Origin of the sequence: Providencia sp. JUb39 (assembly GCF_012272845.1) — a bacterium.
Classification (GTDB): Bacteria; Pseudomonadota; Gammaproteobacteria; order Enterobacterales; family Enterobacteriaceae; genus Providencia; species Providencia lanzhouensis.
In genome coordinates, this window is the sequence record NZ_JAAWXD020000001.1 from 3,109,714 (window position 1) to 3,225,056 (window position 115,343).

Annotated in this window: 91 protein-coding genes and 1 tRNA gene (2 of these 92 only partly in view); 38 read left to right on the forward strand and 54 right to left on the reverse strand. The window is 42.3% G+C overall.

What is annotated here, in order from left to right; translation table 11 throughout:
* The 13 genes from HFU86_RS14575 to HFU86_RS14635 all read right to left on the reverse strand — a co-directional run.
* Nucleotides 1-29 carry the 5' end (the start) of an MrpH family fimbial adhesin gene (locus HFU86_RS14575; protein ID WP_187129548.1) on the reverse strand. The gene continues 1,054 nt to the left of window position 1, outside the view, so the window shows 29 of its 1,083 coding nt (coding positions 1-29); its start codon is at nt 27-29; its stop codon lies beyond the left edge, outside the window.
* Nucleotides 30-95: 66 nt separating this feature from the next.
* A complete protein-coding gene (locus HFU86_RS14580; protein ID WP_187129549.1) occupies nt 96-797 on the reverse strand; it encodes an SDR family oxidoreductase in 702 nt (233 codons plus the stop codon).
* A gap of 135 nt (nt 798-932) precedes the next feature.
* A complete protein-coding gene (locus HFU86_RS14585; RefSeq protein WP_255425988.1) occupies nt 933-2,018 on the reverse strand; it encodes an adhesin in 1,086 nt (361 codons plus the stop codon).
* 84 nt (nt 2,019-2,102) lie between these two features.
* On the reverse strand, nt 2,103-2,495 hold the full coding sequence (locus HFU86_RS14590; protein WP_187129550.1) for a hypothetical protein: 393 nt from the start codon (nt 2,493-2,495) through the stop codon (nt 2,103-2,105).
* A gap of 83 nt (nt 2,496-2,578) precedes the next feature.
* Nucleotides 2,579-3,667 carry an adhesin gene (locus tag HFU86_RS14595; RefSeq protein ID WP_222717619.1) on the reverse strand — a complete coding sequence of 363 codons (1,089 nt, stop codon included), beginning with the start codon at nt 3,665-3,667 and terminating at the stop codon, nt 2,579-2,581.
* A 12-nt stretch (nt 3,668-3,679) separates the two neighbouring features.
* Nucleotides 3,680-4,213 carry a fimbrial protein gene (locus tag HFU86_RS14600; protein WP_255425989.1) on the reverse strand — a complete coding sequence of 178 codons (534 nt, stop codon included), beginning with the start codon at nt 4,211-4,213 and terminating at the stop codon, nt 3,680-3,682.
* Nucleotides 4,213-4,743 carry a fimbrial protein gene (locus tag HFU86_RS14605; protein WP_187129551.1) on the reverse strand — a complete coding sequence of 177 codons (531 nt, stop codon included), beginning with the start codon at nt 4,741-4,743 and terminating at the stop codon, nt 4,213-4,215. The genes HFU86_RS14600 and HFU86_RS14605 overlap by 1 nt, the downstream gene beginning before the upstream one ends.
* Nucleotides 4,736-5,149, reverse strand: a complete 414-nt coding sequence (locus tag HFU86_RS14610) for a fimbrial protein (RefSeq protein ID WP_187129552.1) — start codon at nt 5,147-5,149, stop codon at nt 4,736-4,738. The genes HFU86_RS14605 and HFU86_RS14610 overlap by 8 nt, the downstream gene beginning before the upstream one ends.
* Nucleotides 5,150-5,187: 38 nt before the next feature.
* Complete coding sequence (locus HFU86_RS14615) at nt 5,188-5,907, reverse strand: fimbrial biogenesis chaperone (RefSeq protein WP_442959172.1); 720 nt, start codon at nt 5,905-5,907, stop codon at nt 5,188-5,190.
* A gap of 83 nt (nt 5,908-5,990) precedes the next feature.
* On the reverse strand, nt 5,991-8,483 hold the full coding sequence (locus tag HFU86_RS14620; RefSeq protein ID WP_187129554.1) for a fimbria/pilus outer membrane usher protein: 2,493 nt from the start codon (nt 8,481-8,483) through the stop codon (nt 5,991-5,993).
* 69 nt (nt 8,484-8,552) lie between these two features.
* Nucleotides 8,553-9,131 carry a fimbrial protein gene (locus HFU86_RS14625; protein ID WP_187129555.1) on the reverse strand — a complete coding sequence of 193 codons (579 nt, stop codon included), beginning with the start codon at nt 9,129-9,131 and terminating at the stop codon, nt 8,553-8,555.
* 58 nt (nt 9,132-9,189) lie between these two features.
* A complete protein-coding gene (locus tag HFU86_RS14630) occupies nt 9,190-9,768 on the reverse strand; it encodes a fimbrial protein (RefSeq protein ID WP_187129556.1) in 579 nt (192 codons plus the stop codon).
* A 232-nt stretch (nt 9,769-10,000) separates the two neighbouring features.
* Complete coding sequence (locus HFU86_RS14635; protein ID WP_187129557.1) at nt 10,001-10,285, reverse strand: helix-turn-helix domain-containing protein; 285 nt, start codon at nt 10,283-10,285, stop codon at nt 10,001-10,003.
* Nucleotides 10,286-11,017: 732 nt separating this feature from the next.
* Between HFU86_RS14635 and HFU86_RS14640 the strand changes: the two genes are divergently transcribed.
* Nucleotides 11,018-11,500: a hypothetical protein gene (locus HFU86_RS14640; RefSeq protein ID WP_187129558.1), complete on the forward strand. Its 483-nt coding sequence runs from the start codon at nt 11,018-11,020 to the stop codon at nt 11,498-11,500.
* A gap of 110 nt (nt 11,501-11,610) precedes the next feature.
* Here the strand turns inward: HFU86_RS14640 and HFU86_RS14645 are convergent.
* Nucleotides 11,611-11,687: transfer RNA gene (locus HFU86_RS14645), tRNA-Arg, on the reverse strand.
* Nucleotides 11,688-11,875: 188 nt separating this feature from the next.
* On the opposite strand from HFU86_RS14645, the gene folD reads away from it, so the two are divergent.
* Together folD and ybcJ are read left to right on the forward strand one after the other, a co-directional pair.
* Nucleotides 11,876-12,733 carry a bifunctional methylenetetrahydrofolate dehydrogenase/methenyltetrahydrofolate cyclohydrolase FolD gene (gene folD, locus HFU86_RS14650; RefSeq protein ID WP_036952132.1) on the forward strand — a complete coding sequence of 286 codons (858 nt, stop codon included), beginning with the start codon at nt 11,876-11,878 and terminating at the stop codon, nt 12,731-12,733.
* A 17-nt stretch (nt 12,734-12,750) separates the two neighbouring features.
* Nucleotides 12,751-12,963: a ribosome-associated protein YbcJ gene (gene ybcJ, locus HFU86_RS14655; RefSeq protein ID WP_108478314.1), complete on the forward strand. Its 213-nt coding sequence runs from the start codon at nt 12,751-12,753 to the stop codon at nt 12,961-12,963.
* A 62-nt stretch (nt 12,964-13,025) separates the two neighbouring features.
* Here ybcJ and HFU86_RS14660 read toward each other — a convergent pair whose 3' ends face one another.
* A complete protein-coding gene (locus HFU86_RS14660) occupies nt 13,026-14,108 on the reverse strand; it encodes a protein-tyrosine phosphatase family protein (protein ID WP_222717620.1) in 1,083 nt (360 codons plus the stop codon).
* Nucleotides 14,109-14,498: 390 nt separating this feature from the next.
* Nucleotides 14,499-15,887, reverse strand: a complete 1,389-nt coding sequence (cysS, locus tag HFU86_RS14665; protein ID WP_187129559.1) for a cysteine--tRNA ligase — start codon at nt 15,885-15,887, stop codon at nt 14,499-14,501.
* Nucleotides 15,888-16,187: 300 nt separating this feature from the next.
* On the opposite strand from cysS, the gene ppiB reads away from it, so the two are divergent.
* The 5 genes from ppiB to HFU86_RS14690 all read left to right on the forward strand — a co-directional run bounded on the left by ppiB (nt 16,188) and on the right by HFU86_RS14690 (nt 20,560).
* Nucleotides 16,188-16,682, forward strand: coding sequence for a peptidylprolyl isomerase B (gene ppiB, locus HFU86_RS14670; protein ID WP_006659258.1), 495 nt, complete (start codon nt 16,188-16,190; stop codon nt 16,680-16,682).
* Nucleotides 16,683-16,693: 11 nt separating this feature from the next.
* Nucleotides 16,694-17,416 (forward strand): UDP-2,3-diacylglucosamine diphosphatase, encoded by a 723-nt coding sequence (lpxH, locus tag HFU86_RS14675; RefSeq protein WP_187129560.1) that lies wholly within the window; start codon nt 16,694-16,696, stop codon nt 17,414-17,416.
* A gap of 169 nt (nt 17,417-17,585) precedes the next feature.
* A complete protein-coding gene (purE, locus tag HFU86_RS14680) occupies nt 17,586-18,101 on the forward strand; it encodes a 5-(carboxyamino)imidazole ribonucleotide mutase (protein ID WP_154627529.1) in 516 nt (171 codons plus the stop codon).
* On the forward strand, nt 18,101-19,186 hold the full coding sequence (purK, locus tag HFU86_RS14685) for a 5-(carboxyamino)imidazole ribonucleotide synthase (protein ID WP_132496713.1): 1,086 nt from the start codon (nt 18,101-18,103) through the stop codon (nt 19,184-19,186). The genes purE and purK overlap by 1 nt, the downstream gene beginning before the upstream one ends.
* Before the next feature lie 120 nt (nt 19,187-19,306).
* Complete coding sequence (locus HFU86_RS14690) at nt 19,307-20,560, forward strand: MFS transporter (protein ID WP_187129561.1); 1,254 nt, start codon at nt 19,307-19,309, stop codon at nt 20,558-20,560.
* A 108-nt stretch (nt 20,561-20,668) separates the two neighbouring features.
* On the opposite strand, the gene HFU86_RS14695 is transcribed toward HFU86_RS14690, so the two are convergent.
* The 3 genes from HFU86_RS14695 to ybbA form a co-directional block, all read right to left on the reverse strand.
* Nucleotides 20,669-21,997, reverse strand: a complete 1,329-nt coding sequence (locus HFU86_RS14695; protein WP_255426017.1) for an esterase-like activity of phytase family protein — start codon at nt 21,995-21,997, stop codon at nt 20,669-20,671.
* Nucleotides 21,998-22,280: 283 nt separating this feature from the next.
* Nucleotides 22,281-24,728, reverse strand: coding sequence for a putative ABC transporter permease subunit YbbP (ybbP, locus tag HFU86_RS14700; protein ID WP_187129563.1), 2,448 nt, complete (start codon nt 24,726-24,728; stop codon nt 22,281-22,283).
* On the reverse strand, nt 24,725-25,411 hold the full coding sequence (ybbA, locus tag HFU86_RS14705; protein ID WP_132496717.1) for a putative ABC transporter ATP-binding protein YbbA: 687 nt from the start codon (nt 25,409-25,411) through the stop codon (nt 24,725-24,727). Before ybbA ends, ybbP begins: the two co-directional genes overlap by 4 nt.
* Here ybbA and tesA point away from each other — a divergent pair.
* The 5 genes from tesA (at nt 25,379) to HFU86_RS14730 (ending at nt 29,282) form a co-directional block, all read left to right on the forward strand.
* Nucleotides 25,379-26,014, forward strand: coding sequence for a multifunctional acyl-CoA thioesterase I/protease I/lysophospholipase L1 (gene tesA / locus HFU86_RS14710; RefSeq protein WP_132496718.1), 636 nt, complete (start codon nt 25,379-25,381; stop codon nt 26,012-26,014). The genes ybbA and tesA overlap by 33 nt on opposite strands.
* A 121-nt stretch (nt 26,015-26,135) precedes the next feature.
* The gene (locus tag HFU86_RS14715; RefSeq protein ID WP_132496719.1) at nt 26,136-26,921 is read left to right on the forward strand and encodes an SDR family oxidoreductase; all 786 of its coding nucleotides are present in this window, start codon (nt 26,136-26,138) and stop codon (nt 26,919-26,921) included.
* 63 nt (nt 26,922-26,984) lie between these two features.
* The gene (locus HFU86_RS14720; RefSeq protein ID WP_187129564.1) at nt 26,985-27,842 is read left to right on the forward strand and encodes a co-chaperone YbbN; all 858 of its coding nucleotides are present in this window, start codon (nt 26,985-26,987) and stop codon (nt 27,840-27,842) included.
* Nucleotides 27,843-27,855: 13 nt separating this feature from the next.
* Entirely contained in the window at nt 27,856-28,806 is a 951-nt protein-coding gene (locus HFU86_RS14725) for an SPFH domain-containing protein (protein WP_132496720.1), read from the forward strand.
* Nucleotides 28,803-29,282 (forward strand): NfeD family protein, encoded by a 480-nt coding sequence (locus HFU86_RS14730; RefSeq protein WP_132496721.1) that lies wholly within the window; start codon nt 28,803-28,805, stop codon nt 29,280-29,282. The genes HFU86_RS14725 and HFU86_RS14730 overlap by 4 nt, the downstream gene beginning before the upstream one ends.
* Here the strand turns inward: HFU86_RS14730 and cueR are convergent.
* Nucleotides 29,236-29,646 carry a Cu(I)-responsive transcriptional regulator gene (gene cueR, locus HFU86_RS14735; RefSeq protein ID WP_036952159.1) on the reverse strand — a complete coding sequence of 137 codons (411 nt, stop codon included), beginning with the start codon at nt 29,644-29,646 and terminating at the stop codon, nt 29,236-29,238. The two genes, HFU86_RS14730 and cueR, sit on opposite strands and share 47 nt — an antisense overlap.
* Nucleotides 29,647-29,763: 117 nt before the next feature.
* Here cueR and copA point away from each other — a divergent pair, with 117 nt between their 5' ends.
* From copA to ybaK, 4 genes are all read left to right on the forward strand, one after another.
* Nucleotides 29,764-32,502 carry a copper-exporting P-type ATPase CopA gene (gene copA / locus HFU86_RS14740; protein WP_187129565.1) on the forward strand — a complete coding sequence of 913 codons (2,739 nt, stop codon included), beginning with the start codon at nt 29,764-29,766 and terminating at the stop codon, nt 32,500-32,502.
* 144 nt (nt 32,503-32,646) lie between these two features.
* Nucleotides 32,647-33,219 (forward strand): HdeD family acid-resistance protein, encoded by a 573-nt coding sequence (locus tag HFU86_RS14745; RefSeq protein ID WP_187129566.1) that lies wholly within the window; start codon nt 32,647-32,649, stop codon nt 33,217-33,219.
* A 189-nt stretch (nt 33,220-33,408) separates the two neighbouring features.
* Nucleotides 33,409-34,215: a TraB/GumN family protein gene (locus HFU86_RS14750; protein ID WP_187129567.1), complete on the forward strand. Its 807-nt coding sequence runs from the start codon at nt 33,409-33,411 to the stop codon at nt 34,213-34,215.
* 35 nt (nt 34,216-34,250) lie between these two features.
* Nucleotides 34,251-34,730, forward strand: a complete 480-nt coding sequence (gene ybaK, locus HFU86_RS14755) for a Cys-tRNA(Pro)/Cys-tRNA(Cys) deacylase YbaK (RefSeq protein WP_187129568.1) — start codon at nt 34,251-34,253, stop codon at nt 34,728-34,730.
* Between the two features lie 45 nt (nt 34,731-34,775).
* Here ybaK and ushA read toward each other — a convergent pair whose 3' ends face one another.
* On the reverse strand, nt 34,776-36,446 hold the full coding sequence (ushA, locus tag HFU86_RS14760; protein ID WP_132496723.1) for a bifunctional UDP-sugar hydrolase/5'-nucleotidase UshA: 1,671 nt from the start codon (nt 36,444-36,446) through the stop codon (nt 34,776-34,778).
* Between the two features lie 283 nt (nt 36,447-36,729).
* Between ushA and HFU86_RS14765 the strand changes: the two genes are divergently transcribed.
* Together HFU86_RS14765 and ybaL are read left to right on the forward strand one after the other, a co-directional pair.
* Nucleotides 36,730-37,944, forward strand: coding sequence for an MFS transporter (locus HFU86_RS14765; RefSeq protein ID WP_108478325.1), 1,215 nt, complete (start codon nt 36,730-36,732; stop codon nt 37,942-37,944).
* A gap of 296 nt (nt 37,945-38,240) precedes the next feature.
* Nucleotides 38,241-39,989: a YbaL family putative K(+) efflux transporter gene (ybaL, locus tag HFU86_RS14770; protein WP_036952523.1), complete on the forward strand. Its 1,749-nt coding sequence runs from the start codon at nt 38,241-38,243 to the stop codon at nt 39,987-39,989.
* A gap of 73 nt (nt 39,990-40,062) precedes the next feature.
* On the opposite strand, the gene HFU86_RS14775 is transcribed toward ybaL, so the two are convergent.
* The 4 genes from HFU86_RS14775 to HFU86_RS14790 form a co-directional block, all read right to left on the reverse strand.
* A complete protein-coding gene (locus tag HFU86_RS14775) occupies nt 40,063-40,416 on the reverse strand; it encodes a DUF1937 family protein (RefSeq protein ID WP_036952526.1) in 354 nt (117 codons plus the stop codon).
* 114 nt (nt 40,417-40,530) lie between these two features.
* Nucleotides 40,531-41,307: a DeoR/GlpR family DNA-binding transcription regulator gene (locus tag HFU86_RS14780; protein WP_051422679.1), complete on the reverse strand. Its 777-nt coding sequence runs from the start codon at nt 41,305-41,307 to the stop codon at nt 40,531-40,533.
* 35 nt (nt 41,308-41,342) lie between these two features.
* Complete coding sequence (locus HFU86_RS14785) at nt 41,343-42,572, reverse strand: NAD(P)/FAD-dependent oxidoreductase (protein WP_187129569.1); 1,230 nt, start codon at nt 42,570-42,572, stop codon at nt 41,343-41,345.
* Nucleotides 42,569-43,969: an NAD(P)/FAD-dependent oxidoreductase gene (locus HFU86_RS14790; RefSeq protein ID WP_187129570.1), complete on the reverse strand. Its 1,401-nt coding sequence runs from the start codon at nt 43,967-43,969 to the stop codon at nt 42,569-42,571. The genes HFU86_RS14785 and HFU86_RS14790 overlap by 4 nt, the downstream gene beginning before the upstream one ends.
* 242 nt (nt 43,970-44,211) lie before the next feature.
* Here HFU86_RS14790 and HFU86_RS14795 point away from each other — a divergent pair, with 242 nt between their 5' ends.
* Together HFU86_RS14795 and eutH are read left to right on the forward strand one after the other, a co-directional pair.
* On the forward strand, nt 44,212-45,651 hold the full coding sequence (locus HFU86_RS14795; RefSeq protein WP_187129571.1) for an FGGY family carbohydrate kinase: 1,440 nt from the start codon (nt 44,212-44,214) through the stop codon (nt 45,649-45,651).
* Nucleotides 45,652-45,685: 34 nt separating this feature from the next.
* Nucleotides 45,686-46,936, forward strand: coding sequence for an ethanolamine utilization protein EutH (gene eutH / locus HFU86_RS14800; protein WP_132496726.1), 1,251 nt, complete (start codon nt 45,686-45,688; stop codon nt 46,934-46,936).
* Nucleotides 46,937-47,005: 69 nt separating this feature from the next.
* On the opposite strand, the gene HFU86_RS14805 is transcribed toward eutH, so the two are convergent.
* The 9 genes from HFU86_RS14805 to apt form a co-directional block, all read right to left on the reverse strand.
* Nucleotides 47,006-48,319 carry an inosine/guanosine kinase gene (locus HFU86_RS14805; RefSeq protein WP_036952541.1) on the reverse strand — a complete coding sequence of 438 codons (1,314 nt, stop codon included), beginning with the start codon at nt 48,317-48,319 and terminating at the stop codon, nt 47,006-47,008.
* 108 nt (nt 48,320-48,427) lie between these two features.
* Nucleotides 48,428-49,555, reverse strand: coding sequence for an LPS O-antigen length regulator Wzz(fepE) (gene wzz(fepE) / locus HFU86_RS14810; RefSeq protein WP_132496727.1), 1,128 nt, complete (start codon nt 49,553-49,555; stop codon nt 48,428-48,430).
* A gap of 108 nt (nt 49,556-49,663) precedes the next feature.
* Nucleotides 49,664-50,641, reverse strand: a complete 978-nt coding sequence (hemH, locus tag HFU86_RS14815) for a ferrochelatase (RefSeq protein ID WP_132496728.1) — start codon at nt 50,639-50,641, stop codon at nt 49,664-49,666.
* Nucleotides 50,642-50,765: 124 nt separating this feature from the next.
* Complete coding sequence (adk, locus tag HFU86_RS14820; RefSeq protein ID WP_036952549.1) at nt 50,766-51,410, reverse strand: adenylate kinase; 645 nt, start codon at nt 51,408-51,410, stop codon at nt 50,766-50,768.
* 192 nt (nt 51,411-51,602) lie between these two features.
* The gene (htpG, locus tag HFU86_RS14825) at nt 51,603-53,477 is read right to left on the reverse strand and encodes a molecular chaperone HtpG (protein ID WP_132496729.1); all 1,875 of its coding nucleotides are present in this window, start codon (nt 53,475-53,477) and stop codon (nt 51,603-51,605) included.
* A 369-nt stretch (nt 53,478-53,846) separates the two neighbouring features.
* Nucleotides 53,847-54,446 carry a recombination mediator RecR gene (gene recR / locus HFU86_RS14830; protein ID WP_132496730.1) on the reverse strand — a complete coding sequence of 200 codons (600 nt, stop codon included), beginning with the start codon at nt 54,444-54,446 and terminating at the stop codon, nt 53,847-53,849.
* Nucleotides 54,446-54,775 carry a YbaB/EbfC family nucleoid-associated protein gene (locus HFU86_RS14835; RefSeq protein WP_006659291.1) on the reverse strand — a complete coding sequence of 110 codons (330 nt, stop codon included), beginning with the start codon at nt 54,773-54,775 and terminating at the stop codon, nt 54,446-54,448. The genes recR and HFU86_RS14835 overlap by 1 nt, the downstream gene beginning before the upstream one ends.
* 43 nt (nt 54,776-54,818) lie before the next feature.
* Nucleotides 54,819-56,765: a DNA polymerase III subunit gamma/tau gene (gene dnaX / locus HFU86_RS14840; protein ID WP_132496731.1), complete on the reverse strand. Its 1,947-nt coding sequence runs from the start codon at nt 56,763-56,765 to the stop codon at nt 54,819-54,821.
* A gap of 118 nt (nt 56,766-56,883) precedes the next feature.
* Nucleotides 56,884-57,435: an adenine phosphoribosyltransferase gene (gene apt / locus HFU86_RS14845; RefSeq protein WP_187129572.1), complete on the reverse strand. Its 552-nt coding sequence runs from the start codon at nt 57,433-57,435 to the stop codon at nt 56,884-56,886.
* 143 nt (nt 57,436-57,578) lie between these two features.
* Here apt and priC point away from each other — a divergent pair, with 143 nt between their 5' ends.
* Both priC and HFU86_RS14855 read left to right on the forward strand, forming a co-directional pair.
* The gene (gene priC / locus HFU86_RS14850) at nt 57,579-58,127 is read left to right on the forward strand and encodes a primosomal replication protein PriC (protein ID WP_036952559.1); all 549 of its coding nucleotides are present in this window, start codon (nt 57,579-57,581) and stop codon (nt 58,125-58,127) included.
* Between the two features lie 10 nt (nt 58,128-58,137).
* Nucleotides 58,138-58,308 carry a DUF2496 domain-containing protein gene (locus HFU86_RS14855; protein WP_187129573.1) on the forward strand — a complete coding sequence of 57 codons (171 nt, stop codon included), beginning with the start codon at nt 58,138-58,140 and terminating at the stop codon, nt 58,306-58,308.
* A 6-nt stretch (nt 58,309-58,314) separates the two neighbouring features.
* On the opposite strand, the gene mscK is transcribed toward HFU86_RS14855, so the two are convergent.
* The 3 genes from mscK to acrR all read right to left on the reverse strand — a co-directional run bounded on the left by mscK (nt 58,315) and on the right by acrR (nt 62,871).
* Complete coding sequence (mscK, locus tag HFU86_RS14860; RefSeq protein WP_187129574.1) at nt 58,315-61,710, reverse strand: mechanosensitive channel MscK; 3,396 nt, start codon at nt 61,708-61,710, stop codon at nt 58,315-58,317.
* A 144-nt stretch (nt 61,711-61,854) separates the two neighbouring features.
* The gene (locus HFU86_RS14865; RefSeq protein WP_036952565.1) at nt 61,855-62,208 is read right to left on the reverse strand and encodes a DsrE/DsrF/TusD sulfur relay family protein; all 354 of its coding nucleotides are present in this window, start codon (nt 62,206-62,208) and stop codon (nt 61,855-61,857) included.
* A 12-nt stretch (nt 62,209-62,220) separates the two neighbouring features.
* Nucleotides 62,221-62,871: a multidrug efflux transporter transcriptional repressor AcrR gene (gene acrR, locus HFU86_RS14870; protein ID WP_132496735.1), complete on the reverse strand. Its 651-nt coding sequence runs from the start codon at nt 62,869-62,871 to the stop codon at nt 62,221-62,223.
* A gap of 134 nt (nt 62,872-63,005) precedes the next feature.
* Here acrR and HFU86_RS14875 point away from each other — a divergent pair, with 134 nt between their 5' ends.
* Both HFU86_RS14875 and HFU86_RS14880 read left to right on the forward strand, forming a co-directional pair.
* A complete protein-coding gene (locus tag HFU86_RS14875) occupies nt 63,006-64,196 on the forward strand; it encodes an efflux RND transporter periplasmic adaptor subunit (protein WP_187129575.1) in 1,191 nt (396 codons plus the stop codon).
* 15 nt (nt 64,197-64,211) lie between these two features.
* Nucleotides 64,212-67,370: an efflux RND transporter permease subunit gene (locus HFU86_RS14880; protein WP_132496736.1), complete on the forward strand. Its 3,159-nt coding sequence runs from the start codon at nt 64,212-64,214 to the stop codon at nt 67,368-67,370.
* Nucleotides 67,371-67,438: 68 nt separating this feature from the next.
* Here the strand turns inward: HFU86_RS14880 and HFU86_RS14885 are convergent, their stop codons facing one another.
* A complete protein-coding gene (locus HFU86_RS14885; RefSeq protein ID WP_187129576.1) occupies nt 67,439-73,741 on the reverse strand; it encodes a TcdA/TcdB pore-forming domain-containing protein in 6,303 nt (2,100 codons plus the stop codon).
* Between the two features lie 281 nt (nt 73,742-74,022).
* Between HFU86_RS14885 and HFU86_RS14890 the strand changes: the two genes are divergently transcribed.
* Nucleotides 74,023-74,649, forward strand: a complete 627-nt coding sequence (locus HFU86_RS14890) for a hypothetical protein (protein WP_132496738.1) — start codon at nt 74,023-74,025, stop codon at nt 74,647-74,649.
* 129 nt (nt 74,650-74,778) lie between these two features.
* Here HFU86_RS14890 and HFU86_RS14895 read toward each other — a convergent pair whose 3' ends face one another.
* The 8 genes from HFU86_RS14895 to dgt all read right to left on the reverse strand — a co-directional run bounded on the left by HFU86_RS14895 (nt 74,779) and on the right by dgt (nt 93,308).
* Nucleotides 74,779-76,164: an SLC13 family permease gene (locus HFU86_RS14895; protein WP_036952575.1), complete on the reverse strand. Its 1,386-nt coding sequence runs from the start codon at nt 76,162-76,164 to the stop codon at nt 74,779-74,781.
* A 375-nt stretch (nt 76,165-76,539) separates the two neighbouring features.
* On the reverse strand, nt 76,540-83,346 hold the full coding sequence (locus tag HFU86_RS14900) for a TcdA/TcdB pore-forming domain-containing protein (RefSeq protein ID WP_187129577.1): 6,807 nt from the start codon (nt 83,344-83,346) through the stop codon (nt 76,540-76,542).
* Between the two features lie 207 nt (nt 83,347-83,553).
* Nucleotides 83,554-84,855, reverse strand: a complete 1,302-nt coding sequence (gene eno / locus HFU86_RS14905; RefSeq protein ID WP_006659306.1) for a phosphopyruvate hydratase — start codon at nt 84,853-84,855, stop codon at nt 83,554-83,556.
* Nucleotides 84,856-84,919: 64 nt separating this feature from the next.
* Nucleotides 84,920-86,557 carry a glutamine hydrolyzing CTP synthase gene (gene pyrG, locus HFU86_RS14910; protein WP_036952584.1) on the reverse strand — a complete coding sequence of 546 codons (1,638 nt, stop codon included), beginning with the start codon at nt 86,555-86,557 and terminating at the stop codon, nt 84,920-84,922.
* Between the two features lie 364 nt (nt 86,558-86,921).
* Nucleotides 86,922-87,716 (reverse strand): nucleoside triphosphate pyrophosphohydrolase, encoded by a 795-nt coding sequence (gene mazG, locus HFU86_RS14915; RefSeq protein WP_187129578.1) that lies wholly within the window; start codon nt 87,714-87,716, stop codon nt 86,922-86,924.
* A gap of 274 nt (nt 87,717-87,990) precedes the next feature.
* Nucleotides 87,991-90,222, reverse strand: coding sequence for a GTP diphosphokinase (gene relA / locus HFU86_RS14920; RefSeq protein WP_187129579.1), 2,232 nt, complete (start codon nt 90,220-90,222; stop codon nt 87,991-87,993).
* Between the two features lie 16 nt (nt 90,223-90,238).
* Complete coding sequence (gene rlmD, locus HFU86_RS14925; RefSeq protein WP_187129580.1) at nt 90,239-91,570, reverse strand: 23S rRNA (uracil(1939)-C(5))-methyltransferase RlmD; 1,332 nt, start codon at nt 91,568-91,570, stop codon at nt 90,239-90,241.
* A 205-nt stretch (nt 91,571-91,775) separates the two neighbouring features.
* Entirely contained in the window at nt 91,776-93,308 is a 1,533-nt protein-coding gene (gene dgt / locus HFU86_RS14930) for a dGTPase (RefSeq protein ID WP_187129581.1), read from the reverse strand.
* Between the two features lie 131 nt (nt 93,309-93,439).
* On the opposite strand from dgt, the gene mtnN reads away from it, so the two are divergent.
* A complete protein-coding gene (gene mtnN, locus HFU86_RS14935) occupies nt 93,440-94,132 on the forward strand; it encodes a 5'-methylthioadenosine/S-adenosylhomocysteine nucleosidase (protein WP_187129582.1) in 693 nt (230 codons plus the stop codon).
* A 95-nt stretch (nt 94,133-94,227) separates the two neighbouring features.
* Nucleotides 94,228-95,037, forward strand: a complete 810-nt coding sequence (gene btuF, locus HFU86_RS14940; protein WP_187129871.1) for a vitamin B12 ABC transporter substrate-binding protein BtuF — start codon at nt 94,228-94,230, stop codon at nt 95,035-95,037.
* Nucleotides 95,038-95,216: 179 nt separating this feature from the next.
* Here btuF and erpA read toward each other — a convergent pair whose 3' ends face one another.
* Nucleotides 95,217-95,561, reverse strand: a complete 345-nt coding sequence (gene erpA / locus HFU86_RS14945; protein WP_132496746.1) for an iron-sulfur cluster insertion protein ErpA — start codon at nt 95,559-95,561, stop codon at nt 95,217-95,219.
* 237 nt (nt 95,562-95,798) lie between these two features.
* Here erpA and hemL point away from each other — a divergent pair, with 237 nt between their 5' ends.
* A complete protein-coding gene (gene hemL / locus HFU86_RS14950) occupies nt 95,799-97,088 on the forward strand; it encodes a glutamate-1-semialdehyde 2,1-aminomutase (RefSeq protein WP_132496747.1) in 1,290 nt (429 codons plus the stop codon).
* 205 nt (nt 97,089-97,293) lie between these two features.
* Here hemL and mrcB read toward each other — a convergent pair whose 3' ends face one another.
* Nucleotides 97,294-99,831 carry a bifunctional glycosyl transferase/transpeptidase gene (gene mrcB, locus HFU86_RS14955; RefSeq protein WP_187129583.1) on the reverse strand — a complete coding sequence of 846 codons (2,538 nt, stop codon included), beginning with the start codon at nt 99,829-99,831 and terminating at the stop codon, nt 97,294-97,296.
* Nucleotides 99,832-100,042: 211 nt separating this feature from the next.
* Nucleotides 100,043-102,502, reverse strand: coding sequence for an ATP-dependent helicase HrpB (gene hrpB / locus HFU86_RS14960; RefSeq protein ID WP_187129584.1), 2,460 nt, complete (start codon nt 102,500-102,502; stop codon nt 100,043-100,045).
* A gap of 161 nt (nt 102,503-102,663) precedes the next feature.
* Between hrpB and sfsA the strand changes: the two genes are divergently transcribed.
* The 7 genes from sfsA to panD all read left to right on the forward strand — a co-directional run bounded on the left by sfsA (nt 102,664) and on the right by panD (nt 108,803).
* Nucleotides 102,664-103,380, forward strand: coding sequence for a DNA/RNA nuclease SfsA (gene sfsA / locus HFU86_RS14965; RefSeq protein WP_187129585.1), 717 nt, complete (start codon nt 102,664-102,666; stop codon nt 103,378-103,380).
* Nucleotides 103,381-103,570: 190 nt separating this feature from the next.
* Entirely contained in the window at nt 103,571-104,026 is a 456-nt protein-coding gene (gene dksA / locus HFU86_RS14970) for an RNA polymerase-binding protein DksA (protein ID WP_006659320.1), read from the forward strand.
* A 379-nt stretch (nt 104,027-104,405) separates the two neighbouring features.
* Entirely contained in the window at nt 104,406-105,932 is a 1,527-nt protein-coding gene (gene pcnB / locus HFU86_RS14975; protein ID WP_207910782.1) for a polynucleotide adenylyltransferase PcnB, read from the forward strand.
* Between the two features lie 71 nt (nt 105,933-106,003).
* Entirely contained in the window at nt 106,004-106,486 is a 483-nt protein-coding gene (gene folK / locus HFU86_RS14980) for a 2-amino-4-hydroxy-6-hydroxymethyldihydropteridine diphosphokinase (RefSeq protein WP_108478344.1), read from the forward strand.
* A gap of 66 nt (nt 106,487-106,552) precedes the next feature.
* Complete coding sequence (gene panB / locus HFU86_RS14985) at nt 106,553-107,344, forward strand: 3-methyl-2-oxobutanoate hydroxymethyltransferase (RefSeq protein ID WP_036952616.1); 792 nt, start codon at nt 106,553-106,555, stop codon at nt 107,342-107,344.
* Nucleotides 107,345-107,378: 34 nt separating this feature from the next.
* On the forward strand, nt 107,379-108,242 hold the full coding sequence (gene panC, locus HFU86_RS14990; RefSeq protein WP_187129586.1) for a pantoate--beta-alanine ligase: 864 nt from the start codon (nt 107,379-107,381) through the stop codon (nt 108,240-108,242).
* Between the two features lie 180 nt (nt 108,243-108,422).
* Complete coding sequence (gene panD / locus HFU86_RS14995) at nt 108,423-108,803, forward strand: aspartate 1-decarboxylase (RefSeq protein ID WP_006659325.1); 381 nt, start codon at nt 108,423-108,425, stop codon at nt 108,801-108,803.
* A gap of 155 nt (nt 108,804-108,958) precedes the next feature.
* On the opposite strand, the gene HFU86_RS15000 is transcribed toward panD, so the two are convergent.
* Nucleotides 108,959-109,729: an ABC transporter permease gene (locus HFU86_RS15000; protein ID WP_108478347.1), complete on the reverse strand. Its 771-nt coding sequence runs from the start codon at nt 109,727-109,729 to the stop codon at nt 108,959-108,961.
* Nucleotides 109,726-110,667, reverse strand: a complete 942-nt coding sequence (locus HFU86_RS15005; protein ID WP_036955596.1) for an ABC transporter ATP-binding protein — start codon at nt 110,665-110,667, stop codon at nt 109,726-109,728. The genes HFU86_RS15000 and HFU86_RS15005 overlap by 4 nt, the downstream gene beginning before the upstream one ends.
* A gap of 254 nt (nt 110,668-110,921) precedes the next feature.
* On the opposite strand from HFU86_RS15005, the gene can reads away from it, so the two are divergent.
* Nucleotides 110,922-111,575 carry a carbonate dehydratase gene (can, locus tag HFU86_RS15010; protein ID WP_036955599.1) on the forward strand — a complete coding sequence of 218 codons (654 nt, stop codon included), beginning with the start codon at nt 110,922-110,924 and terminating at the stop codon, nt 111,573-111,575.
* Between the two features lie 73 nt (nt 111,576-111,648).
* On the opposite strand, the gene hpt is transcribed toward can, so the two are convergent.
* Together hpt and cueO are read right to left on the reverse strand one after the other, a co-directional pair.
* On the reverse strand, nt 111,649-112,185 hold the full coding sequence (hpt, locus tag HFU86_RS15015; RefSeq protein WP_036955814.1) for a hypoxanthine phosphoribosyltransferase: 537 nt from the start codon (nt 112,183-112,185) through the stop codon (nt 111,649-111,651).
* Between the two features lie 115 nt (nt 112,186-112,300).
* Complete coding sequence (cueO, locus tag HFU86_RS15020; protein ID WP_132496752.1) at nt 112,301-113,965, reverse strand: multicopper oxidase CueO; 1,665 nt, start codon at nt 113,963-113,965, stop codon at nt 112,301-112,303.
* Between the two features lie 330 nt (nt 113,966-114,295).
* Here cueO and HFU86_RS15025 point away from each other — a divergent pair, with 330 nt between their 5' ends.
* A complete protein-coding gene (locus tag HFU86_RS15025; protein ID WP_036955602.1) occupies nt 114,296-114,643 on the forward strand; it encodes a YacC family pilotin-like protein in 348 nt (115 codons plus the stop codon).
* A 64-nt stretch (nt 114,644-114,707) separates the two neighbouring features.
* Here HFU86_RS15025 and HFU86_RS15030 read toward each other — a convergent pair whose 3' ends face one another.
* Nucleotides 114,708-115,343: the 3' portion of an AbrB family transcriptional regulator gene (locus HFU86_RS15030; RefSeq protein ID WP_036955818.1), read on the reverse strand. It continues 405 nt past the right edge of the window; only the last 636 of its 1,041 coding nucleotides appear in the window; its start codon lies beyond the right edge, outside the window; it ends in the stop codon at nt 114,708-114,710.

Genomic DNA, 115,343 nt, shown 5'->3' on the forward strand with positions numbered 1-115,343 from the left:
CTTACACAATAAGATGATTTATTGAGCATAATACTCCTCCCGTAATAACATCAATTCAGTCCATGTTCTTAATTAAAATAGTGTTCACGTTTTCTCTAAATAGATCGTGACAGCCCACCATCAATGCGTAAATTTTGTCCCGTCATATAAGCGGCATTATCGGAGGCTAAAAATGCAATGGTAGAGGTGATTTCCTGAGTTTTACCATAACGCTGCATTGGAATTTCATTCAGTCTCTCATCTGAAACGGGTAATGAATCAATCCAACCACATAAAATATTATTCATACGCACATTTGACGATGCATAGGTTTGAGCAAATATCTTGGTATACGCAGAGAGCCCCGCTCTAAATACCGCAGAGGCAGGGAAACCCGGTGTTGGTTCAATAGCCGCAATGGATGAAAAATTGATAATCGAGCCCGATTTTTGTTTTTCCATAATAGGTGCAATAATCCGCACTGGGCGGATCACATTCATTAAATAAACATCCATTCCGGTATGCCACTGCTCATCCGTTAATTCGAGAATATGTCCTCGAGGACCATGTGCACCGCTGTTCACTAACACATCGACTCTTCCCCACTGCTGAAGAACCTTATCAACTAGTTGCGCGATATCATCATTGGATTGATTAGATCCTGTCAGGCCTATTCCTCCTAGCTCTTTTGCTAATTTTTCACCTTTGCCGGAGGAAGATAAAATAGCCACTTTATATCCATCATTCGCTAATTGGATTGCAGCGGCTGCACCTAATCCACTGCCGCCGGCAATAATCACTGCCACTTTTAGGGTCATATTAATCGCCTTTTAAGATTGATAAATAGTAAAGTCGTCTGCGGTGATATCAGCAATGAAGGGTAGTGAAAGGCACACGACAAAAAATATAAATTTCGAAGAAAGCCCCGACAGTTTCAAAATCTGCATATTGACTTAAATAAATGTCGCAATTAACCAAGCTGAACCTTGATAATTACCTGCGGGTGCATTGATACCCTGTAAATGGCTACTGATTGAAATTGTTTTCAACTTTTCAATATCGACATTCATGTCTAAGCCTGACTGCCCTGTCGAGTCATCCGTCATCATTAGCGTGCTATAGATTTTTTCTTTCGTTATTTTATTGATTAATGGAAGTCGCTTTTGAGGATCATTATCCTTTACATAATCTAACCGCAACCGAACTTTAGTTAATGTTGAAAACTTACAGGTATAATTAACTTTTTCGGTAATCTTGCTATCGTAATTTAAGTTATTTAATTGCCCGTGAAAAAGATTAACTGTTCCCACTTGTCCTGTAGTAGTTGATGATGAGCAAGAGGAGCCCACATTTAGCTGAGAAGTTTCCAAATGAACTGGTGCAGTCGCTTCATTAAATAGCCATGATTGAAAACTCGGAAGTACTGATGGTTTCATAAATGTACGGACATACCCCGCTAACTCCATCGCTGGTATCATAATTTGTCCGTCGATAATTTTTTCGTTAATATAAAATGTAAATGTCATCGGAAAATGAACATTAAAGCCACTAACTGCACCTATATCGTTAGTAGACTGAACATCCGAGCATCCAGCTGCATTTATATTAACCCAATTGTCCATTTTACTTTCAACTGTCATCACTACATTGCTATTGATCCGATAAGTTGAAAGACCATTAATTGTAACCCCCGTTGAAGGTGCGTACACAAAAAGGCGGTGAAATGCACTTGAGCTAGAAAAGTTAAGATATCCTGAACTTCCCCATACTTTGCCAACACATTTAACATTTCCCGAAGAAGAAGCGGAGCTGTTACCTATTACAATACTGTTACCTACTTTGTAGTAGGGCTTTCCATCAGAACCCGTTACAGAGGCTTGAGCTATAGTAGAATTAGATGATAACTTGATTTTATATCCGTCATTTGGATTGACAATTTGAGCTGCATAATCGGCATAAGAGCGTTCGGCTGCTAATAAATATGTGACCAGTAGTATGAGGTTTAAAAAAAAAGTTTTTTTCATCATTAAAGTTATCATAAAATTCCTATCTCTTAACATGCGTAGTAATAATCACCGCAAAAATCGAAGGTATTCCCATAAATTTCAAACATATAAAGATATTTATATAAATATCTTAATTAACCATGCGGATCCTCGATAATCGCCCGCAGATGCGTTAGTACCCTGTAAATGGCTACTGATTGAAATTGTTTTCAGTTTTTCAATATCGACATTCATGTCTAAGCCAGACGGCTCTATCGAATAATCCGTCATCATTAACGTGCTATAGATTTTTTCTTTCGTTATTTTATTGATTAATGGGAGTTGCTTTTGAGGATCATCATCTTTTACATAATCTAACTTAGAATTAGAGGATAACTTAATTTTATATCCGTCCGCTGGGCTGATAATTTTAGGTGCATAATTAGCATGAGAATACATAGTGTAAGATAATAATATTAAGTATAAACTTACCTTGAGAAATACATTGGTTTTTAAAATGAACGTTATCATAAAAATACGCCTTTAGTTATGATCTATGGGAGTAGTTATTTCCGTCAAAAAAAACCATATATTTTATATAGATATGATGTAATTTAAATAAAAGTTGCAATCAACCAAGCGGACCCTTGATAATCTCCTGCAGGTGCGTTAGTACCCTGTAAATGGCTACTAATTGAAATTGTTTTCAGCTTGTCAATATCAACATTCATGTCTAAGCCGGACTTTCCTGTCGAGTCATCAGTCATCATTAAAGTCGTGTAAATTTTTTCCTTCGTGACTTTGTTTATTAATGGAAGTCTTTTTTGTGGGTCACTGTCCGCCGCATAATCTAACCGAAGCCTGACCTTGGTTAATGCTGAAAACTTGCAGGTATAATTGACTTTTTCAGTTACTTTATTGTCATATTTCAATGCATTAAGCTGCCCATGACGAAGAGTAACAGTCCCCACTTGCCCTGTACTGGTTGAGGTCGTGCAAGAGGATCCCACATTTAACTGAGAGGTTTCCAAATGAACCGGTGCACTCGTTTCATTAAATGGCCAAGATGAAATATTGGGTTTTACTAAGGGATTCATAAATGCACGAACGTATCCCGCTAACTCCATCCCAGCGATCATAATTTGTCCATCGATAATCTTTTCATTAATATAAAATGTGAATGTCATCGGGAAATGAACCCCAAACCCGCTAGCGAAATCGCTTTTGTCAATGTACGTAACATAGGCGCATACAGAAGAGCCTCCAATATGAACCCAATCACTCATTTTACTCTGCACGGTCATCACGACATTGTTATTAATTCGATAAGCAGGAAGCCCATTAATAACTATCCCTGTTGTAGGGGCATACATAAAAAGACGATGATATGCGTTATCACTACTAAAATCGTTATACCCTGAGTCTCCCCATACTCTTCCTACGCATTTAACCATTCCAGATACAGAGGCGATACCTTGATCAATCACAATACTATTTCCTACCTGATAGTAAGGTTTGCCATCAGAGCCTGTCACGGGGGTTTGCGCTATGCTGGAATTAGAAGAGAGTTTGATTTTATACCCTTCGCTTGGGTTAGCAATTTTGGGCGCATAATTGGCATGAGAAAATAGGCTTATCGATAAGCATGCAGTAAATAGAATGAGATTTAAGAAAAAATTAGTTTTAGTAAAATAAATTTTCATAAAATCAATTACCTAGTTATAAATGATTGAAATAATCATTGATGAGTTATATTTTCCCAACGTCAGCGCATTAACGGGTACGGTTGATACCAATTTTGTTTGTAAATCTATTTTTGATGTTGTGCTATTGATTTTTTCGGGGTAAATTTGCATTTTTTTATTGAATTCTAATAATCTATTTACTCCTCCCGTCACTTCACTAAAGTCAATGCCCAGCCCTGTTGTACTCGTTCCGAGAATACCTCGCCCATCATAGGTAATGGTGTTCATGTTTTTAGGATTCAGCACCGCTGCAAGCGTTTTCGTCAGATCGCACTCGGTAATATATAACGAAAACTTTTTAACTGGTGGAGATTGCGTTAATAACTCCACATTCAATGTGCCAAAATCAATCAGCAAAGGGGCACTGGCATTTTCACTGCGAATATTACACGCAGGCGCTACCATGGTCGCTGTCACGTCGACCAACACATCCGCTTTAGAAAGTAAAGGAAGAGAAATAACCCATATTGTTGAAAGTACTTTTAGCGTATTGAATATATTCACTATTTATACTCCACATTAAAGGTAACTACCCCAGAAAAACTCCCTGCATTCGCTTCTCCATTGATAGGCTTACGCGCAAATACACTAAAATCAAACTGCTGTTCATCATCAACAACGGATACCGTGCCTAACGTGAATGCTTTATTCCAAACAATCGGTTTATCATCCTTGTCATGGATCCCCAATAAAACGCCACTACTGCCTTGAGTGGTTAAGAAGCTTTCACCATTGACACTCACTAACTGACTACTTTTCCATGTTAATTCAATACTTTTTTGTAAATCGGTTGCACTGCAATTTTCTATCCCTATCGAAAACCCTGTCGATTCACTCATCGTATTTTCATTAATATATTGCCAACGTAAGTTTTCTAATGTCACTTCTTTATTCACGGATTCGGACGTAACCGTACACGCCGTACTCACCAATTCACCGCTAAAATCAATGCTCAGGGAGTCTGCAGCAAAGACAAAAAATGGCTTACCTAAGAAAAAAAGGAATAAAAATATCTTTTTTATTATGTTATTCATAACTCACCTCTAATCTCAGTGAATCATCACCCATTAATAATGGTGTTTGAATGGAATTATCACCATCTAATAAATAAAGAGAATAACTGGATGAAAACTGTTTTCCGTTATAATCATAGAATCTTAAATTGGCGGGAGTATTGGCCGTATGAGATAACTTCAATTGTGTTTTATAGGCAGAGCCTGCCCCACAATCTGTTAATGTCACAATATTTTCCTTTGTCACATAAATATTACAAGGAGCACTGAATAATGTTGCATTAACTTGAATGAATCCTTCATGAGATAATTCATAATCAGGCTCATTAACAGGTGTTGTTGCAACAGGCGTTTTCGCTATTGAATAAAAGCTCACAATACCACTAAGCATAAACAATAATGACCACATCAATTTTTGTGTATCCATTTCATTTTCCTGCTGCATTCATATTAATAAATGGGTAATTATTCACCTGTAACCGTACAGGTATCCCCTTTGCAACTAAATGACATCGTTGGCTTACCACCGTAATCATTAATATAGGTTAAATAGGGTGTAGATAATGCTGAAGATGGAATATCTTGTGTCGACTTAGGTGCCACCATAAACACCTCAAATGGATTAGCTTCAGCCTGCTCTTTGCTATTACCAAAACCAATCACAGTCATATGAAAAGGCGTGGTATTATTTAAACGATACCCCGATGAAATTTTAGTTAATGTCACTTTATGCGCCCATTTAGTTTCTGATTCAGATAAAATACTTTGCGGGCGATAAAATAATTTTACACGGGACTGCAATGCGATTTGTAAGGTATTCCCATCTGCAGATTTAGGGGGAACTTCACGTAAATTAAAATAGAATACCGATTCTTTATCTTGAGGTAACTTACTTAATTCAGGCGTCACGCTTAAACGCACTAAGCTATTACTATTGGGTTCTAAACGCTGTAAAGGAGGCGTGGCTAAAATAGCGCCTTTGGTTAATTTATTCCCATTTAAATCTTCAACCCAGCTTTGGGCTAAATACGCTTCTTCAGGGTTACCATTGGTAATGGTGACATTAACGGACTTTTCACTACCAGGAAAAATAATACGTGTTCTGTCTAATGTTACTGCGCTATGTGCGTTAAAAGATACTATCGAAAATGCCGTGAATAATGTTGATACTACAATTTTACGCATATCTAAACTAAACATACTTAACCTCATAAACAAAATAATCTAAATTTCTTTTTTGTTACTTAATTTAATTAAGTAACAAAAAGTTATGTGCATGGTAATAACAACATACTTGATGTTGTATCCAATTTTTCAGGTAAATTTAATTCACATTCTTTATTACCGCCCCAATAAACAGAAAGTTTTTCATTAGGCGAAATACCGACAAGCCAAGTCACACCATCTTCACCCACAATACCCAGTTCACGGTTATCTGCATTACGTACACTGGCACCAAAAGGCGGTTTTTTGTTATTACTCAGTGAAAGGATCGCAAATAGTTTTTGCCCTTTCATAACCGATAAACTGCGATAACCAATGGCACCCTTTGTTAACGTAATATCTGTTGACGGTGCTAGAGCCTCTATATCATCAGGTAACTTGCTGGTATTTATTGATGCAGTCGATTTACGGTAACTACTAATATTTGGGATAATAGCCAATCCTTGACCATTTGTTTTAATTACACCACTGTCCAATGGCACACCACTCGCACCGGGTGTTTCAACTAATAATCGTGTATCTCCATAAGTACTTCGGTGCAATGCAATTCCGTGAGCCGTTGTCGTTATTCCACTGCTAATCGAGGCACCAAAGCTACGATATTGTTGTGGAACATAGCTCGCATTCGCAGACACAGTTGCTTGTGACAAATCGCGAGAATAATAACCACTAATGCTCGATTGAGCGTCAATATTTTTACCGTGATTATAGCCAACATTTAAGCTGTAATTATCACGGTCGCTGTACCCACTATACCCAATATTATGGTTATAGTTATTACCATCATTATAGCCAGAATAGCTTTCTGACATGGTCACGCTATGACCATTATATAATGGGATATTGACATATAAGTTAATTGCGTCATCAGTATAGCCGTTATCACGTTCAGTTCGGGTGGCTGAAATCGAAAGGTTTACATCCTGCTGCGATAAACTGGGAATACTAATGCCTGTACTGGCATATAAGCCATATTGCATCTGAGGCCTATCTTGCCAATAAGTGCTGTACTGATAATTCAGCGACAAACTAAAATCATCAAAATATTTATTTAAATAGATTTGATAGTTTTCTTTCGGCGATCGACCCGCATATCCTGTGCGATATTGATCCATAAATTGCGTGAGTGTACGGTAATTTTGATCCGCAAAACGATAGCCAGCAAAGGTCACATCAGTGCGTAATTCATCAAATGATTTTGAATAACTGAGTCGGTATGAACGTCCTTGTAATTTTTGCTCCCTAAAATTGGAAATAGATTGCGTAATATCGAAAGAGAGTGCACCAAAAGCAAATAAATCTCGACCGATACCAATCGCAACGGTTTTATAATCCTCACTTAACTGAGCCCCACCAAATAATGACCAAGCATTCGATAAGCCATAGGAAAGTTCACCACTCATAACAGGGTTACCTGTCATATCATGGTTATTATAACGCGTTTTACCCGTTGCAAATTTATAGTTTAGTCGTCCTGGTCGAGTCAAATAAGGTAGAGATGCCGTGTTTACGCTGAATTTTCTTTCTTCTCCATTTTCTTCGCGAATAGTGACATCTAAAACCCCGCTGACACCGCTTTCCAAATCTTGAATTCGAAATGGCCCCGCAGGAACGGTTGTTTCTAAAATAACACGGTTTTGACTGCGAACAGTCACAATTGCATTGGTATTAGCAACACCAATAATTTCTGGTGCATAGCCCACTAATTTAGGCGGTAACATTCTATCATCGCTTTCTAATGACATTCCCGTGTATTGCCACGCTTCAAATAAATTCGAATAAAAGTAATTTTCACCAATCGTTAAAATAGCGGCTAATTTTTTTAATGATGTAAATGCATATAATCGATTGAAATCAAACTGATGAAATTCTTGTGTATTACTGCCATTTTGTTGTTTTTGATAATTAGCACTGTAATCTGCACGAAAACGCCATGCCCCCAGGTTGACACCGGCAATACCGTTTGTTGATAAATAAGTTCGTTTTCCACCATCATTTTCATCTGTCACAGAGGCATTGGCAGAATAATCAATAAATGCCCCATTAATCCCCTCTTCCCATAACGCAGGAGGAATCCAATTCGGATCGTTATATTCCATCCAAGATTGAGGTATGGTTATTTTTAATGATAATGAGGAGAGTTCTATTTTTGTTTGAACACCGGCTAACCCCGATAAATCTAAACATTGTCCGTCACGTGTCGTTTTAACTTTATCGATTTCAGATTCTTTTAAACCAATTAAATCTATCATATCCGCAGGAATACAAATTTCCTGAGAGGCTGCTTCTGAATTTTTATCTTGTTCAAATACCGTTATTTCTCGGGGGGCACCCAATCGCTGTCCATTAACAAAAATAGTTAATGTATATTTACCAGGTAATACATAACCTGCTACAGCAAATTGGCTCATATCGACATTCTCAATATCCTCAGCATCTAATACATCTGTATTAAATTCCGATGCATAAGCGTTCCAAACAGAGCAACTTATGGCTAATAAAATAGCTTGTCTAATCATGCTAGGTTTGAATGTCATGCTTGTTTCCACCCCAAAACAATAGAAGGTCGTCTCCAATATTCATTTTTGAATATGGAGTTCATTATTTTATTTATAGTCAATAAAGAAACGGATTAGCCCTTGATAATTTCCCGCTTGAATCGGTTTTCCCGTTAACTCTAGCCTTAAAAAATAATTCAATAATAACGAATTACCCGATTTATCTTTTTGTAATTCATTATTTAACAAAGGGTAACTATGACTTGGTATCAATATATTCATTGATTTATCTAACACTGAAACCCCCAGCCCTTGGGAAGCGCCTCGTAGAGCAAATATATTCATATTTTCGACATGCTGCCCTTCAAAACGAATTAACCATGTTTTAGTATCTAAGGAAGAATACGAACTACCACAATCACGGAGTTCTATTTCAAAGGGTTGAATTTTTTGGTTTCGTTGCGCTTGAGTCGACAGCATTGTCAGAGTTAATGAAGAGAAATCAACCGTTTGATAACGATTTTTCATCACAATAGAACAAGGGGTAGACACGACTCTTCCCACTAATTCCGTCGACCCTTGATGTCGAGAGCCAACTTGTCCAGCATGCACACTTATCGAATAGCCGCAAATCAAACCAATCAATATTTTGGGAATATAAGAAAAAAAATACTGATATTTCGACATGTTGCTATCTCCCGTAACCATTTAAATGCCGCCAGAAACCTGGCGGCGAATTAAAGACTTATTGATAAGTAATACGGAAGTTAGAAATAGCTTCGAATTTACCTTCTCCAACTGGAGATTTTGCATCAACACGTTTTGCTAATGCGGTAAAGTTCAGAACGTTATCACCGATTGGGTTGATCATAGAAGCGATAACATCTTTAGCTTCACCAAATTTGAAACCATCGATAGCGATACCGACGTTGTTAACGTTACCTGCGGTAGTTTGCAGCATTTGGTCACCCGCAGTACCCACATAGTTTTGACCTGTAAATGTCATCATCATTGATTTCAGTGCACGAGTTTGACCGCCTGAACCACCACCAGTAGATGCTTCGCCGTAACCTTCTAAATCACAACCGGTAAATTTAATATCAAAATTAGCTTCAGCTGGCTGGCCAGACTCTAAAGCCTTTTTAGATAATTGACCAAAATCAACTGTTTGTTTCAGTGACTCTTGTTGAATGTTACATGGCGTTTCTACAACGGTACCGGTAAAAGTAACTGTACCATTGTTGCTTGCATTCACAGCCAGTGAACTAACTGGAACTACAGATGCTGCAAATACGCATGCTAATGCTAATTTAGTTAATTTCATTTCATTTCCTTTCTGATAAAAATTTAAACGAATTCCCTGTCACCAAAATAGTGAAGAGGCTGACTCATTTGATTGACTAAATAAAACCAATAATTAAATACATCTTCCATGATGCAACAGCTTTGGGCTTCCTAATTAAGATCTAAGCAATTGCAGAGATCTTAATTAATCAGAAAAACATCTGATTAAATTAGAATTACTCACTTGCGGAGTTAAAGTTAATTTTATATCTTTAGATAATTAAATCGTTATTAATACTGTATTCATCAGCTTTACCATTTGAATAATTAACCATAACTTTTTGAAAAAGGTCTGACCAATCCTTTTCTAATATAATCAAGATTGCTGATAAAGAATCTATCGTCAGACTTGTTTTACCCCGCTCATATCGAGATATTTGTTGTTGACTTACGTTTAATAGACCACCTAGCTGAGTTCCAGTCAGGGATTTATCTTTTCTGGCATTTTTAATAAAATTGCCAATATCTTTGCGTAAAGAATCATTATTTATATTCATAATTAAACCTAAAATTTACTCACTCAATGCTTAGATTAATCATTATGGCTAAAAAATTAAATCCCTTTAAAGGCAGAGATAAATCTAATATCAAAGAAAGCTAACTCTTAATGTGGGTTGAAATATAAATTTAATCCCACATTCCTGTAAACACGTTAATACCAATTGATATTTTCAAATTTAATAGCCATAAACTATTATTTTTAAAAATCATATCGAATTATGATTAAGCTCAATTCTAATAAATAAAAAATATCAGCGCGTTAAGAAAATAACCACATGGTGGAGTATTTTAAAAAGTCACAAAAATAACTCTTTGCACTTGTATTATTATTATTTTGTTACAATTTGAAATTAAATAAAATGGAATTACTTTGAGTTTTTAGATAAAAAATTGATGGAGGATAAAAATATTACCACGCTCACTTGTAATTTATATTTTAGAAAATAAAAAATAGAAAATAAAAAATAAAAATGAACATTTAACTTGTTATATAACTAAAACGTTGAGTAATTATAATAATTAAAAAATAAAAACTAAGAAAACCATCTTATCTATGGTATTTAATTAATAAAAATTCGCATATCTTCTCACTATGATAGGAATTTTCAATCATTTTTCGACGTGTGATTTTGAATATAAACATCTAAACATCTAAACATCTAAACATCTAAACATCTAAACATCTAAACATCTAAACATCTAAACATCTAAACATAGGAATACTATCAATGTATAAAAATTTAGGAATGTCATTACTCTATTGCGGAGTATTTATAAGTTCAGGATGCTCAACTGTAGTTAGCCAAGCTTCAATTGATGAGCAAGTTCAAATTGCAACCTTCAATGAGGTTATTAAAAATAATCTCACGGCAAGTCCAACAAATATATCAACTTATTGTCTTGGTATTAAAACTCCAGAAGGAATCAAAGACCCGAATCAGCAACTATTAAGAGGCATCGTACATCCAACAGCAATCTCTATTCAGCCGAACTCAGTTTGTCATATTGAACAAAGCTCTTTAGTTAAATCAAATGGAAAGAAGGCAATTGCCTTTTTTGTTGATAAACCCCAATGCCACACATCACAAAACTGTACTATTCGCGGAGGTTATTATGAAGGAAACCTGAGTGCGCAGACCAATATGTATAAAGCTGAGTTAGTTAACAAAAAGTGGATTGTCACACTCATTTCTGAAGGTCCAGTTTCTTAATTGAGTGGATCGATTCTGAAGTGTTGTGCTGCGGATTTGCAATGAATTTTTGAATTTCAGGCATAAAAAAGACATCCTGTGATGTCTATTGATATGCGCTTGCTTGAGAATGGTACGCCCTACAGGATTCGAACCTGTGACCTACGGCTTAGAAGGCCGTTGCTCTATCCAACTGAGCTAAGGGCGCATTGTGTGCGCAGACAGCCTATCTGGCTGATGGCGTTGAATTATACGGTTGCTGAGCGCCGAGTCAATGGCTTTTCACTACTTAAATAACGATATGCTTACTTTATCTATCAGATAGACCTGACATTGCTAGCAAGTTCTGACAAAATAGAGGCATCCCCCGTGTCTCATATATGGATTAAGTTACAGATGTTAGCAAAAATTATTGATGGGAAAACGATTGCGCAAGCAATTAGACAGGAAGTTGCTCAAAAAGTACAAACTCGTATTGCCAATGGTAAACGAGCTCCCGGGCTTGCCGTTATTCTCGTAGGCGCTAACCCCGCTTCTCAAATTTATGTTGGCAGTAAGCGACGTGCTTGCGAAGAAGTTGGCTTTATTTCTCGCTCCTATGATTTACCAGACACGACGACTGAAGCTGAACTGCTCAAACTGATTGATGACCTTAACCAAGATAATGAAATTGATGGCATCTTAGTTCAGTTACCATTACCTGCTGGCATTGATAACGTCAAAGTGATTGAGCGCATTCATCCCGATAAAGACGTGGATGGTTTCCACCCTTATAACGTCGGTCGTTTATGCCAACGGGCGCCTCGCCTGCGTCCTTGCACCCCAAGAGGGATTGTTACCTTACTTGAGCGTTATGACATTAATACCTATGGTTTAAACGCCGTTATCATTGGCGCATCAAATATTGTTGGTCGTCCGATGAGCCTTGAATTATTATTAGCGGGCTGTACCACCACCGTTACTCATCGCTTTACCAAAGATCTAGAACAGCATGTCCGTAATGCGGATTTACTGGTCGTGGCTGTGGGTAAACCTAACTTTATTCCAGGCGAATGGATCAAACCGGGCGCTATCGTTATCGATGTCGGTATTAACCGCTTAGAAAATGGTAAAGTGACTGGAGATGTTGATTTCGATGAAGCGTCAAAACGCGCTGCATGGATCACGCCAGTACCAGGCGGTGTTGGGCCAATGACCGTGGCTACACTGATTCAAAACACGCTACAAGCGTGCGAAGAGTACCACGATATTTAATGTAATTTGGAGTCACAATGGATATTTTTCATCTTGATGGTCATCCCCATATCGAGTTATGCGACCTGCTAAAAATTGAAGGTTGGGCAGAAAGTGGCGCGATGGCAAAATCAATGATTGCTGATGGCTTAGTGCAAGTTGATGGCGTTGTTGAAACACGCAAACGCTGCAAAATTGTCGCAGGCAAAGTCGTTTCTATGGGAAGCGAACAAATCAAGGTACAAGAGTAGTTCTCACTGCATCCTTGATAGAGGTAAGCTGATCTCTATTCAGCTTACCTTTTGTTACTCAATCAAAAAGCCCACTTACCGATTGTTCTTGTTGGGGATAATGGCACATTTGTGAATTCTTGTAATTGCCGATATTGCGCTTCATTTTGGACCATATTCGGGCTTCCTGTCTCACGCAATGCTAATACGATATTTTCCATCGATAGTTTATTTCCTGCCTTTCTCCACTGCATGCATGCCGCTAATACCCCAGTTCGACCAATGCCAGCTTTGCAATGAATAACGGGAAGCGGTTTATTTTTTCCTTCTATATCCACGCCTTTATCTTTGAGCTCCCTCAATCTACCCGTATTAATAGTTTCAATGACTCGGTTTAATTTAATTAATTCCTTAGTTGTCACTGTCCCTCCATCATCCCAATTAGTCACGTGGATCACAGGGGTTAAATGCTTTTTATAACCATTAGAAATCTCCATATTATATCGGCTAATTTTCAACAATTTCGCTCTTGTATTTGTTTGTTGAGGTTCTACTTCACAGTTTTTTATTAATTTTGTAGAAGTGACTTCAATATCGCCATACTTTTGATTACTCATAAAGTAAGGTGGGAGCTTCTCTTTTTGAAAAACAGAGCCGTGGATCTCTTTTTTTGATGCTAAGACGACTAATATCGGAGTTTTGTTTGCCATAAGCATAGATAAATGATTTTCAATGGCATGGTCATTATCTTTGGGGTATTGGCAGCGGATGGCTAAATTTTCGCCCCCCACTTGGAGTCGATTTGCAGCGAGAGTCACAATGGGTTTATCAGCGCCCCGTATTGATATTTGCGTATGTTTCGCACTACCAATATCCTGATAACGCTGGCCTCTATCCTCCGTATCATATTCAACGTTTTTTTCATTTATCAGTAACCGCGTTTTTTCAGTTAATCTATCAAATGCTGTAGCTTGAGTTGCAGCTTCTATATTTAATTTTAGCTTTGGTCTATTTCTTTTGACGGGTTTTGTTTCAGCCAAATTCGGGCTAAGTTCGGAGATATTTTGGATAGATTTAATACGTTCAGGGAGATGGCTTGTATTTGATGATGTTGGAAATTCTGTCGATTGTGATACGGTTAGTCGGTTATTGTTTATTGGAAACATATTTATCCTTATCTATGTTTTCATTGTGAGTGAATTCACCATTTCGGTGACCCAATGTTAAATTCCACTGTCTATATTTCACCTAACATTATCGATAACCGCTCCACCCCACGCTTGCAAATTTAGCCGCAACAGCCATAAAAAAACCCACCAAAAATAGATCCTTTTTAGTGGGTTTTGTTCTTATTTGTTAAGCTAGTTAAGCCAAATTCTCTAAATTATTCGAATTGTAGACAAACAGGTGTTACGTAAAAAACGATAAAGGACAATATTCTAAATAGTTCGTGTTGTGGCTAGGCGGCTAGCAAGGATATCTCGGGGAGCATACATGAGTATGTGACCCGAGTAGCCGAGTGACGCCAACAACGCCACAGCGCGAAATATGACGAACTATTTGCGGCGCCATGAAGTGCCCGCAGACGAATCCTCCAACACAACCCCCATCGCCGCTAACGCATCACGCGCCTGATCCGCCAGAGCCCAATCCTTACTTTGACGCGCATCGTTACGCTGTTTAATCAATGCTTCGATTTTTGCGACTTCCGCATCATCTTCGCCTTGGGCGCCACCTTGCAGGAAGGTTTCAGGATCTTGCTCTAACAGTCCCAGCACTTTTGCCAGCTCACGTAATTGAGCCGCCATGCCGTTTGCTGCATCCATATTTTCAGTTTTCAGGCGGTTTAATTCACGCGCCATATCAAACAACGCCGAATAAGCTTCTGGTGTATTGAAGTCGTCATTCATCGCTTCACAGAAACGACTCTTATACTCTTCACCGCCTGCTGGTACAGCCGATTTATCCGTGCCGCGCAGCGCTGTATACAGGCGTTCTAATGCGGTACGCGCTTGTTTTAAGTTCTCTTCGGTATAGTTCAGTTGGCTACGATAGTGACCCGAAAGCAGGAAGTAGCGTACGGTTTCAGCATCGTAGTACTCTAATACATCACGGATGGTAAAGAAGTTGTTGAGAGATTTAGACATTTTTTCTCTATCAACCATCACCATACCAGAATGCATCCAGTAATTAACATATGGACCATCATGGGCGCAGGTAGATTGCGCAATTTCATTTTCATGATGCGGGAACATTAAGTCAGAGCCGCCGCCATGAATATCAAAATGGTTACCTAATGTTTTACTATTCATTGCCGAACATTCGATATGCCAGCCTGGGCGACCTAATCCCCACGGTGATTCCCAGCTTGGTTCACCTTCTTTGGACATTTTCCATAACACAAAGTCCATTGGATTACGTTTTACATCAGCCACTTCAACACGGGCACCCGCTTGTAGTTGGTCTAAGTCTTGGCGAGATAATAAGCCGTAATTTGGATCAGTTTTGACCTCAAACATCACATCACCATTATCTGCGACGTAGGCATGACCGCGTTCGATCAAGCTTTCAGTTAGCTCAATAATTTCATGAATATGGCGAGTGGCGCGTGGTTCACTGTCTGGGCGTAGGATATTTAATGCATCAAAATCTTTGTGCATTTCCGCTAACATGCGCGTGGTTAATTCTTCCACGCTTTCATTATTTTCAGCTGCACGTTTAATGATTTTGTCATCAATATCCGTTACATTACGCACATAATTCAGGTCATAACCTAAATAGCGTAAATAGCGGCTAATTGCATCGAAAGCCACAAAGGTACGACCGTGACCAATATGACACAAATCGTAAATGGTGATGCCACACACGTACATCCCAATCTTTCCAGCATGGATGGGTTTAAATTCTTCTTTTTGACGACTCAGTGTATTGAAAATCTGCAGCATCTTTTTATTTCCATTTTATTAGTACGTGTATATCTATCATACATCAGATTATCGCAATGTTGAGGATAAAATATCCAAATTCAACCTTACGAAAATAGCACGGTATTGAATCGCGATCACCCGAAGAAAGCAAGGTTAGCGCCTGACTTTATCGCCTTATTTATTAGGTCATTGTTATGGGATAACCTATTTTGCAAACACACTGTCGCTTCAAGTCAGGTTTTATCTGTGATATAAACTTGCTGATCTCAACGCTTTCGCAAGTTAGCGCATAAAAAACAATTATTCAGGATAGCTATTATGGTTACATTTCATACCAATCACGGTGACATCGTTATCAAAACTTTCGCAGACAAAGCACCTGTCACTGTCGAAAACTTTTTAACTTACTGCCGCGAAGGTTTCTACAATAATACCATTTTCCACCGTGTTATTAACGGCTTCATGATCCAAGGTGGTGGTTTTGAGCCAGGCATGAACCAAAAAGACACTAAAGCGCCTATCAAGAACGAAGCTAATAACGGACTGAAAAACAGCCGCGGTACATTAGCAATGGCTCGTACTAACGACCCACACTCAGCAACAGCACAATTCTTCATCAACGTCGCTGACAATGACTTCTTAAACTTCCGTTCAGAGCGCCCAGATGGTTGGGGTTACTGCGTATTTGCTGAAGTGGTTGAAGGTATGGACGTTGTTGACAAAATCAAAGGCGTTTCTACTGGTCGCAGTGGTTTCCACCAAGACGTACCTCGTGAAGACGTTGTGATTGAAAAAGTGACTGTCAGCGAGTAATCCCTGAATTTATGTCCACTTACATCATTGCAGATTTGCATTTAAGTGAAGATGAACCGGCGATCACCGCCGGTTTTCTTGCATTTATTGAACAGCAAGCCATCCACGCCGACAGCCTGTATATTCTCGGTGACTTTTTCAATTATTGGATTGGCGACGATGATAATACCCTCTTGCATCAGCAAGTGGCACAGGCTCTAAAACAGCTGAGTGAACGTGGTATCCCTTGCTATTTCATTCATGGCAATCGCGATTTTTTATTGGGTCAACGTTATGCAAAACAGTGCGGCATGACCATTTTGCCCCAAGAAACCCTACTTGAACTATATGATAAGCGTATTTTAATTATGCACGGTGATACCTTATGCACCGACGATGCTGCTTATCAGAACTACCGTAAAAAGGTCCATACTCCTTGGATCCAACGGGTATTTTTACTGCTACCGCTCTTTATTCGCCGTCGCATCGCACAAAAAATGCGTCGCAATAGCCAATATGCCAGCAGTATGAAATCCGAAGCCATTATGGACGTCAATTCCGACGCGGTAGTTGATGCCTTAAACCGCCATCAAGCACAATGGATGATCCACGGACATACGCATCGCCCTGCTATCCACGAGATTAATCTCGGTGGTCAACTTCATTTTCGTGGCGTTTTAGGAGCATGGCACAGCGAAGGCTCCGCCTTTGTGATCAACGAAAACGGCATTGAACTTATTTTCTTTCCTTTTTAACATTCCTATCCTGATAAAGACACGCAGATAAATTGTTGGTTGTCAGTATGACTGTTTGCTTATTTTATAATCACGCAAACGTTTTCCTTACCTAATTACCGTGATATGATCGGGGCAATTCACATTCCCACCCTTAGGGTGATATTTTTCAATACAGGGATCACACCAAATGACTGCCCAAGTTCCTGCTCAATCTGCGGCAAAAATCGCCATTGTTATGGGTTCTAAAAGTGATTGGACAACCATGCAGCATGCCGCTGACGTGCTGACCGAGCTGCAACTGCCTTTCCATGTTGAGATTGTTTCCGCACATCGCACGCCAGACAAACTATTTTCCTTTGCTGAAAATGCCAAACAAAATGGTTTTGATGTGATTATCGCGGGTGCCGGTGGTGCCGCCCATTTACCGGGAATGTTAGCCGCAAAAACGCTGGTTCCCGTCCTTGGTGTCCCTGTACAGAGCGCTGCATTAAGTGGTGTCGATAGCCTGTATTCTATCGTTCAAATGCCAAAAGGCATTCCCGTTGGCACACTTGCCATTGGTAAAGCGGGTTCAGCTAACGCCGCACTGCTAGCAGCACAAATTTTAGCCACTCATGACAGCGAGCTATTCAATCGCTTATCCGCATGGCGCGAAGCACAAACCAACGACGTATTAAATAACCCAGATCCGAGGGAAGCGTAATGAAACCGGTTTGTGTCCTTGGTAACGGTCAATTAGGTCGCATGCTGCGCCAAGCAGGCGAACCGCTGGGCATTTCTGTTTTTCCTGTTGGATTAGATGCAGAGCCTGAAGCCGTTCCGTATCAGCAAAGTGTGATCACCGCTGAAATTGAGCGCTGGCCTGAAACCCCATTAACCAAAGAGTTAGCGCGTCATAATGCATTTATTAACCGTGATATTTTTCCACGTTTAGCTGACCGCTTCCCACAGAAAAGCCTGTTCGACTCGTTAAATTTATCGACGGCACCTTGGGCGCGATTAGAATCGCCAGACCAGTGGTCAGAATTGTTCGCCACTCTGGGGGATTTTTTAATCGTCAAGCGTAGAACTGGTGGCTACGACGGTCGTGGTCAATGGCGTGTTCGCCCTGGTGATGAACAAGCACTCCCTGCGGAAATTTACGGCGAATGCATCGTCGAACAAGGAATTCCATTTGATGCTGAAGTCTCCGTGATTGGCGCCCGTAGCCAATCTGGTGAATCAGTGTTCTACCCAATCACCCACAATCTTCATCAAGAAGGGATTTTACGCACCAGCGTGGCTTTCCCTGATGCAAACCCTGTCCAGCAGCAACAAGCACAGGCGATGCTCAGTGCCGTGATGGATGAGTTAGGCTATATCGGTGTGATGGCAATGGAGTGTTTTGTGGTTGGCGATAAGCTGCTGATCAACGAAATCGCCCCTCGCGTTCACAATAGTGGGCATTGGACTCAAAACGGCGCTTCCATCAGCCAATTTGAACTTCATTTACGCGCGATTTTAAATTTACCAATGCCAACACCAGAAGTTTTCAGCCCTGCGGTGATGGTCAATTTAATTGGCACTGATGTTAACCAAGAATGGTTAAATCTGCCTTTAGTCCATTTACATTGGTATGAGAAAGAAGTGCGCCCAGTGCGTAAAGTGGGTCACTTAAATCTGACTCATAGCGATGTTCATCAACTCGAAAATACCCTCAATAGTTTGATCCCAATGCTGCCAAATGAGTATAAAAGTGGCATTGAGTGGGCAAAAACAAAATTAGGCTGGTACTCTCGCCAAAAATAGGGAAAATAGCGCTATTCGTGCCCGAGAGTAATATTTCGGGCATTGTGCTATTTTTGCCCTACTTTTATAGTGATTACTTGTGAATGATGACTAACTCACTAGGGCGCCACTGGAGTGCATATGCCAGAAACACAAGCCTCACCGTTTAGTCCGTTATACCAATGGTCAATTCTTATTCTCCTCGGACTGGTTTATTTCCTTGCTACCGCCACCACATTTACCTCATTAGGCGTAGTTTTACCGAGCATGATCGGCGAATTAAAATGGAGTTGGACTGAGGCAGGCTTTGGTTTTACTTTACTTGGTTTAACCTGCGGTTTAGCGAGCTTTTTACCCTCATTGCTGATACGTAAAGTCGGTGTTCGTCTCACGCTACTTTTAGGCATGCTCGTGTTCTGCTCTGGCTTTTATAGCCTCTACTCCACCGAAGCTATCAGCACCTATTTCTTAGGTACCGCTTTGATTGGTATTGGGTTTACGATATTAGCGACCGTTCCGGGTACCTATGTACTTTCTCGCCTATTTGAAAAACAATCTCTGGCATTTGGATTGTATTTCACGATTGGCGGATTAGGGGGTGTTGCAGGTCCTTGGATTTACTTCTACGCATCGAATCAATTAGGCTCTTGGCGGATGCACTGGGTATTATGTGCAGTTTATCTTAGCATCGTCACCATCATCACTATCTTGGCATTACGTGAAGGGAAAAAAGAACAAGACCACGCCAAAAAAGTAATGCAAAAACAAGTCAGTCATGCGAATAAGCCTATTTATCGTACCGCTGAAGTTTGGACAGTTCGCCGCGCATTACGTACTTGGCAATTCTATTTAATTGCCGCGACTTATACCTCTTTTTTATGGTGCGGTATTACAGTAAACAGTTTTGCAGTGGCGCACATTGAAGAGCGTGGATTTGGTATGACCATCGCGGTTTCTCTGCTAAGTACCATGGCGTTTGTGAATGCATTTTCGCGCTTCTTAGGCGGCGCGGCGGGTGAATGGTTGGAGCCGAAACGTTTACTGATTGGTAGCCTAATTATTATGGTGCTTGGCGTCGTGGCACTGAGTATCTCCACATCATGGTTCTGGCTGATTTTGTTTGTGATTTGCGTGGGTGTTGGCTACGGAATGACCTTCTTAGCGTCCAGCGTTTTACTGTCTAATTATTTTGGTCGCGGACCTTATTTAGAGTTGTTCTCCGTCGTCAATTTAATCTCAACCATTGCCTGTTTAGCGCCATTTATCGCAGGTGCAATTAAGGATATTACAGGCAGTTTTACCCCTGCATTTTTAACCATCGCAGCTCCTGTTATCGTGATCCTATTCTTTACTTTAATGATGAAGCCCCCTGCTTTAGAAGTAAAAAAAGATTAACCCACAAAAAGAAAAACGCTCGGGGATAACCCGAGCAAATATCAAACCAAGGGAAAAACAAGGATCCATTTACACGTTCTACTTCTTATCGGCATAACCGATTACGCATTACTTCAATAACTCTGGTACTTTCAGCAAGATAAATTCATTATCATCCGCTTGATTGGGTTCACGACTGGAAGAGAACGGGTAGTTATTATCGTTACCGACAATAATATGTTCATTATCCACCACATCCACGTTTTCAATCGTGAAGAATGGGAAGGTAAATACCCCATCATTTAGCGGTTTTCTGGCTAGCTTGTTAGGGTCTTGGATGTTCATCAAGTCAACATAGGCTTGTTTATCCACTGCTCCACCTGCATTGTTATCCGAAAATTCAATACGATAAACACGTTTGAATTTCGCTAAGTTGCTAAAGCAGTTTTCTTTGTTTTTTTCGCCTTCAGCGCACGCTTTATCCGCGGTGCCTTCCCCATTATCACGTTCGATAATCAAACCGTGAGTATCATCAATCAGGTTAAAATCACCAATAGCATTTTGATTATCTTCAAATACATATAACCAACTACGCCCAGTCCAATCTTGCTTTTTCACATCAAATTCAAGAATACGTGCCGCTTTTTTGCCGTTCACATTCTCATAGCCTTGTTTATCTTCTTGCCACAAAGCCCCTTCCAACATCGGATAAAGTTTGGATCCATCCGGCGATGATGCCATTCCCTCAAAACCTTTTGAGCGATTGACTTGGAAAGTCACTTTATCCGCAGGTTTGCCCGGCGTTGTCAGTGTGTAGTGGTCAGGAGAAACAACTTTCTTGCCTTCAACTTGCGTTTCAAATAGCGCCAACACCTTGCCATTTAAATCCATTTTGATGAGGTAAGGTCCAAATTCATCACCCACCCACAAGGCACCATCGGCGAATTGAAAACTTTCTGGATCAAAGTCACTTCCCGTCAAATAACGCTGCTCACTGCTTTCGTTAATAATATGAAAAGGAATAATTTTGTTGGGATCGTGGAAGAAAATTGTTTTCAACGGGTTGGCTTTTCCCGTTTTAAAATCAATATCATACTGAGTTAAATACAGCATAGAATCCGGGGAATTCATTTTATTACCAAAACCGTTATCAGTGAGTACCCAGTAGGTACCATCATCCATACGCTTGATGCCTGAATGACCTTGTAACGGCTGCCCCTTGATTGGAACAAACTTACCTGTTGGGCGCCCATCGGATTTTCCCTCCACTTTATTCAGTGTATCAACGCGGGTTCCTGTGGTGTATTTGCCACTGTGTTGCATATCCGAAGGTGCATTTTCCGGCGTTGGTACTGTCGCATCCACAGATAAAATGGCATGCCCAGCAAGTGTGGCTGGCACTTGTTTCTGTGAAATTTGTTGAGCAACCCCTGCGGTGCTAAATGAGAGTAAACCCATAAATAAAGAAAGGGATGTTAGTTTGAAAGTTATTGGTGTAAGGCGAACCATTGTTATTTTCCTATTTCATACCATCAATAATTGATGGCGGAATCATAACCGTGGTGAATGAAGGTTTTGTGAAGGATTAGAGACAGTTCGTTTAACCCGCCGCACTAACAAAATAATATTTATTTGATGCTGATACATCAACTTAAAAAATCTATATAGCGAAGCTCAAGCATCCGATTTTCATTTTTAAATAGAATAGCCACCTTCGTGGCTATTCTATTTTTTTATCCTATTAACCATTTGATAATCGGCGATGCTGATTACCAGTACCGAGTAACCTCAGTCCCAGCCAACCGCCACACACCGATAACAAGAACCCAGCACAGAGCGGCAATAACACCCACAGGCGCCATTCTGGCTGCCACGGGAAATCAAATACCTTAGTTTGCAGTAACCATAGCGCGACTTCAGCTCCAAATGCCGCGGCAAGCCCTGCCATTCCGCCAAGTAAGGCAAATTCACTCCATAAAGTACGGCGCATCAGTTTTTTGCTCGCACCTAGGGTACGATACACCACCAGCTCACGCTCTCGTTGGCTCATACCCACTTGAATCTGTGCGAGCAACAATAATAAGCCACAGAAAATCACCAAGACCACCATCACTTCTAAAGCTTGGCTAACCTGCTGTAAAATCTGCTGAATTTGCGTGATAATAGCGCCCGTATCCAACACATTAATAGTTGGGTACTGATGACTCAGCTGGGTTAACAACTGCCCATCGCCATCATAATGGAAGCTACTCAACCATGTTTCTGGCATTGGCGATAATGTTTCTTCCGCAAAAATAAAGTAGAAATTTGGGCGCAAACTTTCCCAATCCACTTTACGAATACTGCTCACTTTAGCCGTGAAAATCTGCGAGCCAGCATTGAACGTCAATTTATCGCCGATTTTTAGTCCTAACTCTTTAACAACAGTTTGCTCAATGGAAACTTCCCCCGCTTTTGGTGGCCAGCTCCCTTGCTCTAACTCGTTTGCAGGCGGTAATGTTGATTGCCACGTTAGACTAAGCTCTCGTCTAACCGTGTTATTGTTGGGATCGCGAACATCCGCCCACTCAATCGCAGACTGGTCATTAATTTCCGATAAACGCGCTAACACAACTGGATTAAACTCCGTTGGTGTAACATCGTACTGTTTCAACAGCTGCGTAACAGGAGCAAGCTGAGACTGAGTCATATTAATCAGAAAATAATTCGGGCTATCCGCAGGTAGCTGCTGTTGCCAGCGATCTAAAAGATCCCCCCGAACCAAAATCAACAATGCCAATAACATAAATGACAATGAAAATGCGCTCATCTGGGTAATAGTTTGCAATGGCTGATGCAATAAGCGGCTCACTGATAAACGCAGACTGAGCTGGCGAAACTGTACTTTTCTCAGCAACCACAACCCTAGCCAACCAATCAATGCCAAAAGCACCGCTACCACGACAATCCCCAGCAAGATTGACCATAATAGTGGGTTTACCCCCGCAAATAGGAATAACCCGCCGACCACAATCAACGTAACCACAGGTAGATAATAATACAGCGGCCAAATTGGTGATTTGGCATCTTCCCGTAATACACGAGAAGGCTGGGTTCCCATCAATTGATAGTAAGGACGGATCCCCACAATAATCGCGATAATAAACAGCGTTGCCACTGCCCAGATCCACGGCCAAAAACTGGCGCTCGGCAAGGCTTTAGGTAACATAGCCGACAATATCTGCATTAAAATGCCTTCAAAAGACAGCCCCAGCAAAGACCCTAATAATGCCGCTGCCACTAAAATCACTAACCACTGACCAATGATCCACTTACGTAGTGCACTTCGGTCTGCCCCCAACGTCTTCAATACCGCAATAAGCTGATGACGGCTTCGACAATAATGGGTCATCGACACCACTACCGCCGCAATCGCCAATAACAGCGTTAGCAACACCGATAGCAGCAAAAACTGCTGAGCACGCTTAAAGGTTTTCCCGACCGCGCCACTGTCATCATCCAAGGTATACCAGCGCTGATCGCTACGTAACTGAGCATCATATTTCTCTTTGAATGCATCAATCGCTTGGCGAGAACCCGCAAACATATCGCGATAAGTTAAACGGCTTCCTACCTGAATTGCCCCAGTTAATGGTGCATCTTCAATTGAGATCAACACCCTTGGCGCAATTTGAAAGGGGTTAAAACCACTATCAGGTTCCTGAATTAACGTCCCTGAAATCGTGAACGTCCCATCGCCGATATCAATCTGTTCGCCAACCTTTAAGTTCAGTAATTCCAATAATCTCGGAGCGACGAGAATATGCCCTTTGGTGGGTTTTAACCCCGCAGGCTCGGTCACTAAGTCACCGTATAGGGGATAACTCGAATCTGCCGCTTTCACTAACACTAACTGCGGGCGCCCTTCTTCATCAGCGGTAGAATACGCCATAGTCGAAAATGAAATTTGCTGGCTCAATGTCAGCCCTGCTTGCTGCGCCGTGGCAAGCCATGCTGGCTCACTCAGATGGGAAGAACGCAGCACCAAATCCCCCGCGAGTAGCTCTTGGCTCTGATAGCTCATGCTATTTTCAATGCGATCGCTGATCCGCCCTAATGCCAGCACACAGGCGACTGCCAAGGTTAATGCGAGCCACACAATCAACAGAGACGGCGTTTTCCATTCACGCCAAAACCAGCGCCAAATCATGACTCTTCCCTCAATTGCCCATCAACTAACCGTAATCGACGTTGGCAACGGGCGGCTAACTCATTGTCATGAGTGACCAAAATCAGCGTGGTTCCGTGCTCTTTATTCATCGTAAATAACAAATCGGCGATTTTATCCCCCGTATGGCGGTCAAGATTCCCTGTGGGTTCATCAGCAAACAAGATTTGAGGCTGACCATTGAACGCCCGAGCCAATGCTACACGCTGCTGTTCACCGCCCGAAAGCTGAGCTGGCATATGTTTTAAGCGATTACCTAACCCTAAATCTGTTAGTAAGCTCACCGCCTGTTGATGACTCTTGGTTTCCGATTCACCGCGCAGTAAAGAAGGCAATTGGACATTTTCAAGGGCGTTCAGCGTTGGAATTAACATAAAAGATTGAAAAACAAAGCCGACACTTTGCGCCCGTAATCGCGCCCGTGCTTCTTCGTCCATGGTCGTTAAGTCTTGATCAAGCAACTTCACGGTGCCGCTAGTGCCATCATCCAACCCTGCAATAATACCTAACAAGGTGGATTTTCCTGACCCTGACTCACCAATTAAGGCAATTGTCTGACCAGACTCGACAATTAGCTCGACTCCTTGCAATATAGTCAGTTCATGTTCACCTTGACCAACACGTTTAATGAGATGATGAACTTCAAGAATATTTTGCGCCGACATATATTGGTTTTTCTCCTGTTAGTTACCGCCAGTGGACAAACACTCGCGGCAACGAAACTATTGATTCTCGGCGATAGTCTTAGTGCAGGCTATCGAATACCCGCCGAGCAAGCTTGGGCAACATTACTTGCCGAACGTTGGCAAAAAAAGTCGCCACCGATTTTAGTTATTAATGGCAGTATTAGTGGAAATACCGCCTCTCAAGGGTTGGAACGTCTACCCACTCTTCTAGCCCAGCACAAACCTGACTGGGTACTGATTGAGCTGGGAGCTAATGATGGTTTGCAAGGACTATCTGTTGAACAGTTAGGTATAACATTACAACAGATTATCGACCAAATAGAGCAAAATGGTGCTAAACCGCTCTTAATGCAAATTCGTATCCCGCCAAACTATGGTAAACGCTACACATCCAGCTTTGAAAAAGTGTACCCAATGCTAGCTGAAAAAAATAACCTTCCGCTGATCCCATTTTTTATGGAAAGCGTGATCACCAAACCGGAATGGATCCAGCCTGATGGTATTCATCCAACTGAGCAAGCCCAGCCCACGATTGCAGATTTTATGGAAAAACAGCTATCGCCCTATTTGTTAACAAAATAATGTTATTAGCCAAATAACCTTATTAACAATAATAAAGTTATTAGCCAAATAAATTTGCTAGGTAAATAAATTATAATGAACCAATATGATAGCGAACATTTAGCCCAGAGTAGGTAAAGTTATGCAAAAAACGGTATTAGTGACAGGGGCGTCAAGTGGCATAGGGTTGTGCGCTGCGCAGACTTTAAAACAGCGTGGTTATCATGTGATAGCCACCTGTCGAAAACAGGCTGATATTGAACGATTACAATCACTTGGCTTCGAAACTGTGGCGTTAGATTTAGATGACCCGGTAAGTGTTGAGGCCGCTGCTCAGCAGGTTCTGACGCTCTGTAATGGGAAACTTTTCGGATTATTCAATAACGCCGGATTCGGGGTATATGGCCCATTGAACACCGTGAGCCGCCAGCAATTGGAATCCCAATTCTCCAGTAATTTTTTCGGAGTTCACCAATTGACCTTCCTGCTGCTTCCCGCCATGCTGCCACACCATGAAGGTCGTATTGTGCAAACTAGCTCCGTGATGGGCATTATCTCAACGCCAGGTCGTGGAGCCTATGCCGCCAGTAAATACGCGTTGGAAGCTTGGTCAGATGCATTGCGTTTGGAGCTACAAGGTTCTGGTATTCACGTCAGCTTAATTGAACCCGGTCCCATCCACAGTGCCTTTACCCAAAATGTGGCGCAAACTCAGCAAGATAAGCCAGTTAAGAATCCGGGGATTGCCGCAAAATTTACGTTATATCCTGAAGATGTGGTCAAAAAATTGATTTTGGCATTAGAGAGTCCGCGTCCACGTGTACGCTACTCTGTCACATTATTAACGGTTTTTGTGCGTATACTAAAACGTGTATTACCCGATAAGCTGATGGACAAAGTCCTCGCGGGTCAGGGCAAGAAAGATTGAAAAAACAGAACTAAGCCCCCATTTCATTGACATGATTAATAACGAATTTTAAAGAGACTGCTTATGTTAGCTAACGCACAAATTATTGATATTAACGAGACCAACCTACACCAGACCATCGAACAATCCATGAACATGCCTGTCATGTTCTACTTTTGGTCACCACGCAGCCCACAAAGCTTAGAATTCACCAGCATGTTAGAGCGTATTGCTCAAGACTACGCAGGGCTGTTTATCCTCGCAAAAGTTAACTGCGATGAAGAACAAATGATCGCCAGCCAATTTGGCTTAAAAGGCGTTCCAACGGTTTATGTGCTGCAAAATGGTCGCCCAGTTGATGGCTTCGAAGGCCCACAGCCTGAAGAAGCTGTGCTGCAAATACTCTCTCGCGTATTACCAAGCCCAGAAGAGTTAAAAGCTGCGCAAGCCGCTGAATTAGTGGCGGAAGGCAAACTTCAAGAGGCCCTGCCATTACTGAAAGAAGCCAACCAGCTTGCGCCTAAAAACAGCGATATCACTTTCTTATTAGCCGAAGTGCAAATTGGTCTACATTTAATTGATGATGCAGAAGCCTTGTTAGCTACCGTGCCAATGCAAGATAAAGACAGCCGTTATCAAGGATTAGTGGCTCAAATCGAATTAACCAAGCAAGCTGCGGATACCCCAGAAATTCAGCAGCTGATAAAAGAATTCAATCAAGATCAAGAAAATACTATGTTAGCCGTTCAACTGGCGTTAAAGCTTCACGAAGTCAATCGCAATGAAGAAGCGTTAGACATGCTGCTCACCTTCTTACGCAAAGACTTAAACGCAGGGGATGGCGCAATCAAAAAAACCATGATGGATATCATGTCAGCAATGGGAACAGGTGATGCACTTGCGAGCAAGTTCCGTCGCCAAGTTTATTCATTACTTTACTAGTTAAGGATTACCTATGGATTTGTTCGCGTCTGGTGCGCTACCAGTTGTTATTCTTGTCATTATTGCCGTTGTTATCGTTACCACCTGCGTAAAAACGGTACCGCAAGGCTTCCAGTGGACAGTTGAGCGCTTTGGGCGTTATACCCGCACTTTACAGCCGGGTTTACACCTTTTAGTGCCATTTATGGATAAAATTGGTCGCCGTATCAATATGATGGAACAAGTCCTTGATATTCCATCCCAAGAAGTTATCTCTCGTGATAATGCCAACGTGACCATTGATGCAGTCTGCTTTATTCAAGTGATTGACCCAGTTCGTGCGGCGTATGAAGTCAGCAATTTAGAATTATCCGTTCTGAACCTCATCATGACCAACATCCGTACGGTTCTTGGGGCGATGGAGCTGGATGAAATGCTCTCCCAACGTGATTCTATCAATGGCCGCTTACTGCACGTGGTGGATGAAGCCACCAACCCGTGGGGCGTAAAAATCACCCGTATTGAAATTCGCGATGTCAAACCGCCAAAAGAACTGGTCAGTGCGATGAACGCCCAGATGAAAGCAGAACGAACCAAACGTGCCGATATTCTGGAAGCGGAAGGTATTCGTCAAGCGGCTATCTTAAAAGCGGAAGGTGAAAAGCAGTCGCAAATTTTGAAAGCGGAAGGTGAACGTCAATCTGCCTTCTTACAAGCAGAAGCGCGTGAGCGCGCGGCTGAAGCGGAAGCCAAAGCGACTCAAATGGTTTCTGAAGCGATCGCCGCCGGTGATATGCAGGCCATCAACTACTTTGTGGCACAAAAATACACCGATGCCCTGACCAGCATTGGCTCAGCGGAAAATAGCAAAGTGATCATGATGCCATTAGAAGCTAGCAACTTAATGGGTGCGATTGGTGGGATCACTGAACTCATTGGCGAAAGCAAAAAAATGGGCGCAAACAAAAAGCAGGCTAAAGAATGATAGAATTTATCAGCACTCAACCCGTCTGGTTTTGGCTATGTCTTGGGGGATTACTGCTGATTGCTGAACTTCTTGGTACAGGTGGCTACCTACTTTGGTCCGGCATTGCCGCCGTCACCGTTGGGGTGCTCACCTTTGCATTGCCATTCCTCAGTTGGGAATGGCAAGGTATCTTATTTGCGGTATTTACCGTCGTTTCTGCGATTTTATGGCGAAAATGGCTCAGCCACCGCAAAGCCAGCCGTGCCGATGATGTCAACCAAATCAGCCACCAGCTGGTTGGTGTCAGGGCGCGCTTGCTGACTGATACCGAAGAGGGGTTTAGCCGTGTGCGCCTCGCCGATGGCAGTTGGCGCATATACAGCGACGTCCCATTAAAAGCAGAAGCTGAAGTGGAAGTAACCGCCGTGGACGGAAACACCCTAAAAGTTAAGCCTTACCATGGTGACAACAGCCACGCGCCAGATGGTCAATAATCGGGCAGTCTGCCCCTTCATCACCGGGGCAGACATCCACTAATTCTTGTAACGTATCCCTAATAGCCGACAGCTTTAAAATCGTCTGCTGAATTTCATCAATTTTTGCTATCGTCGCACTTTTCACATCCGCACTGTGGCGGCTTGGATTACGAAACAATCCCAGCAATTCCCCGCACTCGTCCAGCGTAAACCCCACATCTTTAGCTTGTTTTAAAAGCATCAGTTCATCGAGATGTCTGGCTTGATAATAGCGATAACTATTATCCCCGCGTTCCGGTGGTGTGATCAGCCCTTTATCCTCATAAAAGCGAATTGCTTTGGCAGTCAGACCGGTTTTTTTGGCAATTTCACTAATATTCATAATTCCCCTTGACCTTCCCCTTGTGGGAAGGTTTAACCTTAACTACATAGCGGATTATAGACTGATTTTGTGTACAAATTATAGCCCCTCGTTATGAGAAGGCTCGGAGAATCAAAAATGAAAATAATTCTATCCTTACAAGGTTTGAGCTGCATGCATTGCGTCGGCTCCGTGACAAAAGCACTGCAAGCACGCCCTGATGTTGAATCGGTCAACGTCTCTATTGATTACGCGGTGATTGAAAGCAGCGCTAGCGTCGAATCCCTCATTCAAACCATTGTCGATGCAGGCTATGAAGCCACTGAAGCAACTGCGCCAAATGTAGAGTTACAACTCTCTGGCTTAAACTGCATGAAATGCGCAGGGAAAACTCAGCAAGCATTAGAAGCTGTTGAAGGCGTTGCTGCCGCGGTAGTAGATACTAAGTTGGCGAAAGTTTATGGTACTGCCTCTACATCCGATTTAATCGCCGCGGTAGAAGGCGCAGGATTCCACGCAGAACTTGCCCAAGAAGGTGCTAGCTCCCCAAAAACTGAGCCGCTGAAAACATCAATTGAACAGCCGGAAACGGGTTCAGCGGCAGTTTGTGATATTCCGGCACAAGAGTCTGACCTTGGCGAACAGCCTGACATTGCCGTGACCGATGACAGTATTCAATTATTACTCGATGGCATGACCTGCGCCAGCTGCGTCAGTAAAGTGCAAAAGGCACTTAATAGCGTACCTGGTGTGGAAAATGCACGAGTGAACTTAGCGGAACGCAGTGCGTTAGTCACTGGAACCGCGAAGCCCGATGACCTCGTCGAAGCGGTCGTAAAAGCAGGTTATGGCGCTGAAATCATCCAAGATGAAGCTAAGCGTCGTGAACGCCAGCAAGAAGTGGCTCAAGCGAATATGCGCCGCTTCCGTTGGCAATCTGCGCTAGCCCTTGCTTTAGGTGTGCCCGTGATGATTTGGGGGATGATCGGCGACAACATGATGTTAAGCGCTGATAACCACAACATTTGGCTCACTATCGGGGTATTAACGCTGCTGGTGATGATTTTTGCCGGTGGGCATTTTTATCGCAGTGCATGGCAAAGCTTAAAAAATGGCAGTGCCACCATGGATACCTTGGTTGCCTTAGGTACTGGGGCAGCTTGGCTCTATTCGATTGTCGTCAATATTTGGCCTGAGATGTTCCCAGAACAAGCTCGCCATCTTTATTACGAAGCCAGCGCCATGATCATCGGTCTGATCAACTTAGGTCATGCCCTTGAGCAGCGCGCACGCCAGCGTTCCTCCAAAGCCTTAGAGCGGCTATTGGATTTAACGCCACCAACGGCCCGTGTTGTTACCGAACAAGGGGAAGTCGATATGCCCCTTGCTCAAGTGAAACAAGGCATGGTTTTACGCTTAACCACAGGGGATCGTGTCCCTGTCGATGGTGAAATCATTGAAGGCGAAGTGTGGCTGGATGAAGCGATGCTAACCGGTGAGCCTATCCCGCAGCAAAAAAGCCGTGGCGATGCAGTACACGCAGGAACCGTTGTGCAAGACGGTACCGTGTTATTCCGCGCCGCCGCAGTGGGTAGCCAAACCACGTTAGCGCGTATTATTTACTTAGTACGCCAAGCGCAAAGCAGTAAACCGCAAATCGGGCAATTAGCTGACCGAATTTCGGCGGTGTTTGTCCCTGTGGTAGTGGCTATTGCAGTGATTTCAGGGGCAATTTGGTATTTCGTGGGTCCCGCTCCACAAATTACCTACGCGCTGGTTATCACGACCACGGTACTGATTATTGCCTGTCCGTGTGCCTTAGGTCTTGCAACGCCGATGTCGATTATATCCGGTGTCGGTCGCGCCGCAGAGTTTGGGGTATTGGTGCGTGATGCCGATGCCTTACAGCAAGCGAGCGAGCTCGATACCATCGTCTTTGACAAAACCGGTACCTTAACTGAGGGCATGCCACAAGTTACTGATATTCACCTGTTCAACGGTTTTAATGAGTCACAAGCTCTGCAATTTGCGGCGTCCCTCGAAAGTGGTTCTAACCACCCGCTGGCTCGTGCAATTGTTAGCCGTGCAAAAGGGCTGGATATTGTTGCCAATCAGCAATTTAGAACTTTGGCTGGATTAGGAGTCACCGCGGTTGTTGAAGGTAAAACAGTTTTACTTGGCAATCAAAAACTGCTGACTGAAAACCAAATTGATACCCGTGAAATCGATGAAACGCTCCATCAGCAAGCGTCTCTTGGGGTCACTCCAGTGCTATTGGCGGTTGATGGTCAGATTGCAGCACTACTGTCTATTCGCGATCCATTGCGTGAAGACAGTGTCAGTGCCCTCGCCCGTCTGCATAAACAAGGCTTCCGCTTAGTGATGCTAACCGGGGATAACCCAGTCACAGCCAAAGCGATCGCCAAAGAGGCTGGCATTGACGAAGTGATTGCGGGAGTGATGCCAGATGGAAAATCTGCGGCAATTGAAGCTTTGCAAGCCAAAGGTCATAAAGTAGCCATGGTGGGTGATGGTATCAACGATGCTCCCGCTCTTGCTCGAGCGGATGTCGGGATTGCCATGGGTGGCGGTAGTGATATTGCGATTGAAACTGCGTCAATTACCTTAATGCGCCAAAGCCTACACGGCGTTGCCGACGCAGTGTCTATCTCCAAAGGGACTCTGCGTAATATGAAACAGAACTTGTTTGGAGCCTTCGTGTATAACTCGTTAGGTATTCCGATTGCCGCCGGTATTTTATACCCAATTACTGGTACGTTATTAAACCCGGTTGTGGCAGGAGCCGCCATGGCGCTTTCTTCCATTACCGTGGTCAGCAACGCCAACCGTTTATTACGTTTCAAACCTGAAAAATAGCCTTATCAAGCCACCTTTAAACCTTAAAGGTGGCTTTTCCAACATTTTGACTCAACGCAATAAATCGCCCGAATACCTCAGTGACTTCATCATTCCTGTTCTATAATTAAGTGATTCTAATTATTTTCACTGTTTGAGGGTTCCATGTTAAATATTAATCGCGAAAAGCTCACCAACTTAGCCAATGGTGACGTGAAAAAGCAACGTAATATTTTGGCGGTTCTCGCCGTGTTATTACTGCTAGGTGGTATCGCCTGTTTAGCTAATCCAGTTGCCTCTGGTATTGCCGTCAGTGCTATTGTGGGCGTGCTATTAATCTTAAGTGGCGTCGGTGCCATTGTGAGCATCCTGAGCACCACTATCTATACGGGCTGGTCTCGCCTCTTTGGGTTTGTCATCGGGATTATTTACTGTATCGTCGGTTATGCATTTATCAAAGAGCCTTTACAGGGCTTAATCGCCATGGCAATGGTGATTGCGGCGCTGTTTATTATTGGCGGGGTAATGCGCCTATATGCCGGTATCCAGCAAATTAAATCTGCAGGTGGCTGGATGCAGATTATTATAGGGCTTCTGGACTTCTTTATTGCTTACTTATTAATTGGCAATGGTCCGATTACCTCGATTGCGCTGTTAACCGCATTAATCGGTATCGAATTAATTTTCAGTGCGTTTGGTTTATTCTCTCTATTAAGCCTATTAAAGCGCAAAGACTAATTTGCATAACGACTCACGTAATATAATAAATAGCGCCTGATGATGAGGCGCTATTTTTTTATCTGCAATTCGTCTGCTTAGTGATAGGCAATATTTTAGTCATAGACCGTATCGTGCGGTGTAATTCGCAAATTCCCACAAGATTGTTTACTCTGTTTGTCTCAGTCGTTAAATCAGGATAAATATCAAATGGGAAAACTACTCGAAAACTTAAAAAGTTGGCTGCACCGGGGAGTCGCACCAAATTATCCTTATCCTGCTGTTGATGTACGGCTGTCTAGCCAGCTAAAACTACACATTGTCGGCAGTATTCATATGGGAACCGAAAATATGTTTCCCTTATCCGCCACTTTGCTCGATAAAATCAACCACGCAGATGGGCTGATTGTTGAGGCGGATATCACTCAAGCAAACTCACCTTTCCCAACGTCTACAGCCTTGATAGCACCGATTTCCCAGAGATTAACGGACGCCGAGTTTGCCCTGTTTTTACAATACTGCCAAGAGATACGCCAATCCCCCACTCAGTTTGACCACCTCCCTTCTTGGCAAGTCGCCCTGACGATGCAAGCCACCCAAGCGCAGTTATTGGGTTTACGAGGTCACTATGGAATTGACTACCAACTGATCCATAACGCACTAGCCCAAAATAAGCCCATTATTGAGCTAGAAGGTGTAGACTCCCAAGTGCAATTACTGCTCGATTTACCCGATGATGGTTTGCCATTATTGCAAGATACCCTAATTCATTGGCGTGCCAATGCACGCTCCTTGCAAACCATGATTAGCTGGTGGCTGGATTTTCAACCGGAAAATTGCGTTACATTACCGAATACCTTCAGCGAAGGGGTTTATAATGTGCTGATGACTCAACGCAATCAGGAATGGGCGAGAAAACTGAAAACCTTGCCTGCGGGTAATTATGTGGTCGCCGTAGGCGCACTGCACTTGTTTGGTGAACAGAGCTTAATTGATTATTTACGAAACGATAATTGATCAAATCCAGTCATTGAAAAAGAAAAGGAATAATTATGACTCCGGCAGTAAAATTACTGGAAAAACAAAAAATTAAATTCACGCTACACCCTTATGATCACGATCCCAATGAGAGTAATTTTGGTGATGAAGCCGTCCAAAAATTAGGCTTAGATGCCAAGCAAGTCTTCAAAACCTTATTAGTCGCGCTTAATGGCGATCAAAAAACCTTAGCGGTGGCTGTCACCCCAGTTTCTGGGCAGCTCGATCTCAAATCTGTTGCTAAGGTATTTAAAGTCAAAAAAGTGGAAATGGCAGATCCGCAAATTGCCCAAAAAATCACGGGGTATTTGCTGGGTGGGATCAGCCCATTAGGTCAGAAAAAACGCCTTCCGACCGTGATTGATAGCCAAGCCCAAGAATTTACGACTATGTTTATTTCCGGCGGCAAGCGCGGTTTGGATTTAGAACTCGCCCCAAGCGATCTGGCGAGTGTGTTAAATGCCAGCTTTGCGGATATTAAAAAAGAATCGTAAAAAACAAAAAGCCCCAAAAAGGGGCTTTTTCATACTCATCACCGATTATTTATTTTTATAAACAATCTCGCCTTTTGGCTCGTAATCAGCGGCTTTTAATGGAGAATGTTTCTCAATATAACCTTTGAGCACTTCCGCATCCACAAAGCCAGTGTTGACGTAGTTTGGATGATTATCGATAGCTGGATAACCATCACCGCCAATCGCGTTAAAGTTTAATGTCGCCATACGGTAAGTTTTGTTCTTATCGACTGGTTTGCCATCAATCTTCACGTCGCTGATTGTGCCGTCGGCATTCAGAGTCAGGCTCACATTATAGAACTGACCGTAAGCACCAGAGTCGGTCTTCATGTTAGCGACTGCTTGCAGATACGGCAGAACCTCTTCGCCTTTAAAGTCCACATACACTAATTCGTTAGCAAATGGCTGAACTTTCAGGACATCTTTATAGGTAATATCACCGCTTTCGATGGAATCACGCACGCCGCCGCCGCTCATAATGGCAAAATCAGCCCCTGCACGCTCTTTTTGAGCTGCCAGCAGTAAGTGCCCCATATTGGTTTGCTCAAAGCGTACCTTATTACGGTCGCCCATCAGCTTGCCTTCCACTGAACCGACTTTCACGCCTAATTGCTGGTCGCCTTTATCTTGATAAGGGGTTAGCAATTTTGTCATTTCAGGGTTGTGCGCAATTTCCTGTGTGTAGTAGACGTAATCTGATGAACCGTCGTCTTTCTTCACTTTTTTCTTCAGGTTAATTGGGATCAATTGATAATGTTTTAAGGTGAATTTACCGTTTTTGAATTCAAAATCGGCACGACCCACATATTTACCCCACTCATGGGCTTGAACAATCCAGGTGCCATTTTGGTTGTCTGGCGCACATGGGGTTCCTGGCACATAGTCTTCTTGTTTGTAGTTTTTGTTCTCTTGAGACATACAAACAGGGTCTTGTGAGTGCCCACCCACTATCATATCTAAATAGCCCGCAGGTAAGCTGCGCGCCATTTCCACATCCCCCGGTGCGTTAGAACCGTGGTTGCCATCATCGTAGTGCCCCATATGGGTTGCCGCGATAATAATGTCTGGTTTCTCAGTCGCACGTAGCTCTTCCACCACTTTTTTGGCTTCAGCAGCAGGGACGCGGAATTCAACATCAGGGAAGTTCGCAGGGTTACCGATTTTCGCGGTATCGTCAGTTGTTAAGCCTAAAACAGCAATTTTTACACCTTGCTTATCAAAGACTTGGTAAGGTTTAAACAGACGTTTACCTGTGCTGGTTTGATAAATGTTGGCAGATAAGAATGGAAACGTTGCCCACTTTTCTTGCTGCTTGAGGACTTCTAGCGGGTTATCAAATTCGTGGTTACCGAGCGCCATCGCATCGTAGCCCACCAAATTCATCCCTTTAAAATCCGGTTCGGCATCTTGTAAATCAGACTCTGGCACACCAGTATTAATATCCCCACCTGAGAGTAATAAAACACTGCCGCCTTGCTTCGCCACTTCGTCACGAATTTCATCAACCACGGTTTTTTGTGCCGCTAATCCATACTCACCTTTTTCATTGTGCCAAAAATGACCATGATGATCGTTAGTATGCAAAATAGTGATGTTGTAGGTTTTATCTTTTTCCCACGCATTTGCCATCGCTGCGGGTAACAGCGCTAACGAGACAGTTAATGCGCACGCGGATGCCTTAAATGTCAGTTTCATACATTCTCCCTGCTGGTATAGAAATCTCTACCGATTACGTAGTTTTTTATGCGTAATAAGCTTATGAGTTAATAAGCCATGTGTTAATAGACTCAGTCTTATAGCATAAAAATGACGGCAAGATCTGAGCGGCTATGCACAAACAGAACGCTGTTACAAAGAAATGAGATCTGGATCGACTAATATTTTCCATCAATTTACCCATGCCACTCATATTGCCATTTAAATAATTTCTATATTAGTTATATTGGTTACAATTACGCAACAAACTAAAGTGATGATCATGAGTGAGCAAACAGCAGCGAATGGCGGCGCCAAACCCGCCAATAAAACGGGAAAAACCGTTTTCAGTATCCTGACGGCAATCAGTGTCTCTCATTTACTCAATGACATGATTCAGTCGCTAATATTAGCGATTTATCCCTTATTACAATCTGATTTTTCCCTTAGCTTCGCTCAAATTGGGATGATCACCCTCACTTACCAAGTCACGGCATCACTTTTACAGCCGATTATTGGTTATTACACGGATAAACACCCTCAACCCTATTCCTTACCGATAGGCATGAGCTTTACCTTGTCGGGCTTACTGTTATTAGCGATGGCAGAAACCTTCCCAACCATCTTGATAGCCGCCGCGTTAGTGGGTACTGGCTCTTCGGTGTTCCACCCCGAATCGTCAAGAGTCGCGCGAATGGCATCTGGTGGACGCCATGGTTTAGCCCAATCCTTTTTCCAAGTGGGCGGCAACCTCGGAGCATCATTAGGTCCTCTACTCGCCGCACTGATCATTGAACCTTATGGTAAAGGCAACATCGGTTGGTTCTCGTTCGCGGCACTACTCGCCATTATTATTCTTTTGCAAGTTAGCAGTTGGTATAAACAGCAGCATCGCGCTGCAAAGAAAAAGCCCGTCATTCACGGAGAAGTTAAAGTGCTGCCTCGCAAAGTCGTGGTTGGCTCGCTCAGCGTTTTGTTAGTTTTAATTTTCTCAAAATATTTCTATTTAGCGAGCATTAGCAGTTACTACACTTTCTATTTAATCGATAAGTTTGGTGTTTCGGTACAAAACGCCCAAATTCACTTGTTTGTATTTTTATTCGCCGTTGCGGCAGGTACCATGATTGGTGGTCCTATTGGCGATAAAATTGGGCGTAAGTATGTTATCTGGTTTTCTATCCTTGGCGTTGCCCCATTTACGTTGATTTTACCTCACGCGTCACTCTTCTGGACGGGCGTCCTGACGGTAATTATCGGGATGATTTTAGCCTCAGCATTCTCGGCTATTTTGGTATACGCACAAGAATTGATCCCAGGTAAAACGGGGATGGTTTCAGGGCTATTCTTTGGTTTAGCCTTTGGTATGGGGGGGGTTGGTGCCGCTGTCTTGGGTCATATTGCTGACCAAACCAGTATTGAGCAAGTTTATCAATATTGTGCCTTTCTACCATTATTGGGTATTTTTACTGTATTGTTACCAAATATAAACAACAAATAGACTTATTACCTTATTTTATCCATACTTATGTTTTTATAAGTATGGATAACCCTTCCTTTATTTCACAAAAGACTTCCATAAAAATGACTAAAACAAAAAGCTTGTAACGATTTAGCCCTATCAGCTCGATTTTTTTTTAGAAACTAGGCAATTTTTTAAAGAAATTTGTTTTCAAAACCGCTAAAATAGATAAACACGCAATTTGTATTTCAAAATGGTGATTAACGTCATCAACATTTTGAAAGCCAAAGGCATGTACCCACCTTTTTATTCATAAACAAACCAGAGGAGACTTAATGGAGCATTCAACGCCCTTAATTACAACCATTGTTGGTGGTCTCGCCCTTGCATATATATTAGGCATGCTCGCGCAGCGCTTAAAAATTTCGCCACTTGTCGGTTATCTTGCCGCGGGTGTATTAGCGGGTCCTTTTACCCCCGGTTTTGTTGCAGACACCACCCTAGCCCCTGAACTCGCTGAAATCGGGGTTATTCTTTTGATGTTTGGTGTTGGTCTACATTTCTCATTGAAAGATTTATTAGCCGTAAAAGCAATTGCCATCCCCGGCGCCATCGCTCAAATAGCCGTCGCGACTTTATTAGGTCTTGGCTTATCGATGTTATTCGGTTGGGGCGTATTTACGGGAATTGTCTTTGGTCTCTGTCTGTCAACAGCAAGTACCGTTGTATTACTACGTGCACTTGAAGAGCGGCAACTAATTGAAAGCCAACGCGGGCAAATCGCTATTGGCTGGTTGATCGTTGAAGATTTAGCCATGGTTCTCGCCTTGGTACTGTTACCTGCTGCCGCAGGGATCATGGATAGTAATGAAGCCAGTTTTGGCGAATTAGCCATGAGCCTTGGATGGACAATCGGTAAAGTCGTTGCCTTTATCGTCATTATGATTGTCATCGGGCGAAAAGTTATCCCATGGATTTTATCTCGCACAGCATCAACAGGTTCTCGTGAACTGTTTACGCTTGCGGTTTTAGCGCTTGCATTAGGTATCGCCTATGCTGCTGTCGCGATTTTTGACGCTTCCTTCGCATTAGGCGCATTCTTCGCAGGCATGGTGCTGAATGAATCAGAGCTGAGCCATCGTGCGGCTCAGGACACTTTACCGCTACGCGATGCGTTTGCAGTGCTGTTCTTCGTGTCTGTCGGGATGTTATTCGACCCAGTTGTTCTCATTGAGCAACCGTTAGGGATCATCGCTGTTCTCGGTATCATTATCATTGGTAAATCCGCCGCCGCGCTGGTGCTCGTACGCATGTTTGGGCACTCACGCCGTACCGCATTAACCATTTCTGTCAGCTTGGCTCAAATTGGTGAGTTTGCCTTTATTTTGGCGGGTATGGGTCTGGCACTCGGGGTCATGGATAAAGACGCTCAAAACTTGGTATTAGCTGGTGCGATTGTCTCTATCATGCTAAACCCTGTGTTATTCAGCCTGTTAGATAAATATCTGGAAAAAACCGAGACCATCGAAGAGCAGCTTCTGGAAGAAACACTGGAAGAAGAGACTCAGATCCCAGTGGATATTTGTGGTCATGCAGTGATAGTTGGTTACGGTCGCGTTGGTGGCATGCTGGCTGATAAACTGCGTCGTCGTGAAATCCCACTGGTTGTGGTTGAAGATACCCGTGCACGCTTTGAAGAGCTGGCTGAAAATGGTTTCAGCGCCATCTTAGGTAATGGTGCCAGTAAAGATATCCTAAGCCTTGCCCGTATTGAATGTGCAAAATCCCTGTTACTGACCATTCCAAACGGTTATGAAGCAGGTGAAATTGTGGCTACCGCCAAAGAGCTGAATCCGAATATCACCGTGGTCGTACGCGCCCACTATGATGATGAAGTCAGCTTCATTAGAGAGCGCGGTGCAGACCACATTATTATTGGTGAGCATGAGATTGCAAAATCTATCACCACGTTAATGTGCAATGATGTGGCTGAATTTGGTTGTGCTATCCCAGATGATAAGGATAAAGATAATCACAACCCAGATGGCAAAAATTTGGATGAATATCTAAAACCGAGCCACTAAGTTCAGTGTCAATTAAGTTCATTTTTAATTGAAAACAAAAAAGCCGTAACTGATTAACGTTACGGCTTTTTTATTATGAATTCAGCATTTGCTCAGCAAATTCACTGTCAGTCCATACAGGTAAACCTTTATCTTTGAAGAATTGAATTTCTGCGGCAACACCACCACTTTTTTCCCATCCCGCCAGCGTCAGAACAATCAAACCATCGCAACGCTTTAAAAATTCCATATCAATTGCTGACCATGCCACTTTTTGCCCTTGCGAAGCTAAGTACTGATTGATCGGGTGAGTCATGGTAATTTGGCTATAGGTTGCAATTCCTTTAAGCGCTAATTCCGCTGCATATTGGGTACAAGCTTGAAAACGCATTTCCACAACATTGCTATCAGGATCAGAATATGGGCACGCAATAAAATAGAGTTTCATTTTAATTCCTAGTGTCGTATTTAACGAATTTTGAGCAAAGTAATCCTATGAAAAATAAATGAATTATTTTCCATAGGGTATAAATTAAATGGGTAATGCTTTGATTCTTATGGCTTACAGAATATCTGCAATAATAATTTTGGTTTTCGGGCGTTTTTTATTTTCAGCTAATTTAAAGTCTTTAGTGGTAGTAATGAGATAATCAATATTATCCCACCCAGCCACAAAATTAATCGCGTGCTTATGGGCTTTTGTTCCATCAGCTAACACCATCAGCTTATCGCTGTTTTCCTGCATTTTTTGTGCAATGGCAGCCTCATCAACGTGTTGATCCATCACACCATGCTGAGGATGAAAAGCGCCAGCGCCGATAACCGCATAATCCGCGAAAAATTCCGTAATATTCTTTAATGCGATTGCGCCTAAGCAGGCATTTTGTGCCGCATTAAATTGCCCACCAATCAAAATCGTTTCGATGGTAGGGTTTTCCTGCAATGTACTCGCTAACAACGGTGAGTTTGTTATCACCGTTATATTATCAATCGACTTAATGCGTTGGCTAAACTCAAAGGTCGTCGTACCAAAATCAATAAACAGTGTGTCTCCGGGCTTAATTAATTCCGCCGCTTTTGCTGCTATTGCTTTCTTTTCATCAACAGCCGCTTGCGCTCGTTCTGTAAAATTACGCTCAAATTTGGACTGAATATTGACAGCCCCACCGTGAACTTTCTTTAATAATTTTTGAGTTTCAAGCTTGCTCAGATCACGGCGGATAGTTTCTTGCGCCACATTAAAATGCGTTGCAAGCTCCTGTACATACACCTGACCTTGAGTCGATAACATCTCAATGATGGTTTGGTGTCGTACTTTTGAGGAGCGTCCCTCACACATAGTTTAATCCTTCTGACCATTTAACATTTCCAGCACTATACAACAGTGACAGTAATTTCAGTAGCACTCGCTTGGATTTTTGTTAAATCGATATTTTTCAGCAAAATACGACGAGTCGGTAAGCAGCGACGACGCTTTTCATACAGCACGGTATTGCCCGCCATCACACGGATTGTTCCCGTTATTGCCGTGTTGACTTGAATGTTGAAATCCACATTTTTCGCCGTATTTTCGGACATATTGATGCATGAAGGTACCGTAAAACGAATTGGCTCAGCAAATCGAATCGGCAATCTATTTCCTTGCTGTACATCCGTTTGATGGTGATTGGCTAATAAATCATCCGCAATATATCCGCCGGTGATCTCACCTTCTTGGTAGCACTGATCCCCCATATCCGCAGGGTGCAGCATGTTACCCGCCGCGTAATAGCAGCCATCAGAACAGCGGCTACGTTGGTCAGTGACGGGTTTGCCTGTACTAGCCTCAAAACTCAAGTGGCTTTTACGAATTAACGTATTTTCACCCACAAAGCCCCCGGTAAAAATCACAGAGTCGCACTCAATTTTGCGTATTTGCCCTGCGGTTTCCACCATCACATATTCGACTCTTTCTAAGCCGCCAATTTCCGTGATTTTGCTATTCACATACACTGGGGTTCCCATGGCTTTCGCAAACAATGAAGCCGGTTTGAATGCCAGAATTCGTTCGCCACTTTCAATCATGGCTTTCGCTTTTACGCCCGCATTTTTTAATGTCCATAATGCAGAGAAACTGACTAACTCACTGCCAACGATCACGGGGTTCAAACACGGTTTTTGCCCTTTTAAATAGACAAATTGTTGTAGCGCACCCGCGGTTAAAATACCTTGGGGGCGTAAGCCTGATACTAGTCGAGGATGACGTGGTGTTTCGCGAACGCCTGTTGCAATCAAAATGCGTTTACCGTGCATCTCAACCACACCGTCAGGGGTTGTGACTGTTAAAGTGCCATTAGGTTGTAATTGCGTCACAGTACAACGCGTTAGTATTGGTGTATCCCCTAAATTATTAACAATTTTTTCCGCAAACTGGTTGCCTTTCATTGGGCGTTTAAACACTAACAAACCGAAAGTGGGATGTTGGCAATGACGAGGAACACCACCCGCGTGGGCTTCACGCTCTAAAATCGCAATATTATGAATACCACGGCGACGCAATGTTTGTGCTGCCGCGATACCCGCCGGCCCTGAGCCAATAATGATCACATCGTAATTTAAGCTCATTTCACTGCCTCCACCGCTAAGGTATTGTCAAAGCGACCGTTAATAATTTCAGCGACCTGACTACTACAATAAAAACCGTTGCAACGCCCCATCATGACGCGAGTTCGACGACGAAGTGCGCCTAAACATTCTGGTGGAATGTCAGAATCAAACGCGGCTTCAATTTCTCGTTGAGTCACTAACTCACAGTGGCACACAATGCCGCCATTATTTTTGCACTGGTAATCACGTTCATCATATTCAGAGAGCATCGGCATCTTAGGCCAAATTAATTCAGTTGGCGGTGATAGCTCAAATAATGCGTCAAAATTCTCTTGGTAAAGTTTCCCTAAGTGATTGGCGACCCCCAACGCTGCCGTTAAGCCCGTTGAGCGAATTCCCCCTGCGCATATCCACTGCTTTTCGGGGTAATCATTAATTCGATAATATTTTTCTTCCGTGGCGGGGCGTAATCCGGCATAGGTGGCCGTCACACTGTAATTATGCAGTGATGGCAACATGCGTGAGCCTTGATCGATTAAATCTTGTAAAACTTCTTGCTTCACTTCCGCTTTCCAGCGGTCTTGCTGTTCTTCCGCCGTCGGGCCTAACAATAAGTTACCGAAAATGGTCTTCGATAGCAGAACACCTTTCGTAATCGCGGTGGGTACTGGCAAAATGATCGCATTAATATCTGCCGCTGCTGCTTTGTCGTATACCAAAAATTGACCTTTACGCGGTTTAATTTCGAATGGTGATGGGTGGCAGATAGATTCCACGATATCCCCATTAATCCCGGCACAGTTAATCACTAATCGGGCAGAAAACTCACCTTTTGATGTGAATAATGTCCAAATTCCCGCATTTAGCTCACCCGCAGTCACTTCACAATGAAATTGGTACTCTGCACCGTGTTTTACGGCTTGAGTTAAATACGCCAGTGGCGTGCTCCATGGATCAATTACCGATTCCCCCGGAACTTCAACAGCTGCCAGCGCACCTTCCGCTAAATGAGGTTCTCGACGATAAAGCTCTTCTTTATCTATCATTCCCACATCCATGACGTTGTTAGTGTGTGCTTGCTCTACAATACTCGGCAGCTTATTGAGCTGCTCTTCGTTCCAAGCCACGACTAACGCGCCTGTTTTGAGTAACGGTAAATTCATTTTTTCTCTAATATCAATGAATTCCTGATACCCATCTTGCATGCATTCCAATTCTAATGTCCCTGGTGTGGCATCAAAACCGGTATGTAACAACGCGCTATTTGCTTTACTTGCTCCTGATAAAATATCGCCACCACGCTCTAACAGCAGTGTTTTAGCGCCCATCAATGTGAATTTTCGGGTCACTGCACAGCCAATGACACCCCCACCGATGACAATGACATCCCACATTTTTTTATTATTAGCATTCATGGCTGAAATCCTTAATATAAAACTTGGACACATAAAACCACATAATTCCCACAACCTCAATATATAAAACAACACAAATCACAATAACACTCCAAAAACTTCTCACATTGTTATCTTATTGTGACAGTTCTCACATTCACAGAAGTTATTGTGAGTTTTTTGTGGATTTTATTTCCGATTAAACGATAGTAAGCAAAAAAACAAACCTATTTACAACATTTATAACACTGGGAAATTCAGCGATGCTCAATCAACGTTATGCCGCTATCGATCAGGGAACAACGGGAACCCGGGTCGTCGTCTTTGAAGAAGGCGGCCATTACCATTCCCCGATGAGTATTCCACACAAGCAAATCACCTTAAACAGTGGTTGGGTTGAGCACGATCCTGAAGAGATCCTAACGAACATCATCAAGTGTCTGAATAGTTGTGAAGTCGTTGATGCTATTGGTATTTGTCACCAAGGCGAAAGTATTGTTGCGTGGGATGCTCAGACTAAGAGCCCGCTTTATAACGCGATTGTTTGGCAAGATCTGCGTACTGAAAAAACCATCCAGCAGCTTAAAGATGCGGGGCTTGAGCCGCTTGTCCAATCAAAATCGGGACTGCCCTTAGACCCTTATTTTTCAGCCAGTAAAATGGGATGGATTCTGGAGAATGTGGTAGGGGCTAAATCCCTTGCGGATAAAAACCGCCTACGCATAGGCACTATGGATGCATTTTTCCTTGATCGTTTATGCGATGTTTTTGTGACGGACTATAACTCTGCATCACGTACCTCTTTACTCAACATTCATACCCTCGAGTGGGATCCACAGCTGTGTGAGATTTTTGGAGTGCCGATCCACTGCTTGCCACCGCTGCGCGACAATATCGGTGGCTTTGGTGCCGTCAATCTCGACGGACATTTCACGCCAGTCACCGCCATTATTGTCGACCAATTTGCAGGAACATTTGGTCATGGTTGCCGCCAAAAAGGGGATGCCAAAATTACCTTTGGTACTGGCGCCTTCTTGCAAGCCTTGACGGGAAGCGATATCCCACAAACTCATCAAAGCGGGTTGTTACCCACACTTTGCTGGAAATTCCCGGGTGAAGCCCCTGTTTTCGGTTTAGATGGTGGTGTATATAACGCCGCCTCAGCAATCAACTGGGCACGTAAAATCGGCCTATTTGAGGATTTTGATGAACTTTCAGATTTTCGTGATGAACCCGCGATTAAACGTGGTTTAGCGTTTGTACCTGCACTCTCAGGTCTAGGCTGTCCTTATTGGGATCGCAGCGCTGCCGGCTTATGGGCGGGACTCTCATTAGATACCGATAAGAAAGATATGATGCAGTCGGTCTTAGAAGGAATAGCCGCCCGCTCCGCCGAAGTTATTTTCGCAATGGAGAAAATCTCTCCATTAGGTCAGTCCATTTCAGTCGATGGAGGGTTATCGTCAAATCAGTACTTTAAGCAGTTTTTAGCCAATTTATTACAAAAAAATATTGAAGCACCAGCAAATCGTGAAGTCACAGCACTCGGGGCTGCCTTGCTTGCTCGTAAAGGTTTGGGAATAAGCCATGAAATGGCGATACGACGCAACACCAGTGTCACACGCCCAGACGGCACCAACATGCAAGGCGTAATGGAACAGTATCGCGACATTATTGCCCGTTCTCGCCAGCTAAGAAATTAATTTTCCAACAATAAAAAAGAAAGGAAACCCTACTATGGCCGAATTCGGAAACTATATTATCTACTTAATCATGTGCGGCGCCGTGATTGGCGCTGTTGCATCGATTGTCAGACCTGCCAGCGACCTCGGAAAAGAGTTTGTAAACGGTATTTTTTCTATTGGTCCCGTGTTTCTCGCTCAAGCAGGGATCATGGCTGCCGTTCCGCTACTTTCACAATTGATATCTTACATCTTAGGACCAGTATTTAGCTCTGTTGGCTCTGATGTTTCTATCGCAGCACTATCCATTATCGCGGTAGATATGGGCGGATATCAGTTAGCAGACGCCTTAACGACGAATCGCGATATGTGGATCACTGCGATGTTGATCGGTTATACCTCTGGGGCAACCATTGTTTATCTGATCCCCGTTGGTTTAACGATGTTAAATCGTAAAGATCACAAATATTTAGCCTTAGGGGCAATGGCAGGATTGATCTCAATCCCATTCGGGGTATTGGCTTCATTGCTGTTGATCACACTGAATAATATCCCTGTTCGCGATATTATTTCGACGAACTCCCCAGCGACTCATCAACTCACTCTTGATTTCTTGACGATGCTGCAATATTTAATGCCGCTATTCGTTTTCTGTTTCTTGCTGGCTGCGGGCTTAAAATATCGTCCAATGCTAATGGTTACGGGCTTTCTGATCTTCGGTAAGATCATGGATGCATTCGTGAAATTAGTATTAGCCTTCTCCATTGTGGAACATTTTACCGGCGTATTTAGTAAAGTCTTTGGGGCTTGGGGATTCGATCCGCTATTTGCCGATCAAAATGAGTTATTCCGTGCGATCGAGATTGCAGGTTATATCGGGATCATGCTCGCAGGTACATTCCCTATCTGTTACCTGTTCCAACGTTACTGTAAGCCACTAGTCAGCGCACTCAGCCGTCGATTAAAACTGAGCGATACGGGTTCACTGGGTTTCATCATGGTGATGGCGAATATCATTGCAACTTACCACTTATTCAAAGAAATGCGTGCAAGGGATAAAGTGTTGTGCGTGGCCTTTGGGGTCTGTGCTCAAGCGACAATTGGCGACCACTTAGCCTTTACCGCAAACTTCCAGCCAACATTGGTGCTACCAATTCTGTTAGGTAAATTAGTAGGCGGTTTCTTAGCGGTATTTATTGCGATTAAAATCTCTGTTCCACAAGCGATGCGCTATGAACAAGAAGATGAGAAAGCGGTTGAGGCGGTTAAAGCTGAGCACCCTGCGGGGATCACCAAAGAAGCTTAATCGTTCACATCATGATAAAAACAAAAACACCTCATTCGAGGTGTTTTTTTATTTCAGACCTATTCCAAGTTAGCGATCCCAATAGGACTCTTCTAAGCTATCTTCTTTTTCTGGTAGTCCGCGAGTTAAGCGCGGTGAATGCTGAGAAAGCACCTGATAACTTACACGGTTCGCATACTTACACACCTGTGCCAGTGAGGAGTAAGTGAGATATTGACGCTCGTGCTTACTGGAATTAGGTACATTTGAACGGTGATAAGAGTTCGCCGTAATATCATGCAGTAACGCAGATAACGCACCATCACCCGCACCATTGGTATTCATGATTTTTTCGGGACCGCCCATATAAGGCTCAATATGGGAGAAGATGCGACGCGGTTGTTTGCAATCTTGCATGCGCATCGCGCGGCTAAATTCATACAGGTTAAATTCAGCAATTGCTCCCGGCAGTAATGGGTGCTGAGTTTTACGTTTATATTCTTCTTCCGTAAAACCTGCCATATACAGCCCTGAAGGTCCTGCTGTACACAGAACAAGGTCAACCCAATCCAGCGCCATATTAGATGCCAATAGGGGATCGCTAAAGCCAGTTAATTCCAAGGCTTCATCTTCGTTCATGGCGACCACTGAGACATGATCTTTAAGGAAATCACGCCAGAATTGCGGATCTTGAGCGATAACAAACTTGGTTCCCAATGTCAGTACCACGGGAACATTATGTTTTTTCGCATAATGGATAGCTTGCATTGTCGCATCCGGCATCGTTTCCCCCGGCTTACAACGCACTAAATAAGCCGTTAATACCAACGCTGATGCGCCTGCAATAATCTCTTCAGGTATGCTATCAGGGTGCAAGCGGTTCATATGTCCAGGGCTAATCGCAAACGTACGTTCACCGTTATCAGTGACGAGCGTAAAACAGCGCCCAATAGGACCATCTACCCCTTGTAGGTAGTTTAGATCCATACGGCTTGAAGTATGGCAGAGGTAGCGATAAGCATAACTACCAATCTGAATATTGTTGCACATCGTGCCCAATAAGACGGAGCGGTCATCGGCTAAGACAGAGTAATTGTGAAGCGTATTTCCTATCGTACCGCCTGCAAATTCATGGGTGATCAGTTTCTTATCGGTGAGCTCTTTGTAGAGCGCTTCAGCCGCATCATCTTCGATGACTAAAGAGTGACCTTTACTTAATTGATAACGTTCAATAAATTCATCATCAATTTTGGCTTCGATATCGACGAGTGTTTGGTCGATACCCACAATATACGATTTGCAGTTTTCATCATCAGAGAGCATCTCTTTCATAGGTTGTAAAAGAGGATCTCTGAGGGAGACGGGAAAGTAATGTTTAGATTTGCGTTGACCGGGGAATTTCATATTGGGAACATTAAAAAAGGAACATTTCCGTATTCTAACACGATAAAACAAAACCAGCACCCTTCGATAAAAAGGTGCCAGTTAGGTATTTATAACGCTTTAGAGTGATTACTTACGGCGAGTATTTTGCTGATTATAGTTACGGTACAGGTCACGACCTAGTACAAACGCACAGCTCATAATAAAGCCAAGAATAGCGCCTAATGCCACGATAAGCATCGATTTAGGTGAGTCTTTCGTGATCGGTAAATCTGGAGTCAGAATAAATCTCACTGGCTCAAAATCTAATTCTTTAGTTGTGAGTGAGTTTAAGTTTTCAATATAGACTTTTGCATTTTGCAGTTTTTCACTGATCAGCGCTAAGTCGCGGTTCTTTAACTCAATCCCCAATTTTTCTTCTAACGCTTCTGAACCTAATGCAATTGGATAATCAGGGTCATCATTAATGGCCACTGAATCTCTTGCGATAGGACGCGTAATTCCAGCGGCTTTCGCGATAGTAATAGCGCGTTTTAAACGCTCAATTTTAACATCATAAGAAATCTGGATTTTGTTGGTATCTTGTTTTAATGCTTCAACGCTATAAATCAGTTGGCGTGAAATTGCATTATCCACTTCTGTTTTCATTCTTTTACGGACAATACTCGCTGTATAACGAATATACCCATCCATTAAATCTTGCGCTTCAACCGCTGTTGGCGCGGTAAATGACAGAACGATGTCGCTATCATCACTGTCTTTTTCTTTACCGTTGTATTTCAATTTAATCGAATCCGCAATAATGCGATTCACTAAGCGTTGAACCTCAAGCGGATCATTTTTATTCTCAAGCTTATCAAGCAGTGTTTTAAAATAATCAGTGCTTTTAACGAAGGCTTCTTGGTTAACTTTAGAGCGGTATTGAACGATAAATTCGTTGTAAATACGCTGAGAACTTAAGTCGACTTCCATGCCTAATGCATTTAAGCGCGCTGAAAATTCATTAGCTTCTTTTACCTCTTCAGACGTTGGCGGGATAATAATCGCTTCACTCGTCCACTTCTGAGGTAACATTTTGACAACCCCAATACTCAGTGCGGTAACAATGACTGTTGCAATAATAATCAATAATTTATTCTTGAACAGAACCGCTATCAACGCCATGAGATCTATTTCATCATTGTGCTGCAATTTATATTGCGGATCTTGCTCTAGCTGTTTTTTTAATTCTGGAGATAAATTGGTTTTTTCAGTCATGTTAATTCCGAACAACGCACTCTAAATTGTACCATTGAATATTGAGGTCATAATTATAGTCAAAATTTAAGTTTTGGATATAACCATTAACCTTCTTTATGAAATTACCTATGAAATCACTCTTTCTAAGTGATTTTTCAGAATTAACTGAATCATATTAATGCTGATATCGCTGTCATTCAGTGCTGGAATATAACGATATTGCTCACCACCATTATGTAAGAAAAATTCTTTATTTTGCTCGCTAATTTCTTCTAATGTTTCTAAACAGTCCACCGAAAACCCTGGGCAAACCACTTGCACTGACTTAACCCCCTCTGACGGTAGCTTTTTCATTGTCTGATCCGTGTATGGGCTTAACCACGGTTCACGACCAAATCGAGATTGGTAAGTCATTAACACTCGGTCACTTGGGAATTTCAGGGCTTGCTTTAATAATTCGGTGGTTTGCTCACACTCTTTATCATAAATATCCCCTGAGTCGCAGTAACGCTGCGGGATACCGTGGAAAGAGAGGATCAACCTATCTGGTTCACCGTGCTCAGCAAAACTGGCTTCGATGGATTCCGCTAGGGCTTGAATATACGCGGGGTGCGTCGCATAGCTACGAATAAACTGCACTGACGGGATAGTCCGCATAGGTTTAAAGGCGCGAGTGATAGCCTCATAAACGGCAGCAGTCGTGGTGCAGGAATATTGTGGATACAGCGGTAAAACCACTAATTCCGTCACATCTTGCGCAATCAAGCTGTCGATAGCACTCTTTATTGACGGCGAGCCGTAAGTCATTCCCAGCTCAATCGGTGTATTAGGAAAAAATGCAGATAATTTTTCTTTTTGACGCTGTGAATAAACTAATAATGGCGAGCCTTCATCCATCCAAATTGAGCCATAAAGTTTTGCCACTTTGGAAGCGCGGATTGGCAAAATAGCACCATATAAAATAGGCTTCCAAATCAATGGGGAAACATCAATAACACGCGGGTCAGTTAAGAATTCAGCTAAATAGCGTTTAACGGCTGTTGTTGTTGGGGCATCGGGCGTTCCCAAATTTACCAATAGAATTCCATATTTTTTTTCTAACATTAGAACAGCTCCTAATTGATAATTATTCCCAACAATAACAGATTTTAATAACTAATTTTGCCAACTTGTGGCACAAAAAGAAAGGCAGCGATTAACGCTGCCTTTTTATATGATGCGTTAAAAATTAGCCTAAAATTTTTGCTAACTCTGCGCTCACTTCAGTCACTTTACGAGTACCGTCTAACTTGAAGTACTGAGTGCTGCTCGCTTTCGCTTCATTTTGATAGTAAGCGATTAATGGCGCAGTCAGTGCATGATATTCAACTAAACGTTTACGAACCGTGTCTTCTTGGTCGTCTTTACGGATAGTTAATTCATCGCCAGTTACGTCATCTTTGTTTTCAACTTTAGGTGGGTTGAAAGTGACGTGATAAACACGACCTGAAGGTGCGTGAACACGGCGACCAATGATACGCTCAACAATGATTTCGTCAGGAACATCGAATTCTAAAACGTAATCAACGTTGATGCCTGCTTCTTTCATTGCATCCGCTTGAGGAATGGTACGCGGGAACCCATCCAACAAGAAGCCATTGCGACAGTCATCTTGTTTGATGCGCTCTTTCACTAATGCGATAACCAGTTCATCAGTCACTAATTTGCCGTTATCCATCAGCTCTTTAGCTTGTAAACCTAATTCGCTCCCTGATTTTACCGCGGCACGTAGCATGTCGCCGGTTGAAATCTGAGGGATCCCAAACTTCTCCATAATAAATTGAGCTTGAGTGCCCTTACCAGCGCCTGGAGCGCCAAGCAGAATGATACGCATTGCGTAAACCCCTTGCTATTTAGTTTTTTATAATTTGAAAAGAAAACGCTCTACCATACCATTAGCATGCCATCTGACTCAAGAAGACACGTAAACGTTTTCCCATTTATCTTTTTTCGCAAAAGAAAAAAACCACGCAAAAAATCGCTTTTTTACGTGGTTTATGTTCGAAAACGAAAATACCTTAATGGACTACTTTAAAAGTAATTCGTTGATTTTTTTGATAAATAAGTTTGGATCTTCCAGCGTACCACGCTCTGCCAGTAGGGCTTGGTCGAGTAGTACATCCACCCAATCTGCAAACACGCTTTCATCTTCCACTTCAGAGGCTTTTTTCACCAATGCATGGCTCGGGTTCAGCTCGAAGTTATATTTCACTTCTGGCGCCGCTTGGCCCGCAGCAGCGAATAATTTCGCCATTTGGGTGCTCATTTCATCAGCATCAGTGGTCACAATGGCTGGCGTATCGGTTAAACGGTGAGTCAGTTTCACCTCTTTCACACGGTCGCCCAAGAAGGTTTTCACGCGCTCAACAAATGGCTCTAACTGCTTCTCAGCTTCTTCTTGTTCCGCTTTGTTTTCATCCGCTAACTTGTCTAATGACTCGTCGGCTTTGCTCACAGATTGGAACTGTTTACCATCAAACTCAGAGAGATAGTTCATCATCCATTCGTCAATGCGATCAGATAACAGCAGAACCTCGATGCCTTTCTTACGGAAAAGCTCTAAATGCGGGCTGCTTTTCGCAGCGGCGTAACTATCGGCAGTGATAAAGTAAATCTTATCCTGACCTTCCACCATGCGGCTTACGTAGTCTTCCAGTGAAACATTTTGTACGCTACTGTCGTTATGGGTGGTCGCAAAGCGCAGCAGTTTTGCAATCGCTTCACCGTTCCCCATATCTTCCGCAGGACCTTCTTTCATGACCAAACCAAATTGCTGCCAGAATGTTTGGTATTTCTCTGCGTCGTTTTTCGCCAGTTTTTCCAGCGTTTGCAGAACACGTTTTGTCAGTGCACTGCGCAAGTTACGCGTCAGAGCGCTGTCTTGCAGAATTTCACGGGAAACGTTCAACGGTAAATCGTTGGAATCCAATACCCCACGAACGAAACGCAGGTAATTAGGCATAAATTGCTCAGCATCATCCATAATAAAGACGCGTTGAACATACAGTTTTAAACCGTGGCGCTGGTCGCGGTTCCACATATCAAATGGCGCTTGAGATGGAATATACAGCAGGCTGGTATATTCTTGCTTCCCTTCCACACGGTTATGCGCCCAAGTTAGTGGGTCTGCGTAGTCGTGGGAGATATGCTTGTAGAATTCCACATATTCTTCATCCGAAATTTCAGATTTGCTGCGCGTCCACAGTGCTTTCGCTTGGTTGATTTTTTCCCAAGTAACCGTGCCGTCTTCTTCGTTTTTCTCTTCGATTTCAACAGGCAGCGCAATATGGTCAGAATACTTGCTGATAACAGAACGTAAGCGCCAGTTATCTAAAAATTCTTTTTCGTCATCACGTAAGTGCAGGGTAATTTCGGTTCCGCGATCGGCTTTTTCGATATCTGCGATAGTGTATTCACCTTCGCCAGCCGATTCCCAGAATACCCCTTCGCTCGCTTCAGCACCTGCGGCGCGGCTACGAACGGTGACTTTGTCGGCCACGATAAATGCGGAGTAGAAACCCACACCGAACTGACCGATCATTTGGCTATCTTTGACTTGGTCGCTGCCTAATGATTCTAAGAATGATTTGGTGCCTGATTTAGCGATAGTACCTAAGTTTTCAATCACTTCTTCACGGCTCATACCGATGCCGTTGTCACTGATAGTGAGAGTACCTTTGTCTTTGTCTGCGCTAATACGCACACGTAGTTCACCGTCATTTTCATACAGTTCAGGCTTAGATAATGCACGAAAACGCAGTTTATCCGCCGCATCGGATGCGTTGGAAATTAGCTCACGCAGAAAAATTTCTTTGTTTGAGTAAAGAGAGTGGATCATCAACTGGAGCAGTTGTTTGACTTCTGATTGAAACCCACGAGTTTCTTGTCCTTTCATACTCATTAATCGCCTCTATATCATCAATCTAATAGTTAGTTTTGACTTATCGATGGAAACTAATTTGGGGACAAAAAAATAGAATTCAACCACTAACCACAAATTAGCAGCCAAATTAATATGAACGAAAGAAAATGACCAAAAACTACGATGCTTTTGCTTCGAGGATTTTACTTTGAAGGTTTTACTTAGAAAGTTTGGGGGGGGGTGCTTTTGAATTTATTGTTAAAAGTCTACTCCCTACCATCATCCTCTAAATAGTTCAAAGTTGTAGGTAGGCAGCAAGCAAGCTTATCCCTAGGAGCATACTGAAGTATGTGACTAGGGTGAGGTTGTGCTGCCAACACCCCTACAATTTAAAATATGACGAGGATGCTACAATTTCGAGCGGCCTGACAACGAATGAGAAAGCGTCGTGCTGTCAACCATCTCTAACTCTCCGCCGACAGGCACCCCATGCGCAATCCGGCTCGCCGCCACCCCATACTGCGCACACATCTGCCCAATATAGTTTGCCGTCGCCTCCCCCTCTACTGTCGGGTTGGTCGCCAAAATCACTTCAGAGATGTTTTCCGATGCCAGTCGCTCTTCGAGCCTATCCAGCCCGATATCCATAGGTCCAATACCGTCTAATGGCGACAAATGCCCCATGAGTACGAAATAACGACCCGAGAATTGACCAGTTTGCTCGATAGCGTAGATATCTGCGGGACTTTCCACAACGCAAATCAGCCCATTCTGCTGACGGCGCGGGTTATCGCAGATATTGCAGGTGTCTTGCTCAGTAAATGTGCGGCAGTCGCGGCAATGCCCGATTTCGGACATTGCACGAGTCAGCGACTGAGCCAAACGCATTCCGCCACTACGGTCACGTTGCAGAAGTTGGAAAGCCATTCGCTGCGCTGACTTGGGTCCCACCCCGGGGAGACAGCGCAGCGCTTCCATCAATGATTCAAGAAGCGGACTCGTTTGCATTAGAATGGCATCTTAAAGCCTGGTGGCAGTTGCATACCGCTGGATACGCTAGCCATTTTTTCTTTTTGCGTTTCTTCGATACGACGCGCTGCGTCATTGAATGCCGCAGCAATCAAGTCTTCCAACATATCTTTGTCGTCTTCTAACAGGCTAGGATCAATTTCAACGCGACGGCAGTTATGTGAACCGTTAATGGTCACTTTGACTAAGCCAGCACCAGATTCGCCAGTAGCTTCGAGTTGAGCGATTTCTTCCTGAACTTTCTGCATTTTATCTTGCATTTGCTGGGCCTGTTTCATCAGGTTACCCAATCCACCTTTACCAAACATAGTTTTCTCTCACAACTGAGGCTACAGATTCGCAACTGTAGCGTTAAACGGGGCGAATACTCTCTTCATCCAACTGCGCATCAAACATGGAACGCAATTTTTGAATTGTTTTATCCGCAATAATAGACTGACGGGCTTGCGCCAGTTTCTCTTCATAAATCGCCTGACGCCATTCCAGCGGCGTTTTCACCGCCGTATTATCATCGTGAACGATTTTCAGTTCAACAGGGCGACCATAATGTTCACTCAACGCATCTTGCAACGCTTTTAGGGCGTTAGGTTTATCAAGATGGCGTTGAGCGGAGCGCAAGTGCAATACAATTTGCGACTCGTTCAATTCTTCTTTATATGAATTCAAAGCCAATTGTTCAACTAGCTTCGGAATATTTAATTGCGCGATTTCCCCCGACCAACTATCACGCTCGCGCCCTTCTTCGGTGATTTTGATTGCTAATTCAGGGGTTTTTTCATATTCCAACGCCTCTTTAATCTCAGTTGGCGTTGTCACTGTGTCTTTTGCGTCGAGAACCTCACCATTTTGAGGCTTCCACTGGTAAGGCTTCGGCTTCGCAGGCTTTGTCTTCTGTGACGCTTTTTCCATCACATTTTGCTGATGTTTGCTGGTTACCGCGGCCAGCCGCTCAAGTGCTGAAACCGCCGGCTTAGCCCTTTCGGACGTCACCGGATGAGTCTTTTTTGGACTCGGATCCTCACTTTGTGGCGTTTGTAGTGCCTGTCTGGCTTTCAATAGCTGCAATGTTGGGCTATTTTCTGGTAAGTTCTCTGCGCTCGCCGGTTGCGGGGCTGGGCGCCTTACCGTCGATGGTGCTGGTTCCGGCTGAAAAGCAGGTGCTGGCGCGCTTGAAACCAATTTCGGCGGCAACTCCACTTCTTCAATAATGCTCTTTGGGTGGAAGGCTAACGCTCTTAATAGCGCCATTTCCACGCCCATGCGTCTTTCTGGTGCGAATGTCAGTTCTTTACGCCCCACCAGCAAGGTTTGGTAGAAAAGTTGAAGATCCGCTGGGGAAATCAATCGTGCCACTTGTCTTAGGCGCCCTTCTGTAGAGGAAGGATCCGTTTCTTGCTCCGCTGGCAGCAGTTGGATCATCGCGATGCGATGAAGCTGCGAGAGGATTTCAACCAGTAGGTTTTCCCAGTCAGCGCCACGGGAAGCGGCTTGCTCCACTTGAGCCATCACGCCAAGACCATCTGCACGAACGAGGGCTTCAATAATGGCAAGAGGCTGCTCATCGTCAAGCGTGCCCAACATTTGGCTCACGATATCCGCAGTAACCTTACCTTGCCCCATAGCAATTGCTTGGTCAGTCAAGCTCAATGCATCACGCAAACTACCGTCAGCGGCGCGGGCAATCAACTGACGAGCACGAGTATCGTGCTCAATATTTTCCGCATTCAGGATCAACTCAAGCTGTTCACTGATTTGTGGGACATCCAGCGCTTTCAGGTGAAACTGTAAGCAGCGGGATAAAATCGTGACAGGCAGTTTTTGCGGATCGGTCGTGGCAAGTAAAAATTTGACGTGTTCCGGTGGCTCTTCGAGTGTTTTAAGCAGAGCATTAAAACTGTGGCGCGACAACATGTGAACTTCGTCTATTAGGTAAACTTTAAAGCGGCCACGCGCTGGCGCATACTGGACGTTATCCAGTAACTCCCGCGTATCTTCGACTTTAGTACGTGATGCCGCATCAATCTCAATCAGGTCAACAAATCGCCCCTGTTCAATTTCCAAACAGTTGGCGCATTTTCCGCAAGGTGTTGCCGTGATCCCCGTTTCGCAGTTTAACCCTTTGGCAAACAAGCGGGCGATCGTGGTTTTCCCGACACCGCGGGTACCCGAGAAAAGATAAGCGTGATGAAGCCGTTGGTGCTCAAGCCCATTAGCAAGTGCAGTCAACACGTGCTGCTGACCAACAACGTCTGAAAATTTTTGGGGGCGCCACTTACGGGCAAGTACCTGATAGCTCATGGATTCCACTGTTATTCAACATGGGACATTGATAAATATAATAATAGTACCATGCTACCACAGCCTCAACCCATTGGGCGAGACTGCAGTAAAAATAGTAAGAAGAGTGCGGAGCAGATTAGTGGCCTGGGAACTCAACAAGACTATAGGAAGTAACGCCTTCTTTTGCTAAACGCCCTACACCACCTAAATCTGGCAGTCCGATAACGAAAGCAGCATCCACCACTTTTGCGCCTAGCTGTTTGATCATTTTAACGGTCGCTTCGACAGTACCGCCAGTTGCTAGCAGGTCATCCACCACCAGCACGTTGTCTTGTGCGGTAATGCTGTCTTTGTGGATTTCCAGTGTGTCGGTGCCGTATTCCAGATCATACGTCATACTTAAAACTTCACGCGGTAATTTGCCTTTTTTACGCACAGGCACAAAACCTACGCCTAAGCGTAATGCAACAGGAGCACCGAACAGGAAACCACGGGCTTCAGTACCAACAATTTTGGTCACACCTTTGTTTTGATAATGCTCAACCAGCATATCAATTGTCGCTTGATAAGCCGCCGGGTCATTTAACAGTGTGGTAATATCGCGAAACAGCACACCCTCTTTTGGATAGTTAGGGATAGTCGCGATACTTTCTTTAATCAATTGCAGTTGTTGCTCTTTAGCGGTCATAATAAAAACCAATATAGTAAATACGAAAGGGTAGAATCTATGCAAACTACCATCAAAATGCAATAAGAAGCCGTCTATTTGCTGTAAGTTTTATTGTTGGATATCAATATTCCGCCACTTTTCACATTTATTGAGAATAAAAAATGAAAACACAGGCTCTGTTAGAGGCATTGAAAAAGCAGATTGATGAATTAGCGGAGCGTGTCGCTCCCATCAAAGACCATGAGTTTTCACACTCCCGATTTGATATGCAGCTATTTAGCCATAAATCTACCAAATTGGGGGATTGCCAGAAAGAGCTCAATACCTTGTATCAGCAATTGTGTAATAGCGTTGCCCTTAACCATGCCCAGCAAGTGAATTTTTTAACCGAAAAAATAGTGCATCAAATGCAAGCTATCTCCCGAGAACTGTCTACACAAGGGCTACGGGAAAAAGAAGATTCTTTTCGGTCGAAAAAGGAACAGGTTGATTTATATGAACGTTTATCACAACATCAAGATTATGAACGCCGTTTACAAGCAATGGTGAGCGAAAAAGAGCTCTATTTAAGTGGCTTAACTGACTCACATTTACAGCACCAGTGCCAAAAAGAACTCGCCGCGTTGGCTGGTCGTTTATATCGCTGTAGACAAGCATTAATGCGTATTGAAAAAGCCATTGAACACCAAGAAAACCAATTTTTTGATTAAAGGATCGCGAATGGAAACACTGGACACTGCACCACTCGAAACCCAGCTCGCGGTAGATTTAATTTACTTGTTAGAATCAGCTGAAGTTGATACCAATACCGTACTAAAAGCATTAGAGATGGTTAAGCAGGATTACCTCAACAAACAGGCCGCCGAAGCAGCCTGTCAGAATGGTGATTAACGCAGGTTATTTTTCATCGCTATTTTTATCATCATCTTTGTCTTTGATAATTTTTGTCACTTCCTGCACTTCATCACCCTGATTGTTATGTAAATACACTTCCAATTGATTGAAGGCGATATTGATATCGTTTTCACGACATAACCGGTCAATTTCACGGTTCACTTCATCACTGGTGATAGTACGCTCACCGATTTGGCGCACATAAAAACGTAATTCGTGATCCAATGTGCTGGCACCAAAACTTAAGAAGTATGCCGCTGGCGCAGGATCCGTCATCACTTTACTGTTAGAGGTGGCTGCTTGCAGTAATACGCGCTTCACTTTTTCCAAATCTGAACCATACGCGACACCTAAAGAGATCGTAATTCGCGTGACCGTGTCTGAGAGCGACCAGTTGATTAAGCGCTCAGTAACGAATGCTTTGTTCGGGATGATCACCTCTTTGCGATCGAAATCCACAATCGTAGTGGCACGAATACGGATCTTACTGATTGTTCCCGAGTAAGTCCCGATGGTGACGGTATCCCCAATGCGAATCGGTCTTTCGAACAGTAAAATAATCCCCGAAACGAAGTTCGCAAAAATTTCCTGTAAACCAAAACCGAGACCAACGGTTAAGGCAGCAGCTAACCATTGCAACTGATTCCACGTGACCCCTATCATCCCAAGGGATGCAATCGCCCCGATACTGACAATCACATAGGTCAACATGGTGGTGATGGCATAGGTGGAACCTTGGCGCAGTTTGAGCCGCGATAATACTAACACTTCCAGTAACCCTGGTAGGTTGCGTGTCATGATCCACGCCACCACCACAATCACCACCGCTAAAATCAAGTTCGCTAAGGTCACATGCTGCATGATATTCGCCCCTTCCGCTGATGTGGCGGTATAGCTCCAGAGTTGGACACTATCGAGGAAGGAGAAAATCGTAATAAAATCAGACCAAATGGCGTAAAACGCAAACGCAAAAATAATAAACAGCACCATTGTGGTTAAGCGCAGCGACTGCTGGCTAATCAACTCAATGGTCATTGGCGGCTCTTTGATAGGCTCGTTTTCAGTATCTTCTTGCTGTTTTGACTGAGCTCGGCGCTCAAGCGCACGCTTATACGCCAGTTTTCTTGCGCCTAAACTTAACCCACGTAAACAGACATTATACGTGATGTACCAAAGCACCAGTAGGTACAAGCTATCTAACCAACGGTTGGCTAAACGGAGTGTGGTGTAATAGTAACCCGCAATCATCAAGCCGATTAAAATCAGCGGAGAAAATGTCAGTAACGTAATCAAAATCGAGCGAGTTAAGTGGCTCCCCGTTTCCTTCCACACCTGTTTACAGAACGGGATAGTAAAAATACACAATAATAATAAACAGATAGAAACCACTAGCTGCCCAATCACATCCTCAGACACCTTCAGCGGGTTAATCATTCCATAAGTGGAAAAGAAGATAAGCGGGATCAGCGGTACTGATAAACGCACCATTCGACGGCGCATACGCTGGGCATTTTCATGTTCAATATTAAAATGTTTCTCTGCAATACCTTGAGGTTTTAACACCCTGAACGTTAATTCAAATAGCGCCCAGAAAATAGCGAGTTGCAAGAAATAAGACCAAATAAACTCCCCTTGCAGGTTACCGGTTTTTAAGAACCAGTAACCAATGGCGATAACCACTAATGAGATTGGGATGGTTTGCAGCAACGTGAGAAACAGCGCCAACGGTGTATTCAATACACTGTCGTTACGCAGACTGGATAAACGCAGGTCAATATCATGCAGACGCTGGGTGATTTTTCGATTCAACCAGATAAAGATCAGTGCCGCCAATAATAAAGGGATCGTCACCCACAGCGAGCTCAGCAAGCCTTTTTTCAGGCTAGAGAATGAAAAATCAAAATCGAGGTGAGTTAATTGATTTGTGGCCGCTTCTGGAAACGCTTTTAACCACTCGATATCCATCGGTTTATTACTGTTTACCCAGAAAATTTGCTGAGCCAAAGTATGCTCAAGCGAGCTGACTACGCTCAATAATTGGTTTTGATCCAGTTGCAAATTAATGGCTTGGGAAATTTGCCCACCTAGCTGTAAATTCAATTCATCCAATAATTCACGGCGAACATCCAAGATTTTTACCAGTGCCGCTTTATCTTCTGGGGTAAACAAGCGAGCATTTTCTTGCTCTCCAACCTTAACCGCTTGCTCATGTTCCAGAGTATTAATGTAGTCCGTAGGTTGGTATAACGCATCACGCTGCTGGTTAATATCAAATTGCTCCAAACGCAGGTCGGCGATGGTGACAGGTAAATTCTTGGTTAAAATATCCGCGGGTAAATCAATTTGTTGCTGAAAAAGAATTCGCGATAGCAGCAAACTTCCGCGTAATACGTTGATTTGCTCTTTTAAGTTTCGTTCTGACTGTGTGGCACGTTCTAACCAAGTTTTTACTCGGATGCCATTTTGCACCATTTTGTTGCCGTCTTGAGTCACTTCAATCAAGCGGTTGCTCAGTTTGTTATTGATCTCCACCTCTTTTTGAATAATCGGATTTTGCTGTACGGTATCATCCGTAGAGGTGTTTTGTGCTTCACGGACTGTCGATTGGGAATCACTGAGACGCTCTTTGCTAATCGCGTCTTGGATCACCTGAATTCGCGCATCGAGTTGCTCAATGTACGCCGCCGTGTAATCACGCTGTTTCTGTAAAACATCTTGAAGTTGCGTATTGGCTTGAAGAACGCGCTTTTGAAATTCGTTTTGCTGCTGTAGGAGGTATTGCTCCAGTTGCAGCATATTCACTTGTGTGGAGCGCAACTTGTTGGAGTCAGTCAATGTGCTGTTAAGCTCATTGCGGATCTCTTGCAGCCTTCTGGCATTGTCCAGCATGATAGCTTGGGCGCGCTCAGGTTGAGTTTGCAAACCGATCAGTTGGCTGTTGTATGTGGCGAGATCATTTTGCTCCGCTTGCAGGTTATCCAAATGGGTTGCCAACATGGACTCTAATTGTTGCAGGCTGCTATTTTCAATTTGATGCTGAAAGTTAATATCAGGATTTTCATTCTGATTTTTTATTTGCAATAAACCTTGAACCGCTTTTTTTGACTCTTCACCGGAGTGACTTAATTTTTTTTGCAGTTCGTCTGAACGCTGATCGAGTTTTTCCAGCTCATCATAATAATTTAATGACTTTTCCAAATCGGCAATAGCGAATTTATCTTCTTGCCCCGCATTATTTTTTTTATTTAGCGAATTGAGCTCTGTTTTTATCTCGTTTTTGCTGGGAAGGTTATTAATTGTTGCAGCGGAAATTTGAAAAGAGAAAAAGGTGATGGCAAATGCCAAAAATATTCTGATTGAATATAACCACACTTTTCTATATTGCATCAGTGAGCCCATGATATCTCGTTGTCATCCTACTATTATTTAGCACTTAAATTGTTTAGCGCTAATACCAATTAGTTCTAACTTGCTATTTGAGCTGCAATTTTGGCAAACCGCAGCTCAATTCTCAAAAAGCTTTTTTAATCAATAGCGATAAAATTAAAAGGTGAGAACTTTTTCGGCGTCTAATGTCCACGCAGCCAAATCAACCAATGTACCGATTTCGACGCCATCAATTAATGGCAGCTCACTGATACCACGAGCATCAGTACAGGTCTTGCATAATTTAACAGGTACGTTTTGCGCGGTTAAAATCTCTAACATTTGCTGAAGGTTATACCCTTCTTTCGGTTTTTGTGCGGTGATCCCTGCAGTGACGGCATCGGACATTAGGAAAATTTTCAGGTCGGTTTGAGGGTGTTGCTCTTTTATCGTGATAGCTAAGCGCAGAGAGTTAAACAACATTTCACTTCCGTAAGGTGCGCCATTCGCAATGATCAAAATGGATGACATGGTTTTCTCCGATTATTCGTTTGGCGTCGGTTTGACTCGCAGCGAAACGCTATTTTTGAGCGTTTCTAATAGAGTATCAACTAACGTCGTTGTATGTGCGTCTATCATAAAACGCTCTGGCTGTAATAACCAGTTTTCAAGTAAGCCCGACATCAGTGCGCGGATCATAACCGCACTACACGCTAAATCTAAATCGGCAGGAAGTTGCCCTGCATCCACACAGTCACGTAAATTCTTAATAATCCGCTGTTCGCTTGCCAGATAATTTTCACGTTTAAAATCAACAACAGAAGCCATTTCTCCGACGAGCTCACATTTTAAAAAAAAGATTTCCATTAACGCGCGGTTTTTAGGAGTACTAATAAAATCGGTAAGAATATATATTAGCAATTCTCTTAGTATTAAAAGTGGATCATTGGTATATTTCGAACGATAATAATCCTCAGCTTGAGTAATTTGATTATCGCTAAATTCGCAGGCTTGATGGAACAGATCCACCTTATTTTTAAAATGCCAATATATAGCTCCACGGGTAACGCCCGCAGCTTTGGCTATATCGGCTAATGATGTGGCTGTTACTCCTCGTTCAGAAAATGTTTTGATGGCTGCATCTAATATTTCCTGACGGGTTTCTTCAGCCTGTTGTTTAGTTTTTCGTGCCATTGACGCTCGTTTTTATCGAAAGCTGATTTACATACATTAGTGTATGTTTGTACTATAGCATAGTGATAAATCATATAATTTGCTTTTTTTCTTAATTTTGTTTTGAACTCATATCGATTAATTGAGGTTAACTTATGCGAAAAAACAGAGGGGTGTTACCTCTGGCTCTGTTGGTCCTTTCAGGCGGCTTAGCGTTATCTGGTTGTAACGAAGAACAGAAAGGTGGCGGTGAACGCCCGGCGCCTGATGTAGGAATTGTTACGCTGAAAGCTGAACCTCTGACCATTAAGACCGAACTCCCAGGCCGTACATCTGCATTTCGTATTGCAGAGGTTCGCCCACAAGTAAGTGGCATCATCCTAAAACGTAACTACAAGGAAGGTAGTGATGTTGAGGCTGGCGTATCGTTATATCAAATCGATCCGGCACCTTTCCAAGCGACCTACAATAGTGCTAAAGCAGAATTAGCCAAAGCGCAAGCAAATGCTAATCTCGCCGCATTAACTGTTAAACGTTATAAGCCACTGCTTGGCACGAATTACATTAGCCGACAAGAATACGATCAAGCGAACTCAACGTATGCTCAATCACTGGCAGCAGTAAAAGCGGCTGAAGCGGCAGTTGAAACAGCACGTATTAATTTGAATTACACCAAAGTCACTGCCCCTATCAGTGGACGTACTGGTAAATCCAACGTGACTGAAGGTGCTTTAGTTTCTGCTGGTCAAGCAACTGAACTGATGCGCGTTCAACAGTTAGATCCTATCTACGTGGATGTCACTCAGTCGAGCGAAGATTTCTTACGTTTAAAAGCTGAAATCGAAAATGGAGCTCTGCAAAAAGAACCGGGTAAAGCGCCTGTTAGCTTAGTCATTAATGGCGGGCAAGAATACGCGCAGAAAGGGCAATTAGAGTTTTCTGACGTTACTGTCGATGAAACCACAGGTTCCATCACGATGCGTGCAGTATTCCCTAACCCGAACAAAGAGCTGATGCCGGGTATGTTTGTTCGCGCTATTTTAGAAGATGGTGTGAAAGAAAACGCGATTTTAGTCCCACAACAAGGTATTGCACGTACTCCGCAAGGTGATGCGCAAGTGATGGTTGTTGGCGCTGAAAACAAAGTTGAAGTACGCAAAGTACAAGTCGCACAAGCGATTGGCAACAACTGGTTAGTAACTGAAGGCATGAAAGATGGCGACCGTGTCATTGTGATTGGCTTACAGAAAATCAAACCAGGTATGGTTGTTGTGCCGAAGCAAGCAAACTTAGAAACCCAATCCATTGTAGACACTCAGGCAAAACCTGAAACCGCGTCTAAATAAGGGAGCGATTGATTAATGCCTAAGTTTTTTATAGATAGACCAATTTTTGCGTGGGTAATTGCGATTATCACCATGCTTGCGGGTCTGCTGGCAATTATCAAGTTACCTGTCGCTCAGTATCCGACGATTGCACCGCCGGCTGTTTCCATTTCAGCTAACTACCCAGGGGCGGATGCGTCAACGGTACAAAATACGGTGACCCAAGTTATCGAACAGAATATGAACGGTATCGATAACTTGGTGTATATGTCATCAACCAGTGATTCATCAGGTTCAGCAAGTATTACGCTGACTTTTGAAGCGGGTACTGATGGCGATATCGCCCAAGTACAGGTACAGAATAAGCTGCAATTGGCTATGCCTCTTTTACCTCAAGAAGTTCAGCAACAAGGTATTAGTGTGGATAAGTCAACCAGCTCATTCTTAATGGTTGCAGGCTTTATTTCTAAAGACGGTTCAATGGGTCAATACGACATTGCCGACTACGTAGGTTCGAATATTAAAGACCCACTTAGTCGTGTTAATGGTGTTGGTGAAACCCAGCTGTTTGGTACCCAATATGCAATGCGTATTTGGTTAAAACCAGAGCAACTTGTTAAGTACAACATGGCAACTTCGGATGTCATTAATGCGATTCGTGTACAGAACAACCAAGTTGCAGCCGGTCAATTAGGGGGAACTCCTCCTGTTGGCGGTCAGCGTTTGAACGTATCAATTATTGCTCAAACTCGCTTAAGCAATGTTGAAGAGTTTTCTAACATCTTATTACGCGTGAACCAAGATGGTTCTCAAGTTCGTTTGAAAGATGTCGCTACTGTTCAATTAGGTGCGGAAAACTACAGTACAATTGCTCGTTTTAACGGCATGCCAGCTGCGGGTATTGGTATTAAACTCGCAACGGGCGCAAACGCACTGGATACGGCAAATAACGTCCGTGCAGCATTAGCTGATATGGAACCGTTCTTCCCTGAAGGACTAGAAGTTGTTTACCCGTACGATACAACGCCATTCGTTAAAATTTCAATTAACGAAGTAGTTAAAACGTTGGTCGAAGCAATTATGTTGGTTGTTGTGGTTATGTATCTGTTCTTGCAGAACATCCGTGCAACATTGATCCCAACAATCGCAGTACCAGTGGTGCTGTTAGGTACCTTTGCTATCTTGTCAGCCTTTGGCTACTCGATAAACACCTTAACCATGTTCGCGATGGTACTTGCCATCGGTCTTCTCGTGGATGACGCCATCGTTGTGGTTGAAAACGTTGAGCGTGTAATGCAAGAAGAAGGTCTGCCACCAAAAGAGGCGACCAAAAAATCCATGGGGCAAATTCAAGGTGCTCTGGTTGGTATTGCAATGGTGCTGTCTGCGGTATTTATCCCAATGGCCTTCTTCGGCGGGTCTACAGGGGCAATTTACCGTCAGTTCTCTATCACCATCGTTTCATCGATGCTGCTATCTGTATTAGTAGCGATGATTCTGACCCCAGCACTGTGTGCAACTATGTTGAAGCCAATTGAAAAAGGCAGCCATGGTTCCACAAAAGGGTTCTTTGGATGGTTTAACCGCGTATTTGAAAAGCAAGCTCACCATTACACAGACAGCGTAAGCCGTATGTTGAATGGTACAGGTCGTTACCTTGTGATCTACGTTTTACTGGTCGTAGGCATGGCATTTATGTTCGTTCGTCTGCCATCGTCATTCTTACCAGCAGAAGACCAAGGGGTGTTCTTATCCATGGTGCAGTTACCACCAGGATCAACTCAAGAGCAAACCGAGGTCATCTTGGATGAAGTGAGTAATTACTTCAGAGTAGATGAAGGTAAAAACGTTGAGTCTGTATTTACCGTTGGCGGCTTTAGCTTTGCAGGTGCAGGGCAAAACATGGGTCTCGCGTTCGTCGTTCTGAAAAACTGGGATGAGCGTAAAGGTGACGAAAACCATGTGGATGCGATTGTTGCGCGTGCAAACGCAGCACTATCCAAAAAACAAGGCGCCTTCATTTATGCCTTTAACTTACCAGCAATCGTCGAATTAGGAACATCAAACGGTTTTGACTTTGAGTTGGTAGATAAAGCAGGTTTAGGTCATGAAAAACTGATGGAAGCACGTAATCAGTTACTCGGACTAGCCGCTCAGCACCCTGAAATTTTGCAAGGTGTACGCCCAAATGGTCAAGATGATACCTCACAGTATCGAATCTACATTGACCAGCAAAAAGCACAAGCGCAAGGCGTTGCCATCAGCGATATCAACGCAACTCTCAGCTCCGTATTTGGTGGATCGTACGTCAATGACTTTATCGACCGTGGTCGTGTGAAGAAAGTTTACGTACAAGGTGACGCGGAAAGCCGTATGTTGCCGTCAGATATCAGCAACCTGTATGTTCGTAATAACCAAGGAAAAATGGTGCCATTCTCGGCATTCTTAGATACATCTAAAGATCCTTGGAAATACGGTTCACCACGTTTAGAACGTTATAACGGTGTTCCAGCGATGAACATTCAAGGCCAAGCAACAGAAGGTCAAAGTACCGGTGCTGCAATGCTGATGATGGAAAAACTGACCACCGAAAACCTACCTGCGGGTATCGGTTATGAGTGGACAGGTATGTCGTACCAAGAGCGTTTGTCTGGTAACCAGGCACCTGCCCTGTATGCGATTTCCCTGATTGTTGTATTCCTGTGTCTGGCTGCACTATATGAAAGCTGGTCTGTACCATTCTCGGTTATGTTAGTAGTTCCACTTGGGGTTATCGGTGCGTTACTCTTCACCTCAGTCCGAGGCTTAGATAACGACGTTTACTTCAAAGTAGGCCTGTTAACCACCATTGGGTTATCGGCGAAGAACGCAATCTTGATTGTTGAATTCGCCAAAGACTTGATGGAGAAAGAAGGTAAAGGATTGATTGAAGCAACATTAGATGCAGTTAAAATGCGTCTAAGACCAATCCTGATGACATCACTGGCATTTATGCTGGGTGTTATCCCTCTGGTATTCAGTAATGGTGCAGGTTCTGCGGCACAGAACTCCGTCGGTACAGGCGTACTGGGTGGTATGTTCGCAGCAACATCATTGGCTATCTTCTTCGTTCCGGTGTTCTTTGTGGTGATCCGTCGCCGCTTTGCAAAGACGCCAGAACACGTTGATAACAATCAGCCGCCAGCAGCTCATTAATCGCTAGTGCGTTAAAAAAGCCCCCTTAATTGGGGGCTTTTCATTTATATGACTGCCATCAATAGCATTTAGTGTGTTTTATATTGAATCATATCTATAGAAGAAATCTCTGGGCCTAGCGTATTCATCTGTACATTGTCATATTGTAAATAACTAAAATCTTTGTTTAATGTTATTTGGCTACAACTTTCAGCTAAAAAAGCCAGCTCTTCATTACATCGTGGCTTCTCTTCAAAATAGCTTGATAAGTACATGGCACCATGATGATCGGTAACCGCCTCCGCAAGTTCACTGATATTTAAAACCCCATCATTAAAGTGAACCATTAAATGTCGGCTAGTCGATGAATTATCACCATAAATATTATGCAAAATTAGTGAAGTTTGATTAATGGAGTCCGTAAAAATCAAATCATTATTCAGTCGATTAACAAAAATTGCATTGTTCTTCGCATTGATTGGTATAGCAAGATAATCCATTTGCTTATCTTGTGATTGATTATCAATAACAATAGTCTGATGGTTTTGCCAATCTTCTATTTTCAAGTGATAAATATCTTTACCTTCCCCACCACTCAATATTAATGTCTTAACTGTATTTAACTGTGTTGGTGCAAGAATATCATCATTATTTGTTCCTTTAATAATAAAGGATGAACCTAATGGTTCACTTTTTGATAATGGATGAAAAATAGTTTGACCTTCTCGAGAAGATAACATTAACCCTCCATTTATTTTCTGAACATGTTCAAGAGAGACATCTGGATATAATTCAATATATTCTGGTAAATGTTCCGAAGGCTTTAAAGATTTATCATCATCAAACATAGTCGCTAGCAGCACACTAGAGATTGCCTTTTGTTGATATAATTTTTTGGCTTGTGTATCAAAAATAATTCCACTGTCATTATGTAAGTCAAAACCCAAAAACTGTAATGTATTTTCAGATGGTAAAGACTCACTAACAATCACTTTACCTTTGAAATACCACGCTGATAAAGCTTGTTCTCCATCTTTTCCTTTTAAACCAAACAGCGTGATTGGATGAGGTTCATTAATAAAACCGCTTAAATTTCCCCAATTAAAGGATTCATTTTCAAACCAGTTTTTATTTATTGCAACAATATCTGCACTTCCATTAACATTAAGTTGTTTCACCACTCCGCTTTTTTGGATAACTAATAAATTACCATGCCAATCAAAAACAGTTTCTATTTCATCAAAGCTTAATCGCTTAGCGGTTGGATTCTTAAGATCAATATCCTTTTGCCCTAGCCCTTCTTGACGAAAAATTGTATCTGACTCTTTGCTATAAAAGAAAAAGACCTCACCTCCATTATCATCAAATAGACTACCTACCAATGTAAGATCGGTTGGCGGTTTCCAGTTCCAAGTATCCGTGAGCGGATCAAATTTTTCAAAACATGCACCCACTATTTTTAATAATGTAGGCTCTGTATTTACGCTTCTGAATTGACTTTCAACTTCAGCCAATCTCCATTTGTTTGTAAAACCAGCATAAGCAGGGTCTAATACATCATCGAAAGGCTCGCCATTTGCAAGCCTACGATTCATATAAGCTAATTCGTCAGGGTTAGTAGAAAACCAGTGCATTGTTTGAGATATGTTAGCAATTTCCTTTTGATCATAATCATCTGGTCTGGCTAAATTAGGTTTTATTAATACGCCGTCACGAGTACGTAGCCAATAAACAGACTGGAAACCTAAATAGTTTATATTTTTTATCATCACAATTGGAGCGAGGTTTGGCGCAGGGGCTGTTATTAACGATGTTATTTGTGATGTGTTTTTATCATCCTTACTCACTTTAATATAGTTATCATTGACTAAATAATCATGATTTAAAAAATATTTCTTCTGTTGCGGTGACATCATTGGATTTATTTTGTTTAGTTTTTCCATTAAAATAAAATCATTAGAAATACCTACTAATTCCAATTGATTACCCATTAAATGATAAACTACATTCACTTCACTACGTCTACTTCTATTTTTTAGCTCAACAATAATCACATTGTTTTTTATTGATATATTTTCAATATTTGAGTTATCACCTAAAATATCAGAAAAATCAAACCTATCATATAACTCACTATTATTTATATTAGTTAACCATATAACACCTTCATTTTCAGAATAAAAATATGCAATATTTTCAATAGTAGCAATTAAAGTTGCAGATTGATTTTCTTTATTTAATGAATTGGTATATAGCATTCGCTGGTTAGCTACATCATAAAATGCCCTACCAACATTTCTCCCATGATGTTGATAATTATCGATAATAACATATTGTTTATTTAATTGATTTTTATTCGCTAAGCCATCAAGGTAAGATTTGATAGTACTTTTTTCCGAATTCCACAGATTGCCATTCAGACGAACGATATCTATAGTTTTATTATTAAAATCAACTTCTCTGATCTCATGCTGGCTATTTAGAATCTGAAATTTATTGGACTTGGCCGTACCATCAATATAAATAACTGTATTGCCAATTTTAATATCATTGTCATTAATTTTAATTGGCAGATCTTTATTACCATCAATATAGCTAGTATCAATAATCCACGTAGATTGACTAGTAGCAAGAGGAGATTGCTTCAGTCTTAAAGAAGCACCCTGATTTATTGTAATTTGATATTCCCCTCCCGCCCCTGTAATTGCATGCTCTATATAGCCATGCCAAGCGTCCGGAAGCATAGGAACGATTAAATGTTTATTTTTAGAATCCAAAATGATTGAAATAGGTGTAAAAATATACTCAAATTTTAATTCCGATATAGCATATTCTAGCCCACAATAAAAATAGTCAAAATAAAATTGATAATCCTCTTCTATTTTTCTAAGAACTGAGAAACCATAGTCGTTACGGCTTGTAACACAAAAAAAAGACGAGTGGTCATAATTTAAATAACATTTTGGTATTACAGGAAGTACTATAACATTCGATTGGAAGGAATCAAATTTCACTTCACTTTGCGAAACACCAACTGCTTCTCTAATATTGATCGCTTCATCTTTATTGATATCAGCTCGTGGACGTGATTGAAAATCATGTAAAACACTACGTCCAAAAATCCATTTTCTTTTTTCACCACGATAAATATAGTGACTACCCAGCGTAAAGCTTCCATCAAGAAAGTTAATTTCTTTAATAACAACGCCTTTTGTTGGAATTAATAATTTTTTTTTCTCAGCATAGCTGATAGCTGCATTCTTATAGTCTTCTTTATATTGAGCAAAAATAACCCCAACTTCTAGCGTTTCTTGTGCATGACGCTCATTAATTTTGACTAATTCAGTGATACCAATTCCAAGACCCGTTAAAGGTACCGCTAATGGCATAGCGACACCAGCAACAGTTTCAGCTCCTAATAGCGAAGCCCCATATCCCACAACGCTTGTCGTCAGCGCTGCAGAATCAAATGCCAACTGAGTCCCAATGATAGCTTTCTGCGGTTCATTTTCTGCATTTGTGAGTTCATAAATATCAAACCCGACCATTGCCCCTTGAAAAACCGCGCCAACTCCTTCATTTGCTGTTCGTAAAATTGATGATGAAAAGCTATTCATTTCTGTTTTTACAACCTCTCCCCCCTTTTTCCAAAGCGTCCCCGCTAAATGAACAACCCGTGATACATCATTTAACGCCCCATGAGCCATCATTGTATAACTAACATACGCATGGATTTTCAAGGCACTTTCTAAGTTAGAAGGATTACCCGAAGCAACCGACTGACGATTACGATTCGCTGACCATTCAATCAATGCCTTAATACCAATGGCTGAATTAAGCCCATCCACATGTTCTGTACCAGAAAGACATTCTTCATGTTGTAGCTCTAAATCTTTAAATGTATAATGCTCACCAAAATAACGCATTGATTCATAAGAATATTGTTTAAATTCAAAAAACGTTTTGTCATCGGTTTCAATCCAACGGGAAGATTCTTCATTACCGTTATGAACAAACTGAATCTGATATCGCCCATCCTCTAATTTATCTGTGCTCGCAAAAATAGGTAGCCAGTGTTCATCTAATTGATGCTCTTGCGTGATTTTATCGAGTGATGATTCTAAGCGGCCTCCCCATTGTTCCGCTTTTAAAATACTCAAAGACGATTTTATTTGCCTATCTTTTGCCAATAACCTTTGATTTTCGATAAAGTTTATTGTTTCTTGGCGCCTCGGAATAACCTCAGATAACTCAGAGGAAGAAACTAAATCTTCGACTCTTAACCCTGAGCCAACATCCACGTTTGCCATTTGCTCTACGTCAATCGAAACGAGATCAAAAACGGGTACAGACTCTTCTATTAACACATCGTATTGATATGCCATTTTTTCTTTGATCAAAAAATTATTTAATGAATTAAAGAATTTTTTAGGATTATCAAAAATGTAAAGCCCAAAATTTGGATCATAAAAATAGTAATGAGCTTTACCATTATAATTTTTTTTTCCTATTAGCATTGAATGGCTTTGGGTATTTAAGGCATACATCTGAGTCCCATTAGACTCAATGAGTAGCTTTTTTATCTCCTTTAAATTAAGTAGACCAATTGAAGAAGAAGCTCCTACAGCTTGCGTATTAAAATGTAAATTTTGCAATGATGACCTCAATAAAATTGAGTTTCTCTCTTCTGGTGATGCCGCTGCAATAAATAGCTTATTAAAAAGCTCATCAGAACCATAAGTACCATCATGTAGCGCTAATGCAACAGACATAGATCTAACGAGAGGATAGCAGCGCCCTCCTTCATCATCACCCATTAATGGTAAATAGAAATCTTGAGGAGCAAGGCGCTGATAAATGCTTCCACCATCCTGAAATAGAGTGTTTGTTTTTAATGTGAAATTTAAAACATTTTCTATGTATTCAGACTCGTCCTTTATTTTAATATATTGAGACAGAGCACCTCGCTCATTAGCACTCAATCCGCCCTTAATATAAAGCTCTCGCATTTCTGATGAAGACATTTTATCATCGAAACCACGGATAGTGACCTCACTATAATTTTTAGCACCTTGATTAAAATCAACGTGGCTATTCCATATATCAGTTTCTAATATAGTCCTATATCTTTCTTTATTTTTGGTAGATTCAGATTGAATACCTGATTTTATACTCGCTTGGTTTACGTTAATCACAGCATCTTCACCATGATTGTTTTTTATTTGCAACCATAACCAACTACGTTCTACAGATAAGCTTTTAGATAGAATAGAGTTATGCTTTTGCTTGTAATATTCCTTCAACTCCTGATTCAATTCAATGATTTTATTTAATTCATCTATTCTAACTTTATCTTCATGAGTGATTTCTTTTTGATTTAACTCGGTTCTTTTATTTTGTAAGCTACGAAGTTCCTTTTTTGCATCCTCTATTTTTACATCTATTTTTTCTCTCTCAATATTGAGATGTTTTTTTATTTCATTTCGAAGATTTACCCAAGGAAGAATCGCGGGATGTTGTGATGAAAAATCACCGCCCTCATAACCACCATCTTCAATATGCCCCGTATCAATATTAAAATCTCGAGCAAGATTTATTAATTCTTGGTGAATTTCACTACGGTATCGATTAAATTTCTCTAAGCTTAATCGAGAAAATCCTTCATCTGGATATAACTGACTTATTGTTTCACCATGTATTCGTCGTTGTGGTATGGGAATGCCATTAATAACCTCATATTGCTGACGCTGTAAAATTAACTCCCATTGGCCTTCATGAAACCGCATATAAACCATTGCCAAACCTTCATCTGCCCCGGCAACTTGGTAATCAATAAAATCAAATGCCATGACCACATTGTCATATAATATCGAGCTATTAACTCTTCCATCATGGTACACTCGATACGTAGTATCATTATGTTTTGTAACGATAACTGAGCATCCCGTTAAAGAGCCAGTAAAGAGAAAGCTCTCTTCCTCTGCCTGTATAGGAATATCAACATAAGCTGGTTTTGTACTTGATTGATTAGCGCCGTTATACCCTAAAAAGTAAGCATTAACTATTAGCTCTGGGCTAAGATTTGAAGCACTGGAGATGGGTTCAATGGTGTAAGTATTTGGCGATTTCTGAGTAAATTTCACAAAACCTTGTGAGGGGAGTTTCCCTGCTCTTGTCATGCTATCAGCACTAATTGTATTGGTATTAGAGAACGATATCGCATTCTCCTTAAATAGCTTAATATCTTGACTTGCAGAAGTTTCTGGTGCTGGTCTATTCCACCAAAATAGTGATCGTAACACCAAATCACGTAATGCCTGAGATATGATTCTAGGATTAATGTTATTTTTTTTAGAATAAAAAGCAGATGAACAATAAAAATCAATTTTCATTTCTATAACTCCATTTATTTAATAAAAAAACCAACAATTAAAACATCATTCTAATTTTAATTATTGCACACTAATCTTGAATTAATAACAAAATCCACCCGTGAAATTAAATTTAAGATTAAATACAAAACCACACCAATTCATTTTTATTAAAAATAGAGGTATTAAATAGCATTGGTGTTTTTAATAGTTCTCTCTTATTTTTTGATAACGTCAGAATAGAAAATTAGCGTTATAGTCATCTGCGTTAAGGACATTTAATAGCAAGGAACTTATAACAGATGATTCACACAATAATGCTAACGAAACCCTTTCTGCTCAGTTGGAATATTCTTTCAACAATAGTCATTGAGCATCATTTTTTCTTGAGTAATGAGAATCATGGTCAGCGGAGTTTGACCATTCAAATCGCCAAGATGATGTGGGCGAAAATCCCCAAAATGGAGAACTGCTTTCCAAAACAACGAGTCATAAAGCTAGTTAATTCAAGTTCATCTAGCCAATCCTCATTATCCTCATCTTTTCAATTAGCAAAACCTGTCTTGTTTGCTAATCGCTTCAATCATCAAAACACCCCTTTTATCACTTCTTCGAAACAACACAACTTCAATCCATCAAACACTCTATTCACTCCCCTTCATGACGGTATTTTGAGTGCAGCTCGTTATATGAAAATCGAGACTTTTCATCAACAAGCACACCATCTTGTGACAGACAAGGACGTCACGATTTTCGGTAATATCCGCCCTCTTGAAAGCCATCAAACATTATGCAAAGCATGTCTTCTTTGCCCGCAAAATATAATTGATATTAAAGGATTTACTCAAACTAGAAATTCCTCACTACGTGGAAATAGTGAGATTTCAATATTCAGAACAGGAGACTTTCAGCTAGGGAAGAACCAATAGATGCTTGTCATATCAACAGCATCAGAAATAAAAACGGCCTCATTCTCTGAGGCCGTACTATTATTACATTGCTATTTTCTGTATTGCGCTTTATTAACAACGCCTATTTTGTTGAATTTTCCGGGGCTATTACAGCCAGAAGAACCAAGCAAATAGAGAAATGACAATGATACATGCCACGTTCAATACAGCTCCCACACGTACCATTTCAATTTGTCGAATATACCCCGAACCAAATACAATCGCATTCGGTGGTGTCGCGACAGGTAACATAAAGGCACAAGATGCACCGATACCGATAATCATGGTTAACGCCATAACAGGCATACCTAATGCTTCCGCAACCGTTGCAAAGATTGGAACCAACAGTGCCGCACTGGCTGTATTACTGGTAAATTCCGTCAGGATGATAATAAAAGTCGTCACCGCAAGAATGATTACAAACCAATGACTTTCACCAAATGTCATTTGCATCCAATCTGCCATGATTTTACTTGCACCAGATGAGCTTAGAATCGCGCTCAGTGTCAAGCCACCACCAAACAGCATCAATACGCCCCACTCGGTATTTTTCTGGATTTGTGACCAACTCGCCACACCCGTAATACCGATTAATACTGCCGCGCTCAATGCAATGATGGTATCTAAATCTTTCACACCACCAAGAGCATCACTAATAAATGTGCTGGTGATCCAGCAAACAACTGCCAATAAGAAAATACTCATCGCAGTAATACGCTTGCCATTCCATTCAACTTTTTCTAATTCAATTTCAAAACGGTGTTTTAAGTTTGGACGCAGCATCATATACATCAAAACAAACATCATTGGCAGTAAAACTACCATGATTGGAATACCGTATTTCATCCATGATAGGAAATCTAAGCCAAGAGCAGAAGCTGCAATTGCGTTCGGCGGGCTACCTACGATGGTTCCTAAGCCACCAATACTGGCACTATAAGCCACACCCAATAATACAAATACAAACGTATTGCGCTCATGGCGAACATCAAGGTTAGAAAGAATACCTAAAACCAGCGGTAACATCATTGCGGCAGTTGCCGTATTACTGATCCACATCGATAACCCTGCGGTCACCCCGAACAGCAAAATCACTGCAACAGATAAGCGTCCACGTGCTGCCATCAGCAGGCGATTAGCAATCAGGCGGTCAAGACCTTGAATATGCAATGCAGTTGCTAGTGCAAATCCACCAAAGAATAAGAAGATAATTGGGTTTGCGAATGCTTTTAAAGCATCCCCTGTTCCCATTAATCCAAGACCTACTGCCAATAATGGGATACAAAGTGCGGTAATGGTCACGTGAATAGCCTCTGTCAGCCAAAGCACACCGACAAAAACCATTAAGGCCAGCCCAGCGTTTGCTTTGTCATCAAAAGGTAAATATTTCAACAGTAAAATCAGTAATACAACATCAACAGCTAAAATTATCCAACCACGCTTATTCGAAGGGGTTGGAGGAACTGCTGGTGTCAAAGATTCAGAAGCATCCATGTTTACTCCATAGCTCGGAAGCAATTTAAGTTTTCAAGTAATTTTTGTTAATCATTTTTTACAGGAGGTAAAATATAGAGTTAATTTAATGAGATGGAAATGTAGATAACCTAAAACTGCGATCTGAGCCGCGCAATTTACTTGCTTTATAGCTAAAATCTTAAAAATCTCGCTAGCGATTCACAAAAATCGCAATTTAATTACCGAAAACAAGGTATAAGCAAACATAACTCACTACTTTCCCTTCTATAAATTATTCCCTTTAAAAATATATAACAATTTGATAGTTCAGATAAATCGTCCTATATTCATTTTGTGAACTGTAAGCCAGCTAATTGTGTAACTTAGACTGGCTTACATTTTTTCTTTGTTATCTTAGGAAGGGGAATTTAACAGGCTATAATATAGTCTCTTTTGAGGCAGCTGTTCAGTCTGCATTCCTGATATCCCTAAAGATTCTTTTTGTTCAAGACTGGATGAGTACCCTGACAATAGTGATATATCCACGTCACTCTCTATAGCACTATAGTTTGGTATGCTAATGTTTGTTTCGACCAAGTCATCAGTCATTATGAGCAGATGCTGACTCATAAATTCCTCAAGAGGAATACTATTTGGCTGGTTAATAAAACGTAATTGCAAATGTTGATGAGACGCTTTCTGTTCCCCAAAAACCTGGCGTAAAACCAGTACGGTATTTTGGCTAACATCCGTAATCAATAAATCATCCCCATGTTGATTCACGAGTAGCTCATCTATGTTTTCAATGGGTAATATCAATGTATCCAACTTTAAGTCATGTGAATTATTATCAATGATAATTCCATGATAGTGCTGCCAAACTTCTTGTGAAATCAAGTAAGTGTCCTCACCCTCACCTGCACTTAGCACGATATTTTTAACATTTTTAATGGCTGATGGAGACAATACATCATTCTCTTTTCCACTTCGAATGACTAGCGAAGAGCCCATACGCATTCCATTATTTTCTAATATATCGATATAGATAATCTCACCACTCACCGCTGAAAGTAATAGCCCGTGACCAACCTGTTTGATATTTGCAAATTGCAAATTGGGATAAATATCCTCAGCAGAAGGTAGCTCTTCATGTTTTAAAAGTGTTGAGCCTTGCGCAAACGCCAACCGTAATTGACTTTCACTCACCACAGGCTGCCTATACAGTTTTTTTGTCGTAGAATCGAAAAGTAAGGCACTCGATTTTTGTTCATCAAAACCCCAAAATTTAATATCATTTTTCAGTGATAATTCATGTGCTATCACAATTTCACCATTAACAAACCAACCAGGAAAGGAGGCTTGACCTGTCGAATCATGTAATCCAATTAACATAATGGGCTGACAGCAATAGTAATCACCTAATACTTTCCACCATTCCGCTCGTTGATTAAGCCAAATTTCATTGATTGCAACCACATGAAATTTCCCTTCTGCATCAATTTGGCTGACAATCCCCTCCCCATCAGACATAAAAATTTTCCCCTGTAAGAACACCACATTTTGTAAATTAAAAGGGGTATTTAAGAACCATGCGGTTGGTTTAATCACATTAAGTACATCTTGTCCCGCTCCTTCTTGGCGATAAACTTCCTTATTTTTTTTGCTATAAAAATAGAAAACCTCAGTACCTTGTTTATCGAACAAGCTACCAACTAATATGAGATCGGATGGAATAGGCCAATGACTTTGGTGTAATCGAATATTTGTCGGTGTTTCTCCATAGCCTAAAGAAGGGGATAAATTAGGTTTGATAAGTAAACCATCCGTTTTTCTCAACCAATAGCGGTGCGATGCTTGATTACCATCAATGCCTGAGATAGTAACTGTTTGACCTAAAATCGCATCCATACGTTGTACTTGTTGACCATGTAATTTATAGGTACTGCTAAGCATATAACTCTGTAGAAATGAGTGAGGGGATTGCGATGAAGATTGAGTCGGCGTTTCAGCAAGACGCATTAATAATCTTGAATCTGCATTTAAACCCAATAATTCGACTTGATTTTCCTTAAGCTGAAAATTGGCAACTTCATAAGTATCAGAATAACGGCACGAAAAATAAATATGTCCATCACCTTTCCATAATTGTAGTATTTCAAAATTCCGATTATTTTTATTTTCTAATTGGTATTCAGCATTAATCACACCTGTAGCAATATCAACTTCCCATATTTTTTTCTGTTCCGGCAAGTAAAAATAAGCGTTTTGACCAACAGTTGTGCTAAAAACTGCATTTTGTTTATTTTCATTCGTACTACTAATAAAAATATAGCGCTGAGAACTGACTTCATAGAACGCCCGCCCAACATTTTCATTATTATATTGATGATTTTCTATCACAACATATTGCCCATGATTTTGATTCTGTTCAGAGTAATGTTGTAAATGTTGAGTTAAACCTTGTGGCCCCTCTTTCCATTTTTTTTCATCTTCACTAAGGATACTCATTTGTTGTGATGAAAAAGTAACTTTTTGTATTTCATTATTTTTATCAACAAACAATATCGTTCCTTGAACACTGCTGGAATCCACATCAATAATGATTCCATCTACTATCAATTGACCACTTTTAATCTCAACATGACTGCTATCTAACTGGCTAATATCAATAATCCACTTAGAATGTTGATTATTAGATGAGTCATCAGTTAGTTTAATCTTGACACCTTTATTCAGTGTCAACTTATATGTTCCCCCGTAACCTTGTATATGATACTCTATCTTTCCATACCATTCCGACGCTAATTGAGGTATAACTAAATTACGGTCATTTTTATCAAGAACAATATTTATAGATGTATCTACATATTCATGAAAAATTTGGGTAATCGTATTTTCACTTGGGAATATGTAAAAGTCATAATCAAAGTTATCTTTTTTCTCTAAACGCCTAATAACATTAAAGCCACTATCATTACGCGATGTACAACCGGGCCATAAGTTATAACTGTATTTTATATAAGACTTAGGTATAACTGGAAGGATTATTGTGTCCACATGTTGAAAATCAATATCACGCTCTTTGTTTTCATAACCAATTCCTTGACGAATATTTATGGCTTTAGATTTATCCAATAGCATCGTGGGAAAATTACCAGCCCAAAAGATATAATTTTTCCGTCCACCTCCTGCTGAATTCGGTTTTGTACGATATATATACTGACTATCAAATTCAATTTTATTATCTCTAAGAGAGATAGTACTAAATACCGCACCAAATTTTGGAATGAGCATATTTTTATCTGAAATATAATCAAAACCATTACCTTTATAAGCTTCATCTAGTGTGTAAAAATAGCGTCCAACTGCCTTTGCATCCTCACCAATGATTGCAAAATTACGTGCTAATCCAACAAATCCGATACCTAACCCTGCCACAAGAACACTAGCGCTCCCTAAAGCACTTGCGGCCCCTGCACATCCAGCAATACCTAATCCTATTCCTCCAGAGCCTGCTGCAAAACTAGCAGAATCAAAAGCAAGTTGAGTGCCAAATATAATACGTTCAGGATCATTTTCCGCATTTGATAATTCATAAGCATCAAAACCAACTAAGGCCCCACTAAAAATAACTGTCATTCCTTCATTCGCTGTTTTTGTCATTGATGAAAAGAAAAAATTCATTCCTTTCCCTGCTATTTCATTTTCTTGGGCTAGCTCTAATTTAACAATACCATTGATTTTTACTATGTCATTCATTGCACCATGTGCCATCATTGAGTAATTAACATAGCTATGAATTTTTAATGCTAAATATAAATTTGATGATATTTTTCCTTTTGATACATTATTATGATTCTTTTCTTCTGCCCATTGAATTATTGATTGGATTGCAATACCTGCATTTAATCCATCAAATGATGAAGAACTTGCTTCACCAAACTTTTCACGCAGATGGTTTTCTTCAAATGTGTAATATTGTCTGAAGATTCCCATTTGTTCTAAGGAGTGGCGCTGAAATCGCATAAAAACACTATCTTTAGTTTCAACCCAACAAGTTAACTTTGAGTCCTTAATGTTAACGAACTGAATTTTGTAATTTTCATTACCCAATGACTCTACTGACGAAAATAATGGTACCCAGTTTTCATCCAATTTATTTTCTGTTGTTAATATTGTTAGTGACTCGTCGATATTTTCAGCCCATTGCTCTGCATCCAATATGACTAAGGATGTTTTCAGCTGAGTATCATGGATAATTTCATTTTGTTGATAAAATAAATCTTCGATTTCCTTTTCTCTTAGTGACTTTATTGATAATTCTTCAGATGAAACCAAGTCATTTACAGTCAAATGATTACCTATGGGAACATCTTTCATACGACCGACATCAATAAAAACTAACTCAAATGCAGGCTTATTGTTTCGTTCAAAAGCGCTATAATAGCTTGCCATTTTTTTATCAATGAAAAAAACCTTTAGGGCAGCAAATAATCGTTTACTGTTTTTGAAGGAAAACAAACCAAAATTAGGATCGTAAAAATAATATGTACTTTTCCCATTTTCTACAACCTTCCCAACTAGCATCGAATGGCTTTTACTGTTCATTGCAAACATTTTTGTTTCTTCATTGATATCTAGTAATGTCTGTATTTTCTTCAATTCCATCACGCCATGAGAAAAGGAGGATTCAACCGCACTAACATTGGAATGAAGATTTTTGAGTGACGATTGCAATAATAGTGCATCCTTACTTTCAGGCGCTGCCGCTGCCATATATAGCTTATCAATAAATCTATCAGCACCTGTATGTCCATTAAGAGCTAATGCTACAGACATCGTTCTCACTAAAGGGTAACAGCGACCACCAGAATCGCTTCTTATTAAAGATAAATAAAAATCTTGTGGTATTAACCGATTTGTTTTACTGCCTAAAGAAGAGAATAATTCACTAATCTTCCCTGTTTGACTTAAAACCTTTGAAATATATTCAGAATAACTTACATCTTGAATTTGGCGGTATAGTGCACCTCTTTCTTTTGCCGAATACTCTCCAGTAACATACATTTTCTTTAATTGATTTGAATTCATTGAAATATCAAAACCAGGAATATTAATCTCTTTGTAATTTTCAACACCTAGACTAAATTCATTTTTAAATCGTAGATTTCGAGTTAACTTATGCAAATAAATTAAATTTTCATAGCGTTCATTGATAGTAAGATGGTAATCAGAACTAGCATTTAATTCTATATTTTCATCGTAATCAATCACTTGAACAACAGCATCTGTTCCATTTTTTTCTTTAGCATTGATCCATATCCAACTCCGTTCCACCTCGCGTAAAGCATAAAGTAAATTCCCGTATTTTCTTTTATTCAATGAAATAATCGTTTTATTAGTTTTAATAAGATTTTCTAGATACTGTCTTTTTTTGTTATCGGTTGTTTTAGAAAGTTCAAATTCTAAGAATTTACATTTTTCATTTAGCTTATTATTTTGGATGTCTAATTTTAATTTTACATGTTCGCCTATATCCAACCAGGTGTTTACTGATGCGCTTTGCTCTAATGGCTCTTGCAACATATCTTCACTTTCAGGTATATCACTAAATATAATATTTAGATTACTAGCCAAATCTTTCAGTTCTTGATGTATCTTATTTCTATAAATATAAAAATCATGCATTCTTTGCTTTCTTGAGTAATCTCCAGGCTTTTGCCTTATAACCATATTACTTTCTGGATTTAATGAACTATCGTTTCTTTGCGGCTGAAAAATAAGGTTCCACTCTCCATCATTATAATGCATAAATACGCTAGCTTTAGTAATATTATGTTCTTTAATATTGTAATCTCGCTCATCAATAGCCATCACGACATTATCATATAATAAAGATGCATCACTTCGATTATCCCTATATACTCGATATGTTTCACTATTCAATTCTGTAACAATAATAGAACCACCACGCAACTGCCCTGTAAATAAAAATTGTATTTCCGAATTTTTTTTAGGGATATCAACATATTCAACTTGTTTACTATCTTTACTTCTCATTTTTGATTCTAAAAAATAGCAATCAATAGAATTAAAGTCATCATTTCTATAACTATCATCTACATATTCAATAAAATAACCGTGACCAATCTTTTTATTAAAAATAACTTTACCTTCCGACGGTAACTGTAAAATTTTATTCAATTCTTTCGCATTCAATATATACTGCTGAGAAAAACTTATAGGATCCTGTTTAAAAATATCAATGTCCTTACTTGGTAAAATGTCTACCCTATTACTGCTGCCTGCTAAACTAATATCATGACTAGCCTCGCGAACGGATTGAGAAATCAATGCCGGATTTTCAACTGAATAACCATAGATACTTAGCTGATGGTCAAGACACTCCTCTACAGGCTTCCCTGTTAATAATGATTCAGAAACTGCTTTAGCCATTATTTCTGCCCTCACTTCTCCATGACTGCTCGACTGATTTTTCAAGGTTTCAGAATAAGAGATTCCCTTATCAATTCGGTGCATCCCTATAGGTACATGTTCAACAAATGCATCTTCAGGTAATAATTCCTTTAATTCATTTGCGATCTCAATTGCATCTTGTAAGCTTGCATTAGGAAAATAAATAACAGCTTGATCAGTTAAGTTACCTAATTTTTTAGGACCCATTATCTTTGACTGCATAATTTTATTATGTGGGTCTCGTTCATACAAATAAACAAGTGCTTCTGCTAATGAAAAGTAATGTTCTTTTTTCACATTAATTGTTAGTCGCGACATTAATATCGAGTTATTATTATATCGCCCATTGAAGTCCTTGGGTAAAAGACGATAAGCATCACCATCTAAGAGATCACTATCCGATAAGTGACTAAAATAGTCTTCATTTTTTCCTTGAATTCTAATTTCAATATTTGAATTATTTTCAGCTAATAATTTAAACTTATCCAAATATTCTTTTTGCTCTTCAATAGTTAAGCCGCTTGCATCTATAGGCTTATTTGAACTGTATTTTTTATATATAAAATTTGAAAGATTTGATTCTATTATTTTTAGTTTTTTAACTGAAGATGAACTCCAAGATCCATTATTTTTATATTCTGTCTTTATCTCCATCTCTAATTTCTTAATAGCAGTATTACTATTGGCATATTGATAAAGATGTTTTGTTTCAGTTAACAATGAATTACGACTATTTGTCGGCATAATTATATCCCTATTTAGTATTCATATTAGTTAATAAAACAATCCAATTAGATTGTTATCCTATTACTAACACAAACTTTAAAAATGACTAAATAGAGTTAATCTGTATTATTTATAGATTTTAAATACTTTCAAAAGCATTTATTTTAAATAAAAAAAGGGACGATTTCTCGTCCCTTTTCTCAATTTAATCTAAGCGAATATAAATTACGCTTGGCCTTTAACTTCTTTCAGACCATTAAATGGCGCGCTGTTACCCAGAGCTTCTTCGATACGGATCAGTTGGTTGTACTTAGCAACACGGTCAGAACGGCTCATAGAACCGGTTTTGATTTGACCTGCAGCAGTACCAACCGCTAAATCAGCAATAGTTGCGTCTTCAGTTTCACCTGAACGGTGAGAGATAACGGCAGTATAGCCAGCATCTTTCGCCATTTTAATCGCAGCTAATGTTTCAGTCAGAGAACCGATTTGGTTGAATTTAATCAGGATTGAGTTAGCGATACCTTTCTCGATACCTTCTTTTAAGATCTTAGTGTTAGTTACGAATAAATCGTCACCAACTAATTGGATTTTGTCACCAAGAACTTTAGTTTGGTATGCGAAACCATCCCAGTCAGATTCGTTTAAACCATCTTCGATAGAAACGATTGGGTATTGTTTAGTCAGTTCTTCTAAGTAATGAGTGAACTCTTGTGAAGTGAAGGTTTTACCTTCACCTTTCAGTTCATAGTTGCCAGTTTCTTTGTTGTAGAACTCAGAAGCTGCGCAGTCCATCGCCAGAGTCACATCTTTACCCAGAACATAACCCGCTTGCTCAACCGCTTCTTTAATAGCAGCCAGTGCAGCAGCGTTAGATTCTAAGTTAGGTGCATAGCCACCTTCATCACCAACAGCCGTATTCATACCTTTAGATTTCAGTACTTTTGCTAAGTGATGGAAAATTTCAGAACCCATACGTACCGCTTCTTTCAGAGTCGGTGCGCCAACAGGTTGGATCATGAATTCTTGGATATCAACGTTGTTATCTGCATGCTCACCACCATTGATGATGTTCATCATTGGCAGAGGCATAGAGTATTGTCCGTGAGTACCATTCAGATCAGAAATATGCTCATACAGAGGCATACCTTTTGCCGCAGCAGCTGCTTTTGCGTTTGCTAAAGAGACTGCCAGAATTGCGTTTGCACCGAATTTAGATTTGTTTTCAGTACCATCTAAGTCAATCATGATTTTATCGATATTTGCTTGATCTTTAGCATCTTTACCGATAACTGCTTGAGCGATTGGACCGTTAACAGCGGCAACAGCTTTCAGAACACCTTTACCCAGAAAACGTGATTTATCACCATCACGCAGTTCCAGTGCTTCACGAGAACCTGTAGATGCGCCTGATGGAGCCGCAGCTAAACCAACAAAACCACCTTCTAAATGTACTTCAGCTTCAACAGTTGGGTTACCACGAGAATCAATGATTTCACGACCGATCACTTTAACAATTTTGGACATTAGGTTTTCCTCAGTACAAGTTAAATTTCGAGAAGTTGGCGAAAATTGCCGACTTCCCCGTATCTTATTTCAACTCACCTTTCTGGTACTTACCAGCGGCTTTAACAAAACCTGCAAACAACGGATGACCATCTCTTGGGGTCGAAGTGAATTCAGGGTGGAACTGGCAAGCCACAAACCATGGGTGGTTTGGATTTTCAATGATTTCAACCAGTTTATTATCCACAGAGCGACCTGCAATGTTCAGACCCGCATCTTCGATACGTTTCAACAGCAGATTGTTCACTTCGTAACGGTGACGGTGACGCTCAACAATCGTTTCTGCGCCATACATACCACGCACTAAACTGCCATCGGTTAAATGACATTGTTGACCACCAACACGCATTGTACCGCCAAGGTCGCTCTCTTCAGAACGCACTTCAACGTTGCCATCTTCGTCACGCCATTCAGTAATCAGCGCAACAACTGGGAATTTGCAATCTGCATCAAATTCAGTGGAGTTCGCATCTTTCATGTTCGCAACATTACGTGCAAACTCAATCAGCGCCACTTGCATTCCCAGACAAATACCTAAATAAGGAATTTTGTTCTCACGGGCATATTGTGCCGTCAGAATTTTGCCTTCAATACCACGAGAACCAAAACCGCCTGGGACTAAAATCGCATCCAGACCTTTAAGTAGCTCAACGCCACGGGTTTCGATATCTTGAGAATCAATCAGCTTAATATTCACTGTTAAGCGATTTTTCAGACCCGCATGTTTCAGTGCTTCGATAACTGATTTGTATGCATCTGGTAATTCAACATATTTACCCACCATACCAATGGTAACTTCACCTGCTGGATTGGCTTCTTCGTAAATAACTTGTTCCCACTCAGATAAATCAGCTTCTTTGCAGTCAAGACGGAAGCGGTTACAGATGTATTCATCTAAACCTTGTGCCTTCAGCATGCCAGGGATTTTATAGATTGAATCTGCGTCTTTCAGAGAGATAACCGCTTTTTCTGGAACATTACAGAATAGGGCAATCTTCGCGCGCTCATTCGCAGGAATGACGCGATCTGAACGACAGATCAGCACATCAGGCTGAATACCAATTGACAGTAACTCTTTCACAGAGTGCTGTGTTGGTTTTGTTTTCACTTCGCCCGCAGCCGCTAAGTATGGCACTAAGGTTAAGTGCATATACAGTGTGCGCTCACGGCCCACTTCCGCAGCCATTTGACGAATAGCTTCTAGGAATGGTAGAGACTCGATATCACCGACTGTACCGCCGATTTCGACTAATACAACGTCATGACCTTCACCACCACGGATGATGCGATCTTTGATTTCATTAGTGATATGAGGAATAACTTGGATGGTCGCGCCTAAGTAGTCGCCACGACGCTCTTTGCGCAGGACTTCAGAATAAACACGTCCAGTCGTAAAGTTGTTACGACGTGTCATTTTGGTACGAATAAAACGCTCATAATGACCTAAATCCAAGTCAGTTTCAGCGCCGTCTTCTGTAACGAAAACTTCCCCGTGTTGGGTTGGGCTCATTGTGCCTGGATCTACGTTAATGTAGGGATCCAGTTTCATAATGGTCACATTGAGTCCACGGGCTTCGAGTATAGCCGCCAAGGAGGCTGCGGCAATGCCTTTACCCAGAGAGGATACGACCCCGCCGGTCACAAAAATATAATTAGTTTTCATGCTGAACCTGAACGTTTAGGTTTAAAAGATGATGGATATAACAGGACGGGAAAACAGTATACCCGAACCTTAAATCTCCTACAAATGTTCTAAGCGCAATAAGGCTAGTTTTCATTAATACCTTAAATAAATCAGCAAGTTAAAAATAAAAATATTTATCGTTTGATAAATAGTCACTTTCTAGGGTGCTATTCAACTGTTTTGCAAGATTAACACATTTTTGTGTAAATGCTAAATCCTTTCAGCTTAATCTATCACTGAAAAAACATCATTTTGCCGATTGTTTGATTTTGAATAACTATTTCAATCCGTGACTATCATTATCGACGAGCATTCTTTGCAAAATTTAGCTGTCTGAATTGGGTCATTCATCTAATTTTATAGACACCCACAATGCTTCCATCTCATCAAGTGTAGCAGCTTCTGTCGATTTGCCAGTTTTTGCTAATCGTCTTTCGATTTCACGAAAACGGCGTTCAAACTTACTGCACGCTTTTTGTAAGGCAAGCTCAGGTTTGTGCCCTAAATGGCGGGATAAATTCACTGTCGCAAACAGTAAATCACCAATTTCTTCTTCAAGATGCTGTTCATCCACTACTGCTTGAGTGGCTTCTTCCATCACTTCCGCTAGCTCTTCGGTGACTTTTCCAGCCACAGGACCCAGCGTATCCCAATCAAAACCTACTGAGGCACAACGTTTTTGAATTTTATAGGCTTTCATTAAGGCAGGAAGTGCATTCGGGATATCATCCAACACTGAGTATTGGTCTTTCTCTGCACGCTCTTTGGCTTTACGCTGCTCCCAACCTGCAATGGCTTCTTGGCTGCTGAGTTGGTTATTTTCGTCGAAAATATGAGGATGGCGGCGTTCAAGTTTGTCGCTGACAGCTTGGCAAATATCATCAAAATCAAATAGATTTTGCTCTTGTGCCATTTGCGCGTAGAACACCACTTGAAAGAGAAGATCTCCCAACTCACCTTTTAAGTCGGTAAAATCTTCTCGTTCAATGGCATCTAGAACTTCATAGGTTTCTTCAAGGGTATAAGGGGCAATAGTCTTAAACGTCTGTTGCGTATCCCACGGACAGCCATTTTGCGGGTCACGCAAACGCGCCATAATAGTGAGTAACCGTTCAATTTGTTTATTGCCCTGCTGCATATTTAACCCTTATCAAAAAATAATTACATGGTGTTTTAATGAGGGTTATACCTTAACCAAATTGAATTGAATACGCTAAATTTTCAGATTTTTATTAACTAAACAACGAAAAAACTCTTTTCAAGATCATACCCAAATATACCGAAAGTAGATTTTCAAAATAGTTTGGATGTGCAGCTAGGCGGCAAGTAAGCAAGACCCTAGGAGCATACATAAGTATGTGACTAGGGCGAGCGCGCAGCCAACAACGCTGCGCGCCAAAATATGAAGAAAATTAGGAAGAGTGGCGTTTCGCCTCGATAACATCCGGCAACTGATTCAGTTTCGAAAGCACCCTTCCCAACACCTCGATATTATACAGCTCGATGGTCATATCGATAGTGGCGAGCTGCTGCTTCACATCGCTGCGGCTGCTTACCCCTAGCACGTTGACTTTTTCGTTCGCGAGGATTGTCGTAATATCACGCAGCAATCCACTGCGGTCATTGGCTATCACTCTTACCACCAACGAGTAACCGCTAGAATAGTTTTCACCCCAAACAGCATCAATCACACGCTCTGGCGCGTGGCTTTGTAGCTCGGCAAGCTGTTCACAATCCGCACTGTGAATCGAAATTCCACGACCTTTGGTAATAAAGCCGACGATTTCATCACCCGGAATTGGTTGGCAGCAACGAGCAATATGGTGCATCAAGTTGCCGACCCCTTCGACCACCACTCGCCCACTGCCGTGGGATGGTGCTCTTGGGACACCGGATTTATTCTCCAACGACTTCATCGCAGCGCGATCTTCTTCCTCTGCCGTCGCTTTATTAAACTTAGCTTGTAGGAAGTTAACCAATTGGTTGATTCGAATATCGCCGCCGCCAATTCCTGCTAACACTTCATCCAGTGAGTGCACGTTATAGCGGGTAATCAACTGTTTCTCTGCGTCTCGTAAACTGATATCCAGATGGGATAATTCGCTGTCGAGAATTTGACGTCCCGCTAGAATGTTTTTATCGCGGTCTTGTTTACGGAACCAGTTTTGAATTTTCGCCCGTCCACGGCTGGTTGTCACATAACCGAGGTTAGGATTGAGCCAGTCACGACTCGGGTTTGGGTGCTTCTGGGTGATAATTTCAATTTGGTCACCCATCTGTAATTGATAGCTAAATGGCACGATGCGCCCACCAATTTTAGCCCCAATACAACGGTGTCCGACATCACTGTGAATATGGTAAGCAAAGTCGAGCGGAGTTGAACCTGTTGGTAAATCCACCACATCGCCTTTTGGCGTAAACACATACACTCGGTCATCAAACACTTGGCTACGCACTTCATCCAGCATTTCGCCAGAATCCGCCATCTCTTCTTGCCACGAGATAAGTTTACGCAACCATGCAATACGGTTTTCGTAGCTGCTGCCCTTACCAACGCCACTTGCACCTTCTTTATATTTCCAGTGCGCAGCAACGCCCAGTTCTGCATCTTCATGCATTTGGCGGGTACGGATTTGGATCTCGAGTGTTTTACCATTTGGTCCTAAAACCACTGTATGGATCGACTGATAGCCATTTGGCTTTGGGTTCGCAACATAGTCGTCGAACTCATCGGGTAAATGACGGAAATGAGTATGCACAATCCCCAGTGCCGCATAGCAATCTTGTAGGCGTTCAACCACGATACGTACCGCACGCACATCGTATAACTCGCCAAATGCTAAGGATTTCTTCTGCATTTTGCGCCAAATACTGTAAATGTGTTTTGGTCGGCCATACACTTCAGCTTGAATTTGCTCTTTGAGCATATATTTGCGCAGTGTGCTAACAAAATTGTCGATGTATTCTTCACGATCAATACGGCGCTCATGCAGCAATTTCGCAATTTTTTTGTATTCGTCAGGGTGCAAATAACGGAAACAGAAATCTTCTAATTCCCATTTTAATTGCCCGATCCCTAAGCGGTTTGCTAACGGGGCATAAATGTTGGAACACTCTTTCGCCGCTAAGACGCGTTCATCTTCACTGGCATCTTTCACTTCACGTAAATGAGCGATACGCTCAGCGAGTTTAATGACCACGCAGCGGAAGTCTTCTACCATCGACAACAGCATACGGCGGATGTTATCCACCTGTACGGAACTGGTTTCGTTAGATTGAGTGGCTTTAAGTTCGCGGATGGCATCCATCTCAATCACGCCTTTTACCAGCGCATGAATGGATTGACCGAAATCATCAATAACGGATTGTTCGTCGAGTTTTCCCTCTTCAACTAAAGGGAACAGCAACGCAGCTTGTAAGCTACCAATATCCATGCTGAGCGTGGATAGAATTTCGGTCATTTCAATGCCGCGCCACAGTAGCAGAGGCGCAATCTCCTGCCCCGATAATTTATCGTGACAATACTGCCAGGTATGGATGAGTTTTTCTTCTGATTGTTTATTATTCAAACCCAAATCATTAACCCATTTTTCGGGGGCAAATTCACCTGCTGGGGTTAAATGCGCACTTCTTACTGCAACCATATATTCTCCCTACCTGTTACACCTCTGGGCTACGAACAAATAGCGCCATAGATTCCAGATGACTAGTTTGCGGAAACATATCCAACATCCGCAATTGAGATAACTGATACCCGCCTTCAAACAAAACTTTACTGTCTCTTGCTAACGTTGTTGGATTACAAGAAACATAGACAATTTTTTCTGGCATCAGTTTAATTAAATGTTCCATTACACCAGCGGCACCTGCTCGAGCAGGATCTAACAAGACTTTATTGAAACCTTCTTGCGCCCACGGCTGAGTGTGAATCTGTTCTTCCAAGTTCTCATTATAGAACGCCGCATTCTCAATTGAGTTGCGCTGGGCGTTATTTCTGGCTTGAGTGACTAAATTTTCAACACCTTCAACGCCTACCGCCATTTTTGTTAAGCGGGCAATTGGCAGCGTAAAGTTACCCATCCCACAGAAAAGATCCAATACCCTATCTTCTGGGCTTAGATCTAACCATGCTAAGGCTTGTGCCACCATATGCTGGTTAATTTCACCATTCACTTGAATAAAATTGGCAGGGCTAAATTGTAAGGTTTCACCCGCCACCTGATATTCAGGTAAAATGGAGCCAGCCTCAAGCGGGACTAACTGACCTTCATTCCCTGCTAACCAAATACTAAGTCCATGAGACTTGGCAAATTCTAGCAAGTGTTTTCTATCAGATGCGTCAACAGGGGTTAAATGGCGTAGTAGGATAAGATTGCCGTTATCCCCGTGAATCAGCTCTACATGCCCTAATTTGCTGGCAATCGATAGCTGATTTAAACAGATGGACAATGGCGCTAACAGTGCATCAAGTTCTGCGTGCAATACTGAGCAACTTTTAATGTCCACCAGCGTGTTAGTTTGCGTTTGGCGAAATCCCATCATTAAGTGATTAGATTTATTTTGATATTGCAGCCCCAAACGCGCGCGGCGGCGATAACCATATTCTTCACCGCCAATCACCGAAATAGGTGGCAGTACAGAGCCAGTCTCCCGCCCCATTAAATGTTGTAAAGCCTGCGCCTTGCTTTCGCGTTGAAGCCCAATCTCTACATGCTGCTGTTGGCAGCCACCACATTGATTAAAATAACGGCAGCGGGGTTTCACTCGTTGCGGGCTAGTGCTGAGGCGTTTAATGACTTTGGCTTTGGCGAAATGACGTTTATCTTCCGTCAGTTCGACTTGCGCCTCTTCCCCTGGTAATAAACCAGTGATAAATATGGCTTTGCCATCATGGCGAGCTACGCCTTGCCCAGCGGCATCTAAACTATCGACATGAACCGTGATTTGACGGCGTTGGGTGGTGCGGCGATTTGGCGAGTAAAATTGGGCCATAAGTAGTCACTAAACGGGGTTAAATAATTTCTATTTCAAGCCACAGGTGGTAAGCCCATATTTACTTTATAACGGCTTACTTTATCACTGCGACTGCCTGATAATTGGATAGACAAATTAGCGGGCTATCATAGCATTTTTTTTACCAAAATTAGTGACCACTTAGTTTTTTTGTCACGCTATATACTGACTTTTTTTATCAGCGTTAATTCGTCACCATAAATTTTCGATACTCTTCATAAGCATAATGATCAGTCATTCCGCTAATGTAGTCTTGGATCAGTCTGGCTCGATAATAAAACTCTAGCATCGATTTATCCGCATCGCTGGTGACTGAAATTTTTTCCAAGGCTTCGTTATAGGAAAGTCGATGTTTATTCGATAACTTATGAAATAGGCGAGTTTCGATAAAAAAGTGTTTATGGTAATTTTGTGCCACTAATGCCGCAAAATCCTCTCTATCCATCATCAATAGTGGGCTGTAAACATCTAATAATCCACTGATAATTCGGTAGCCTTGTAGCTCTAACTCTTCCACTTCATGGTGATTAAACACATGCTTAAACGCCACTGTTTTTAAAGCTTTTAAGAGGCGATGCTCTTGGCTTTTATCCTCAAGTAACGCGCTGTTAAAGCTGCCGTGATAAATTTCAGGCAGGTTTTGAATAAAGCGCTGAGCACTGTAATGGGCGAGTTTTCCTGTAATATTGACACGCAAATACATAAAAAACTGATCTTGCTGAATGCGCCTTGTGTGGTTATCGCTGATATTATTGAATGCCCGCAAAATAGTTTGGTCGAAGAGATCCCCAGATTTTACCTCGCCCCACTCCGCTTTTAGGTATTCAATTAGCTGCTCAACGGTATAAATGCCCTTTTCTGCTGCATCGTCTAAATCCGCGATACAGTAAGAAATATCATCCGCAGCTTCCATGATATAAGAGAGCGGAAAACGGCAATATTTACCCATTTCCAATTTTTTACTTAACTCGCTGACAAAATCCGCTTCAGACCAGTAATAGCCCGGTTTTTTCATTAAATAATCAAATTCTGGCGGGATCGGTTCAAGGTCATAAGCGCCGCGAGTGTATTTCAAAATAGAGCCAATTTGGGCGTAGGTTAAATTCAGCTTGAGCAGGCGATGCGCCATGCGCAGCCCTTGAGCGTTCCCTTCAAACGAGCATAAATCACGCTTAAGCTGACGACGAAATAGATCCTGTTTTTCATTACCAGTCAGTTGTAACGCTTTAATTTTGCAAGGGTCTGGCGTTTCTGGCGTGAAGAGATAATCTGGCGATAACAATTTACTGAACCAGCGTTGAATCGCCGCTTCACCGAAATGCCCAAACGGCGGGTTGCCAATATCGTGCATCAAACACGCCATTTCCACCAGGCTTTCAAAGGCATCACAACGGTCCGTTAACCCATATTCATCAAGCAATTTTTTCTTTTTCAGCTCACCCAACACTGTTTTACTGATGTAGCGCCCAACTTGTTGGACTTCAAGAGAATGGGTTAAACGGCTGCGTACGGCGGAGTTTTGTTCAAGGGGAAAAACTTGGGTTTTCTGTTGTAAACGACGAATCGCAGCGGAGTTGATAATCCGCCCACGGTCACTTTCAAAGAGACGGTTTACGGCATCTTCATCATCGGGTGAGACTTTTTGATTTTTCCCACTGCTCATATAGTTACGCTGGAAACTCAGTTTTTTAACAAAATTAATCTTTTTTCCCGCCATGCTAGCCTCTATGCCTTACCGTTTTATTCCTGAATCTCCAAAGAAAAGGCAGAGGAAAACCCACCTTTCGATGTTACACTTTAGCCATCTACGACATAAGTGTCTAATTAATCAACAGTGAGTATGACATAATGAAAATCGGTATCATAGGTGCGATGGAGCAAGAAGTTGCGACCCTGCGCGAAAAAATTGAAGGTTGCCAAACATTGAGCCTTGCTGGCTGTGAAATTTATACAGGGAAAATAAACGGCGTTGACGTCGCTTTATTAAAATCGGGCATCGGTAAAGTCGCAGCGGCAATCGGTACCACATTATTGTTAGAACACTGCAAGCCTGATGTTGTCATCAATACTGGTTCTGCGGGCGGTTTAGATCCACGTTTAAATGTAGGTGATATCGTCGTATCTACCGAAGTGCGCTACCACGATGCGGATGTCACCGCATTTGGTTATGAGCCGGGTCAAATGGCACAGTGCCCACCGGCATTTATTGCTGATGCAAAACTCATTGAAACTACCGAACAGTGCGTGAAAGCGTTAGATATGAACGCCGTTCGCGGTTTGATTTGCAGTGGTGATGCTTTCATCAACGGAGCTGAGCCTTTAGCGCGTATCAAAGCGACATTCCCAACCGTTGCTGCCGTTGAAATGGAAGCCGCGGCTATCGGTCATGTCTGCTACCAGTTTAAGGTACCTTTTGTAGTGGTTCGTGCAATTTCAGATGTGGCAGATAAAGAGTCCCACACTAGCTTTGACGAGTTTTTACCTATCGCTGCACACCAATCATCCTTGATGGTTGCTGCGATTGTCACAGCATTAGCGTAATTTATTTCTCACTTTCTAAGGCATAACTGACCTTCATTTATGCCTTTTCTAATACCTCTTTGTGAAGTAATGCTATGAATCTAACGACCAAACTCATGCGCTCACTGATTGGTTTTCTATTTTTCTTAACCCTAATCAATAGTGCATTCGCCACTCCCAAATCCCGAGTCATTAGTTTATCACCTGCCAATACGGAGCTGGCTTATGCCGTAGGGTTGGGAGATAGCTTAATTGCTGTAAGTGCCTATTCCGATTACCCAGAATCTGCCAAAAAGCTTGAGCAAGTAGCGGATTGGCAAGGGTTAAATGTGGAACGAATTATTGCCTTAAAGCCAGATTTGATCTTGGCGTGGCGTGGCGGCAACCCGCAGCGACCTCTGGATCAACTTGCATCGTTAGGGATTCCAATTGTCTATTTTGATCCACAAAGCATTGATGGGGTTATCTCCTCACTAGAGGAGCTTGCACAATACAGCCCTCACCCAGAAGTGGCAGAGAAAAATATCACCCAATTGCGCAGTACGTTAAAGATGCAAAAAGATAAATTAGATAGTAATAAAAAACCTAAGCAATTATTTATCCAACTCGGCACGCAGCCATTATTTAGCACAGGAGATAATACTCTTCAAAATGATGTGGTTAAGACTTGCGGTGCTCAGAATATTTTTGCAAACAGCGCTGTCCAGTGGCCTCAAGTCAGCCGTGAGCAAGTCCTCGCTCGCAAACCTGATGCCATCATTATGACCGGCTCCCCCGAGCAAGAAAATGCCGTCAAAGCTTTCTGGGGTACCCAACTCAATGTCCCTATCATTCGCTTAAATGAGGATTGGTTCCACCGCGCCGGCCCCCGCATCATCAAGGCCACCGAGCAGCTATGCAGCCAGCTAAACGCGCTACCAAACTAAAAAATAAAGAATTTAAGAATTTAAGAATTTAAGAATTTGAGATTACAGCAGGATTTTTTCTAAATAGTTCGAGGTGTGACAAGGCGGCGAATGAGGAAATCCCTAGGAGCATACACAAGTATGTGACTAGGGTTGACGAATGAAGCCAACACAGTCACAACTTGAAATATGACGAAAAATCAGATGCTGAAGGAAGAACCACAACCACACGTAGATTTCGCATTCGGATTCGTCACAATAAAGCGCGATCCTTCTAATCCTTCAGTGTAATCCACACTTCCACCCACTAAATATTGCAGGCTCATTGGGTCTACAACCAGTGCGACACCTTGTTTTTCGATGGTCATATCCCCTTCGTTGATTTGATCATCAAAGGTAAAGCCATATTGGAAGCCGCTGCAACCACCGCCCGTAATGTAGACGCGCAGACGCAGGTTTGGGTTATTTTCATCGGCAACTAAGTCTTTTACTTTGGTTGCAGCTGCATCGGTAAATTGCAGAGGCAGAGCTACATCATCACTCATTTATTACTCCAGACCGGTGACCGGTAAATTCATAGGTAAGGCAAAGCCTACTTAGATCAATTTCTCAATTATCCGTCACCTGACTCATTGGTTCAAGTGTTGTTACACAATTGAGCACAGAGTTGCTATTCATCCTTATGATTGATCCATCATTGTGATTGATAGCATTGGTTTAATCGTCCTTGTGCTTTAGAATAGCGGCAACTTTTTATTTAGTCTCTTTTCAGGAGCCCTGCAATGCACCATTCCGAAGAATTATATAATGAAGCCCAACAGCTGATCCCTGGCGGTGTTAACTCCCCTGTTCGCGCCTTTAATGGTGTGGGTGGTACCCCGTTATTTATCGAGCGCGCTGATGGCGCTTACATTTATGATGTCGATGGCAAAGCTTACATTGATTATGTGGGCTCTTGGGGTCCAATGGTATTGGGTCACAACCATCCCGCTATCCGCGATGCTGTGATCAAAGCCGTCAATAAAGGCTTAAGCTTTGGTGCACCAACCGCTGCTGAAGTGGAAATGGCAAAACTGGTGTGCGAATTAGTCCCATCTATCGATATGATCCGTATGGTCAACTCCGGTACTGAAGCCACTATGAGCGCGATTCGCCTTGCTCGTGGTTATACTGGCCGCGATAAAATTATTAAGTTCGAAGGTTGCTACCACGGTCACGCTGACTGCCTATTAGTGAAAGCTGGTTCCGGTGCACTGACCATGGGCGAGCCTAACTCTCCGGGCGTACCTGAAGATTTCGTTAAGCACACATTGACCTGCACATACAACGATTTAGCCTCTGTTCGCCAAGCTTTCGAAAACTACCCAGAAGAAGTGGCATGTGTGATTGTTGAACCTGTCGCGGGCAACATGAACTGCGTTCCACCAACCGCAGAATTCCTGCCGGGTCTGCGTGAATTATGTGATGAATTCAACGCACTGCTGATCATCGATGAAGTGATGACAGGCTTCCGTGTTGCACTCGGTGGCGCTCAAGATCACTACAACGTACAACCGGATTTAACCTGTTTAGGTAAAATCATCGGTGGCGGTATGCCTGTGGGTGCATTTGGCGGTCGCTATGAAGTGATGGAAAAATTAGCGCCTATCGGCCCTGTTTACCAAGCGGGTACACTTTCTGGTAACCCTGTTGCCATGGCGGCGGGTTTAGCTTGCTTAAATGAAGTGTCTCAGCCGGGTGTTCATGCGCGTTTAACGGAGCTGACCGATAAACTGGCTCGTGGCTTAACCCGTGTTTCTAAAGAGCAAGGCGTGCCTATGGTTATCAACCATGTGGGCGGGATGTTTGGTCTATTCTTCACTGACGCCGAATCAGTAACGTGCTACCAAGACGTGATGAAGTGCGATGTGACTCGCTTTAAGAAGTTCTTCCACTACATGTTAGAAGAAGGCGTTTACTTAGCACCATCCGCATTCGAAGCGGGCTTTATGTCTATCGCCCACAGCGATGAAGATATCCAGCGCACCATCGATGCCGCGGAAATTGCACTGGCAAAAATCAAAGCAGAATAACCCCCTGCAATAAACTGCCCCATAAAAATAGGCGCCATCTGCAAAAGACGGCGCCTATTTTTTATCTATTTTCTGGTCTGTTTTCTTTTTCAATCAGACTCATCATTCTCCTAAATCCCGTGCGTTGTAGCTAGGCGGCAAGTGAGCTAAGCCCTAGGAGCATACACAAGTATGTGACTAGGGTTAGCGACCGCAGCCAACAACGCTACGGCGTGCGGGATGACGGAGAATCGCCGAACATATCTTTGACCCAGTCAGGAGCTGCTCCATCCTCTTGCGGCGCCTCACCATTCCCATTCAAATTCCACGTTGGATCTTGCGATGCGGATCCTTGGCATAGGCTTTGAGGGTCTTCAGTCCAGACTGGTAACATTCTGCCGCCACCTAAATCAGAGCAGCTAAATTGACCATCCATCATGACACGCATATCGGTTATCCCTTCTGGCGCTCGGTTGATCAGTGTCAGTGGCGTTTGGTTATCTAAATAGCGCTGATAAACACGTAATGCCCCTGTTGAGCCTGTTAACTGTGTTGGTCCGTTGTTATCGCGACCGACCCAGACAATAGCCACTTCCTTACCATCGATACCCGCGTACCAGCTATCACGCAGGTCGTTGGTGGTACCCGTTTTACCCGCCAGATTGTATTTACCATATTTATTCAGTAATACGCGTCCAGTCCCTTGCTGCACCACTTGCTGCATACCAAATAGCGTTAAATAAGCGGCTTGAGATGGTACGGCACGCTCTGCGGATGGGTAACTTTGATACAGCTCTTTACCATCACCATCAATCACTGAACGTAATGCAGATAATTTTGCGCGATTACCTTCGCCACCAATGGTTTGGTACACTTGCGCCACTTCAGCTGGCGTTAAGTTCACCGCACCTAACAACATCGCAGGTACTTTTTCCATCGCACTTTCTGGCGCGCCTAGACGGATAAACGTATTCATCACTTGGTCGAGACCAATTTCCATCCCTAAGTTTACGGTTGGAATATTTTGTGATTTCGCTAATGCATCCACCAGCATCATACGGCCATTAAAGTTACGGCTATAGTTTCGTGGGCTCCAACTTTGATTACCGACCTTGATGGTCAGCGGTTCATCGGATAGCCACGTATTTAAGCGGAAACGGTCTGGCTCACTTAATGCCGTTAAATACACCGGTGGTTTTGCTAAAGAACCAATGCTGCGACGGGCATTTAGCGCTCGGTTAAAGCCTGAGAATTGTGGATCAGAGCCACCGACCATCGCACGAACTTCGCCGTTAATACGGTCGACAACCACCATGGCACCTTCGATATCATCCAATTTACGTGCTTTACGTAAATCAGCTACGCCGAACTCGACTGCATTTTCCGCCGCCGTTTGCGCCACCGGATCTAAGGTGGTAAAGATTTTCGCACCCGAGAGATCTTTAACTTTATCCCCAAGCTTCTCGCTCAGTTCTTGTCTCACCATCTGCATAAATGCGGGTTGAGATGCGACTAACCCCTCTTTGTTTTTCACGCCAAGCGGTCGAGCACTCAAAACTTGGTACATCTCATTATCGATAACACCACGGGTTTCAAGGATTTTAAGCACAATATTACGGCGTTTAATCGCATTTTGTGGCTTAGTCCACGGGTTAAAGGTTGATGCACCTTGCACCATTCCCACCAACAATGCTTGTTGGTCAAAGCTTAACTCATTGATTGGTCGACCAAAGTAATACAAACTCGCCAGCGGGAAGCCGCGAATTTCATCATTACCATTTTGCCCTAAATAGACCTCATTCAAATACAGTTCAAGAATGCGTTCTTTGCTGTAGTTGTAGTCTAAAATCAATGCCATAAAGGCTTCGTTAGCTTTACGTTTCAGGGTTCTTTCGTTGGTTAAAAATAGGTTTTTCACCAACTGCTGCGTTAAGGTACTTCCCCCTTGCACGGAACGACCCGCAGTGACGTTCGCCACCACCGCACGACCGATAGAATATAAGCTAACACCATCATGCTCATAAAAGTTTCTATCTTCCGTTTCGAGGAGGATTTTCACCAAGGATTCAGGGAAGTCCGCCATTGGCAGCACTAAACGCTGTTCATTATTCGCAGATTGCATCATGGTGATCAGTTTCGGATCTAAACGGAAGAAACCGAACGAGCGCCCATTTTCAATATTTTCAATCTTGCTCAACATGCCATTTTCAAACACCAGACGCGCGAGGACTTGCCCCTCTTTTTGGTCTGGGAAATTAAATGGACGACGCAAAATTTCAATGGTATTGCCTTTCACCACAAACTCACCGGATGTGGTGATTTTGCTGACTTTACGGTACTGCATCCCTTCAAGCAGGTTGGTCATTTCAGCTTGGCTGTAATCCATACCCGGCTCAAGGTTTACCATGCGTCCGTATACCGCCGCAGGCAAATCCCACACCTTACCATCAAGGCGTTCTTTAATTTGTTGGTTTAGATAAAAACCGTAAGCCGCCAGTATCACTGCAAGTACCAGCATTAATTTAACTAGCAGCCAGAACCAGCGCCATTTACTCTTGCGAGGTTTGTTCTTTTTTGAGCCTTTTTTGGTCATTTGCTCTTCTTCATCGTCTTCATCATCAAGATATTCATCATCAATATCTTCATCATCATAGAGATCTTCATCATAATCATCGCGGTGTCTACGGCGGCGTGAAGAGGATGACGATTTCTCAGCAGGGCGTCTTTTACGTCTGCCAATGGGTTCAAAATCTTTACCGGACATGGTCGCTCCATATCTCCTATACCTAAATAGGCATTAAAATCTAACTATACATGCACAAGTACAACTACAGATACGTAGGTGTAACATAAGGCTAATTTTGGCTCATAATTCAAGGAATTTCACGGAAGAAAGCTCCTAATTACACTTCCTTACGCTGCCTATTGGGCGCCATTGCCTAATTTACAGCCCGTTATTAGAGCACAAAATTAGGTTATTTCGCACTCATCATCGCTTTTTTTGTTTGTCGCGTTGGTTCGGCATTCGCAGGGTCATCTGGCCAAGGATGTTTTGGATAACGCCCTTTCATCTCTTTTTGTACCTCTTTATAGCTCCCTTGCCAAAATGCACCGAGATCTTGAGTTATCTGAATAGGGCGCCTTGCTGGCGAAAGCAGCGATAATGTTAACGTCACTTTACCATTTGCCACGGTTGGATTGGCTTTTTCACCAAACACTTCTTGCAAGCGAATTTCAACCACGGGTGGCTTGTCTAGCGCGTAGTGAATACTTACCTCGCTCCCAGAAGGGGCGATATAGGTCACAGGGAAAGTACTGTCGAGCCATTGGCGTTGCTGCCAATCCAATCGATTCAATAATAAATTCATTAAATCAATCTCTTGCAGCTTTTTCTTGCTTGTCACACCATTAAGATAAGGGGCTAACCATTCATCAAGCGTCTCGAGTAAAGTTTCATCATCCATTGCAGGCAATAGCGAGTCAGGAAAATAACGCGCCGCTAATTCACAACGAATACGCAACTGTAGGGTATTTTCTTGCCAATTTAACTGTTGCAAACCATTTTGCTGAAGCCAGTAAACCAGTGCATTTTTAATCTCTTCCGGCTCTGGATTAGTCAGCCGTTGAGATTTGACGACCAACTGCCCGCATTGTAAGCGCCGCCATGCCAGTAAGCTCCCCCGCTGCTCATCCCATTCAACTGTCTCTTGAGTGCTAAAAAGATGCGGGCAATCCTGTTGAAGCTTTTCAATTTCAATAGGATATGCCAGTGAGATACGTGCATCCGCCGAGGTTTCTGACTGCCATAATGCCGCCACCATCAGCCATTCACTCCCCATTAACGGGTCATTGTCGTTCAGTGTTGCCCCTAACCCGCTGGCTAATTGATAACGAGCTTGATGGTCACGGGATTTCGCTATGTAGTCTGGAAACCCTGCGGATAGTAATGTTGGTAACCACTCACTAATCAACCCAGTGGCTTTTCCTAAAGAATGGGTAACCTTGTCACCACTTAAGATAGAGGCGCGTTTGCACCAGTTCTCCGTCGGACGTTCTAAATGGGTATGTAGGTCGATCACTCCGCCACGGGGAGGCTCTTCAATAATTGCCGTTAATAATGCAGCAAGTTGAATAACAGATTTATTTTGAGTTTGCTGTGCGTGATACAGCATGGCGGCAGTACGCACTGACGTTCCCGTTCCCGCCATTTTATTGCCCATCGACGTGAGTTTCCCTTGGGCATCGGTGACACCTAATTTGAATAATAAGGTTTTCGCTGCCGATAATGCCGCTTCAGGGGGAACATCTAACCATTGGAGCTGAGAAATGTCGTGACAGCCCCATTGAAGGAGCGCTAACCATAACCCGCTTAAATCACTATTATTGATTTCTGCTTCACTAAATTGTGCAGCACGTTCGGCTTGTTCGGCACTCATTAGATGCCAGCATACACCCGCTTCTAAACGCCCTGCTCGCCCCGCACGTTGGGTCATTGAAGCTTGACTAATGCGTTTTTTAATTAGCTTTGTCTGCCCACTTTTCGGATTAAATTGTCCCACGCGCTCAAAGCCGCTATCCACCACTAAACGGATCCCCTCGATGGTGAGACTGGTTTCCGCAATGTTAGTCGCCAGTACGACCTTACGTTTTCCTTCAGGAGCAGGCAGAATCGCTTGTTGCTGAGCTTGAATTGATAGCGCACCATACATTGGGCACAACATCACATCTTCAGTCACTACCCCTTCTAACTCGCTTTTCGTCCGCTCAATTTCGCCCACTCCCGGTAAAAAGAGTAACAAAGAGCCTGCTTGTTGCTGCATCAGTTGCCAAACCGCGCTCGCGACTTCTTGATGAAACGGTTTGTTCGGATTGATAGGCTTATATTCTCGTTGAACAGGGAATGTCCGTCCTTGTGAACTGATCACCGGCGCATCAGGAAATAGCTGGCTAAGCCCTTGATCATCCAGCGTAGCCGACATTAGCAGAATTTTTAAATCGTCCCGCAGTGCTTGCTGAGAATCCAACAACAGCGCTAACCCTAAATCAGCCTGCAAATTACGCTCATGAAATTCATCCAAAATGACCAATCCGATACCTTCAAGCATCGGGTCATTTTGTAATTGACGAGTGAGAACCCCTTCCGTCACCACTTCTAAACGCGTTTTTGCGCTCACTTTGCTTTCTGAGCGCATACGCAACCCAATAGTTTCCCCTACCGATTCCCCTAACTGCTGCGCTAAGCGAGCGGCGACTGAGCGTGCTGCAATACGCCGCGGCTCTAACATAATAATCCGCCCGTCAATCTGTCCACTTTTGAGGATTTCTAACGGCAATACCGTTGATTTCCCTGCTCCCGTCGGCGCATGCAACAGAACTTGAGAGGATTTCGCTAGAGCAGCGAGTAAGTCATCACTTACTTCTAAGATAGGGAACACTAAGGGGTAACTCCATGAGGTTTAACTTTCTATGAGAAGCATTGTAGCATTAACAAATTGTAGCATTAACGAATATGACGCATTAATACTGTCTATTAACTAAGTCCATCTATAGCATGGTGCTATGTTATGTCACGAACAACGCGGTCAACGGAGAAGACATGGAATTTATCCCCCCTTTAAAATCAGCCACATTAATTAAACGCTATAAACGTTTTTTAGCGGATGTCGTCACACCCGAGGGAGAGGAAATGACGATACACTGCGCAAACACGGGGGCAATGACAGGCTGTGCAACCCCCGGAGATACCGTGTGGTACTCCACCTCGGATAACCCAAAGCGAAAATATCCGTACAGTTGGGAGCTAACGCAAACCAAGAATGACCATCTGATTTGTATTAACACGCTGCGGGCGAATCAATTAGTGGCAGAAGCGTTGGCAAAAAAGCATATTCCAGAATTATCTGACTACAGTATAGTGACCCCTGAAGTGAAGTATGGAAGTGAAAACAGCCGGATTGATTTTTTACTCACTCAAGAGGGCTTAGCTGATTGTTTTATTGAAGTAAAATCAGTGACTTTGCTAGAAAATAACCATGGCTATTTCCCTGATACTCAGACAATACGAGGACAAAAACACCTTAGAGAGCTGACTTTGATTGCTAAAGAAGGAAAACGCGCCATACTTATGTTTGTCATTTTACATAGCGGTATCCACGTAATATCCGCTGCTGCACATATTGATCCTAAATATGCAGCGTTGTTAGAACAGGCTATAGCTAATGGCGTCGAAGTTCTGTGTTATCAAGTGGATATATCTAAACAAAAAATGCAAATAGGGACATCAATTCGCTTCACCCCGACTAAGTCATTTTAGTTTAGTCGATATTTAAACAAGGTCATCGAGTTATGAGTGCTTGAGAAGGGAAGAAACACGCTTGTCTTCACAGCATTACAAAACTCATCACATGAACGATTGCCAAGACGGCTGTCTTCTGATATTTATAGCGACCTTAAATTTTCCCCCTTGGGGTTTTTGTAAAATTTGCGTGTGTAGGAGAAGCATTATGCAAGAAGGGCAAAAACGTAAGACATCGTCCTTAAGCATTCTCGCCATTGCCGGGGTTGAGCCCTATCATGAGAAGGCTGGCGAAGAGTACATGAACGAAGCCCAATTGGCGCATTTTAAGCTCATTCTCGAAGCATGGCGCAATCAACTCAGAGATGAAGTGGACCGGACTGTTACTCATATGCAAGATGAGGCAGCTAACTTTCCAGACCCCGTTGATAGAGCCGCTCAGGAAGAGGAATTCAGCCTCGAATTACGTAACCGCGACCGCGAACGTAAATTGATCAAGAAGATCGAAAAGACGCTGAAGAAAGTTGAAGATGAAGATTTTGGCTACTGCGAATCTTGTGGTGTGGAAATTGGCATCCGTCGTTTGGAAGCGCGTCCAACAGCAGATTTGTGCATCGACTGTAAAACATTAGCAGAAATCCGCGAAAAGCAGATGGCTGGCTAATAGTTGTTTTGGGAGTCCTCAACGGCGCATTAACCCTGCGCCGTTATAAGGATTCGCACCCTCAAAAAAAGTTTAAACTCCTCTTTTCCTCGTCTTTATTTCTCTCATTTTCTCTACATTTGTTATCGTTTGCGTCTCGCGCAAAAAGCTACAATTTGTATAATATTCACTGAGTTAATTGATATAAAAAATAATTAGCCATGACTTTTATTCGTTTAACCATTCTCAAAGAAACTTCAGTGAGCTATGATTAGCCGCTTATTTTGTTTAATGAATCTATGTAATGACATCGAGGTGTACTATTTTTAACCGAGTAGCAAATTTCTGCCGCAATATTTTATCTCGCAATGAACCAGCATCGTCCGCGGAACAGGACTCGATGCCAAAGCGTGGTGCGCGAGACACACAGGCAGCCGGTGAAAGGCCAGTCACTCCTTCTGCATCAGAGAAAAAATCTGAGAGGAAAACTCGGCATGAGCAGAATACTAGACATGACCAGAATACGAGACAAACAAAGAAAACGGTTCGTCCCTCTAAACGTTCCGATGCTCAAACACAGAAGCGAACATCCGTGACGAAACAAGAATCGATTACCGTTATTCCACGCGCTCAACACATAATTTCGCGTGATGACATTAGTGAAAACGCACTAAAAGTATTGTACCGCCTTAATAAAAATGGCTACGAAGCCTATTTAGTTGGCGGTGGTGTGCGTGATTTGTTATTAGGTCAAAAGCCAAAAGATTTCGATATCACCACCAATGCAACCCCAGAACAAATTCGCAAGCTATTTCGTAATTGTCGACTGGTTGGTCGTCGATTCCGCCTTGCGCACATTATGTTTGGTCCAGAAATTATTGAAGTCGCCACCTTCCGCGGTCACCACGACCAAGAAGTCGATGATAAAAATCTGTCATCTCAAGCGCAAAATGGCATGCTGCTTCGCGATAATATTTTCGGTTCCATTGAAGAAGATGCTATCCGCCGTGACTTCACCGTCAACAGCCTGTATTACAACATTGATGATTTCTCCGTACGCGATTACGTCAATGGATTACAAGACTTAAAAGAAGGCGTTATTCGTCTGATTGGCGACCCGGAAACACGCTACCGTGAAGATCCCGTTCGGATGATCCGCGCCGTGCGCTTCGCCTGTAAGCTGAATATGCGTATCGAGCCAAATACCGCAGAGCCGATTCATCGCTTAGCCCCATTGCTGCGTGAAATCCCTTCTGCACGACTGTTTGAAGAGTCATTAAAATTACTTCAAGCCGGTTATGGCTACGCTACCTATAAAATGCTGAATCAGTACCATCTGTTTGAACAACTGTTCCCTGTGATTGCGAGCCGCTTCACTGAGAATGGTGATTCACCAATGGAAAAAGTCATTGAACAAGTGTTAAAAAACACCGATTTCAGACTAAAAAATGATAAGCGCGTCAATCCTGCATTTTTATTTGCAGCCATGTTATGGTATCCCGTCACTGAACATGCAGAGAAACTATCACAGGAAGGCGGTCTCGCTTACTATGATGCCTTTGCGCTGGCAATGAATGATGTACTGGATGAACAGTGCCGCTCAATTGCAATCCCAAAACGTATCACCACCACCATGCGTGATATCTGGATGTTGCAATTACGCTTACCTCGTCGCCAAGGGCGTCGTGCGAATAAATTGATGGAGCACCCGAAATTCCGTGCTGCCTTTGATTTATTAGAGCTTAGAGCCAATGTGGAACACCGTAATGAGCTACAAGAACTCGCTTTATGGTGGAATGACTTCCAACAAGCTAATGCACAGAAACAGCGTGAAATGATCTCAGAGCTCGGTAGTGCGCCAACTCGTCGCCGCCAGCGTCCGCATCGTTCATCACAATCCGGTAATAGAAAACCAAATAAATCATGATGGTATTCATCGTAGCGGCTTAAGCGGTCGCTGCGATCACCATAGAGAGATTAAGATAGAGAGATAAAGAGATGGAGCAAGTGTACATTGCCATTGGCAGCAACTTAGGCGAGCCACTGAAGCAAGCACAACAAGCGATCGCCGCATTAGATGCGATTCCAAGCACTCGCGTTGTGAGCACTTCTTCTATTTATCGAACTAAGCCCCTCGGCCCACAGGATCAACCTGATTTTCTCAATCTGGCAGTTTTGCTGGAAACCGAACTTGAACCTGAAGACTTACTCAATCATACCCAAAAAATTGAATTGGATTTAGGACGCGTTCGCAAAGATGAGCGCTGGGGACCGAGAACATTAGATCTCGATATCATGCTGTTTGGCAATCGAGTGATCCACACCGAGCGCTTAACTGTTCCACATTATGGGCTAAAAGAGCGTGAATTTATGCTGTACCCGCTCAGTGACATTACCCCTTCCCTGATTTTTCCTGATGGTGAAAAACTGTCAGAAAGACTTACACACGTCCCTCAAAATGGCCTAATGCTTTGGGAATAAGTTCCTAATGTGTTTAACCTCGTTCAGGTATGGTCATAAGAGAAATCATTTCCGGAGGTTATTTTAATGAAACCCATTTCTCTCGCTGATTTGTGTCAATATAAAAAAGAGAAACACAAATTCGCTACCATTACAGCCTACGATGCCAGTTTTGCTCAACTGTTTGCTGAGCAAGGTATCCAAGTGATGCTGGTTGGTGATTCCTTAGGTATGACTATCCAAGGCGAAACCAGTACCCTTCCTGTCACTGTCGAGCAGATTGCTTACCACACTCGCTGCGTACGTAAAGGCGCCCCTAACGCATTTATCATCGCCGACATGCCTTTTATGAGTTATGCCACGCCTGAGCAAGCCTGTGCCAATGCCGCTATTTTGATGCAAGCTGGTGCGAATATGGTGAAAATCGAAGGTGGCAGCTGGCTATGTGAAACCGTCAAAATGCTGTGTGAACGTTCCGTACCAGTCTGCGGTCACTTAGGCTTAACGCCACAAGCGGTAAATGTACTTGGGGGCTATAAAGTCCAAGGTCGTGATGAAGTCACTGCCAATCAGCTTATCAAAGATGCGATTGCTCTCGAGAATGCAGGCATTCAGCTGTTGGTTCTTGAATGCGTACCGACATCCCTTGCGAACCAAGTCACTGAAGAATTACTGTTACCTGTCATTGGAATTGGTGCCGGTAATGGCACTGACGGGCAAATTCTCGTGATGCATGATGCGTTAGGGATCACCGCCAAACCACCAAAATTTGCGAAAAACTTTTTGGCTGAAGCAGGCAATATTCACGATGCTATTCGCCTATATATTCAAGAAGTTGAGCAAGAAATTTACCCGAGTGACGCTCACTCATTTTCGTAATTCTGTATGAAATATAACGATAAGGATGGGAAGTATGCGGATCGTTGAAACATCGCCAATCTTGCGCCGTGAAATTCGTCGCTGGAAACAAGAAGGCAAACGTATTGCGTTTGTCCCAACGATGGGCAATTTACATGATGGGCACCTGACACTGATTGACCAAGCTAAACAGCAAGCCGACATTGTCATTGCTAGCATTTTTGTCAATCCAATGCAGTTTGACCGTCAATCCGATTTAGCCAATTATCCTCGTACCTTGCAGGAAGATTGCGAAAAACTGAAACGTAAAAGTGTCGATTTAGTTTTCGCACCGTCTGCCGCCGAGTTTTACCCTGAAGGTATGGACAACCAAAGTTACGTTGAAGTACCTGAAATTTCTACCATGTTAGAAGGCGCTAGCCGTCCAGGGCATTTCCGTGGCGTTGCGACAGTGCTGACCAAGCTATTCAATCTCGTGCAGCCTGATATCGCATTATTTGGTGAGAAAGATTATCAACAGCTTCAGTTAGTGCGTAAATTGGTGACTGACCTTTCTTTCGATATTCAAGTTGTCGGTGTCCCTATCGTTCGCGCTAAGAATGGTTTAGCCCTGAGTTCACGCAATAATAATCTGTCTGCCGATGAGCTAAAAATTGCCCCTCAGCTGTTTGCGATTATGCAAAAAGCAGGTGAGAAGCTCGCGGACTCTCCCGCGGCAGCAACCGGTTTAATTGGTGAAATGGAAGAATCTTTGCGCCAAGCAGGATTTACCCCTGACGAACTCTTTATTCGCGATGCCGATAACCTCGGCGAACTGACGGTTTCCAGCCGCCGCGCCGTGATTTTAATGGCTGCATGGTTAGGTCAAACCCGTTTAATCGACAATCTGCAAGTCGAGTTACCGCTCGATATCGCTTAAAAACAAAATACTTTCGCCTAGATTTAAGTTTGAATCCTCTAAGATTTATTCAAACTCATTCATGTCACAGCTAGGCGGCAAGTAAACGCGACCCTAGGAACATACATAAGTATGTGACTAGGGCAAGAGCGCGCAGCCAACAACGCTGTGGCAGCAATGAGGAAGAATAAGGAAGAAGAAATGCAAAGAAAAATGCTATTAGGCAAGCTCCACCGTGCCACCGTCACTCAAGCTGACCTCCACTATGAAGGTTCTTGCGCTATCGATCAGGATTTCTTAGATGCCGTCGGTATTTTAGAATACGAAGCTATCGATATTTATAATGTGGATAATGGCGAACGTTTTTCAACCTATGCGATTGCAGGGGAACGCGGTTCTAAAATTATCTCTGTCAATGGTGCTGCGGCACGTCGCGCTGCGGTTGGCGATAAGCTGATTATTTGCACTTACGGCATGTTACCTGATGAAGAAGCCCGCCAGCATCAACCCAAAGTGGCTTACTTTGATGCGAACAACACCATGAGCCGCATTGCTAAAGCGGTACCGGTACAAGTCGCTTAATTTAATATAGAAATGCCCCTATTAGGGGCATTAAGTTGATGACAAAGAGGGATAAAAGCGTGGTTTTTCCCTCTTTGTGTTATCAGGCGAAAATCAATAAATTGATTTTCCTTTAGGGACATTTATTCCAACCTCAGCTCAGCCTATTTGCTAGGTTAACTTCTTAACCCACGACCTTGTTCAATTAAATACCATGTCAAAGCATAGAAGATAATTAAAAACACCATTAATACGCTCAAAGTCACGACGATGGACACATCCGCAATGCCTAAAAAGCCATATCTAAAGCCGCTTATCATATACACAATCGGGTTGAGCTTAGAGACAGCCTGCCAGAATGGCGGCAGTAAAGATAACGAATAGAAAACCCCACCCAGATAGGTCAGTGGCGTTAAAACGAATGTTGGAACAATGCTGATATCATCGAAGGTTTTAGCAAAAATCGCATTTAACAGACCCGCAAGGGAGAACACAATCGCCGTTAATAACAGCGTGATCACCACCATTGACCATGAATGAACCTGCAATGGGATAAAGAACAGAGATACGATAGTCACCAAAAATCCGACTAAAATCCCACGCGCAACCCCACCTCCAACAAAACCGGCGATAATCACGTGAGTCGGTACGGGAGCAACTAATAGCTCTTCAATATTTTTCTGGAATTTAGAACCAAAAAATGACGAACAGACGTTGGAGTATGAGTTAGTGATCACTGCCATCATAATAAGGCCAGGGACAATAAACTGCATGTAGTCTACACCGCCCATATCGCCAATCCGTGAACCAATTAAATTTCCGAAAATCACAAAATAGAGCGACATGGTGATCACAGGTGGCAGCAACGTTTGCACCCAGATACGACCAAAGCGAGTGACCTCTTTGATCCAAATCGTTTTTAAGGCAACCCAATATAGCGAGATCATTGCGCACCTTCCTGCTCTGAAACTTGGTTATCTTTTTTCACTAAGCTGACAAACAGCTCTTCAAGGCGGTTAGCCTTATTGCGCATACTCAAAATTTGAATTCCTTGGTCACTTAACTGGCTGAACACACCATTGAGCCCTTGCTCACGCTTCACATCCACTTCGAGAGTTGACGTATCTACTAAACGGGATTCATACCCCGTTAGGCTTGGAATTGGGCTTTTTGGCATCAAATCAAAAATAAACGTTTCTGACTCTAACTGGCTTAAAAGCTGCTTCATGCTGGTATTTTCCACCAGCTCACCATGCTGAATGATCCCGATATTACGGCACAACATTTCCGCTTCTTCCAGATAGTGAGTGGTCAAAATAATGGTGGTGCCCTGTGCATTCAGCTTTTTCAGGAACGTCCACATAGAACGGCGCAGTTCGATATCAACACCGGCGGTCGGCTCATCGAGGATCAACAGTTTTGGTTGATGCATCAAGGCGCGAGCTATCATCAGGCGGCGTTTCATCCCACCGGATAAATTACGCGCACGCTCATTACGTTTTTCCCACAAATCTAACTGAGTAAGATATTGCTCAGCACGCTGGTTTGCCACATTGCGAGGAACACCATAATAACCCGCTTGGTTTAAAACAATCTGTAAGACCGTTTCAAACGGGTTAAAGTTGAACTCTTGAGGCACTAACCCAAGTTGCTGTTTAGCCAGTACAACTTGCTTATCTAAGTCATAGCCAAACACTTTCACTGAGCCACTGGTTTTGTTGACCAATGAACTAATAATGCCAATCGTTGTTGATTTTCCTGCACCATTCGGTCCAAGTAAGGCATAGAAATCACCATCTTCCACGCTTAAATCAATGCCACGCAACGCTTTCACGCCACCTGCATAGGTTTTGGTCAGCTGCGATAGTTCGAGTGCGTAAGTCATATATTAAAAATACCTTTATTCTTGGGGCTGTTTGGAGGCAATATAGATTAATGATGCCACTTTTTCCTGTCGGATGTTATGCAGAAAAGTGATAATAATTTAACAATATATTATTCAACATCCCCCTTAATGAGGGTTGTCATGTATAAATGAGTGGTTCATCATAGATGTGAAATTAGTATAACTAATTATTATTTAATCAATAAATGCTGTATAAGATTTTATCGCAAAGTCACACAACTAGGCTATAAGTCATGATGAGAAAAATTGAAGAGCTGTTTGCTAATAACGAAGCATGGTCAGCGTCTGTAAAAGAAAAAGATCCTGAATTCTTTAAAGAATTATCAAAAGCTCAAAAACCAAGATTTCTATGGATCGGCTGTTCAGACAGTCGAGTGCCTGCCGAAAAGCTGATCAACGCAGCCCCTGGGGATCTCTTCGTTCACCGTAATGTGGCGAACTTAGTTATCCATACGGACTTAAACTGTTTATCAGTTATTCAGTATGCGGTTGATGTTCTGGAAGTCGAGCACATTATTATCTGTGGTCACTATGGATGTGGTGGTATTGAAGCAGCGGTGGATAACACCGAATTGGGCCTGATCAATAACTGGTTATTACACATTCGAGATATCTGGTATCGCCATAGCTCTATGTTAGGTGAACTGAAACCGTGCGAGCGCTTAGATCGTCTTTGCGAATTAAACGTAGTTGAGCAAGTGTATAACTTAGGTCACTCTACTATCATGCAATCCGCATGGAAACGTGGTCAGAAAATCATGATCCACGGCTGGGTTTACGGTATCAATAATGGTCGCTTACACGACTTACACATTACCTCAGATAGCCGCGAGAAGTTAGAGTTAGGTTATCGTGAGGCTATCTCTAAGCTCACTCAGAAAAAATAATCTTTCGAAAATAAAATAGCAAAAGAGCAGCCTAGGCTGCTCTTTTTATTGCTAAGAGTACAGTTTAAAAAACTTACTCTTCCAGCAGAGTGACATGCCCAATGTACGGCAGGTGGCGATACTGCTGCGCGTAGTCGATACCATAACCGACAACGAATTTATCTTCGATTGAATAACCAATCCACTCAACCGGTACATCCACTTCACGGCGAGAAGGCTTATCCAACAGAGTACAAATTGCCACAGATGCAGGCTCACGCAGGCCAAAAATTTCACGGACTTTATTTAACGTGTTGCCTGAGTCAATGATATCTTCAACGATCAGCACATGCTTACCGCGAATATCTTCATCTAAGTCTTTCACGATTTTCACATCACGGCTTGATGTCATTGCATTGCCGTAGCTTGATACGGTCATGAAATCAACTTCATGAGGTACGGTGATTTTACGGCACAGATCCGCCATAAAAATGAAGGAGCCTTTTAACAGACCAACCAGCACTAAATCACCTTGTTTGTCTTGGTAATGAGTACTAATGCTGTCTGCTAATTCACTGATTCTTTGAGCAATCTCTTCTTCAGAGATCATTACATCCAGAGTATGTTTCATCATCTATTACGCATGTATGGGAAAGGAAAGCGCGTAATTTTAACATAAGCCACACAAAGACGCGACGACAAAACAAATGGCAGTGACCACATCGCCACTGCCAGTTTCGATGACCTTAACCTACGGTAAAGCCCATCATCATGCCTGTATCTTCATGCTCCAGTAAGTGACAATGTGCCATATAAGGGTGCTGTGGCGTCGCAGTATGTTTAAATTCCACTAAGACTTCGCTCACTTGTCCTTCCACTTTCACAATGTCTTTCCAGCCTTGGCGATGCGGTTCAACCGGACGACCATTTTCTTTAAGGATCCTAAAACGCGTTCCGTGAACATGGAATGGGTGCAGCATCATATCGCCACGCCCTGAAATCACCCAAACCTCTTGCTGATTTAGCGGCGCATTAAACGCAGGGTGTGTCATTGAAAAAACTTGTCCATTGATGGTATTCGCATTATGAATATCCAGATCACCCGTGCCCATACCGCAATGGCCGCCACTGTTTTGCGTGCTGCCTGCCATATTGCCATGACCCATATTGCTGTTATTCATATTGCCATGGTTCATGTTTCCATTCCCCATATTGTTGCCATTCATATTGGAATGATCCATATTCCCCATCATACCGCCATGACCGCCCATGTTCCCCATCGCCTGCGGACCATATTTTTCACGCAGCATCATCATGCCTTGCATATCCAAGCGCATATCCATCATTAAATGGAATTTACGGCGATTTAGCCCCGTCAGTGAAGGTATGGCAGCAATCGTTGCTAATTGCTCAGGTAATTTTCCAGCTCCCGCACTCAAGGTAGTTTCAATGCGTAAAACAGGCAGTGGCTGATCAAATGGCGCGATAGTCATGCCCATTTGCCCAACAGGTAAAGTGACAAGGTCGAAGGAACGACCGTCAGAGGCATCAATCAATACTTCAAAGCGTTCGCCCATTAAAATCGGTAATTCAGTTAATGCGATAGGTTCAGCCAGCAATCCACCATCACTGCCCACCACATACATTTTACGTCCATCACTGGTTGACACGTTCAAGCTACGTGCGTTACAACCGTTGAGTAAACGCAGGCGGATCCAACCTTTCGGCGCAACATGTTTAGGGTAAACCGCTCCATTGGTTAGCATCATATCCCCAAACCAGCCCACGGCAGCACTCATGACATCTAATTGATAATCAATTTGTCCGTCATCTTTTAAGCGCTTATCTTGCAGAATAACGGGAATATCATCGACGCCCCACTCGCTCGGTAAGCCATGTTTTTGGCTGTCTTCATCTTTAACAAGCACTAATCCTGCTAATCCCATCGCTACTTGGTAACCGGTTTTCCCGTGAGTATGAGGATGGAACCAGCAAGTGGCTTCAGGTTGGTTGAGAGTGAAATTGACTTTACGGCTAGCACCGGGAGCGATAATCGCTTGAGGTCCACCATCTTGCTCGCCGGAAATTTCCAATCCATGCCAGTGTACGGTTGTCTCTTCAGGTAATTGGTTGGTGATATTAATGTTTACTGACTGCCCATTTTTCAGGCTAAGTGCCGGACCCAATAAATCGCCATTATATCCCCACGTTGTAGTTTTCTTGCCCGGTACAAACTGTGAAATACCTTGCTTGATAGCGATTTGAATATTCCCTTGTGCATCCGGTTCTACAAGTGGTGGAATAGCCAATGTGGAATAATTCCCAGCAGCAACAGCCATGCGGCTCCAAACTGGCAGTGCGCTCGCAGCATAAGCGATAGCACTCAGCTTCAGAAAATCACGACGTAACATAGATAACCTTCCTTTTATTTATCAAAATCAACAATCAGTGAGCACGGTATGACAAGTCTGAAATTGCCCTTGCCAAGCAAAACGTGGTTTAATGATTGGGATGATAAAGCTTCCCCTTACAGGAAGGTCAATAAACCCATGCATCTAATATGGGTTTATTACATAGATTTAAGAAAGTTAGAATTGACTAACGAATCTATACACAAAATAATCTAAAGTGCTTAGTATCTATAGAGTACATCGTAGCCATGAAGAAATCAGGCAACTTGATGTAATGCGAGTATGTTCTTATGCTAATGTTACTTGACATAAAAACCAGATGAATATCGAATGCAAAAATTTATATTGATGTCATGCTTAATGATGCTTTTGGGGCTAACCAATACCGCCAAAGCACTCTCTACCAATGAAGCTGAAGACCTCGCTGATCTGACCGCTGTATTTATTTATTTAAAATATGATTGCGGCTATTCCCAAATTCCTGACAGAGAAATTGAACGCGCCATTGTTTACTTTGCGAAAAGTAATAAATGGGATTTGGGAAATTACAACTCCGATAAAATGAGTAAGCTGAATAAAGAAAGCTACGATGATTTAAAAGGTATTCCATTGACTCAAGAGTTTAAATGCCAATCTTTGGCAAGAGACTCTTTAGGGCTATTTGCTTACGTAAAATAAGCCTAAAATCCCAGCGGAAACATGTCGATGCCCTTTATAATCCACATCGATACATGTTTCCTTCTTATCCCTCTTTCTTCCCTTTTCGCTCCTGCCAAAACAGAACTACCGATGGAATCGTTTGGATAATTACCATCCGAATAATATGGTTCGACATGACAAAGCCCGCATCTAAATTCATCGTTATTGCAGCAAAAGTCATGGCTTCCATACTTCCCGGCGCCCAAGCCAACAATAACACCGCAATATCATACCCCGTGATCCACGCGGCAAACACCGTGATCAAAAAGGTCAAAATAATATTGATGATCACCACTTGGGCTGAAGAGTAGATATTTTTTATCAGCGCAGATAGAGGGAAGACAATGAAATGATTACCGATATTCATCCCAATTAACACCATGCTCAGCTCAGTCAGCATTAATGGGAAATGGAGCTGAACATCAATCCAGCCTTGAATTAACGTTGCTGCCCCGAGGGACGTTAACATAAAAGGCGCCGGTACTCGCAGGCGTTGCAAAAACATCCCGACTACCACACCCACCGTCACAATCACCAATAACCAGAACGTGGATTCAAGCGTTAACGTTGGCCATTCAATTAGTGGCTGAGGATCGCCCTCACTTCCTACCACTAAACCTGCCAATAAAATAAGGATGATTAAACGGATAGTATGGGAGATAACAATTTTTTGCGGCGG

Coding starts and splice junctions, on each gene's coding strand:
- HFU86_RS14780 (WP_051422679.1), bottom strand. CDS start 41,307: ATGTGTGAGGGACGCTCCTCAAAAGTACGACACCAAACCATCATTGAG.
- panD (WP_006659325.1), top strand. CDS start 108,423: ATGCAAAGAAAAATGCTATTAGGCAAGCTCCACCGTGCCACCGTCACT.
- hemL (WP_132496747.1), top strand. CDS start 95,799: ATGCACCATTCCGAAGAATTATATAATGAAGCCCAACAGCTGATCCCT.
- HFU86_RS14730 (WP_132496721.1), top strand. CDS start 28,803: ATGATAGAATTTATCAGCACTCAACCCGTCTGGTTTTGGCTATGTCTT.
- priC (WP_036952559.1), top strand. CDS start 57,579: ATGAAAACACAGGCTCTGTTAGAGGCATTGAAAAAGCAGATTGATGAA.
- lpxH (WP_187129560.1), top strand. CDS start 16,694: ATGTCCACTTACATCATTGCAGATTTGCATTTAAGTGAAGATGAACCG.
- panC (WP_187129586.1), top strand. CDS start 107,379: ATGCGGATCGTTGAAACATCGCCAATCTTGCGCCGTGAAATTCGTCGC.
- recR (WP_132496730.1), bottom strand. CDS start 54,446: ATGCAAACGAGTCCGCTTCTTGAATCATTGATGGAAGCGCTGCGCTGT.
- relA (WP_187129579.1), bottom strand. CDS start 90,222: ATGGTTGCAGTAAGAAGTGCGCATTTAACCCCAGCAGGTGAATTTGCC.
- cysS (WP_187129559.1), bottom strand. CDS start 15,887: ATGCTGCAGATTTTCAATACACTGAGTCGTCAAAAAGAAGAATTTAAA.
- HFU86_RS14895 (WP_036952575.1), bottom strand. CDS start 76,164: ATGGATGCTTCTGAATCTTTGACACCAGCAGTTCCTCCAACCCCTTCG.
- HFU86_RS14590 (WP_187129550.1), bottom strand. CDS start 2,495: ATGATAACGTTCATTTTAAAAACCAATGTATTTCTCAAGGTAAGTTTA.
- HFU86_RS14855 (WP_187129573.1), top strand. CDS start 58,138: ATGGAAACACTGGACACTGCACCACTCGAAACCCAGCTCGCGGTAGAT.
- tesA (WP_132496718.1), top strand. CDS start 25,379: ATGATGAACTTCAAGAATATTTTGCGCCGACATATATTGGTTTTTCTC.
- HFU86_RS14595 (WP_222717619.1), bottom strand. CDS start 3,667: ATGAAAATTTATTTTACTAAAACTAATTTTTTCTTAAATCTCATTCTA.
- pyrG (WP_036952584.1), bottom strand. CDS start 86,557: ATGAAAACTAATTATATTTTTGTGACCGGCGGGGTCGTATCCTCTCTG.
- HFU86_RS15005 (WP_036955596.1), bottom strand. CDS start 110,667: ATGACTTACGCACTCGAACTATCGCAGCTGACCAAAACCTATGCAGGT.
- eno (WP_006659306.1), bottom strand. CDS start 84,855: ATGTCCAAAATTGTTAAAGTGATCGGTCGTGAAATCATTGATTCTCGT.
- HFU86_RS14880 (WP_132496736.1), top strand. CDS start 64,212: ATGCCTAAGTTTTTTATAGATAGACCAATTTTTGCGTGGGTAATTGCG.
- HFU86_RS14695 (WP_255426017.1), bottom strand. CDS start 21,997: ATGGGTTTACTCTCATTTAGCACCGCAGGGGTTGCTCAACAAATTTCA.
- dgt (WP_187129581.1), bottom strand. CDS start 93,308: ATGGCGGGAAAAAAGATTAATTTTGTTAAAAAACTGAGTTTCCAGCGT.
- panB (WP_036952616.1), top strand. CDS start 106,553: ATGAAACCCATTTCTCTCGCTGATTTGTGTCAATATAAAAAAGAGAAA.
- HFU86_RS14610 (WP_187129552.1), bottom strand. CDS start 5,149: ATGGATACACAAAAATTGATGTGGTCATTATTGTTTATGCTTAGTGGT.
- ybbA (WP_132496717.1), bottom strand. CDS start 25,411: ATGTCGGCGCAAAATATTCTTGAAGTTCATCATCTCATTAAACGTGTT.
- apt (WP_187129572.1), bottom strand. CDS start 57,435: ATGACCGCTAAAGAGCAACAACTGCAATTGATTAAAGAAAGTATCGCG.
- HFU86_RS14725 (WP_132496720.1), top strand. CDS start 27,856: ATGGATTTGTTCGCGTCTGGTGCGCTACCAGTTGTTATTCTTGTCATT.
- cueO (WP_132496752.1), bottom strand. CDS start 113,965: ATGTTACGTCGTGATTTTCTGAAGCTGAGTGCTATCGCTTATGCTGCG.
- ybbP (WP_187129563.1), bottom strand. CDS start 24,728: ATGATTTGGCGCTGGTTTTGGCGTGAATGGAAAACGCCGTCTCTGTTG.
- HFU86_RS14620 (WP_187129554.1), bottom strand. CDS start 8,483: ATGACATTCAAACCTAGCATGATTAGACAAGCTATTTTATTAGCCATA.
- ybcJ (WP_108478314.1), top strand. CDS start 12,751: ATGGATATTTTTCATCTTGATGGTCATCCCCATATCGAGTTATGCGAC.
- folD (WP_036952132.1), top strand. CDS start 11,876: ATGTTAGCAAAAATTATTGATGGGAAAACGATTGCGCAAGCAATTAGA.
- mtnN (WP_187129582.1), top strand. CDS start 93,440: ATGAAAATCGGTATCATAGGTGCGATGGAGCAAGAAGTTGCGACCCTG.
- HFU86_RS14660 (WP_222717620.1), bottom strand. CDS start 14,108: ATGTTTCCAATAAACAATAACCGACTAACCGTATCACAATCGACAGAA.
- HFU86_RS14625 (WP_187129555.1), bottom strand. CDS start 9,131: ATGTCGAAATATCAGTATTTTTTTTCTTATATTCCCAAAATATTGATT.
- HFU86_RS14750 (WP_187129567.1), top strand. CDS start 33,409: ATGGGAAAACTACTCGAAAACTTAAAAAGTTGGCTGCACCGGGGAGTC.
- HFU86_RS14775 (WP_036952526.1), bottom strand. CDS start 40,416: ATGAAACTCTATTTTATTGCGTGCCCATATTCTGATCCTGATAGCAAT.
- purK (WP_132496713.1), top strand. CDS start 18,101: ATGAAACCGGTTTGTGTCCTTGGTAACGGTCAATTAGGTCGCATGCTG.
- dnaX (WP_132496731.1), bottom strand. CDS start 56,765: ATGAGCTATCAGGTACTTGCCCGTAAGTGGCGCCCCCAAAAATTTTCA.
- erpA (WP_132496746.1), bottom strand. CDS start 95,561: ATGAGTGATGATGTAGCTCTGCCTCTGCAATTTACCGATGCAGCTGCA.
- HFU86_RS14785 (WP_187129569.1), bottom strand. CDS start 42,572: ATGAGCTTAAATTACGATGTGATCATTATTGGCTCAGGGCCGGCGGGT.
- HFU86_RS14900 (WP_187129577.1), bottom strand. CDS start 83,346: ATGCCGACAAATAGTCGTAATTCATTGTTAACTGAAACAAAACATCTT.
- htpG (WP_132496729.1), bottom strand. CDS start 53,477: ATGAGTATGAAAGGACAAGAAACTCGTGGGTTTCAATCAGAAGTCAAA.
- hemH (WP_132496728.1), bottom strand. CDS start 50,641: ATGTTAGAAAAAAAATATGGAATTCTATTGGTAAATTTGGGAACGCCC.
- HFU86_RS14745 (WP_187129566.1), top strand. CDS start 32,647: ATGTTAAATATTAATCGCGAAAAGCTCACCAACTTAGCCAATGGTGAC.
- HFU86_RS14690 (WP_187129561.1), top strand. CDS start 19,307: ATGCCAGAAACACAAGCCTCACCGTTTAGTCCGTTATACCAATGGTCA.
- rlmD (WP_187129580.1), bottom strand. CDS start 91,570: ATGGCCCAATTTTACTCGCCAAATCGCCGCACCACCCAACGCCGTCAA.
- HFU86_RS14635 (WP_187129557.1), bottom strand. CDS start 10,285: ATGAATATAAATAATGATTCTTTACGCAAAGATATTGGCAATTTTATT.
- HFU86_RS14890 (WP_132496738.1), top strand. CDS start 74,023: ATGATTCACACAATAATGCTAACGAAACCCTTTCTGCTCAGTTGGAAT.
- HFU86_RS15025 (WP_036955602.1), top strand. CDS start 114,296: ATGCAAAAATTTATATTGATGTCATGCTTAATGATGCTTTTGGGGCTA.
- HFU86_RS14875 (WP_187129575.1), top strand. CDS start 63,006: ATGCGAAAAAACAGAGGGGTGTTACCTCTGGCTCTGTTGGTCCTTTCA.
- HFU86_RS14865 (WP_036952565.1), bottom strand. CDS start 62,208: ATGTCATCCATTTTGATCATTGCGAATGGCGCACCTTACGGAAGTGAA.
- purE (WP_154627529.1), top strand. CDS start 17,586: ATGACTGCCCAAGTTCCTGCTCAATCTGCGGCAAAAATCGCCATTGTT.
- eutH (WP_132496726.1), top strand. CDS start 45,686: ATGGCCGAATTCGGAAACTATATTATCTACTTAATCATGTGCGGCGCC.
- HFU86_RS15000 (WP_108478347.1), bottom strand. CDS start 109,729: ATGATCTCGCTATATTGGGTTGCCTTAAAAACGATTTGGATCAAAGAG.
- copA (WP_187129565.1), top strand. CDS start 29,764: ATGAAAATAATTCTATCCTTACAAGGTTTGAGCTGCATGCATTGCGTC.
- HFU86_RS14585 (WP_255425988.1), bottom strand. CDS start 2,018: ATGATAACTTTAATGATGAAAAAAACTTTTTTTTTAAACCTCATACTA.
- HFU86_RS14615 (WP_442959172.1), bottom strand. CDS start 5,907: ATGCGTAAAATTGTAGTATCAACATTATTCACGGCATTTTCGATAGTA.
- HFU86_RS14765 (WP_108478325.1), top strand. CDS start 36,730: ATGAGTGAGCAAACAGCAGCGAATGGCGGCGCCAAACCCGCCAATAAA.
- hpt (WP_036955814.1), bottom strand. CDS start 112,185: ATGAAACATACTCTGGATGTAATGATCTCTGAAGAAGAGATTGCTCAA.
- dksA (WP_006659320.1), top strand. CDS start 103,571: ATGCAAGAAGGGCAAAAACGTAAGACATCGTCCTTAAGCATTCTCGCC.
- mscK (WP_187129574.1), bottom strand. CDS start 61,710: ATGGGCTCACTGATGCAATATAGAAAAGTGTGGTTATATTCAATCAGA.
- ushA (WP_132496723.1), bottom strand. CDS start 36,446: ATGAAACTGACATTTAAGGCATCCGCGTGCGCATTAACTGTCTCGTTA.
- ybaK (WP_187129568.1), top strand. CDS start 34,251: ATGACTCCGGCAGTAAAATTACTGGAAAAACAAAAAATTAAATTCACG.
- pcnB (WP_207910782.1), top strand. CDS start 104,406: ATGCCAAAGCGTGGTGCGCGAGACACACAGGCAGCCGGTGAAAGGCCA.
- HFU86_RS14885 (WP_187129576.1), bottom strand. CDS start 73,741: ATGAAAATTGATTTTTATTGTTCATCTGCTTTTTATTCTAAAAAAAAT.
- btuF (WP_187129871.1), top strand. CDS start 94,228: ATGCGCTCACTGATTGGTTTTCTATTTTTCTTAACCCTAATCAATAGT.
- can (WP_036955599.1), top strand. CDS start 110,922: ATGATGAGAAAAATTGAAGAGCTGTTTGCTAATAACGAAGCATGGTCA.
- mrcB (WP_187129583.1), bottom strand. CDS start 99,831: ATGTCCGGTAAAGATTTTGAACCCATTGGCAGACGTAAAAGACGCCCT.
- HFU86_RS14790 (WP_187129570.1), bottom strand. CDS start 43,969: ATGAATGCTAATAATAAAAAAATGTGGGATGTCATTGTCATCGGTGGG.
- HFU86_RS14720 (WP_187129564.1), top strand. CDS start 26,985: ATGTTAGCTAACGCACAAATTATTGATATTAACGAGACCAACCTACAC.
- HFU86_RS14795 (WP_187129571.1), top strand. CDS start 44,212: ATGCTCAATCAACGTTATGCCGCTATCGATCAGGGAACAACGGGAACC.
- cueR (WP_036952159.1), bottom strand. CDS start 29,646: ATGAATATTAGTGAAATTGCCAAAAAAACCGGTCTGACTGCCAAAGCA.
- HFU86_RS14835 (WP_006659291.1), bottom strand. CDS start 54,775: ATGTTTGGTAAAGGTGGATTGGGTAACCTGATGAAACAGGCCCAGCAA.
- HFU86_RS14605 (WP_187129551.1), bottom strand. CDS start 4,743: ATGAATAACATAATAAAAAAGATATTTTTATTCCTTTTTTTCTTAGGT.
- HFU86_RS14805 (WP_036952541.1), bottom strand. CDS start 48,319: ATGAAATTCCCCGGTCAACGCAAATCTAAACATTACTTTCCCGTCTCC.
- adk (WP_036952549.1), bottom strand. CDS start 51,410: ATGCGTATCATTCTGCTTGGCGCTCCAGGCGCTGGTAAGGGCACTCAA.
- HFU86_RS14715 (WP_132496719.1), top strand. CDS start 26,136: ATGCAAAAAACGGTATTAGTGACAGGGGCGTCAAGTGGCATAGGGTTG.
- acrR (WP_132496735.1), bottom strand. CDS start 62,871: ATGGCACGAAAAACTAAACAACAGGCTGAAGAAACCCGTCAGGAAATA.
- mazG (WP_187129578.1), bottom strand. CDS start 87,716: ATGCAGCAGGGCAATAAACAAATTGAACGGTTACTCACTATTATGGCG.
- HFU86_RS14630 (WP_187129556.1), bottom strand. CDS start 9,768: ATGAAATTAACTAAATTAGCATTAGCATGCGTATTTGCAGCATCTGTA.
- ybaL (WP_036952523.1), top strand. CDS start 38,241: ATGGAGCATTCAACGCCCTTAATTACAACCATTGTTGGTGGTCTCGCC.
- HFU86_RS14640 (WP_187129558.1), top strand. CDS start 11,018: ATGTATAAAAATTTAGGAATGTCATTACTCTATTGCGGAGTATTTATA.
- sfsA (WP_187129585.1), top strand. CDS start 102,664: ATGGAATTTATCCCCCCTTTAAAATCAGCCACATTAATTAAACGCTAT.
- HFU86_RS14580 (WP_187129549.1), bottom strand. CDS start 797: ATGACCCTAAAAGTGGCAGTGATTATTGCCGGCGGCAGTGGATTAGGT.
- folK (WP_108478344.1), top strand. CDS start 106,004: ATGGAGCAAGTGTACATTGCCATTGGCAGCAACTTAGGCGAGCCACTG.
- ppiB (WP_006659258.1), top strand. CDS start 16,188: ATGGTTACATTTCATACCAATCACGGTGACATCGTTATCAAAACTTTC.